The organism is Neptunomonas sp. (assembly GCF_016744175.1).
Classification (GTDB): domain Bacteria; phylum Pseudomonadota; class Gammaproteobacteria; order Pseudomonadales; family Balneatricaceae; genus Neptunomonas.
In genome coordinates this window covers 1-112,925 of record NZ_JADGEV010000011.1, presented here as the reverse complement: position 1 = coordinate 112,925, position 112,925 = coordinate 1, and the positions used below count along the sequence as shown (strand labels likewise).

Genomic DNA, 112,925 nt, shown 5'->3' with positions numbered 1-112,925 from the left:
TATAAGTATGAATCGTTTTGGTAATCAATTCTTTGCGCGTGCAGGCGTTGTCGTTGGGTGTAAGTTGAAGCCGTGGTTAAAACAAGCGCTGAGTAAGTTTTAATCTACGAGTTCAGCCTGTAATCAGGAAAAGCAGTGTAAGGTTTTTGCAACAGTTCTGCCTTTTTGTGAGTATCAGGTCAGTGTAGCGCATGTTACTTTTTTAAATGTATTGGGGTCACGAATGCGAGTTATTTTATTTGTTGTAGCGTTGATATCAATGGGGTTGTACTCAGTTCCGTATTTGATTCGTGACCAAGTTGTTATTTGGCTTAAAGACCAAGGTGTAGAAAATGCCTCATTTGAGAAAGTTACCGTTCACTGGTTTAGCGGTGGAGTCGAGTTATTACAACTGAAGGCTGAGTCTGCAGGTATGCCGCCTATTAATGTAGGCCATTTAAAGATTTCAGTGGATTACCCGTCTTTATTGGAAAAACAGATCTTAGTAAATGAAGTGCTGATCTCTGATGTTGCTAGTGGGTTACATCAGCAAGAGGGTTCACTTTGGTTAGGGCCGGTAAACCTTTCTCAATTTGAATCTGGTGAAAAAGTAGAAGAGCCCAAGGGCCCGCCTACAGAGTGGAAGTTTGGTATTGCTAATGTCAATTTGAAGCAGATTAGCTGGTCGCTAGATATACCGAAACATCAAAAGCAGAAGTTAGTCATTGATAATGCCGGATTAAGTGCGCTTTATCAGTGGGATGAGCGCGCATCTACTCAATTATCGATAGATGGCATGTTGAACGGTTCCCAGATTAAAGTGAAAACTGATGCAGTACCACTGCCAGATAAGAAGACCTCTACCATTAAAATAATACTGGATAAGTTTCCCTTGCAGAGCGTTGCAAAAGCGTGGGTGCCGCAACTGCGTGGCGTTTTAACAACTAATCTTGAACTTGCACTTGATCTCACAGGTGGAACAGGGACGTTGTCTCATTCTGGTAGCTTTAGTCTAGATGATTTTGCATGGCAAGATGAACAGCTCCATATTACTGATAAGCGCTTGGCGTGGGCGGGAAAAGGCTCGGTCGCATTGGCTGAAGGCGATTTACAAAAAGTAGCACTGGAAGGCGCATTGAAAAATGCAGCGATACTGGTTGAGCAAGGAAAAGAGCTGACGCTGCAGTTCTCACAGCTAAACTGGAAAGGAGGTATCGATTTATTATTTGCAGATAAACTCCTTAGTACGCTAAAAGGACCACAAAACATAGAAGTAGCAGACCTAAAGCTGCAGCAGCCTGGCTTGAGTGTTGAGGCTTTATCGTTGGTGCAGACAGGGCCATTAAGTGTTCAATTTGATAAAGGCCTACCTAAGAGTATTAATACACAGGTTGACTTTCGTATTGCCGCTTTAAATGTGAAAAACCCGGAGATTGACTTAGCCGCTGATCAGTTATCCTTGGTATCACCCTTGGATGTTCATTGGCAAGGCAGTGACATTGGTGGAGTCTCAGCTGTTCCAGAGATCGTGTTGCAAAAGTTGAAGTTAATACAAGGTGGTAGTCTCGCTATCGATTTAGCATCTGCTGACTTATCTGCAAGCATTAAGGATATGCAGGTAACAGAGCCACTTCTAGATAAAATTGAATTTAAAGGTTCTTCTCTTAATGTAGCCACCATTAAAAAACCTCTACAGTTGCTAGCTTTAGACAACCTTAGCGTGAGCAATGCGTTTTATTCCTCTAAGAAGATCAGTACAGACCGAGTGACATTATCTGGCCTGAAAGCAAACGTTGAGCAGGGTCAGAAACCCATGAGCACTATTGATGAAGTGCTACTCAAAGGAGTGCTATTAACTGATGCGATACGTTTGGTGGTAAATGATGTTCAGCTGAAAAATTCAACAACACATATATCGGTTACTAAAAAACAAGCTATTAAAGAAATTGAGTCACTGACAAGTGCGTTGGCTACATTAAGTGATAGTAGTGCAGATCAGGCGACGAGTAGCAAAACAGCAAATGACAAAGCTGGCGAGTTCACCTCTCGAATAGGAAGATTGCAATTACTCGGTAATAACCGCTTTTATATTGAAGATTACAGCGTTAAACCTACATTCAAGTCGACAGTTGATATTAAACAACTCAGCATTGCAAAGGTTGATACGGGTAAAGGTGAATTGAGCCCGTTTAGCTTGAAAGCTGCTATTAATAAGCATGCTATCTTAACGGCTTCAGGCAAGATGAATTTATTGGGCGGTACGAAAAACGGTGACTGGAAAATCAATCTGAAAAATGCTGAATTGCCCGTTGTCAGTCCATACGCGGGAGAATATATAGGGTACTTCCTGCAGAGTGGTCAACTGGATCTTAATAGCAGTGGTACTTTAAAGAAAGGCGTACTGACAGGTAAAAACAGCGTTAAGCTGAATCGTTTGGAAGTAGAGGCAGCCCAGACAGAGGCAACAGATGACTTTAATAAAGTACTGAGCATGCCTTTAAGCATGGCTATCTCTATTCTTCAGGATAGCGAAGATAATATTAAATTGGATTTACCTGTTGAAGGTTCTCTCGACGATCCGCAATTCGGTTATCAAAGTATTATTAACCGATTAGCAAAAAAAGGTCTGAAAAAGGCTGCGTTTAGCTTCTTGACGAAATCTCTACAACCCTATGGGGCACTCATATCGCTCGCAAGTACGGCCCTTGATGCAAACAAGTCAGGTGCATTTATTACATTAGCGCCCGTTAATTTTGAGGTGGGTAGTAGCCAGTCAGCCCCCGAAGCTGGAGATTATTTGAGTAAGATAGGAGAGATGCTAGCGTCTAGAAAAGGTTTGCGTTTAAGCATCTGTGGTAACGCTGTAAAGGCAGATAGACTCAATATGCTTCCTATACTTGAGAAAGAGAATAAAGCCAAACCTAAGCCTTTACCCGCTGTTGAGTTGGAAGTGTTAGTCATGGAGCGATTGCAGGCATTAGCATCTGAACGCGGAGAAAAAGTCATTGGTGTTTTGTTAGAGAAGGGTATTCCTAAGGATCGCCTGTTTTCCTGTTTTCCGGTCCCAAACTTGAAAGATGACAAGTTGAAACCGGGTGTTGTTTTAGGGCTATAAAAGCGACATTAACGCGAATAACTAACGCGTTTTAGTCTCCGCTTTTTAGTAATTGGTAACTTTGAGGAAGTGATAGGGCTTTGCGAGTCAGTAGTCCTGTCAATGAGAATAGTACCGTCGCAAGAGTGGGCAGTGCTATCCAAAGAAGTGGATGTAGCTGAGGCTCTAGTTTTAATAAGTTTGTATAAATTAGGAAGAGTAATGACTCACTCATAATACAGGTGAGTACTCCGCAGCTTAGACCCATTAATAGATATTCAAGCATATCCAACTGACGAGCTTGGTTCGCTGATGCACCCAGTGTACGTAGCAGAGCTACTTCAAAACGGCGCTGCACCAAGTCTTGTTGCAGAGTCGTAATGACTAAAATTAATCCACTAAGTAATGTTAATAACAAAATAAGTGATGCACTATCGCTGAGTTTGTTGATCAGGTCTTGTGCTTGCAATAATAGCTGCTCTATGTCGATTAAAGTCAGTGTTGGAAATGCTTTCAATAGCTGTGAAGTGAGATTTTTTTGCTGAGCATTGGTTCTAAAACTAGTGATGTAAGTTGCTGGAAGCTGGTCAATAACGTCAGGTGAGAAAATTACATAAAAGTTAGGTCGAAATGATGCCCACTCTACCCCCCTGATGCTGGTAACAGTGCCACTGAATATATCACTCCCCACGCGAAATCCCAATGTGTCGCCCAATACAAGTGATAACTCGTCTGCCATGGACTGCTCTATTGAAATAGCATTATCTGCACTGCTCCATTGCCCCTGCTCTAAGGTGTTGTGTGCAGGGATTTTATCTCCCCAGGTTAAATTAAGTTCCCGGTTTAACGTGTTGTGTTGGCGTTGCTCGTTGGTAAATGCCTGAGCGATGGTTTGCCCGTTTAAGGATTCAATACGCCCTCTGATGATAGGGTACAGGGTCGACGAAACGTTGTGATCATTAAGCCACTGAGTCACAGATTCTTTTTCCCACGGCTGAATATCAATGACAAATTGATTCGGTGTGTCTGCAGGTAACTGCCCCTGCCATTCGCTCAGCATGTCTTGGCGGGCAAATAACAGTACTGTCATTAACGTTAGGAGTAATGTTAGTACGCCGCCCTGCAGTCGGTGCCAGTGGCGTTGTTGTCTGATACGTAACGTGAGTAGCGGGAATAGCCGGACGGTGCTTTTTAGACGCTGGTTCAGCGTATGAATGAGGTACTGTACGCACAGTCCTGATATTAACCCTGACAGCAGTAAGCTAACCGTTAATAGGCTAGCGAATAAAATAGACTCAACGAAAAAAGCAATAATAATAAACAGTGTGATGGGTGTTAGCCAAAAGAGCAGCTTATGCGTACTCGGGCGGTCATTCCCTTGCCGTATTAATGATAATACGGAAGTTTTTCCCAGAGGTAATAGGGTGGCAAGCCCTGCGATCATTAATATCCCTCCTGCTAGTAATGGGCTACTAATCAGTGATGTAATACTTAGCGCGGGTAATGGGTGTGGTAACAAGCTAGCGAGTTTCCATAACACCATGTTATGTAAGCCAAAGCCTAATAGAGCGCCCGGAATAGCGGCGAGTAACCAACCACAAAAGAGCTGAATACTAAAAAGCTGAAACAGTTGGATGCGAGAGAGACCTAAACTCATTAATAAGGCCGTTCGGCTACGTTGGTCGGCACTGAAACGACGTAAGCTGAGATAAATTGAGAAGGAGCCCAGTAATAACGCGAATAAGGCACTCAGTTTTAAATATTGATTAGCATTATTGGCTGCATTACCTCTCGTTGGTTGATCTCCTTGCGCCGTGTATAACTGTTGTTTATCTTTTAAATTTGCTCGAAAGAGCTGCTCTGCTTTTGTTATTTGTTCTGGTGTGCCGGAGAAAAGACGCCGGTAATGGGCTCTGCTTCCAGGCGCGAGCACTTTTGTTGCAGCCAAGTCGTCGTGACTCATAATAATATGAGGGTTGAAACTGCGAAAGTTTGAGCCACGGTCAGGGCTGCTAATGAGTGTTCTTTCAACTAAAAAAGAGCTGTAACCGATGTTGACTGAGTCACCAATGTTAATGTTAAGGCGGCTTAGTACACTCGGTTCTACCCATACGGTTCCGCTGCTGGGAGCATCCATAGAATGGGGAGGTTCGGTCACTATCTCCCCTCGTAGTGGGTAAGGTGCATCAACGGCACGGATTGAACTAAGAAGCATTGAGTCTTGAGCTTCAACCATGCTGGTGAATTGTGTCACCTTGGTTGTAGACAAACCAAAAGGTGTTGTCTGGTCCCACCCTGAAGCGAGTGGCTGGTGGCTACTTATGACCATATCTGCACCGAGTATCTCTGCGCTACGGATAGTTAAACTCTTTGTTAAGCGGTCACCCGTTAGGCTCAACAAGGTAATCAAACTCGTCATTAAAAAAATCGACAGAAGCAGAGCACGTCCATCAGGACGCCTCCACTGTGCTTTTAGTTGTCGTAGGGCCAGTGTGGTTATCATTCTGCTAATCCTACACGTGAGCCTTTGTTAATTTCTTGATTGGGTTCTACTTGTCGTGCTTTTGTGGAGCCCTCAATTAAAATACCTTGCTCAAGTCTGAATTGCCGATTACAGCGCGATGCTAATGCAGCATCATGTGTGATCAACACTAATGTGGTGGCTTGTTGAGCGTTAATATCAAATAATTGTGTGATGATGTTCTCTCCGGTTTCTGCATCTAAATTTCCGGTGGGCTCGTCAGCAAATAAAATAGAAGGGGTTGTTACAAATGCGCGTGCAATCGCTACGCGTTGCTGTTCACCGCCAGAAAGTTGTGCCGGGTAATGACTTTGCCTGTCAGATAAGCCAACTTTATCTAATAAGTTTTTTGCTTTTGGTGCGGCTTGTTTGTCACCACGAATATCCAATGGCAGTTGTACATTTTCAAGTGCGGTCAGCTCAGGTAGCAAATGAAATGCTTGGAAGATAAAACTGAGGTTTTCACTTCTCCATGCTGAGCGTTCGGCATCGGATAGCTGGCTGAGATCGGTCTCTAGCAACTTTACAGTGCCTGATGTTGGTACATCTAGCCCTGCTAATAGACTGAGAAGTGTGGATTTTCCTGCCCCTGATTGGCCGATAATCGCGACACTCTCTCCTTGCTGAATATTGAGGGATAAATCGTTAAATAAATGGATCACACCTGCTTGAGTTGAGAAGGTTTTTGCGAGATGGTGTGTTTCTATAGCAAAAGAGGTTTTATCAAGCATGACTTTTATCCGTTGTTTATTACTACTATCCGTTATTGTTAGTAGCAGTGTTTCCGCCAGAACTTTATTGGTACTGGGCGATAGTTTATCTGCGGCCTATGGTATTCGTCCCGAGCAGGGCTGGGTAGCTTTGCTTGAAACTCGACTGCAGCAGAAATATACCGATATTACTGTGATAAATGCCAGTATCAGTGGCGAAACCACGCAAGGAGGTATTACACGCCTGCCAGCCTTGATAGAGAGACACCAACCAGACTGGATAGTTCTTGAATTGGCAGCAAATGATGGCTTACGGGGAATGCCGTTAGCGTTGATTGAGCGCAATATAACAACCTTAATTGAGCTCAGCGAGCAAGCAAGTGCTAAGCCTCTATTGGTGGGGATTCGTTTACCTCCCAATTATGGTGTCTCATATACAGAGCGCTTTTATACACTTTTTGAAACGCTAGCTGATGAGCATGATGTGAGCAGAGTGCCTTTTTTGTTGGATGGCGTAGCGTTACAGCAGAGCTTGATGCAATCGGATGGGTTACACCCAAATGCCAAAGCACAAATGGTTTTGTTAGAGAATGTATGGCCTCATCTACAGCCTTTGCTGAGTGACTAGAATAATGCCAATTGATAGGGTTGAGCCTTTCCGCTAGTAACTTATTATAAAGAGGGCTGATTACATTTAAGTGCGTGCATTGCTTCTTTCTTATTGATATAGGTGAAAAATGGACTGGTATCTACAGGTCATAAAAAAATACACAGTATTTACTGGCCGAGCGTCACGTGAAGAGTTTTGGTATTTTATGCTGATGAATATTCTGATCAGTATAGCTGTGGGTTTTGTTGATCGCTTTATGGGTTGGGGCCATGCCTCTGGAGCAGGTTTACTTGGAGGGTTATATTCACTATTTATTTTTCTACCAAGCTTGGCGGTGAGCGTGCGTCGTTTACATGATATAGGACGTTCTGGATGGTGGGCACTCATTGTGTTGGTACCATTGCTTGGTTGGATTGCCCTGTTAGTAATGATGGCCTTCCCAGGGAAACCTGATAATGAACATGGACCACGACATGATAAAACTACCTTTTAATAAATTGTTGGTGATCTGTGCTGCTGTTGCTGTTGCTGTAGTGCAGGGCTGTAGTTCAATGAATCAATCAGAGTGTGTTCATGCCGATTGGCAATTGATAGGGCAGGCTGATGCATCTAAGGGTGTCCACTCTTCTGTACTTGATGAATACCGTCATGACTGCGCCGAATATGCAGTTGTACCTGCACGCGAAGATTATCATCTTGGGTATCAGCAAGGGCTGAAGCAGTTTTGTACCCGGTCAAGCGGCTTCTTTCAGGGCAAAAAAGGCAGTAAGTATCAAGGTATTTGCCCAGCGGTAATGGAAGCAGCGTTTTTGGAAGGGTATAACCCAGGCTATGAGCTCTTCATGATCAGCGATGTGATGACAACACTTCGTGCAACCATGAATGATGCTGAGCGTGATATACGTACACTGAATACGCGTATCGGAAAAAAAGAGCAGTTGTTGATTAGTGATAAAAGCTCAGCAGCAGACCGTAAGCGCCTATTAAGTGAGATTAAAGCGCATCATCGGGAAATATTTTGGTTGCAGCAAGATGCAGAAGACTCGCGTTTTAAGTTGTTACGCAAGCAATCGGAATATGATCAAAAAATACGATCACATACTTATTGAGTTACTACATAGAATAAACAGGAACAATAGATATGAAACTAGCCTCATTTTTAATCAATGGCCGCTCTTGCTTTGGTTTGGTCGAAGATGATCATGCTTATGACTTATCAGTATTGTTTCCTGACACACCTGACCTAAAGACTTTATTAGCGGATGCGTCCAAAATATCTGTTATAAAAGCCAAGCTGGCAAGTGCTCCCTTTTACTCATTTGATGAGATTCAACTGTTGCCTGTTATTCCTAATCCAGAGAAAATTATCTGCGTTGGGCTGAATTACGAAAGCCACCGGCTTGAAACAGGCATGCCTGAAATGGCTCATCCGGTACTGTTTACGCGTTTTTCATCAACACAAGTAGCCCACGGAGCACCTATAGTGCGGCCGAATGTTTCTGAAAAGCTCGACTTTGAGGGAGAGCTTGCTGTCATTATAGGGCAGAGCGGGCGACATATAACACGTGAAAATGCCTTCCTGCATGTTGCTGGGTACGCGTGTTATAACGATGCGAGTATTCGTGACTGGCAGATGCATACTGGACAGTTTACACCAGGGAAAAACTTTGACCATACCGGAGCCTTTGGCCCTTGGATGGTAACCCCTGATGAAATTGAAAACCTAGAATCTCAAACGGTAACAACGCGCTTAAATGGAGCGCAAGTACAACATGCACCTTTCTCTGATTTGATCTTTGATATACCGGCATTAGTCGAATACATATCTACCTTTTGTACGCTGGTGGCTGGCGATATTATCGTTACAGGCACGCCCGGTGGCGTTGGAGTAAAACGTAAGCCTCGCCTCTATATGAAGCCTGGTGATGTTATTGAAGTAGAGATTAGTGGGATTGGGGTGTTGAGTAACCCTATAACGAAAGAACGCTAGGAGAATTTATATGAGCAGAGTATTAAATGCCTGGTGAAAAAGATCTAGGTAAACTAATAGCGTCGATGTCTCCGGGCCTATCTGAGACAGAGTACGTTTTTAGTTGTATGGCTGAAGTTGATTACGAGAAAATGGTGCTATTACAGCCTTTATGCACCTTCAACGAAGAGGAGGGCACGACTGTTATTTTGAAAAGGGACAAGGCTGATGAATATAATATTGCTTATTCTGGTGTGTTTAGATGCATTACTTTACATGTTCATTCAAGCCTTGATGCTGTTGGATTAACTGCCGCTGTAGCAGCTAAATTAACTGAATCAAACATTAGCGCAAATGTGATCGCTGCTTTTTATCATGACCACATTCTTATTAAATCTCATGAAGCTGATGAGGCACTGTTGGCGCTTAATGAGTTGGTAAGAGTTGGTCTTTAAACGGAGTAAAACGAGCAACTGTTTACATTGCAGTCGCTAATTTATTTTCAATTGCTGCTAAGCATAATGTGACATTGAGTGGTACTTTGTTGCTATAAGGGTGTAGCGCATATACTGAGTTTTCTGGGAGCTGGAAGCTCGGATAAACTTCGCTTAGAGATGCTGTTATTTGTTTGAATAAGAAGTCAGGTATTATCCCAATGCCTGCACTTTCGTGGATTAACGCTAAGCAGATATTAAAAGAATCTGCTTTACAGCGAGCCCGTGTAGAAAATACAAAAGATGAGTTTGTTTTTTTGTGCGTAAAGGTATGGCATATCTGCGCGCTTTGCCAAGTGTTCGCAATATAAATAGACTGCTGGTCCACCCCGCTTTCAATGAAAGCGGGTGTTGCGCACAGTACGTCTCGGAAATGCCCTATTCGTTTTTGCTTCATCGAGCTGATAGCAGATGGGCCAACTCTAATTGCCAAGTCAATGTTATCTGCAGGCAAGTCCAAATGTTGGTCGTTGCTAATTAGCTCCGGCGCTAATAACGGGTATTTTTTAATAATATGGCCTATCGCGGGCGCAATGATAGAGCTCATGAGGGCATCAGGAGCAGTGATTCTAATCGAGCCTTGTGGTGTTTCAAGTGTATCTTTGGCCTGTTGCCACGCGGTTTCAGCTATATCATTGAGTGCTTTACACTGTTGATAAAAGCTTTCGCCTGCATTGGTTAATGTTTGTCTTCTAGTAGTGCGTTTTAAAAGTAAAATGCCAAGCTCATTTTCCAGTGCTTTCAGCTGTTGACTCACAACAGATTTAGAAAGATGTAAGGCTTCTGCTGCTGCCGTTATTGAACCTTCCTCTACTATGCGTGCAAAGACAGACATATAGCGTAACTGATTCATATGATTGTCCGTATTTATAGAACAGTTAATCTTTATATATCTGTTTTCACATGTCAATTATTCATCTAATCTTGCTCTATTGTTTTATTAATTGAGGAAGTTTATATGCCAGTTAAAAGCACCCTGGAAATTTGTGAAGAAGGCATTCGTGCCTGGAAACAGGCATTCAATAAGCAAGATGCCGCCGGCTGTGCTTCGCAATATATGCCACATGCTGTCATGGATGCTCGGCCATTTGGGACATTTAAAGGGCGAGATGAAATTCAGGCCTTTTGGAAAAATATTATGGATCAGGGCTTCACTGATGTTGAGTATTCTGATGTGAGGTGGGAGCCTGCAGAAAATGAGGGTTATATACTGCGGGCTAGCTGGACAATGAATAAGGCCTTTGGTGTGGTTCATCGAGAGCATTGGATTATCGATGCAGATGGTAAGGCACGTTTGAGTAGTGATGATTTTGAAGTACAGGGTGAGCGTTAAATATTGCGTATTAGGCCAATAAAAAAGCCATTGAGTTTTCACTCAATGGCTTTTTTGCACCTGCCTAAGCAGGTGCCCTATGAAGCTAAGATTTACGCACCAAAGTTTTGGTTTGCGAAGTCCCAGTTTACTAGAGACCAGTAGCCTTTCAGGTAATCAGGACGTACGTTACGGTAGTCGATGTAGTAAGCGTGCTCCCATAGATCACAAGTCAAGATAGCGCGCTGACGGTTAGTCATTGGCGTGCCAGCATTGCTGGTGTTGATGATTTCTAGAGAGAAGTCATCGTTTTTAACTAACCAAGTCCAGCTTGAACCGAAGTTGTTAACGGCTTTATCGTTGAACTCTTCCTGGAATGCAGCAAAAGAACCCCATTTAGCGATAATGGCATCAGCAACTGGGCCAGTTGGCTCGCCACCACCATTTGGAGACAGGCTGTTCCAGTAGAACGTGTGGTTCCAGATTTGAGCAGCGTTATTGAAAACACCGCCAGCTGGAGCTGAAAGGATAATCTCTTCAAGAGTTTTTCCTTCAAATTCAGTACCAGGAACCAAACCATTTAGTTTAGTTACGTATGTGTTGTGGTGCTTGCCGTGGTGGAAATCAAGCGTTTCAGCAGAGATGTGTGGTGCTAGTGCATCTTTTGCATACGGCAGTGCAGGTAGTTCAAAGCTCATGTGTTTTCACCTTCTTGTCGACACGTTCAGCATATCGTTGTAGTTATAGATAACAGTAATGGACACCCGTTTGAGATAAAGCTCAAGTGACCCACGACATATTTGTGAGTAGATGATAGCACCCTTGCTTTGTCTTTTCATGACACAATTTGTGTGTGATTAGATCTAGTTGCGACTAAAGTTTGCTGCAATTTAACAGGGCTCACCCTAGAATAACCAACCTTCAGGTAAGCTGAAGCCCATATAACTAAAACAAGAATAGATAATTCATCATGGCTAAAATACTTCTTTGGATCTGTGCAGTAATGTTGGCGGTCTTCGTGATCAAGACTCAGTATTTAACTTCAAAAACGTATGAGCCATTTGTTGCTGGGTGTGTTGCTTCGGGCAATGCGTCGCAAGAACAATGTGAGTGTTTGTCTGATTACGTGCATAAGCGTTATAGCGACTTGGAAGTTCGTGCGATTATGGACAACCGCTTAGGTGATGAACTTTCCCAAACCAAGGTGGAGCAAGATATTCGCCAAGGCTCGAAAGTGTGTGCGAACCCTTAAGCTCCATTATTAAACGTAAGGGCTTGCTTTCAGCTCAGGTTTGGCAAACTTAAATGAGGTATTGCCGCGCTACTTGTTTTCAACAGAAAGGAAGTGGCGTGTCATATACAGAGCTGCAATTGCTCGTCCTTCTGTGAACTCGGGCTGCGCTATGAGTTCTTCTATGTTCGACAACGGCCAGCGAACAACTTCCATAGGCTCAGGTTCATCACCTTCAAGTTTGCAAGGGTAGAGGTCTCGAGCAATGATGGCTGAGATACGATGCCCCATATAGTTAGGGGCCGACGTCATTTCTTTTAAAAAGTTGAGTTTGTTAGCGCCAAAACCTGCTTCTTCTTTTAGTTCACGATCGGCAGCAATTTCTGCTGTTTCACCTGGATCGATCAACCCTTTGGGTAGTGTCAGCGTATAATCTTCAATGCCTCCGGCATATTCTCGAATCAGAATGACATGCTCTTGTGCATCGACGGCTATAATCATGACAGCGCCGTGTCCACGTGATGCTAAGCGCTCATACGTTCTTTCTACGCCATTACTAAAGCGTAATTCCAACTCTTCTACTTGAAACAGGCGACTGCGGGCGGTAGGAGTGACCTTCAAAATCTCTGGCTTCACGGGCATACTGATATCCATTCTGATGGATTGAAATAAGAGGCATTGATGTGATTGTACCTACTACGCTTGATTGGTCCAGTATTGATACTGTTTTGTTAGATATGGACGGAACATTATTGGACTTGCACTTCGACTCTTTTTTTTGGTTGGAGCATTTGCCGGTACGCTACGCTGATATCCATAAAATGGATGCGAAGGAAGCACAAGCATGGCTACATGAGCGCTTGATGAAAGAACAAGGCACCTTGAATTGGTATTGTTTGGATTATTGGTCACAAGAATTAAACGTAGATATCGTTGCCTTAAAAACAGAAATAGCTGACCGCATTGCCTTCAGGCCGTATGTGCAAAATTTCCTAGAAAAAGTTAAAGCTGCTGGACTGCGCTCAGTAATAGTTACTAACGCTCACCGAGGAAGTCTGTCATTAAAACTAGAAAAGACTGATTTAGCCGAACGTGTTGATTCTATCGTATGTTCACATGACTTTGGCTTGCCTAAGGAAGATCTAAGTTTTTGGACGAAACTGCAGGAGGTTGAACCTTTTGATCCTCAGCGGACTCTCTTAATAGATGACAGTCTGTCTGTTTTAGCATCGGCTAAAGAGTATGGGATTCGTTATTTATTGGCTATTTCACAACCAGATAGCCAAAGCCCTGCACGCGAAATCAATGAGTTTGGCGCTGTAGAGCATTTTAATGAGCTTAAACCTGAAGGAGCAAAAGATGTCTGAACAGGCAAAGATTCGGTTGGATAAATGGTTATGGGCGGCTCGTTTTTATAAAACCCGAGCCATTGCAAAGCAGATGGTTGACGGTGGGAAAGTGCATTATGAAGGGCAGCGAGCCAAGTGCAGTAAAACAGTAGAGTTAGGCGCGACGTTACAAATTCGTCAAGGGTTTGATCAACGCGTTGTTATTGTAAAAGCATTGTCTGAGCAGCGCCGTGGTGCTGTAGAGGCGCAGCTTTTATATGAAGAAACCGCAGACAGCCTAGAGCGTCGAGAAAAAGAAGCACTACAACGAAAAGCACTCAAAGGTGCTGACCTAAGCCCAGGGCATAAACCAGATAAACGCAGCCGTCGCCAGTTGTTAGGTGTGAAAGAATTGCAACGAGGGTAATTGCTGGCATTTGTATTAAAAACTTTGTGATAAAATGCTCGAAAATATTATTTTGTAAGAGTGAGAAATTGGCTATATGAGTAACCCTGATCAAATTCAGCGTATTTTATTTGATGACCTCGATATTCGGGGGGTGTTGGTGGGTTTGGATAAAACCTACCAAGATATGCTCGACCTACATGACTACCCCGCCGCGATTCGTAATGCGTTAGGAGAAATGCTTGCAGCGGTCGCTTTGCTGAGTACTACCTTAAAGTTTGATGGGCGGCTCTTATTGCAAGCACAAGGAGAGGGCAATGTTAGTGCGTTGATGGCCGAAGTGAATAATAAGCGGCAGTGTCGTGGTATTGCGCGATATGAAGGCGATATTGATGAGAATGCCAGTATAATTGAGCTGATTGGTGATGGTCATTTGGTGATTACCATTGAGCCTGAAGTCGGGCAGCGCTATCAGGGAATCGTTCCTTTAGAGAAGGCAACGTTAGCCGCGTGTTTAGCTGATTATTTTGAAAGATCAGAACAACTGCCCACTCAAATTCATTTGGCTGCCGATGAAAATCGAGCCTCTGGTTTCTTGCTTCAGGTTATGCCGGCAGCGGGAACGGCCGAAAATGATTGGGAACATATTGAGCAAATTGGAGCAACTTTAAAACCCCAAGAGCTACTTGAGCTGGATAACGAGGCATTACTCTTTCGTCTATTCCATCAAGAGGAGTGTCGTTTATATGATCCTGATTCTGTTGAGTTCAAATGTGATTGTTCACGGGAACGAAGCGCTAATAGCCTGCAGTTTCTAACACAAGACGAGTTACTCGAAATTATTGAAAAACAAGGTCTTATAGACGTTGCCTGTCAATTTTGCAACGAACATTACACATTTGATGAAACTGATATAAGAGCAATGTTTTCAGATTCAGCGCATGTGCCTCAATCGGATCAACTGCATTGATGGTAGTGTGATAGCTGCCAAGCCGCGGATCTGCGGTTTTGGCATGGCATAAATCGCAACTTTTTGTAATAATATGCATCCCCAAATAATTACTCACTGTCGGTTATACGCAGAATAAAGGGGTTTTTTGCTTTTTAGGTAACGTTTTTTGGCACCGAGCCAAGGGAATCCACAGAATGACCAAAGAAACTGAGAATACCGTACACCTTAATCTGACCCGTGCTGAGCTCGTGGAACACGCAGTTAGCCGTGGCGAAGGAACGTTAGCAGATTCCGGCGCGCTGGTAGTTACTACCGGTAAGCGCACAGGGCGTTCTCCGATGGATCGTTATATCGTAGAAGAACCTAGCACTGCTGATTCGATTGACTGGGGTAGCATCAACCGCCCATTCGATGCTGATAAATTTGATGCTCTTTGGAACCGTGTTGAAGAGTACCTCGCTAGCAAAGAGCATTTTGTAGCTAATGTTCATGTGGGTTCTGATCCTAATCAGTATCTCGCAGTAAAAATGTCGACAGAAACAGCATGGCAAAACTTGTTTGGCCAAAACCTGTTTATCCGTCCTCAAGAATACAACCCAAAAGCAAAAGAAGAGTGGCAGATTATTAATGCTGCTGACTTTGAATGTGTACCTGAGCGTGATGGCACTAACAGCGAAGGCTGTGTCATTCTTAACTTTGCTAAGCGTAAAGTTTTGTTGGCCGGTATGCGTTATGCGGGTGAAATGAAGAAAGCGATGTTCTCTGTACAGAATTTCTTACTTCCTGAAAAAGATGTTTTACCGATGCATTGCTCGGCAAACATTGGTGAAGATGGTAACACTACATTGTTCTTCGGTTTATCTGGTACAGGTAAAACGACCTTGTCTGCAGACCCTACGTGTTACCTGATTGGTGATGATGAGCATGGCTGGGGCAAAGGTGTTGTATTTAACTTGGAAGGTGGTTGTTATGCGAAAACAATCAACCTGAGCCAGAAAAACGAGCCTATTATCTGGGATGCTATCCGATTTGGTGGCATCGTTGAAAACGTTAAGCTGGATGATAATCGCAAAGCGGATTACGACGATACGTCTCTAACAGAGAACGGCCGTTGTGCTTATCCGCTAGAGCACGTAGAAAAGCGCTCTGCGACCAATATGGGTGGCGAACCTAAAGCGGTTGTTTTCCTTACATGTGATTTAACGGGTGTATTGCCTCCTGTCTCTATTTTGACAAAAGAAGCCGCTGCTTATCACTTCTTGTCTGGATATACAGCATTGGTAGGTTCTACTGAAATGGGTTCTGGTGGTGGTATTAAATCCACATTCTCTACCTGCTTTGGTGCTCCCTTCTTCCCTCGCCCTGCTCGTGTTTACGCTGAACTCTTGATGAAGCGAGTTGAAGAGTTTGGATCGCAGGTTTATTTGGTTAACACGGGTTGGACTGGCGGTTCATACGGTACAGGCCAGCGCTTCAGCATCCCTACTACGCGTGGTGTTATTGCGGCTATTCAGAGTGGTGCGTTGAAAGGTGTTGAGACTCAGCAACTGCCGGGCATCAACCTAACAGTGCCTACTTCTGTTCCTGGTGTTGACTCAGCATTGTTAAACCCTCGTGATACGTGGGAAGACAAATCAGCTTATGATGCAGCTGCTCGTGATTTGATTGGCCAGTTTGTGGGTAACTTTACCAAGTTTGAAGGTGTTTCTGCTGACATCATTGATGCAGGCCCAAAAAACTAATTATATATTGATAAAAAGCCCCTGTTTACGTGAGTAAGCAGGGGCTTTTTCGTTTCGAGTATCAGCAATTAGTTAATACTTAGCTTAATGTCCGCATTTTTTAAATAATCTATCTCTTGTTCCAGGTCTGCTTGAGTGAGTGGGTAGTCTGCAAGTACGCCATTTATGATGCTAAGAGTTAGTTTCTTTCCTTCTGCCTTTAATGTGAAAGCAGGGAGCGCAGAGCCGCTACGACTACGATGTAGAATGACGGATAGTCTAAGTAGCACACACAGCCGCTTATAAGCATCTTTACGGCGCTCAGGAAGGTGTTTGTAATCATCTTTTGGAAACTTGCGGCGATTACCCCTTACTAAAAATGCGAGTAACTGCTGCTCCGATTTGGTGAAGCCCGCGAGATCAGAGTGCTGTAGTAAATAAGCGCTGTGTTTATGGAATTGGCTGTGAGCAATAGTAAGGCCAATCTCATGTGTGCGGGTTGCCCAACGCAGCATTTCTTGATGAGACGGTGAGTTAAGGTTCCATGCACTTTTCACTTGAGCCAGTGCTGCTAGCGCAGTGTGCTCTATACGTTGAGCGTGTGCTTCGTCTACACGATAGCGTTTCATTATTGCAGAGATAGAACGCTCTCGAATATCTTCATGGCGCAAACGACCAGCCATATCGTAGAGCAATCCTTCTCGAAGTGCTCCATCAGAGAAACGCATCTCTTTTATGTTAAATGACTGAAAAAGTGCGGTAAGTATTGCGAGCCCTGCAGGCAAAATAGCAGTTCTTTCTGCTTTTACGCCTGCTATTTCTAGTGATGATAACGTATCAAAAGTGAGAATTTTTTTCTTTAACTGTTCTAAGCCTTTGCGCGTGATGCTTTCTTCACTGAAGCCGCAGGCAATACAAGCATTCTTGATTGCTTTAATGGTGCCAGAAGAGCCTACACTCGTGGCCCATCCCGTTTTCTTGTAGCGCTCGCGTATAGACAGCAGCTCACGCATGGCTGCGTGTTCAGCATGTTTGAAGTTCTTTTCATTAATGCGTTCATCACTAAAAAAGTGGCGAGTGTAGCTAACACAGCCCATATGGAGGCTTTCCATTTCGAGAGGCTCAAAATGCTCCCCGATAATACATTCTGTACTGCCGCCGCCAATATCAATAACTAAGCGAGCACCGGTCGTGTTAGCTAAGGTATGAGAGACACCTAAATAGATAAGGCGTGCTTCTTCGCGACCCGCAATAATTTCAATAGGTACTCCGAGAATTTTCTCTGCTTGCTCAGTAAAAGTGTAACTGTTGGCTGCTTCTCGAAGCGCGTTTGTTGCCACGACTTTTACGGCATCATGTGGCAAGTCACTCAATAATTGTGAAAATCGGCTTAAGCAGGTTAAACCTCTACCCATGGCTTCTGCCGAGAGCATTTTATCTGCGCCAATACCCGCGCCAAGTTGTACTTTCTCCGACATGATATCGACAGTCGATAGTTCGCCTTGAGATAGGCGGGCAACAACAATGTGGAAACTGTTGGAGCCTAAGTCGATGGCAGCGAGAAGTGAATCGTCTGATGCCGAATCTATATGGTTTTCTGAATTGTGCATTAAGCTAATCTTCTCTTTAGCGTTAGCGGTGTAAAAACCAAAGAGTAGCAGAACAAAAAGACATATTCAGTGAATTAGCTCAATGAATGAAGAGAGTTCACATTTATTTCACTCAGGTGGTATCATCGAACTTTGTTTTGAAAGCACACAGCGTTTCTGGTGCGTTTGGAGAGGTTAAATGAGCGAAAATATCGTTAATGTTACTGATGCATCTTTTGATGAAGATGTTCTGAAAGCAGACACTGCCGTGTTGGTTGATTATTGGGCAGAGTGGTGTGGTCCGTGCAAAATGATTGCCCCCGTGCTTGAAGAGATCGCTAAGGATTACGAAGGCCGTTTGAAAATTTGTAAACTCAACATCGATGAAAATAGCGAAACGCCACCGAAGTTCGGTATCCGCGGTATTCCAACATTAATGCTGTTTAAAGGCGGAAATGTTGAAGCGACTAAAGTGGGCGCATTGTCTAAATCTCAATTGTCTGCTTTTATCGATTCAAACCTATAAACTAGGCAAAAGTTAGATGAAAACGGAGAAGAAATAGTAATTTTAGTAATTATCTTCTCCGTTTTACTAGACACTAGCAACACAACCTTCTATATTTGATTTGTCTGGCGCTTCTATTCAGTATCTGAGCGTTTCAGTTCTTTACATATACTCTTTCGTATTTCCCCCTTTTCTTAATCATCATCCTACTCAGTTACTCACCTCAAAATATATGAATCTTACCGAATTAAAAACTAAAAGCGTTCCCGATCTTCTCGATATAGCAAAAGAAATGGGCCTAGATAACTTAGCCCGCTCTCGTAAACAAGATGTGATTTTTGCCATCTTGAAAAAACACTCCAAGAGCGGCGAAGATATTCATGGTGATGGTGTGCTGGAAATTCTCCAGGATGGCTTCGGTTTCTTGCGTTCTGCTGACTGCTCTTATCTTGCAGGGCCAGATGATATTTATGTTTCACCTAGCCAGATTAGGCGTTTTAACCTGCGCACAGGTGACACTATTTCCGGTAAAATTCGTCCGCCTAAGGACAGCGAACGATATTTTGCGCTATTAAAAGTTAATGAAATTAACTTTGATCGTCCGGAAAATGCTAAAAATAAAATACTGTTTGAAAACCTGACACCATTATTTGCGCAAAAACGTTTGCGTATGGAGCAAGGTAACGGTAGTACAGAAGACATTACTGCACGTATTCTGGATTTGGTTAGCCCAATGGGTAAAGGTCAGCGTGCTTTGGTGGTATCTCCACCGAAAGCAGGTAAAACCTTGATGCTGCAGAATATTGCTAATAGCATCACACGTAATAATCCTGAGTGTCATCTCATCGTACTGTTGATTGATGAACGCCCAGAAGAAGTAACAGAAATGCAGCGTACAGTGCGCGGAGAAGTGGTGGCATCTACTTTTGATGAGCCTCCATCGCGTCACGTGCAAGTGGCAGAAATGGTTATCGAAAAAGCTAAGCGCTTAACAGAGCATAAGAAGGATGTTGTTATCCTGCTCGATTCTATTACGCGTTTGGCTCGTGCATATAACACGGTTATCCCTTCTTCCGGTAAAGTGCTAACGGGTGGTGTTGATGCACATGCATTAGAGCGTCCTAAGCGTTTCTTTGGTGCGGCACGTAACATCGAAGAAGGCGGTAGTTTGACTATTATTGCTACGGCGTTGGTTGATACTGGCTCTAAAATGGATGAAGTTATCTTTGAAGAGTTTAAAGGTACAGGTAACTCTGAAGTGCACCTAGACAGAAAAACGGCAGAGAAGCGTATCTATCCGGCTATTAATATCCGTCGTTCAGGTACACGTCGTGAAGACTTACTAACCTCTGAAGATGAACTGCAACGTATGTGGATTCTGCGTAAGTTGTTGGATTCCATGGATGACTCTGCAGCAACTGAGTTTGTTATCGACAAGCTTAAAGACTTCAAAACAAATGATGAATTCTTTATGTCGATGCGCCGAAAATAAACTGCTAGATATATGATAAAGGGTGAGCTTGTGCTTGCCCTTTTTTATGGGCAGCTCTACCGGCAAGTTTGCAAGAAACGTTGTAACCGCTTGTATAAATAACGCTTTGTATAAAAAGAGCTTTAATTGATGTCGAATCTCAAATATAAAGACCTACGCGATTTTATGGCTTTGTTAGAAGCTAGAGGCGAGCTTAAGCGCATAAAGCAAGAGATTGATCCTAATCTTGAGATGACGGAGATTTGCGATCGGACTTTGCGAGCAGGTGGGCCAGCACTGCTGTTTGAAAATCCGAAAGGTTATAAATACCCAGTACTGGGCAACTTGTTTGGTACACCTGAAAGGGTTGCACTAGGGATGGGTGAAGAAAGTGTTTCAGCACTACGAGAAGTAGGCAAAGTGCTCGCGATGCTAAAAGAGCCTGAACCTCCTAAAGGCATGAAAGATGCATGGGGCAAGCTCCCCGTGTTTAAGCAAGTGCTAAATATGGGGCCTAAAATTGTCAAAAGGGCTGCCTGTCAGACACATGTGATCGAAGGTGATGATGTTGACTTGAGCACGTTGCCTATTCAGACATGCTGGCCGGGTGATGCCGGCCCCCTAGTAACTTGGCCATTGGTCATTACGCGCGGCCCTAATAAAGAGCGCCAAAACCTTGGGATTTATCGTCAGCAAGTGATCGGAAAAAACAAACTCATTATGCGTTGGTTAGCACATCGTGGCGGTGCGCTCGATTTTCGTGAGTGGAAAGAGGCGCATCCCGGTGAGAATTTCCCCGTAGCTGTTGCTTTAGGTGCTGACCCAGCCACTATTCTTGGTGCTGTCACACCGGTACCTGATACCTTATCTGAATATGCTTTTGCTGGCCTATTACGTGGCGGAAAAACTGAAGTCACAGCATGTATTGGTAGTGATTTGCAGGTGCCTGCCAGTGCTGAATTTATTCTTGAAGGATATATAGCACCTGATGAAATGGCAGATGAAGGCCCGTTTGGAGACCATACCGGATACTATAATGAAGTAGACAGCTTCCCAGTGTTTACCGTTGAGCGTATTACGCATAGAGATACGCCGATCTACCATAGTACCTATACGGGGCGTCCACCTGATGAGCCTGCAATTCTTGGTGTTGCACTAAACGAAGTCTTTGTACCGATTTTGCAAAAGCAGTTTCCTGAAATAGTTGATTTCTATCTGCCGCCAGAAGGGTGTTCCTACCGGATGGCTGTTGTGACTATGAAGAAGCAATACCCTGGGCATGCGAAACGCGTTATGTTGGGTGTATGGTCTTTTTTGCGGCAGTTCATGTATACCAAATTTGTTATTGTTTGTGATGATGATGTAAATGCGCGAGACTGGAATGATGTCATTTGGGCTATTACAACGCGAATGGATCCATCACGTGATACCTTGTTGATTGATAACACACCTATCGACTACTTGGATTTTGCTTCGCCTGTGTCGGGCCTTGGTTCTAAAATGGGTATGGATGCGACCAATAAGTGGCCGGGTGAAACCACGCGTGAGTGGGGCGAGCCTATAGAGATGGACGCGGACGTTAGGCAGCGTGTGGATGAGCTGTGGGATGACCTTGGTATTATGCCTGATGCAGATATGAGTTAGGTGTGAATAAAAAATCGCTGATACAGTTGCGTTTAAATGAGCTGACTCAGCCATTACTGTGCAACCCCGACGAAACGCTACTTCAGGTTGTTGAGCGTTATGGTTATCGTATGCCAAGGAGTTGCCAAAACGGCGTATGCCAAATATGTAAATATACGTTGCTGCAGGGTGAGGCCTTGCAGCGCTATCCAGAACAGCACTTAAAAGCCAGTATCGGCCAGAGTAACGAAGGCGCTGGTATTTTAGGTTTGGCATGTACATCTGTTCCCGTCAGGGATTGTTGGGTAAATATTAAAGGGCTGAAGTGCCCTGGAGAGCAAGAAGTGAAACGTTTGAATTGTGATATTGCGCAAGTTGAAAAGCTTAACAATGATGTTTATAGGGTCTCATTGGTTTTACCCGCCACTGCATCTCAGTCGGTAAGCTATTATGCTGGCCAATATCTCGAAATCGTCATGCCCGATGGGCAGCAGGCTGCATTTTCAATAGGTAGTGCGCCAGAAGCAGGGCGAAATCTTGAGTTGCATGTAAGGCATGCATCCGAGGGTAAGCTATCGACGGCTATTCTTACACATTTGCAGCATTCCAAAAATGTAGAAGTAGAGTTGCCTAAAGGTGACTGCTTTTTACAAGCGGCGAACATTGCTAAAGATCAGACCATTATTTTAGCCGCGGCGAGCACGGGCTTTTCTCAAGTAAAAAGTATGATGGAGCACTTGCTTGCTAGCGGTGTGAAAAACCCAATTCATATTTATTGGGGTGCACGTGTAGCAGCAGATCTCTACCTGCCTGAACTACCAAAGCAGTGGGCTGCAGAAAATGATAATGTGACCTATCACCCCGTTGTGAGTGAGCCAGGAGACAGTTGTGGTTGGACAGGACGTGTTGATCTACTGCCTGATGCAATTAAACATGACTTCGCTACACTTGAGAATGTTGAAGTGTATGCCAGTGGATCACCACCGATGGTCTATGCGCTATTGGATGCGTGTGAAGAAAAGGGCCTGAAGAAGGTGCAGATGCATTCTGATGTATTTGCTTACGCTCCACGCCCAGAAAAATAGTTTTTAATTAGATAGTTCTAATGCGTTTACATAGCCGATCTTTTGATCGGCTTTTTTGTGCGATTTGGTAGAGGCTTCATGCGGGCTCTGTGCAGTACTAAAAGGTGAATAAATAAAAATCCAAGTAGAACTTATAGTGATGAGTTATTAGCTTTGAACTTTAGCGATACACAACATGTCGAAGATGGGGGGTGATAATAAGAATATACTGTTCTTCACGGCCCATCTATCTCTTAGGAAAAAGGATTCCCCATGCGAAAATTACTATTAGGCTTTATTGCCCTGTTCTCTCTTTCATCGGTCGCACTAGCTGATAATGGTCTTATTAGTGTGAAGAGTACTCATGGAGTAAAAGAAACGGCAGACAGACTTGAGGCTGTATTGGTCAAAAAAGGCATGAATGTTTTTGCACGCATTGACCATGCCGGCGGTGCAAAAAAAGTAGATATGCAGTTACGTCCAACCGAGTTGGTTATTTTTGGTAACCCAAAGGTAGGGACGCCACTGATGTTATGTGATCAAAATGCCGCGATTGATCTGCCGCAAAAAGCCCTTATTCATGAAGATGAAGCAGGACAGGTATGGTTTAGCTATAACAATCCTGCATATTTAGCTGAACGTCATCAGTTACAAGAGTGCTCTGCTGTTATTGCTAAAGTAACGGGTGCGCTTAAAAAATTCGCCAAAGCGGCGACACAGCCATAAATTAAATACATAGGCGTTATCGACATAAAAAAACCGGAGCTTATAGGCTCCGGTTTTTTTGTGCACAAAGAGTTGGTTAAGCGTTGCTTGTGCTGTTCTCTGCGGCTTTTTCTTCCGCGGGTGCTTCGTTCTGCTCTTCTGCCGTAGCGGGTAGAGGGATGGGAGATAAGCTACCACCCATCAAGGCCAGTCCATCCTGCATAACACTGAGAGAGCGCTTGCTGTCACCCAAATGCTGCAACACGCGAGTGAGCTCTGTGTAAGTTTCAGGGCGCTTTTCAAGTACTAAACTTTCTTCCAAGTAGTCAACGGCTTTGCCCCACTGTTCGTTGCGCATGGCAAGTCGGCCCAGTGTGAGTTTAAGCGCAGCACTGTCTGGATTCTTTTTCAGCCAGCCTTTGGCTACTTCCAGCTGTTTATGGGCATCTTCACCCTTAATGCGCCCATAAAGATTGACGAGGCTTTCATCCCACTGACGCTTAATTTTGTCTTGTAGGAAGCTTTCGGCTTTATCTTCAGAGCCCGCACTTACTAGCTGTTCTATATAGCGCTGGATCATCTCTTTATCATGGGAAAGCGCAGAAGGTAAGCTTTTCCACTCTTTTGTTAGCGCTTGTAAACGCGTATTGCTGTCGGCTTCTACTGGAAGTTTTTCCAATGTACTGCCTAGCAGTTCTGAGTAACATGTTTGCTCGAGGGCCGCGATTTCATCTTCTTTTAGCACTTTAAGCTTGCGCAACTCTGGGATTAGGTTAGTTAACCCTTGCCAGTCTTGTAAGCGTACATACACGTCTTTTAACAGGCGAAGTACGTAAGTGTGCTTTGGTGCGAGTCTACGCAAGCGTAGCAATGTTGCTAAGCAAGGCTCAAGTTGGCCGCGCTCAAGCTGGATTTGCACTTGAGAAATACCAACAGCAACTTCGGCTTGTGGCACCTTAGTGCGCGCCTTCTGTAAGAGTTCGTCAGCGGCTGTATCTTCACGTAGCTCATGAGCTGCACGCGCTGCTGCAAGGTAGTTAATCAATGGTTGATCAGAATTGTCTGCCGACTGGCTAAGCAAGCGCTGTGCTTTCCACCAACGGCCTTCTGACAGTGCCAATAAACCTTTAAGTGTTTTTCCTTGAGCTTGGCGAGCATCACGACGCTCACGCCATGCGCGGAATTTTCCGGTAGGGAAGCGGGCTTTAAAGAAGATGTTCACGGCCCAGTGCAGAGCAACGAAGCCAAGCGAGAGAACAACCAACAAAACCCAAAGGCTGGTTTCTATGGTGCTCTCGTCATAAGAGATCAACACATAGCCAGGGTCTTTGACCATTTTTTCACCGACCCAGGCTCCTGCAGCGAGAACGGCCAGGAGCAGCAGAAATAATCTTTTCATTACGCTGCTCCTTTTTCCTTAAGTTTAGTGATTTTTAGTAAGTAAGCTTTTAACGCATTGAGTGAGCCGCTAATGTTTGGCATTTCAGGAGAGATCTTTAAATCTTGAAGCTCATTAATACCGCGAAGTATCGCTTGGGTAGTGGCATCTTTTTCTTCAAAGTAGGTGCCAGTCCAATCTTCTGCCTTAATAAGGCTGCGATCAAATGCGATTTGATTTTTCTGAAGAAGTGCTAATTGAGCTTGCTCTAACATCAGATGCAGATTCTGCTGTAAGTAGTAATTCTGCTCAGGAGATAAAAGCGGCTCTATAGGCTCATCGCGATGCTGGACGACGACTAGCTTTTCAACCTTATCGACGGCTTTAGCCCATGACTCTTTTAGTCCGCTTGACCATGTTTCACTCATGACTTCAGGCGAAATTTCTTCGATTAAAGATGGCAGCTTATTCTTATCGGTCAGTGGAACTAAGCGTAGATTGTTTATCTGTTCGCTTAGAGCTGCCAATTTAAGATAGGAGCCTTCTAGGTCAAATGTTGGCACTGACTCAAGGGCAGCAATGTCTGACGCTAGTGTCTTGCGTACCGCATAGATAGAAACATCGTCTGTTTCTTTCAGGATTTTGTCAGCAGACTTCAGTAATGACAATGCACCAGACGAGGTGTTTTCCATTAAAATGCGTTGGTTGGCGAGTCTTAGTAGGTATTCTACTTCGGCCAACAACCAATCTTTACGTGAGTTGGTCTGCTTTGCGGATACTTGCTGAATGCTTTGCGTTAGTCGTGTTTGTAGTTCTTCAATCCCTTTTTGCTCTTTTGAAGACTGGGATTGCAACATGGTTAGATTTTGGTTAACCGATGCCACTTGAGAGCTAACAACTGATTTTGTATCAGTAAGCTGGGTATTTACATTAGCAACAGCTTTTGTAACTTCCTGCTTAAGGTTATCGATGGTTGAGCTATCTTGTTGTTGGCTTTGCATTGATTGCCAATACTGATAACCACTGCCGCCTAGTGCAATAATGGAGATAACTAGGGCGAGCTTTCCTGGCCATGTAGCGCTTTGTTTTTCTTGCGCAGGCATGACCGGAGCTACTGGCGGAGGTGTTGCTTCTTTGGCAGGCTCAGAAATGCTGGGGGTGTCAGCGACGTTGTCTTGGCTTTCAGTTGAAAGCTGTTCTTCTTGTGCTGCTTCAACCACATCGTCTACGTTAGCTTCACTTGCTTTACTAACATCGACTGTTGATTCGTCTACGGTTTGGCCCGCCGGTGCGGTTTTCGACTCGATGACATTATCTACGGTGGTTCTTGTTTTTTTCTCGGTATGTTTCATGCGTTGGCTTCCGAGTCGTTAGCTGAATTTAGCGCCGATACCATGGATAGGTCATCCGGTCCCTGCGCTACCTTGATTCGTGTAAATCCTATGTGTCTTGCCTGATCGGCAATTCGTGCGCTGGGTACTACAAGGTAAAGATGATGTAGTGAATCCGTGCTGAACTGCTTTTGGCGACCTGCTGCAACTGTAACAAAATTGCTAAGGGCCTCGCCACTGGTAATCAGGATAGATGATAAAGGAATGTTATAAATAGTACTTTTGATATGTGTATCATCATATTCTGGGCATTTTCTGTCGTAGAGATTGGCATACTCTACTTCAGCACCTCGCGATGTTAATGTTTCGGCTAACATGGCTCGGCCGCTAGACCCTCGTAGAATAAGAATTTTCTTTCCCTGAATATCGACCAAATCGGGCAGTGTAAGCATGGCTTCAGAGTCAAATCCTGCATTAGAGTAGTGCGCAGGGATGTCTTGATCGTTTAATATTTGAGCCGTTTTTTTGCCAACAGCATACCAATCAATTCCAACAGGTGTTTGTGGCCAGAATTGGTCGATCCATTCCAGTGCTTGGTGCGCTGCGTTAGGGCTGATACAAATGATGATGGCGTATTGATCCAAATTCATCATTTGGTTTCTGAGCAATGAATATCGAGAGTCGGTTTCGCTAATTGGGCATATTTCAAGCGCAGGTAAATGTGCAGGGTTAGCACCGCACTCTTTGAGGAGCTTTATTAGCGGTGCCGCTTGATGCGCGGGGCGAGTCACTAACACTCGTTGGTTTTGTAGAGAGGGAAGGTTAGCCCTTGTTGGTTGCATAGACTTCGCTCAGGATTTTATCGGCACCGGCTTCTAAAAGGCGCTCTGCTACCGTTATACCGATGCTTTCGCATTGATCGGGGTGCCCTCGTAACTCGTCACGCAAAACAGTTGTGCCATCGGGGCGCGCAACCAAGCCGCGTAAATAGATTTCATCTTGTGCTTCATTTAACGTCGCATGACAAGCAATAGGTACCTGACAACCTCCTTCTAAGCGCTTATTTAAAGCACGTTCAGCAAGGACACACCAGGCAGTAGGCTGGTGATGTAATGGCGCAAGTAATGCAATGGTTTCAGCATCATCAAGGCGACATTCTATGCCAACGGCGCCTTGTCCACCGGCGGGTAAACAAATGTCATCGGGTAGTTCGCTACGAATACGCTCTGCTAGTTTAAGGCGAAGTAAGCCTGCTGTTGCAAGAATGATAGCGTCGTATTGGCCTTCATCCAGTTTTCTCAAACGTGTCTGAACATTGCCCCGCAGGTCTTGAATCTCAAGGTCTGGACGTTGTTCTTTTATCAGTGATTGGCGTCGTAAAGATGATGTTCCAACAATGGCTCCCTGAGGTAGATCAGAAAGCGAGTTGAATTTGTTGGAGACAAAGGCGTCGGTTGGTTTTTCGCGAGGGCAAATAACCGTCAGACCAAGGCCTTCTGGGAACTCCATCGGGACATCTTTCATGGAATGCACGGCGATATCGGCTCTGTTTTCAAGCATGGCGACTTCGAGCTCTTTAACAAATAACCCTTTACCACCCACTTTCGCCAAAGGCGTATCAAGAATCTTGTCACCCCGAGTTGTCATGCCCAACAATTCAACCTGAATACCTGGATGGTGCTTCTCCAGCTCAGCTTTTACATACTCAGCTTGCCAAAGTGCTAATAGGCTTTTTCGGGTCGCGATGCGCACAACTTTTTTCAGCATATTCCAGTCCTAAAGTGAAAATGACAATGGGCCTAACTAGGCGAATGCAGCGATTGTAACAGATCATTTCGTTTCTGGGTCTTTGCATATATCAAGAGAACACGCATTGGGTGCCAAAACTGATATAATCCCTCGCAAATTTAGGCCAGAACGGTCTGTTTAGTTTCTTTAGTGAGGTCCTGAGTATGAGCAATAAAACCAACCAGCAGTGGGGTGGTCGTTTTAATGAACCAACAGATGCGTTTGTGGCACGCTTTACAGCGTCAGTTGAGTTTGACCAACGTATGTATCGACAAGATATTCAGGGTTCGGTTGCTCATGCCACAATGTTGACGGAAGCAGGTGTACTGACGGTTGCTGAGCGTGACATGATTATCCAAGGATTATCTGAAATCAGTACAGACATCGAAGAAGGGCGCTTTGAGTGGTCGATTGAGCTTGAAGACGTCCATATGAACATTGAAGCAGCGCTCACGGCTAAAATTGGCATTACGGGTAAGAAGTTACATACAGGGCGTTCGAGAAATGACCAGGTAGCTACCGATATTCGCCTATATCTGCGTGATGAGATCGATCTGATTTTGGTTGAAATCACGCGCTTACAACAGGGTTTGTTAGGACTTGCTGAGCAAGAAGCCGATACTATCATGCCTGGTTTTACACACTTGCAAACAGCTCAGCCAGTGACGTTTGGGCATCACTTAATGGCATGGTTTGAAATGCTTAGCCGTGACTACGACCGCTTTGTGGACACGCGTAAGCGTGTCAATATTATGCCTTTGGGTGCTGCGGCATTGGCGGGTACTACTTACCCGATTCAGCGTGAAATTACATGTAAATTATTGGGCTTTGATGCTCCTGCTGAAAACTCTTTAGATGCCGTATCTGATCGTGATTTTGGTATTGAATTTTGCGCAGCTTCTAGTCTTTTGTTAATGCACATGACACGCATGTCAGAAGAGCTGGTGTTGTGGACCTCTGCTCAGTTTAATTTTATTAATCTGCCAGATCGTTTCTGCACGGGCTCGTCTATTATGCCGCAGAAGAAAAATCCAGATGTTCCTGAGCTGGTTCGTGGGAAAAGTGGCCGTGTTTACGGCCATCTCTTCAGTTTGTTAACGTTGATGAAATCGCAACCGTTGGCTTACAACAAAGATAACCAAGAAGATAAAGAGCCGCTATTCGATACCATTGATACCGTAAAAGGCTGTTTGCGTGCATATGCAGATATGGTGCCTGCGCTTGAGTCACGTAAAGAGTATATGCGTGAAGCGGCTCTGCGTGGTTTCTCCACGGCGACTGATTTAGCTGACTACCTTGTACGAAAAGGTATGCCGTTCCGTGATGCGCATGAAGTGGTCGGTAAGTCTGTTGCTTATGGAATAGAAACGGGCAAGGACTTGGGCGAGATGAGCTTAGCTGAATTACAGGCTTTTTCAGAGACGATTGCTGACGACGTGTTTGAAGTTCTGACACTCGAAGGGTCGATTGCTGCACGTAACCATATTGGCGGTACGGCCCCTGCTCAGGTAAGAGCAGCGGTTAAACGTGGGCTGTCTAAACTGAAGGGTAGAGAGGTGTAACTTACATCGTTATCAATGGCGCTAAGTGAAGGCTTTAGTATGGCTGGTACAAAATATGTACAGCTATTACACTAGCGCTTTGCGCTAATGCGAGTATAGGGATGTATGCAATCAGAAAGTTCATGCCTTGCCTAAAGGTTAATCGAGCTAACTCAAGGCTTGAGGAAGATATCATGATGGTCCAAGGCGCTTTAGGTGTCTTGGCTATCTTTCCATTCGCGGTTTGCCGGATCCTACAGGGCGAGTGGGTCATGGTTATTCTTGATGTTCTGATTGTTTCAGGAATTGTGTCGTTAGGTATTTATGGCCGTAATGGCGAAAATTTTAAAACAGTAAGTACGTTGTTTACCTTGATGTACACTAGCGGCATGTTAGCTGTGGTGTTGATAAAAGGCCCAGATATGCTGTTCTGGGCTTATCCTACTGCGATTGGCGGCTATTTTATGGTACGCCTCAAGGTCGCTATCAGTATAAGTATCTTCTCTGCCGTTGCTATTAGTGCTTTAGTTTATGAGTCGCTTTCCGGGATTCAGTTATCTGGATTTATAGTGACCTACACTCTTGTGTGTCTTTTTTCGTACTTTTTTGCAGCACGAATGAAACAAGATAAACGGCGGTTAGCGGAGCAGGCAACCATTGATCCTTTGACGGGAGCAAACAATCGCAGGGCTCTGGATGATGCGATAGAAAGCCGAGTGTCGCTTTATTCGAGAAGGGCTGCTCCGGTTTCTATTGTGATTATTGATATTGATTATTTTAAGCGAATAAATGATGAATACGGACATGCCGTAGGTGATCTGTTTTTACGGCGTTTTGTAGAATTTTTAAATAGTGTCGTGCGCAAAAGTGAAGTGCTGTTCCGTTTCGGAGGAGAGGAATTTGTGCTGTTAGCAGAAGGGAGCTTAGAGGAGGCTAATAATCTATCTGAGCAAATTCGCGGTGCGTTTGAGAATACGCGATTGATTCCAGACCATCCCGTCACTATGTCTATTGGTGTTGCTGAACTAGGCAAGAATGAAGCAGCACGTGAGTGGATGAAAAGAGCAGATGATGCTTTATATTTGGCTAAGTCCTTAGGTAGAAATCGAGTATGTTTGGCCCCCCCATCAGATAGCTCGGTTGAGCAAACAATTAATGCCTCGGAAGCCTCTGTGTAGCCACGTCTGGCGGGATGTGGTTACACAGAGTGCCTTGTTAATTGAGTGTTATATCAACCATAAGGTCACTGGCAATAGACTCTATTGCACTTTGAAGGTCATCAAAGTTTAGGCTTTCTGGCGCTAATAATTGGGCTTCTGCTTTAAAGAGCAATTCGGCAGACATTGACCCAGAGACTAATTCTGTTGATAAACTTTCAACATTGATGTGCCGCTGCGCTAATGCTTGTGATATCTCGCGAACAATACCGGGTTTGTCGTGGCCAATTAGTGCTAAGGTGAAAGCCTGTAGTGTGTCAGGCCTGTCTTGATCATTAGCTGTTTCAGCCACTATTTTGAGGCCTGTATCTTCTAGCTTCTCTAATGCACTTATTAAAGTAGAGGCCTTTTCTTTAGGTACTTTGATAACCAAAATGCCTGCAAACTTTCCTCCGAGTCGAGATAGGGCCGACTCTAGCCAGTTACCGTCATGAGCAGCAATAGTTTGAGATAAGCTTTCAACCAATCCGGGTTTGTCTGGCCCGATGACTGTTAGTATTAAAGAGGTCATATAGCGGGTTCCTTCTATAAAGGTATAATCGAAAAGTTAAGATGTTAATTTCGAATATTTAGAGTAGTACATAAATATGTTATCAGTTCTTAGTGCTTTGTGGCCGGTTTTTGCAATATTAATGTTGGGGTTTATTGCTCGTAGAATAGGTTTTCCTGGCAATGGTTTTTGGGAGCCCGCCGAAAAGCTAACATACTTTGTATTGTTTCCGGTATTGCTAGTTAATAAGCTGGGTTCTGCAGATATAACAGGAGTGTCTATCGTAGATATTGCAGTTGCTATTATATTGCTGCTCTTGATAGGTACTGCTATATGTTTTGCTCTGCGCTACTGGATGGGATTGTCAGCAGGAGGCTTTACCTCGTTTTATCAAGGTTCTGTTCGATTTAATACCTATGTGGGGCTTGCGTCTGTAAGCACGCTTTATGGCAGTGAGGCTGTTGCTTTATCGGCTGTTGTTATTGCGTTCATGATCCCGTTACTAAATGTGCTGAGTATTATTGTTTTTTCTACCCAGTTGGGCCACAAGCAAGGCGTGAAGGGAGTAGTTTTGGCGCTATTAAAAAACCCATTAATTATTAGTTGTATGCTGGGCATTATATTAAACGTCAGCAGTATTGGTGTCCCATCTCCCATTGGTTCTGTATTGAGTTTGTTGGGAAGTATGGCGCTTCCATTAGGATTATTGGCTGTTGGTGCCGGTTTGAATTTACAGGCTTTACGAGCCGTTCAGTCGGCTGTTTGGATCTCGTCATTAATTAAGTTGATCGTTTTTCCATTAGTTATGTTTGGAATTTGTTTTTTTATGGAACTTTCTTCTTTCACAACAGGTCTCTTACTAGTCTTTGCTGCTGTACCAACAGCACCTTCAGCTTTTATTTTAGCTCGACAGCTTGGGGGAGATGCAGAAATGATGGCGGCAATTATTACTGGGCAGGTAGTTTTATCGATACTGACACTGCCAATTATGCTGGGGATACTGTCCTAACGTGACGAAATAGTTAAAATGTTTCGAAAATCGCTAAAAATCCTGAAAATTTTATGATTTATAGCAAGTAATGTGCTCTTTTTAGCGTAATATTAGGGTTTATGGCTATAATGCTAATTAAGGACTTAGTTATTTATGCATCTATGGAAGGCGCGTTTTAATTTGTGTATCGATAGAGTGTAGTTAAATTAGGTTATTTATAATAAATATAGAGATTCTATGAAGAAAGGTCCTGATTTAGTAATGGTAATAGTAATGGTGTTTGTCGTAGGTTCTGTTTTGACAGGCGTTTTTTCCCAGACTGACTTTCAATTTGCATCGTTGGTGGAGCAAGTTTTTAACCGTCAAGGTTGATGTTTTTACTGGGTTTAAAATACGACTTATGATTTCTGATAATTTTGTCAGGGTGGTAGCTTTCTCAGTAAAATAATATTGATAGTCATGTTTCTAATATTTATATGCTTGTTGTAGCGTGTATATCGGTTATTTATAAGCAAGATTATTTGTCGCATTCATTATATAAAGACAATGAATGCATCAATGTTATAAATATACTGTGTTTATATTAAAGTGAATGGACCAGTATCTCTTTTTAGTAATATCCGTGATCGGTCACTACTGCTGTTAATGGTACATCCCAGCTTTCAATGGGTAATTTTTCAACTTCTTGTAAATGATGCGCAAGCCCGATTAACCGTGGCTTTTGGGCGTTGAACTGTTTAATAAAACTGAACGTCCGGTCATAGTATCCGCCTCCCATGCCTAATCGGCCTCCTTTGTTATCGAATGCGACGAGCGGTAATAATACGGTATCTAGCATTTTAGCTGGACGAATAAACCGGTAGGGCGCTTTGGGTTCTAAAATACCGTAAATGTTCCGTGTCATTGGTGTATGTTTTGTGTACTTAACAAACCAAAGGCGGTTATGAGATAAGGGGTGTAATACGGGCAGGTAGACGTTTTTTTTCATTGTCCAACACCATTGGACAATGGGTGTTGGATCTAACTCACCATCATTTGGTAGGTAAAGTGCTATATGTTTGGATTGATGAATTAAAGGAAGCTTTTTGATCTCGACTAACAACTTAAGTGCTGCTATCGCTTGTTGCTTGGACGTTAAGGTACGACGCTTTTTGCGCATTGACTGGCGAAGTGTTGAGCGTGCGTCCATTTATGAAAAGACTCCCCAAGATGCCGTTACTGGTTGTGGCCCTGAACCCGAAGGTTCAAGGAGGAGATCTCCGAAGTGTATAAGGCTTTCCGAAGACGGACATGCACACAACACTCACTAGAAAAATCCATACTGGTAATTATCGGCTCGAGGGACGTAACCAATTGACGAACACCTCAGGGAGCCAGATCATTATAACGTGTTTAGCGTTAAAGTCAGCTCTTGTATTTTCTTTATATTCTGCTAAGGGCTCTTAACTGGTTGAAAAACATGCAGTTAATCTGATATTTGAGTCATGTCATTGGCTTTCGCTATGTTTTATCAGTGACTTATCAATTTTTTGGCTGAGCACCTGGATGCGTTCTTCTATTTTTTCTTGTTGCTGGGCTTTGTTTTGTAATAGCTCATGGGAAAGGTTTAATGCGGTCATGACTGCAACGCGCTCCAACCCCAATACTTTACCTGCGTCACGGATTTCTCGCATTTTTTTATCTAGGTAATCCGCTGAAACAAAGAGTTCTGCTTCTGACCCTTCAGGGCACCCAATCAAGTACTCTTTATCCATTATTTTGATGGCGACTTTGTGCCCGGCGTCGTTGCTCATGAGCTTTGCTCCAGTGTCTTCATGCGTTGAATCATCTTTTCAACTTGCACGCGTGTTTGATCGTTTACTTGGAGAAGGCGAGCTTTTTCCTGTCTGGCTTGTAATCCAGTGGCCTTCAGGTGCTGGTTTTCCAGTTCAAGTTCCTCGCAACGAGCGAGTAGTTGATCAATTTTTTGTTCAAGTGCAATAAAATAATGGTCTGTCATTCGGGAATCCAACATAAAATCTAAAGTGGACTATAAACAGGCTCTCGTAGAGGGTCAATCGAGTCTGCATAGCTCTGTATAGATTACAATGCTAGGATAATCAAAATATTTCGACATATATGTCAGCAAAACGCTATTAGAGAAGAGTAACGATGCCAGAAGTGAGTGAAGAGCTAATTGGTTTTGATGCGGTAGCCAATTTACTTGTATCAGAGAATGTTTTCATTATTTCACCATCTGAATTGCATGGTTTGTTGGCAGGGCAGTTATCCTCTGGTGCGCGAATGGCCCCGGATATCTGGCTGAGCACAGTTGCTGAGCTACTCGAATTAGATGGGCTTACGCAAGAAACCAGTAAGGTTGGACTGGTTGGGTTGTATCAGCAAACACTAGGGCAAATGGAGAGCTTTAGTTTAGAGCTTTCTATGTTGCTACCAGATGATGACGCTACCCTCGCACAGAGGGTCGAGTCGCTAGGTCGTTGGTGTCAAGGTTTCATGACAGGGTTTGGTTATCAGGGAAAGCAAACTGATAAATCGTTATCTGATGAAGCAAAAGATGTATTACGGGATTTATCGGAAATTTCGCAGGTAGCAAATGAAGTTGATGATGGTGAAGATAGCGAAGCAGACTTGATGCAACTCGAAGAGTATGTCCGTATGGCTGTTTTGATGTTGTTTTCTGAATGTAATGCTTCAAGCGATGCCCTGAGTAACGTTGATACACCTAAAATGCACTAAGTGGATAACCAAAAATGAAGCAGCCATCTATTCAGCAGCGTGAGTTTGCTGATCGCCGTGAACGACTTGCAGCACAGTTACCCATTAATAGTGCGGTTATTGTTCCTTCAGCAAAGTTGCAGCACCGAAATAGTGATGTGGAATCTCCGTTTAGACAGGATAGCGACTTCTATTATTTGAGTGGTTTCGATGAGCCCGAAGCGTTAATCGTGATAGTGAAAGATCAGGCTGTCGTTACGTACCATCTTTTTTGTCAGCCCCGTGATCCTGAAATGGAAATTTGGAATGGTTATCGTTCCGGGCCTGAGGGTGTGAAAATAGATTTCTTGGCTGATAAAGCGTTTTCTATAGAGGAGGTTGATGAGCGGTTGCCGGAGTTGCTGGATGGCATTGACTCCATCCACTTCTGTATGGGTACGTGTTACCAAACGGAGTCTCGTGTTGAGAGTTGGTTAACGTCAATGCGAAAAAAGCGCCGGCAGGGCGTGACAGTTCCCTCTCGCCTCATCGAGCTGAGCTCTGTGCTGCATGAGATGCGCCTTATTAAATCGGTACAAGAAATTGAAGTGATGCGTTCGGCTGGTGAAATATCTGCGCAGGCACATGTGCGTGCAATGCAGATATGCTGTCCTGGCTTGATGGAATATCAGCTTGAAGCAGAAATCATTCATCACTTTATGCAAAATGGGTGTCGTCTACCTGCTTACTCAAGCATTGTTGGTGGAGGAAAAAATGGGTGTGTTTTGCATTATGTCTCGAATAACTCAATGCTGAGAGAAGGTGATCTTGTACTGATCGATGCGGGTTGTGAAACGGACTATTATGCGGGTGATATTACTCGTACTTTCCCAGTGAATGGACGTTTTAATGATGCTCAGCGAGCCCTTTATGAGTTGGTCCTCAAGGCCCAAATGGCATGTATAGAAGAGCTTAAACCGGGTATTCCTTGGGAGCAAACTCATGACACTTCAGTCAGAGTGATCACTGAAGGATTAGTTGAGCTGGGCTTGCTAAAAGGAAATGTGGGTGAATTAATTGATTGTGGTGCTTACAAGGCATTTTATATGCACCGCTTAGGCCATTGGCTCGGTATGGATGTGCATGATGTGGGCGATTATAAAGTTGCCGGAGAGTGGCGATTATTAGAGCCCGGGATGGTGATGACTGTTGAGCCGGGTATCTATGTTGCTCCGGATAATGAAAACGTAGATGCGCGCTGGCGCGGTATAGGCATTCGTATAGAAGATGATGTTTTGATTACTGATAATGGTTGTGAGGTGCTGACAGGCCTGGTACCAAAAACGGTTGATGAAATTGAGACATTGATGGCTACAACGAGACATTGATGAATACACACTACGATATAGTTATTATTGGCGGTGGAATGGTTGGGGCTAGCTTAGCGGCTGCCTTGTTACCGGTGGTTGATGAGCTCAATTTGCAGATTGCAGTTGTTGAGCCAATGCCGATGCCAACGGACGATTTATCTCATTATCAGCCTAGCTATGATGCGAGGGCTACGGCGTTGTCTTATGGCACGCGTAGGCTTTATGAACAGATGGGTGTGTGGAAAGCGATCTCTGCTCATGTTTCTGCTATTCAGCGTATTCATGTTTCTGATAAGGGGCATTTTGGCGCGACACGTTTACGTGCTGAAGAAGAGAACGTACCGGCATTAGGCTATGTTGTTGAAAATCATTGGATGGGGCGTAGTTTACTTAATCACATTACAACTCATCAGTATGCAGAAAGGCTGACTTATTGCTGCCCTGCTGAAGTGAAAAATGTAACGCCCATCGAAAAAGGTATGCTGCTTGATATCCTTATGGATGGTAAGTTAATTCAAGTGTCATCTGATTTGGTCGTGGTGGCTGATGGGGGGCGCTCAGAGCTGCGTGAGAAGTTGGGGATTAGCTATCAACAAGTAATCTATGAGCAACATGCTGTCGTTGCCAATATTAGCCCTGATAGGCTACATCAAAATATTGCATATGAGCGATTTACGGATACAGGCCCTTTGGCGTTGCTGCCACTGCAAGATCAAGACGGCATGGCTCGTTGCGGTTTAGTGTGGACGGTGCCAAATGAGGAGTTAGAAGCTGTTATGGCACTAGACGATGACGTGTTTCTTGCGCGTATTCAGGAGCGTTTTGGTTACCGAGCCGGACGCTTTGTGCATGCAGGTAAACGCTTTAGTTATCCGCTTAAATTAGAATTAGCCGATGAGCAGGTGCGACCTGGGTTGGCTGTATTAGGCAATGCTGCGCATGCTTTGCACCCTATTGCTGGCCAAGGATATAACTTGGCTTTACGGGGTGTTGTTGATTTGGCGCAGCATATTATTGAAGCGCGTCGTTGCTGTGTCTCTGTAGGAGATATTTCAGTGCTACAGGCTTACCATCAAGCACGTGTCACCGACCAGCAGCGAACCATTGGTTTGAGTGATAAAACGATGAAATTATTCTCAAATCGTAACCCTGCGTTAGCGCTAGGACGTGATCTCGGTTTGCAGTTGATGGATGTATGCCCTCCAATTAAAACGCTTTTTGCGCGTGCTGCCATGGGCTTAGATGTGCCCGCTCCTCGTTTGAAATAAGGTGGACGAAATGACTGTAAAAACAGCTGATATCGTCATTGTAGGCGGTGGTATGGTAGGTGTGACTGCCGCATTAGCATTAGCCGAATCCGGTTTGTATGTTGTATTGCTAGAAAATAAAGAATTTGATTTGGCGTTGCTTACTCATGATGTGACTGAGCAGATGAAAGCGGGATATGATCCTCGAGTAAGCGCTTTGACATGCGCTTCACAGCAACTATTAGAAAATGTGGGTGCATGGTCTTATATGCAAGAGCTTCGTATTAGCCCATACACTGATATGGATGTGTGGGATGGCGAAGGCAGTGGTCATATACATTTCTCTTCAAGAGATCTACATGAGCTTGCGCTAGGGCATATAGTAGAGAATAGAGTTACAGTTGCTGCGTTGTATGCAGCGGCACGACAGGTGGGTAACCTGAACTTAGTGACGGGGGCAACGGTTGTGCAGTTGACCGCGCCGGAAAGAGCTAAAGATAGTTGTTATCGAACACTGATCTGTGAAGATGGAACGCAATGGCGTGCGAAATTAGTAGTTGCTGCTGATGGCGCTATGTCAAAAGTCCGACAGCTCGCTTCTATACCTATGTGGGAATGGGATTACGGGCACCATGCAATTGTTACTACAGTGCGCACTGAAAAACCTCATCAAGAAACGGCGTGGCAAAGATTCACTGATGATGGCCCATTAGCTTTTTTGCCGCTGGGTGATCCGCACTACTGTTCTATTGTTTGGTCTACATCACCTGATCGAGCGGCTTCACTATATGAGCTAGATCATGATGCGTTTTGTGTTGCGTTGGCACGTGAATTTGAAGCACGTTTAGGTAGTGTTGAATGGTCAGATCAGCGTCATGTTTTCCCACTTAGGCAGCGTCATGCGAAATATTATGTACAGGCTGGGTTAGCGGTAATCGGCGATGCGGCACATACAATTCATCCCTTGGCTGGACAGGGTGTTAATTTAGGTTTGATGGACGCTGCTGCTCTTGCTGAGCAGATTTTATCAGCGAATGCTCGTGGTGAAGAAATAGGAAGTGAGGCTGTTCTGAAACGCTTTCAGCGCCAACGACAGAGTGCTAATTTAAAAATGTCAGCGAGTATGGAAGCATTCAAACAGCTTTTTGGGCACCAGCAGCCGTTCCTAAAGCTGGTGCGCAATATGGGTATGAATACATTAAATCGATTATCACCACTTAAACAGCATGTTGTGATGCAGGCCATGGGTTTAAGTGGCGATGTGCCTGCGCTGGCGAGAAGACCGGTAGATCAAGGCTAGCAGGTCGCATTGATGCATTTTGCTATACTAAGAGATAAATGTGTTTAGGCATAAGTCGTAGGTAGGGCATTAGAATGCCATCAAAGATTGATCTAGCATTCAAATCCCTATAAATTAACATCCCTTTTTTCTGCATCCAGCTATGGGTTAGTCGTATGTATATCGGCTGTTGATGTAGTAACAATCGATAACAACAAGAGTTTTATAACGATGGCTAATAAAACCGCTTTATATGATCAGCACCTGGCCATGGGTGCAAAAGTTGTTGATTTTGGCGGCTGGGATATGCCGCTAAATTACGGTTCTCAGATTGAAGAGCATAAAATGGTCCGCACAGCGGCGGGTATGTTTGATGTCTCGCATATGACGATTGTCGATGTGACCGGTGCTGACGCCTCTGAATACCTTCGTTATCTGTTAGCGAATGATGTGGCACGTTTAGATGTTAAGGGCAAAGCGCTGTACAGCGGAATGCTAAACGAAGATGGTAATGTTATAGATGACCTGATTGTTTATCGGATGACCGATCCTCATGTGCCGGGTGAGTGGTTCCGTGTTGTTGTAAATTGCGCTACTCGTGAGAAAGATCTTCGTTGGATGGCTGAACAAACAGCGCATTTTGATGTGGCTTTGATTGAACAGCCAGAGCTTTCAATGGTTGCTGTACAGGGGCCTGAAGCCATAGCTAAAGTTAAGTCTGTATTGAATGAGTCGCGCGGTCGGTTAATTGACGGATTAAGTCTGTTTCAAGGGCTGGAGTCTGAAGGTTGGTTTATTGCCAGAACGGGTTATACCGGTGAAGATGGTTTAGAAATTGTTATCCCTGAAGATGAGATATCTGAATTTTGGCAAGCCTTAGCGGAAGCCGGTGTCGCACCTTGTGGCTTGGGTGCGCGAGATACTTTACGTCTTGAAGCGGGTATGAACTTATACGGTGCAGACATGGATGAGACAGTTTCTCCGCTCGTTTCAGCGATGGGGTGGACTGTTGCATGGGAGCCAGAAAATCGTGATTTTTGTGGTCGTGCTGCACTAGAAGCAGAAAAAACAGCGGGCGTTACCCAAAAGTTGGTGGGGCTGGTGATGGATTCTCGAGGTGTCTTGCGGGGGCATCAACAAGTTATTGTGGAAGGTGCGGGTGAAGGAGAAATTACCAGCGGTACTTTTTCGCCTACACTGAACGTGTCTATTGCTTTGGCGCGTGTTCCTGTGGGAACAAAAGATCAGGCGATGGTTGATATTCGTGGGAAGCACGTCGCCGTGAAAGTGGTGCGTCCTCCCTTTGTCCGTAATGGCAAAAAAGTATTTTCTTAACCCTAGTGTAGGAATCGGGAATATGAGTGATATTCGTAACGAATTAAAATATGTAGCTAGTCATGAGTGGGTTCGTGTTGAAGGTGATGGGTCTGTAACCATCGGTATTACCGATCATGCACAAGACTTGTTAGGCGATGTTGTTTTTGTTGAACTTCCTGAAGAAGGTGCTGAAGTTGAAACGGGGGATGATGCGGGTGTTGTTGAGTCCGTAAAAGCCGCTTCAGATATTTATGTTCCCCTTTCTGGTGAGATTATTGCTGTTAACGAGCTACTGGAAGACTCTCCTGAGCTTGTGAATAGTGATCCTTATGGAGATGGTTGGTTTTTCCGTATTAAGCTTTCTGATACAGCAGAACTAGATGGCTTGTTAGATGCTCAAGCCTATGGGGAATTATGTGAGGATGAATCCTGATCGATTCATACGCCACATCGGTGTAAGCTATACCGATTGATTGATTCACTGTCCCGGCACTTGGCCGGGACAGTCATTTTTACTGTTTATAGAGATTACCATGTCATTAAATACGCTTATTCTCAACCAAGGTGCAGAGCGCCGATTACGTGCGGGCCATGTTTGGATATACAGTAACGAGGTCGATAATAAGCGCACGCCAATTAAGTCATTTCAATTGGGCGAACAGGTTTTAGTTGAAGCAAGCAACGGAAAATCGCTAGGTGTTGCTTATGTGAATCCTAATACATTGATTTGTGGTCGTCTGTTATGTCGGGATACTAAACTGAGATTGGATCGATCATTGTTAGTTCATCGTATCAACATTGCACTGTCGTTACGTGAGGCATGTTTTGACAAGCCTTGTTATCGTCTTGTTTTTGGCGACAGTGACGGTTTACCAGGACTGGTAATTGACCGTTATTTTGATATTTTTGTTGTTCAAATTTCTACTGCAGGTATGGAAGCCGTAGTTGATGAAATTATTTCAGCACTGAATAAAGTCTTTACACCGCAAGCTATTGTGCTGCGTTGTGATGGCAAAATGCGTAGCACTGAAGGTTTGGAAAGTTACATCGAGGTGGCGCAAGGCGAAGTACCTGAATTATGCCCGTTTGAAGAAAATGGGGTGTCTCTTTTGGCTCCGGTGTTGACGGGACAAAAAACAGGCTGGTTTTATGATCACCGCAACAACCGTGCAGCTATGCAAAAGCATGTGGCAGGTAAGCGTGTATTGGATCTGTTTAGTTACGTTGGCGGCTGGGGAGTACAAGCTTTAGCTGCGGGTGCAACTGAAGTTATGTGTGTGGATGCTTCTGAAACAGCTTTGGATGTGGCATTAGAAAATGCGCGACTGAATGATGCAGAAGATCGTTTTGTAGCGGTACAGGGGGATGCGTTTGATGCTTGTAAAGCCTTGATCCATGATCAGGAAAAGTTCGATGTCGTTATCGTTGACCCGCCAGCGTTTATTCAGAGGCGTAAAGATATTAAAAATGGTGAGCGTGCTTACTCACGAATTAATAACTTAGCGATGCGCTTGTTAGACCGCAATGGTGTGTTGGTGAGTGCTTCATGTTCAATGCACCTTGAGCGTGCAAATCTTGTAGATATTATTCGTGCAAATGCTCGTGAGCTAGATCGAACGGCGCAAATTTTTGACCAAGGGCATCAAGGTGCCGACCATCCTGTGCATCCGGCGATTCCTGAAACGGATTACCTGAAATCATTTTGTGTCAGAGTATTGCCAAGTAGTTAACCATTAAGGGAAGTACGCATGCATTATCACACACTGGGAAATAGTGATCTTAAGGTAAGCCGGATCTGTTTAGGAACCATGACGTTTGGTGAGCAAAACAGTGAAGCTGAGGCTCACCAAATGCTAGATTATGCTGTTTCTCAGGGGGTGAATTTTCTGGACCTGGCTGAAATCTACCCAGTACCAACGTCTGTAAAGACGCAAGGGTTGACTGAGCAGTATGTTGGTAGCTGGATGAAACTGCGAGGGAATAGAGAGCAGTTGGTGGTAGCGACTAAAGTGTCTGGACCAGCAGATATGGTGAGTTATCTGCGCAAGAATATCTGTTTTGATAGTCGTAATATCCGTATGGCAGTTGAAGGAAGCTTGCAGCGCTTACAAACGGATTACATTGATCTTTACCAGTTGCATTGGCCTGATCGTAAAACCAATTTTTTTGGTCAGCTAGGCTATCAGCATGATGCGTCCAAAGATGGAGTGCCACTTCTGGAAACCTTGCGAGTTTTAAAGGAACTGGTAGATGAGGGTAAGGTGCGTTATATCGGCCTGTCGAATGAATCACCCTGGGGTGTAATGACCTTTCTTAAATATGCTGAGATGTATGATTTGCCCAGGGTTATATCAGTGCAGAACCCTTATAGCTTATTAAATCGCACGGATGAAATTGGTTTGGCAGAAGTACTGCAGCGTGAGGGTGTAGATATGCTGGCTTATTCACCCTTAGGATTTGGCGTACTTTCAGGTAAGTACCTTAATGAGCAGCGTCCAGTAGGTGCGCGGCTTACTTTGTTTCCAAGCTATGCTCGTTATATTAAACCTAACGGGATTAGGGCAACTCAGGCTTATGTGGATTTGGCAAATAAGCATGGCGTTAAACCTGTTCAGATGGCACTTGCTTATGTAAACAGCAGACCTTTTGTGGGGGCCAGTGTTATCGGCGCTACTAGCATGGAGCAACTTAAAGATAATGTCGCTTCTGATAACGTAGTTTTGAGCGATGAGCTGTTGCGAAGCATTGAGTGCATCCATGATGATAATCCTAACCCTAGTCCATAGTGGTCTGGGCTTTCTTATGTGCTTGTGAGCCTGAAAAGGGAGTGTTTTATCAGCGATATTTGCATGCTCATTAAGGTGATAGACAAATACAAATTTTACTCGTGCAGGAAGTCAGCTATAGTTAATTAATATAGCCTGAACTTGCTTGGTGCAAACTCGGAGGTTTGTGCTAGTTAAGGTGGAATATTACCGTAGCAAAATAGGGACTTTGTGATGCGGCGTTTTTTACAGATAATATGCTCTACATGGCTTTTCTTAAGCTTTATCATGCCGGTTTCAGCGGCTGAATGGGTTTATGTTGTTCATGATGGTGATACGCTTTGGGATTTTAGTATTAAAAATCTCAAAAATAGCAGCCGCTGGCAAGACCTCCAAAAAATAAATAGGATAGAAAATCCTAAAAAAATGCAGCCCGGCATGAAAATTCGAGTGCCTTTAGCATGGGTGAAAGAAACACCTGTTGAAGCTGAAGTAATAGCTGTTATTGGAAGCGCGGTACTGACGTTAATCGATAGCACAGTACAGCCTGTAGCCATTGGTACACGTATTAATTTGGGTGATCAGTTGAGTGTTGGGCATGCAAGTAGCTTGTCTATCAAGTTTGCTGATGGCTCGGTTATCACCCTTTATGAAAGAAGTTCTGTGCAGTTTAATCACCTGAGTCAGTTTGGTGAATCAGGGATGGTTGATACACGGTTTCGTTTAAATAGAGGGCGTGTTGATACTCGTGCTATACCTGCAAAAGGTGCAGCTTCGCGCTTTGAAATTCAAACGCCGTCGGCTATTACTGCGGTGAGAGGAACTGAGTTTAGAACGACCGTTATCGATGTTGATGATGTTTCTCGTATTGAGGTGATTAAAGGAAAAGTTGTCGTTAGTGGCCAATCTAAAACGCGAGCAATTGCTGCCGGGTACGGTACGCGAGTATCTCCTGGTAAAATTCCCTTAGCTCCTAAAAAGCTATTGAGTGCACCAGTGCTTCACTCAATACCCGACGCAGTACGTACACTGAACTGGTCACTGGGTTGGAGTAAAATCCCAAAATCAAAAGGCTATCGTATAGAGTTGTCTTCCAGCAATGACTTTGTTGTTCTACTCTGGAGTAGAGTGACTGAGAGCTTGCAAACCACGCTGCCAGAAGTGCCTGATGGTCAGTATTTTATACGAGTTCGAGGTGTTGATAGTCTTGGCATTGAGGGCTTGCCAAGGGTAGCTCCTTTACTATTAGATGTGCACCCTCAACCCCCGCTACCATTGAAGCCTCTCAATGAGCAAATTCTTAGAGGTAAGCTCCCTGATTTCCAATGGACACAGTCTGCTGATGCGGTTACATATCGCCTTCAACTATCAGCATCAGAAGATTTTTCAGCACCGCTATTAATTGATAATGAAAAGATAACGAAGGCATCATATTCAAGTGGTGACGCCTTAACTGATGGAGTTTATTACTGGCGTGTAGCCAGTGTCTCGGCCTCTAGCGAGCTGGGGCCATTTAGCGCGGTTCGATCTTTCAAAAAAGAGCCTATTCCAAAAGCACCTGAAGTGCTGCTTGTGCCTGAAAAGGAAACGCTAACGGTCTCGCTGGCAGGAAGCAAAGAGCAGCAATACCAAGTGCAAATTTCTACGGTTGAGCGTTTCGATGTATTGCTTTTAGATAAGTTCACGCGACAGAAAGAGATGACATTTGATCGAGTTTCTGACCTTCAATACATGCGTATTCGTGTTGTAGAATCTGATGGATATGAAGGGCCTTGGGGAGCTACACAACTAATTTATCCGCCGCAAGATAATCGTTGGCTGCATATTATTGGCGTAGGCGTTTTAGGGCTTTTGTTACTCTAATGAGCATAGCAAAGAGGCGAGCCTATATTACTAATGTAGGGCTTTGGCTTTTTTGTTTATTTGTGCCTCTTTTTCTATTAAATAATAGTTATGTTGCTCGCTTGAATTGGATTGTTTACGACGCTATGCATGGCTTTCTTACTCATGCGGCGTCGGAGCAAGTTGTTGTTGTCGCTATTGATGATAAGAGTTTGAAGCACTTAGGTCGCTGGCCATGGTCTAGAGCTGTGCATGCACGTTTCTTAGAAAAAGTCACGGGAGAGGGCGTCAAAGCCGTGGGGTTCGACATCCTTTTTCCTGAAAATGAATCCGCCGAAGTTGACTACTCTTTTGCTAAAGCAATTAAGCACTCGGGCCGGGTAGTACTTGCGGTTGCGCCCGAAATGGATGCTTTTGGTGAGGTTGCATCAGAGTCTCTGCCAATACCTGTGTTGGCGTTGGCTGCGGACAGGTTGGGTCATGTTGATTATGAGCTTGGAATCGACGGTGTATGTAGATCTGTTTTTCTTTATGCAGGCTTAGATAGTGCGCACTGGCCCGCATTTTCTTATGCGGTATATAAAACGGCATACGGGAAAGACTCAAAAGTTGATGGCTCTGTTGCTGTGGGGTGGATAAGAAAACAATCCATCTATATTCCGTTCTTAGCAGTGCCAAGCATGATCACTAAAGTTTCATTTGTCGATGTTCTTAATGGCCAAGAAGATGACACTATTCGGGATAAAATACTACTTGTTGGGGCGACCGCGGCAGGGTTAGGTGATCAACTATCTACTCCTATTTCAGGAGAACATCAACGTATGTCTGGCGTTGAGGTTAGTGCTCATGCACTTGAGGCTATGGTGCAGGAACGAACACTAGAGTATGCATCCATATCATTGCAGGTTGTTTTTACTGCGGCTGTTACATTTTTATTTGGCCTAGTGATGTATGTGTTTGGACTGTTGCGAGCACCGTTTATATTTTTTGTGAGTGTGGCTGTCGTTCTTTTCTCTATTTTTCTTAGTTTGCAGTTGGCTCGCCTGTGGATTCCTCCTTTTGCCTCACTAATAGGTATTGTCGTTATATATTTTATTTGGGGGTGGCGCTCTCAAAGTATTGTGCAGGTTGAGCTTTCTACCTTGAGTCAGACGCTGCAATATCAGGGCGAACTTGACCCTGTATCTTCGTTGCCGAGTAGAGCAATGCTTGAGAGGAACCTTAACCAAAGGATGTTGCACGCGAAACAAGTCGGGAATTTAGTGAGTGTGTATATTATCAATCCAGGCCAGTTGCGGGCTATTAATGACCATTTAGGTTTTAAAGCAGGAGATGAATTACTTAATAAGGTTGCTAGTCGTATACAAAGAGCCCTTGGGGAGGATGCTTTTGTTGCAAAAATCAATGGGGAATTTTCGGTAATTCAAGAAGTCGCTAATGAGCTTCGAATCAAGCATGTTGGTGGCCGGTTATTACAAACCTTACAACAACCCGTGACGTGGGAAGGCAAAGATTATTACCTGCCGCCGAGTATTGGTGTCAGTGTCTTTCCTGAAGATGGGCTGAGCAGTGATATGTTGATTAATCACGCCTTTACAGCCATGCATCGCGCTAAGGCGGATAAAAAGAGAGGCCTGTTGTTTTTTTCTCGACAGATGAAAGCTGACTTAGTTAAGCGCTCTGAGCTTGAAAGTGATCTTCGTAATGCCTTGGTAAATAAGGAGTTCGAGGTCTATTATCAGCCTAAAGTCTGTGCCAAAAACCATAAAATTAAGGGTGCTGAAGCGCTATTGCGTTGGCATCATCCAATTAGAGGTATGATTCCGCCCTCGGATTTTATTCCTCTCGCTGAGAAGCAGGGAATTATTGTTGAAATTGGCGCATGGGTTCTGCGCGAGGCATGCTTTCAGGCTAAGCAGTGGCATGCTATGGGTTTCTCTGAGTTTCAAATTGCAGTGAATGTATCTGCTGTGCAATTAACAGAAAGTGATTTTCCAGCAGTGCTTCAAGATACCTTAGCAGAAACTGAGCTTGCCCCTCACCTGTTAGAAATAGAAGTAACAGAGACGGCTTTGATGACTGACGTTGAATTAACCATTCGAATACTCGAGCAAATTAAGGCGTTGGGCACTAATGTAGCGGTTGATGATTTTGGGACGGGTTACTCATCACTTAACTACTTGAATATGTTTCCCGTTGATTCTCTAAAAATCGATAGGGTGTTTGTTAAAGACATCGGAATAAAGAGCGATAGTAAAGATATTACGTCAAGCATTATTGGTATGGCGCATCGGTTAAACCTTAAAGTAGTTGCTGAAGGGGTTGAAACGCCCGCACAAGCGTTATTTATGAAGGATAATGCTTGTGAGTACTTGCAGGGCTTTCTTTTTAGTAAGCCAGTGCCTGCCATTGAATTTACACAGTTGTTGTCTGAATCCTGATTTCCTTTAGCTGTAGAGCTCCTATAACAAATACCTATCGTTTGGATAGTCATTGCTTATTGGGATTTCTTTAAGACGCCTGATATTACTAAAGACCTGTTTTGGTTTAGTAGAGGGTGTTGTCATGTTAAAAGTTAAAGATCTAATGCTTGTAAATCCTCCAGTACTATCTGGAGACGATGGGCTTTCTGTTGCCGTTGATAAAATTCTTAAAAGTGGTTATCTAGGGTTACCGGTTGTTGATGCTGGTGGCGTGCTTATCGGTTTTTTATCAGAGCAAGATTGTATTAAGGTCTTGATGACAGAGAGCTATCACTGCGACTCTCATACATTGGTTAAAGATGTTATGAGAGAAAACCCACTTTCTATCTCTGCAGAATTATCTGTTTTAGCGTTAGCGGAGCGCTTTGGGCGAGGTAGACCAAAGATTTTTCCTGTCTTAGAAAGCGGTGTCGTAACCGGCTTGATTACACGTGGCCACGTGATGCAGTCTTTGAGTAGCTCGCTGCAATCTTGCCGGGTGGCCTGAGCTACTTATGTTACATTAGCGCAAGCTAATTATGGGCCACCCTTTTTGTTGAGCTGTTTGAGTGAGTGTTTCATCTGCATCAACAGCGACAGGGTTGTCTACTAACTCCAGTAAAGGAAGATCGTTACGTGAGTCGCTATAGAAAAAGCTTCCTTTCAGCAAATGGTTGGTCGCCTTCAACCACTGATGTAAACGAGTAACTTTTCCATCTTGGAAGCAGGGTATGCCTGCTACTTTGCCGGTGTAACGCCCATCGAGCATTTCTGGGTCAGTAGCAAGAATGGCATCAACACCAAGGCGTTTAGCAATCGGCGCGGTTACAAAGCTATTGGTTGCTGTGATGATAAGTAAGAAGTCACCTTGATCTCGGTGCTTTTGTAATAGTGCTAATGATTTCTCTAAAATCATAGGCTCTATTTTCTCGCGCATAAATTGTGTGTGTAGTTCAAATAGCTTTTCGGTAGAAAGTATTGCTAATGGCTGTAGAGCAAATTCAAGAAACTCTAAGATATCTAAAGTGCCCTTTTGGTATTGCTGGAAGAAATAGTCATTGCTTTGGCTATATTTCGCTGAGTCGACAATACCTCGCTCGCAGAGAAACTCTCCCCACGCATGGTCACTATCGCCGTTGAGGAGAGTGTTATCAAGATCAAAGATGGCTAGGCTCACGCAGTGTACTCCCTTAATTAGCTGGCAAGCATAAAGCGATATCTATTCTCTTTCAAATTTTGTGCTTTTTACACCCCGCAAATAAGCCATTTTGCGGATTGCAGGAAATGTGGAACAATAGGGTCAAAATATTTATAGGATTTGTATACGTGATTGATTCAGACGGGTTTAGACCGAATGTAGGTATCATTCTGGCAAACCCACTGGGTCAGGTGCTTTGGGCGCGTCGTATCGGACAAGATGCCTGGCAGTTTCCGCAAGGGGGAATTAACCCCGATGAAACGCCTGAACAGGCAATGTACCGAGAATTAAGAGAGGAAATAGGTCTCAGCGCAAATGATGTTGAAGTAGTCGCCGTTACACGTGGCTGGCTTAGATATCGATTACCCAGGCGCATGATCCGCAGGCACTCGCATCCCATTTGTGTGGGCCAGAAACAAAAGTGGTTTTTGCTCAGAATGTTGAGTCAGGATGATGCTGTAGAAATTGATCATACTGACTCACCAGAGTTTGACGGTTGGCAGTGGGTTAGCTATTGGTACCCATTGGGTCAAGTGATTTCTTTTAAGCGTGAGGTTTATCGAAAAGCGATGAAGGAATTATCGCCAAAACTGTCACGCGTGGTTGTACAACAGCAACGTTAATATTATAAGGAAAAAAATATGCTGGAATTGCTGCGTAAAATTGTTCAAGAAGTCAGTATTGCTCCGGATGTCGATGCAGTGCTGGGATTGATTGTGCGCAGGATTCAACGAGGCATGCGAACAGGCGTCTGTTCGGTATTTCTCTTCGACTCATCGTCAGAGCGTTTTGTGTTAAGGGCCTCTCAAGGGCTTAATCGCAAAGCAATAGGGCACGCCTCCCTTTCTTCTTCGGAAGGAATTGTGGGAATGGTGGCGAAGAGAGCTGAGCCGATTAACCTGGAAGATGCCGAAACTCATCCAGCATTTTGCTTTTTGAAAGACACCGGAGAAGAGCGCTTTCATGCTTTTTTAGGTGTCCCGATTATCCATCAAAAACAAGTGCTTGGTGTGCTTGTTGTGCAGCAGCAAAACTGCCGGCGCTATGATGAAGCTGAAGAAGCATTTTTAGTGACGATCTCTGCTCAGCTTGCAGGTGTGATTGCACATGCTCAGGTAACCGGTACGATTAGTAAAATTGCTTGGAAAAATAAAAAGAGCAGCGACCGCCGCTTTGAGGGTATTCCGGGTGCGCCTGGTGTGGCTATTGGTCGTGTTGTTGTTGTGGCTCCTTTGGCTGATATAGATGCGGTACCTGAGAAAGCGGCCGATGATATTGCATTTGAAATAGCGAGCTTTGAAAAAGCTTTGAAGCGCGTTCGAGCCGATATTCGAAAAGTAAGTGCTAAGCTTGCTAAACGTCTGCGTCATGACGAGCAGGCGTTGTTCGATGTTTACTTGCGCATGCTAGATGACAATGCCTTGGCAGGAGAAGTGGTCGGACAAATTAAGAAGGGAAGCTGGGCGCAAGGCGCGTTGAGCTCGGTTATTACCAGCAACGCGCGACAGTTTGCAATGATGGACGATCCCTATTTAAGGGAACGTGCAACAGATGTTCGGGACTTGGGACGCCGTGTGCTTACTTACTTGCAGGAAGATAGTGGCTCTAAAAGCATTGAATTGCCCGAAAATGGCATATTGGTGGCGGATGAGCTTTCGCCTGCAGTGCTAGGAGAGGTGTCTTCAGAAAAGCTTGCAGGGTTGGTTTCAGTATTAGGTTCTGGTAACTCCCATGCTGCTATTTTGGCTCGCTCTATGGGTATTCCAACGGTTATGGGGATGGTGGATCTTCCTTATCGCCAGCTGGATGGACGAGAAGTTATTCTAGATGGATATTCAGGGCGTTTATATGTTGATCCGTCTGAGGACCTGATACAGGCTTACCGGGAGCTCTTGCGCGAGCAGGAAGAGGTTGCCGCTGAATTAGCGACGTTGAAGGACTTGCCAGCACAGACCGTAGATGGGAGCAGAATACCTCTTTGGGTAAATACTGGGCTGATCGCTGATGTGTCTCGTTCATTAGAACGGGGAGCCGAAGGGATTGGTTTATACCGTACAGAAATCCCCTTTATGGTACGGGATTTTTTCCCTAGTGAGCATGAGCAAATGCAAATTTATCGCCGTCAGCTAGAAGCGTTTGCTCCTTTACCTGTCACGATGAGAACCTTGGACATAGGGGGGGATAAAGCACTACCTTACTTTCCAATCAAAGAAGATAATCCTTTTCTTGGCTGGCGCGGTATTAGAGTAACGTTGGATCACCCTGAAATATTTCTAGTGCAAATCAGGGCGATGCTTCGAGCTAATGAAGGTTTAGGTAATTTGCGTATTATGTTACCGATGGTGACAAGCGTTAACGAAGTAGATGAAGCGAATAGTTTGATCGATCGTGCTGTGGTTGCATTGCAAGAAGAAGGGCATGTTGTGACACGCCCTTCCGTCGGTATTATGATTGAAGTCCCTGCAGCAGTGTATCAGTTACGCCGCTTTGCTAAGCGAATCGATTTTATATCCGTAGGGTCCAATGATCTTACTCAATACCTATTAGCCGTAGATCGCAATAACCCGCGAGTTGCGGGATTATATGTGGCATACCACCCAGCCGTTCTTAAAGTACTTGAAGATATTGCGCGTGAAGCGCGCAAGGATAAGCTTCAAGTCTCTATTTGTGGAGAAATGGCCGCTGATCCTGGTGGCGCTTTATTGCTGATGGCGATGGGGTATGATGCTTTGTCGATGAACGCAACCAATCTCCCGCGAGTGAAGTCAGCAATACGTAATGTCTCTATGGTGCAAGCTAAAGTGCTGCTCGATAAGGTTATGCGCATGGATGATGCTGATAAAATACAAGCGTTGATGGTAGATGCAATGAAGTCTTTAGGGGTAAGTCAGCTGGGTAGCCCGGTGTTGCCGGAGTGAGAAGCTTATTGGGGCATTGATCCAATCTTATCCATAAAAAAGGTGAAGTGCTCTTCACTTACTTTCCCTGATGGATTAAATCTGAATTCCGCTACTTGCGTTTCTCCAGAGTGCTTTTGCAGAAGAACGCTGGTGGCGCGAGTGCCATATCCGTCGATGTTGATAAAGCAAGCGGATAGCTGTTTTTCCCATTCATAGCTTATACCTGTATCCGGTAGCTCTTCATCTCTCGCTTGATGTTCACAGTGGAGTACGCTGGCGAGCGATGCGATAGAAAAGTTGGTTTTAATGATTGTAGCTAGTGTGTGTTTAGCTTGTTCTGCTTTGGGCCAGCGGCTATCCAGATATGCGTTACTTAGGCCATAGATACCGGGTTTTATTTGATGGGTGGTTGCTCCTTTGTTCGAGCAGTAATAGATCCCAGTCCTATCTCCTAGCAATAGATTGAAGCCGCCATAAAGGTTGCCGTGAGTGTCTAGTTCTTGCAAGTAGGTTTTTGCGGGTAGCTCCTCTGTCAAGAAACGCCGTGTTAGAAACCCTCTGGATTTGAGGTTGGTCTCTGTATTTTTTCCGTCTCTAAAGTTTGTGACAGCGGCCAGTTTTCCAGATTTATTGACGCCTAGCCATGTGCCTCGTTGCTCTAAATCTATCCCTGCTAGCACATTTGGATGATCCTCCCAAAAGTGCATGTCTAATGTTGGCCGTGCATAAAACTCATCACGGTTGGCTACCATAATGAGTGAGTATTCAGGGTGCTGTTGGTAAGCGAAGGCAATTAGGCACACAGTGGATTGTTTCTCTTGTCTGATGGAGTGCTTACATGAAGCGAATTCTATAAACTAGCACATTAACATGAAAAAAAGACGGATTAGAACTGATGTTATTGACTCTTACGCTCTATCTGGTGCTCGGCGCTGCTGCGGGCATTGTGGCGGGTTTGTTTGGTATTGGTGGAGGCCTGTTGATCGTTCCGGTACTTATTTTTAGCTTTGGACTGCAAGGAATGTCGCCAGAAGTACTGACGCATGCGGCAGTAGCTACCTCGTTGGCAACAATTGTTGTGACATCTATCAGTTCGGTGCGCGCGCATAATAAGCGTGGTGCTGTACGTTGGGAAATGTTTAGGCCTTTAGCGGTTGGTATTGTTATTGGGGCTTTTTTAGGTGTATTTACTGCGGATTTGATGAAAGGGGCGCACCTGCAAATTGCTATTGGTATTTTTGCAATGGTTGTTGCCATACAAATGGCATTTGGTTTGAAGCCTAAAGCAGGGCAAGAGGCTCCGTCTCAAAAAGGCTTGGCGGGTGCTGGCAGTGTTATTGGTTGGGCTTCCGCCATTTTTGGTATCGGAGGAGGGACATTAACGGTGCCGTATTTAACATGGAAGCAAGTGTCTATACAGCAAGCTGTGGCAACATCGGCGGCTTGTGGTTTGCCAATTGCTTGTATGGGGTCGATAACGAATATTTATACGGGGTGGGGTGAAGAGGGCTTAGCAGAGTGGAGTTTGGGATATATTTACTTGCCTGCTTTTGTTGGCATTGTGATCAGTAGTTCTTTGTGCGCGAAAATTGGTGTGAAGTGGGCGCATAGCTTGCCCGGAGATCTACTGAAGAAAATTTTTGCTGTGTTTTTGGCGCTAGTTGCTGCTCGATTTCTGTTATCTAATTTATTTTAAGGAACGCTATGTGGGTTCATAATATTGATCCGATCGCACTGGATTTAGGCTTTATACAAATCCATTGGTATGGACTGATGTATTTAATTGGCTTTGGTGCTGCTTTTTGGCTAGGTGCGTATCGAGCGAGAAGGCCAGGCTCTGGCTGGACAGAAGAACAAGTGTCTGATTTGATCTTTTGGGGTGCAATGGGAGTGGTTTTGGGTGGCCGTATGGGTTATGTGCTGTTCTATAATTTTGATCAGTTTCTCTCAGACCCACTTTGGCTGTTTGCTGTTTGGGAAGGAGGTATGTCTTTTCACGGAGGGTTGCTGGGCGTACTTGTAATGTTATGGTTGTTTGGTAAAAAGCATGACAAAAGCTTTATGCAAATGGGAGACTTCGTGGCACCTTTAGTGCCAATTGGTTTGGGTGCGGGCCGCGTTGGGAATTTTATTGGCGGAGAGTTATGGGGACGCGCTGCTGATGTTCCTTGGGCGGTCGTCTTTCCTCGTACCGTTGATGGTGTTGCAAGGCACCCTTCACAGCTGTATGAAGCCTTTTTAGAAGGTGTTGTCATGTTTGCAGTGCTTTGGTGGTTCTCATCAAAACCAAGGCCTCGCATGGCCGTGTCAGCACTGTTTTTGATTATGTATGGCGTGTTCCGCTCTTCGGTAGAGTTCTTTCGTGAGCCGGATGCGCACATTGGTTACATCGCATTTGGTTGGCTGACCAAAGGGCAGCTTTTATCGTTGCCGATGATCATCGTTGGGGCATTATTGTTGTTATGGGCTTATAAGCAAAGCTCTTCTGCGGTGACTGTTAAATAAGGTAGGGACGTATATGAAGCAATATTTGGATCTTTGTCATCGGCTTATTCAGCAAGGTGAGTGGGTTGAAAATGAGCGTACGGGTAAGCGATGTTTGACCGTTATTAACGCAGACATGACCTACGATGTGGCTAATAATAAATTTCCGCTACTGACCACACGAAAATCGTTCTGGAAATCTGCGATAGCTGAGCTGCTTGGGTACTTGCGTGGTTATGATAATGCTGCTGATTTTAGGAAGCTGGGTACAAAAACGTGGGATGCTAATGCCAATGAAAATAGCGCTTGGTTGAGCAGCTCTTATCGTCAAGGTCTTGATGATATGGGGCGGGTATACGGAGTGCAGGGGCGAGGTTGGAAAAAGCCAGATGGAGGTGCTGTTGATCAGTTACGTAAACTGGTGGATGACTTGTCCAGAGGTGTGGATGATCGCGGTGAAATTTTGAGCTTTTACAATCCGGGTGAATTCCATATGGGTTGTTTACGCCCTTGTATGCATACTCACAATTTTTCATTACTAGGCGATACTCTTTATCTGACATCTTATCAGCGTTCTTGTGATGTTCCGCTGGGGTTGGTATTCAATCAGGTGCAAGTATTTGCGTTCTTAAAAATAATTGCTCAAATTACGGGTCACAAGCCGGGTCAGGCGTTTCATAAAATTGTTAATGCTCATATTTACGAAGATCAAATTGAGTTGATGCGTGATGTGCAGTTGCAAAGGGCGCCCTATGAGCTGCCGCAATTGCAGATAAATCCAGATATAAAGTCGCTTGAAGATTTGGAAACGTGGGTGACGATGGATGACTTTGAAGTGGAAAATTACCAGTTTCATGATGCGATCCAATACCCATTTTCGGTATAGATTATAGAAATTGAGTTGACGAGTTGAGGCTGAGAATGAGCAAGCAAGCATTTCAAGACTATTATCCAGAAGAGCTAAGTCATTGTTATGGATGTGGCAGTAATAATGCAGATGGGCATCAGTTAAAAAGCTACTGGTTAGATGAGGAGGAGGGTGAGACGGTTGCATATTTCACACCTAAAGCTTGTCACACGGCTATTCCGGGTTTTGTATACGGTGGCCTAATAGCTTCTTTGATTGATTGTCATGGAACGGGTAGTGCTTGCGCAGCGGCTTATCGGGCCGAGGGGCGCGCTCTAGGTTCAGTGCCTGCTCTTCGTTTCGTTACTGGTGCGTTGAATGTTAACTTCTTAGCACCAACACCTTTGGGCGTAGAGCTAAAACTCCACGGTAAAATTACAGAGATAAAAGAGCGCAAAGTTATTGTAGAAATTACTTTGTCTGCTAGTGATGTTGTGTGTGTTAGCGGATCTGTTATTGCTGTAAAAATGCCAGCAACAATGGAATAAAAAGAGTAAGTAGTTGTTATTCATTAAGCATTGGGCGCCTTCAAAGCTCTAGTTTTTGATGTAAGGCGCCGAGTTTGAGTGATTACCAATGCCAATGAAAAATTTACGTATAAGCTGAGCAGTATGTCTTTGTCTAAAAATTAAACTATTGTTATTTTCTTGTTTGCTGTGCTTTTACGCGACAGCAGAGGCTTATTTGAGGTGTGTTTCTATGAGATTGTCCATGATTGTTGCTCAGGCGAAAAACCGTGTGATTGGCAGGCAAAACAAACTTCCTTGGTATTTGCCGGGTGACCTTAAGTATTTCAAGCAGGTAACCATGGGGAAGCCTGTCATTATGGGGCGTAAGACATATGACTCGATTGGCAGGCCGTTACCAGGGCGCTTGAATATCGTGATTACGCGCGATGATGCTTATCAGTTGGAAGGCGCAAAGGTGGTACGTTCCCTTAATGAAGCTTTTGATTTGGCGGCTTGTCAGGCAGAGATCGATGGAGCTGAAGAGGCCATGGTTATCGGCGGCGAGCAAATATATGCTCAAGCTTTGCCATTTGTTGAGCGTCTTTATGTGACGCAAGTACATGCAGAAGTTGACGGTGATGCCTATTTTCCTGAGTTCTCTGTAGATGAATGGCAAGAGTTGGGGCGTGAGGATTTTCAAGCCGAGGGGCCGAATCCATATGATTATAGTTTCGTCGTGTATCAGCGGGCGAGTTAGATGATTGATGATAGGTTGTTAGCAATATTGTCAAATGGTCAATTTCATTCTGGACAAGAACTGGGTGTGCTGCTGGGTGTAAGCCGTAGTGCCATCTGGAAGCAGATGAAAGAGTTAGAGCTGTTAGGTGTTGATGTTTATAGCGTGCGTGGGCGTGGTTATCGAATACCTGGCGGATTGGATTTGTTGTGTGAAAAGGAAATTGTTACCGCTTGCTCTGATCATGTTACTAGCCGTTTAAGTACCATCTCGGTAGAGCGAGTTATCGACTCTACTAATATGATGGCGATGCGAGAAATCCATCAGCAAGGAGTCGTTTCAGGTCGATTATACTTGGCTGAGTATCAGACGGCGGGTAAAGGGCGAAGAGGGCGAGCGTGGGTTAGCCCGTTTGCAAAAAACCTGTATTTTTCGTTGGTTTGGCGGTTCACGCAAGGCGCTGCTGCGCTTGAGGGCTTGAGTCTGGTTGTCGGTTTGGCGCTAGTCAAAGCATTAAAAAACTTGGGTGTGAAGCAAGTGCGGGTGAAGTGGCCAAATGACCTGTTAGTAAACTCAAGAAAGCTTGCTGGCATATTGCTGGAAATGCACGGTGATGCGTCAGGGGAGTGTCAGGTAGTTATTGGGGTGGGTGTTAATGTTGCAATGCCTGAGCGGGCTCAAGAGGCTATAGATCAGCCATGGACTGATTTGCAGAAACTGTGTGGGGATAGTGTTTCAAGAAATCGCTTGATGTCTGAAGTGCTCAATCACTTAGTGCCTGAGTTGGATCGTTTTAGTGAGTACGGTTTTTCTGTTTTTCGCGAAGAGTGGGAGCAAGTCCATGCTTATCAAAATGAAACAGTGTGTTTGCTGATGGGAAGTAAAGAGGTTGTCGGTGAGTGTCAGGGAGTTAATGAGCAAGGTGCTCTTATTGTAAAGCATAGTGGTGGAGTGGAGCACTTTCATGCAGGAGAGATAAGTGTAAGGCAGCATCATGCGACTTGAAGTAGATATAGGAAACACCTTTCTAAAGTGGCGTTATTGGGTGGCAAGCGATGTTCTGCATAGAGGCTCTGTATTAACACAGGGCTTCTCTCTGGTTTCTTTTTCAGCACTAGCGGGCTGTGAGGTTGAAAAGGTCTTGGTGGGGTCTGTTGCTGGAGATGAGCCGAACCAGCGTTTTGGCAGTATATGCAAGAAGCTGTGGGCGATTGATCCGATTTTTGCTGCAACTAGCCATCATTGTGCGGGTGTCACTAATAGCTACAAAGAGCCCTCTAAAATGGGTGTTGATCGTTGGCTAGCGATGATTGCGGCGTATAAGTCTGTGAATAGGGCGGTAGTTATTGTTGATTGCGGTAGCGCCATTACAGTTGAGTATATTTCTGATGAGGGTAGGCACAAGGGTGGATATATTATTCCCGGCTTGCGTTTAATGAGAGAGTCGCTGCAGCAAAATACAGCGCGTGTTCGTTTTGACGGTCTGGAGGGGCAATTAGCCACGCATCCTGGGATAAATACCGCAGAGGCGGTGCTGCAGGGAAGTGGTTATCTTTTTAAGGCTCTTGCTCATGAGATTAAGCGTGATCTTGCAGAGGGGGAGGCGTTATTTTTTACCGGTGGTGACGGTAAATTGATGAGGGATATGGTTCAGGCGGGTAGGTATGAGGCTGACCTTGTTATGGATGGGTTGATGTGGGTGTGCCAGTAATGCGCAAATGGATATTGATCTTTTTGTTGTTAGCAAACGTTGTCGCGTTATTCGGTTTTACAATGTTTGAAAAGAAAATCTCACGACAGAAAAGTGTGGACATAGAGCGGGCATTTACGCTGCGTCTAGTTAGTGAAGTTGCATCTGAAAGTTTGCAAAAGGTCTCCAGTGAAACTAAGCCGTTAATCGTTGCAGGTATTGTGGTTGAAGAATGTTTTTTTTATGAAAAAATAGCTACTCAATCCGAAGCGGATGTCATAGCGGGATTTATGGTCGAGCAAGGCTTTGCTCCGCGGATACTTGTTAAGTCAGTCATGCAAGATGAATTTAAGCTGGTAATTCGTTTGCCTAAAGGGGAGCGAGAGAAGCAAATAGTAGTTGAGTCCTTACGAAACGAAGGTGTAAGAGTAGCTGTTAGCGCTAACTCCATTGCGCCTGAAATGATCATAGGTAAATTTCTGACACAAGCTGCTGCGCAGATGAGATTGGATGAGCTGACAGCATTGGAGAATGTGCTTGAAATAAGAGAGGGTGTTGATGAAAAAATGCACTACTCGATTCGCTTAGTGGTTGATATTGATCGTAAATTGATCAATAAAATCAACGATGTGCTGAAAAACAAATATAAATCGTTAAAAATAGTAAAAAAAGTCTGTTAAGGGGTTGCAAGGGTAAAAGCTCATCAGTACTATATGCGCCACTTCGTTAAGCCGGTATAGCTCAGCTGGTAGAGCAACTGACTTGTAATCAGTAGGTCCCGAGTTCGACTCTTGGTGCCGGCACCAACGAAGATGGTAAGGTGGGGTTCCCGAGTGGCTAAAGGGATCAGACTGTAAATCTGACGCGCAAGCTTCGGTGGTTCGAATCCACCCCCCATCACCATAAATGCTCCGATCAGCGGGTATGGTATAGTGGCTATTACCTCAGCCTTCCAAGCTGAAGAGGTGGGTTCGATTCCCACTACCCGCTCCAGAGCTAATGGCTTGCTCATGTAGCTCAGGGGTAGAGCACACCCTTGGTAAGGGTGAGGTCGGCGGTTCAAATCCGCCCATGAGCTCCAAAAAATTCGAGAAGGGTAGATATAGAAATATGTCTGCCCTTTGTTGTATCTGTGAACTGCGGTCAGAAGATGGCCGGTTAGGGGATAATAACGATGGCTAAAAAAGCATTTGAACGTAATCTGCCGCACGTCAACGTAGGTACAATTGGCCACGTTGACCATGGTAAAACAACTCTGACTGCAGCACTAACGCGCGTATGTGCGGAAGTATTTGGCGGTGAAGCCGTAGCGTTTGATGGTATCGATAATGCTCCAGAAGAGCGTGAGCGTGGTATCACAATCTCTACATCGCACGTAGAGTATGAATCAACGATTCGTCACTATGCGCACGTTGACTGTCCAGGGCACGCGGATTATGTGAAAAACATGATCACCGGTGCTGCTCAGATGGATGGTGCTATTTTGGTATGTGGCGCGACTGATGGTCCTATGCCTCAGACACGTGAGCACATCTTGCTGTCTCGTCAGGTAGGTGTTCCATACATCGTTGTTTTCCTGAACAAAGCGGATTTGCTAGCTGAAGACTGTGGTGGTGTTGATTCTGAAGAATACGCTGAAATGCGTGAGCTTGTAGAAATGGAATTGCGTGAGTTGTTAGATGCTTACGAATTCCCTGGTGACGACACGCCAATCATCTGTGGTTCTGCGCTAATGGCGTTGAATGGCGAAGATGATAACGAACTGGGTACTACTGCTGTTAAAGCATTGGTAGAAGCTTTGGATACTTATATTCCAGATCCAGTGCGTGCTATTGATCAGCCGTTCCTACTTCCAATTGAAGATGTGTTCTCAATCTCTGGTCGCGGTACAGTGGTTACTGGACGTGTAGAGCGCGGAATCGTTAAAGTTGGTGAGTCTATCGAAATCGTTGGTATTCGCGAAACAACTACAACGACCTGTACGGGTGTTGAGATGTTCCGTAAATTGCTTGACGAAGGTCGTGCAGGCGAAAACTGTGGTGTTCTATTGCGTGGTACTAAGCGTGATGACGTGCAGCGTGGTCAGGTTTTGGCTAAGCCAGGATCGATCAACCCGCATACTAACTTCGAAGGCGAAGTGTACGTGTTGAGCAAAGATGAAGGTGGTCGTCATACACCATTCTTTAAAGGCTACCGTCCACAGTTCTACTTCCGTACTACTGATGTAACGGGTAACTGCGAACTGCCTGAAGGCGTTGAGATGGTAATGCCGGGTGACAACGTTAAGATGGTTGTTACTCTGATTGCACCAATCGCAATGGACGAAGGTCTACGTTTTGCGATTCGTGAAGGCGGACGTACAGTAGGTGCTGGTGTAGTATCTAAAATTATCGAATAATATCGATAAAAGTGTTGTCAAATAGCAGGGGAGTGCATATAATGTGCGTCCCTGTTTTTTACAGGTCAGTGGCTCAATTGGCAGAGCAGCGGTCTCCAAAACCGCAGGTTGTGGGTTCGAGTCCCTCCTGACCTGCCATCTTCAGTCGAAGATGGTATCAAAGCGCAAGCTTTATTCGAAGCCGAGGCTAACAAGCGTGAATTCAAAAGATACACCTGAAGGATCTAAGTTCGACGCCCTGAAGTGGTTGATGGTTGTGCTGCTTGTTGCTGTGGGTGTTGTTGGTAACTCTATGTATGCTGAGCAATCCCTGTTGTATCGGGTTATTGCTTTGTTAGTGCTTGCCTTGGTTGCAGGTTTTTTTGCCATGAAAACGGCAAAAGGACATGCGTTCTTTACTCTGTTTAAAGAGGCGAAGAACGAAGTGCGTAAGGTTGTTTGGCCTACGCGCCAAGAGACATTGCAGACGACAGCGATGGTTGTGGTTGTGGTGTTGGTGATTGGTTTGTTGTTGTGGGGGCTTGACTCATTTTTGGGTTGGATGGTCTCTAGTATAATAGGTTAGGAGAAAGGGCATGGCTAAAAATTGGTATGTTGTTCATGCTCACTCTAACTATGAGAAGCGTGTAAAAACATTGTTAGAAGAGCGTATTGCTCTTGGTGGTCTAGAAGATATGTTTGGCGACATCTTGGTTCCAACAGAAGAAGTTGTTGAGATAAAAGATGGCAAAAAACGCAAGTCTGAGCGTAAGTTTTATCCCGGTTATGTGTTGGTGCAGATGGAGATGACCGATGAAACTTGGCATCTTGTTAAGCATACTGCGCGCGTTTTAGGTTTTATTGGTGGTACTGCTGATAAGCCTGCACCGATTACTCAGCGTGAAGCTGATGAGATATTGTCTCGGGTTCAGAGTGGTGTTGATAAACCTAAGCCTAAGACTGTGTTTGAGCCGGGTGAAATGGTTCGTGTTTCAGATGGTCCGTTTGCTGACTTTAATGGTGTGGTTGAAGAGATTGACTATGAGAAAAATCGCATGAAAGTTGCGGTGCTTATATTTGGTCGATCTACGCCTGTTGAGTTGGCGTTTGGACAGGTCGAAAAAGTCTGATATAAAAAATCTAAAAACTCTGCCTTTTATAAGGTGGGGTTTTTCTGTCTTTGTAAAAACGGGAAGCCGTAAGGCGTTAAACCCATAGGAGATTGTTCAAAATGGCCAAGAAAATCCAGGCTTATATCAAGTTGCAGATTAAAGCAGCTCAAGCTAATCCAAGTCCGCCAGTTGGTCCGGCTTTGGGTCAGCATGGTGTGAATATTATGGAATTCTGTAAAGCATTCAATGCTGAGACGCAGAGCTTGGAGCCGGGTTTGCCGACTCCGGTTGTGATTACTGTCTACAGTGACCGTAGCTTTACCTTTATCACTAAAACTCCGCCAGCTTCAGTTCTGTTGCTAAAAGCAGCAGGCCTGAAAAGCGGTTCTGGTCGTCCGAATACTGTAAAGGTTGGTTCGGTGACGCAGGCGCAGTTGGAAGAAATCGCAACTATCAAAATGCCCGATCTGAATGCTTCTAATTTAGAATCGGCTGTTAATACTATCGCTGGTAGTGCTCGCAGCATGGGTCTTGTAGTAGAGGATAAAGCATAATGGCTAAGCTAACTAAGCGTCAGAAAGCTATCCGTGAAGTAGTAACTTCAGGGAAAGCATACTCCATCACTGAAGCGGTAGAATTACTAGCTAAAGTGTCTACTGTTGGCTTTAAAGAATCAATTGATGTTTCTGTAAACTTGGGTGTTGATCCTCGTAAATCAGACCAGGTTGTGCGTGGTTCTACTGTGCTTCCAAATGGTACAGGTAAAGAAGTTCGTGTTGCTGTTTTTGCTCAGGGTGAAAATGCTGTTAAAGCACAAGAAGCCGGCGCAGATGTTGTTGGTTTTGATGATCTAGCTGCTTCTATGAAAGCTGGTGATCTAGACTACGGCGTTGTTATTGCGACTCCAGACGCTATGCGTGTTGTTGGTCAGTTGGGTCAGATCTTAGGTCCACGTGGTTTAATGCCTAACCCTAAAGTTGGCACCGTGACTCCAGATGTGGTAACCGCTGTCAAAAATGCAAAAGCTGGTCAGGTTCGTTTCCGTACAGATAAAAACGGAATTATCCATGCAGGTGTGGGTAAAATTGAATTTGAAGCAGATGCTATTAAAGGAAATGTAGCGGCTTTGGTTGCTGATCTTAAGAAGCTTAAGCCAGCAGCATCGAAAGGTATCTACATTAAGAAAATTGTCCTGTCCTCTACTATGGGTCCAGGCATCTTGGTTGATCAGGCTTCTTTAGCTTCTTAATCAACCAAAAGGTTTTTTGAGGGTCTTCGCGACCTGTTAGGCAGAGACGAAGACCGTCAAAGACCGCAGGTGATGCGTCTTTGGCGCATCTTAATGGGTGGCCAGCCTGCGCAGACGGTGAATACCACCGTGCTCGCAACTCTACTTAGGTAGATTGATGGTAAACAGTCGAAAGACTATTAATCCAGGAGTTAATTGTGGCATTAGGACTAGAAGACAAAAAAGCGATCGTCGCTGAAGTCCAGGAAGCTGCTCAAAACGCACTATCTGCAGTAGTGGCTGATTCTCGCGGTGTTACCGTTGGGGATATGACGCTTCTACGTAAAGAAGCGCGTGAAAATGGCGTGTGGTTGCGTGTTGTTCGTAACACATTGGCACGTCGTGCAGTAACTGGTACAGCGTATGAGTGTTTGTCTGAATCTTTCACAGGCCCAACGATTATCGCTTTTTCTACAGATCACCCGGGTGCGGGTGCGCGTATTCTTAAAGAATTCGCTAAGAAAAACGATAAGCTTGAGCTTAAATCAGCAGCATTTGAAGGCGAAATAGTAGATGTAGCGATATTGGCAAGCTTGCCAACCTACAACGAAGCGCTTGCAAAACTGATGAGTTGTATGAAAGAAGCAGCAGCAGGCAAGTTGGTACGTGTTATCGACGCTGTTCGCGATCAGAAAGAGCAAGAAGCAGCGTAATTTTTTTGCTGTTTCATAACGGTTTAAACGAGCTTAGGCTCCATATTTTAGGAAAAAGTCATGTCTCTGACTAAAGAAGATATCATTAACGCTATCGCTGAAATGTCTGTAATGGATGTTGTTGAACTAGTTTCTGCAATGGAAGAAAAATTCGGCGTATCGGCTGCTGCTGCTGTAGCTGCTGGTCCTGCTGGCGACGCTGCTGGCGCTGCTGTTGAGCAGACTGAATTCGACGTTATCCTTACTGCTGCTGGCGATAAGAAAGTTAACGTAATCAAAGCTGTTCGTGCTGCTACAGGTCTTGGCCTGAAAGAAGCTAAAGGTCTTGTTGATGGCGCTCCTTCTGCTATTAAAGAAGGCGTTAGCAAAGACGAAGCTGAAGAGCTTAAGAAAGTGTTGGAAGAAGCAGGCGCTTCTGCAGAGCTTAAGTAATCTGGCTTATGCTTTACAAGCAGCCTGAGACTGCTTGAAACACCTATGGCTGGTGGCAAATTGCCACCGGCCTTTTTCCGTTATTTGTAGACAGCAAATAAATAGCGGCTCCGCGGGCCAGAAATTCTCGTTCTGGGCTGCTTCTCAACTTGGTGCACATGCTGGGGAACACTGATGGCTTATTCGTATACTGAAAAGAAACGCATCCGGAAAGATTTCAGCAAATTGCTGCAAGTCATGGATGTACCTTACCTGCTGGCGATCCAGCTAGACTCTTATCGCAAATTCCTACAGGAAGGTGCGGATGCCGGAGATCGTAAAGAGGAAGGTCTACACGCGGCATTTAAATCTGTATTTCCTATTGTCTCTTATTCCGGAAATGCTGCATTGGAATATGTAGGCTATCGCCTAGGTGAGCCTGTTTTTGACGTCAAAGAATGTCAACAGCGTGGCATTACATACGCTGCACCACTGCGCGTTAAAGTGCGGTTGGTTATTTATGATCGTGAATCATCAAATAAAGCAGTAAAAGATATCCGCGAACAAGAAGTCTACATGGGCGAAATGCCTTTGATGACAGATAATGGGACATTTGTAGTTAATGGGACTGAGCGTGTTATCGTTTCTCAGCTTCATCGCTCACCTGGTGTGTTCTTTGATCATGATAAAGGTAAAACACACTCGTCTGGTAAGCTGCTATATTCTGCTCGTATTATTCCTTACCGTGGATCTTGGTTAGACTTTGAGTTTGATCCAAAAGATGCACTGTTTGTTCGTATTGACCGTCGTCGTAAGCTGCCTGCAACCGTTCTGTTGCGTGCTTTGGGTTATGATACGCATGAAATTCTTGATATTTTCTTTGAGAATACGTCATGGGTTATCTCGGCTGATAAAGTAGAAATGGGACTTATTCCTGATCGTTTGCGTGGTGAAACCATGTCATTCGAAATCAAGAATAATGATGGCGATGTTATTGTTGAGGCTGGCCGTCGTATTACGCCGCGCCATATCAAGAAAATGGCTGATATGCCTCAGCTAGAAGTGCCTCTTGAGTATCTGATCGGTAAGTCGATTGCTAGAGATGTTGTTGACCCTGCAACGGGTGAGCTCATTTGTCCATGTAATACACAAGTAACGGATGAATTAGTAGCAACACTTGTCGCTGCAAATGTGACTGATATCGAGACGTTGTATACAAACGAGCTTGATTGTGGTCCGTTTATCTCAGATACCTTACGTAATGACCCTACTCGCAGCCAGTTGGAAGCATTGGTAGAAATCTACCGTATGATGCGTCCTGGTGAGCCGCCAACGAAAGAGTCTGCTGAAACATTGTTTGGTAACTTGTTCTTCGCTGAAGAACGTTATGACATGTCAGCTGTTGGTCGTATGAAATTTAATCGTCGTCTAGGCCGTGATGCAGAAACTGGATCGGGCGTTCTAGATAAAGACGATATCTTAGATGTAATGAAAACCCTGATTGATATACGCAATGGTAAAGGCATTGTGGATGACATTGATCACTTGGGTAACCGTCGTATTCGTTCTGTCGGTGAGATGGCAGAAAACCAATTCCGTGTTGGTTTGGTGCGTGTTGAGCGTGCTGTTCGTGATCGACTAAGTATGGCTGAAGCAGATAATCTGATGCCTCAGGATTTAATAAATGCTAAGCCGGTTGCTGCAGCAGTTAAAGAATTCTTTGGATCGTCTCAGCTGTCCCAGTTTATGGATCAGAATAACCCGCTATCAGAGGTCACGCATAAGCGTCGTATTTCTGCATTAGGCCCTGGCGGTTTAACGCGTGAGCGTGCTGGTTTTGAGGTTCGAGATGTGCATCCGACTCACTATGGTCGTGTATGCCCTATCGAAACACCTGAGGGACCAAACATCGGTCTAATCAACTCATTGGCAACGTTTGCTCGTACTAATGACTACGGTTTCCTTGAAACACCATACCGCAAAGTGGTTGATGGCGTTGTTGCTGACGATATCGAATACTTGTCAGCAATTGAAGAAAATAACTTTGTAATCGCTCAGGCCTCTGCATCTATGGATGAAGAGAAGCGTCTGCTTGATGATATGGTAACGGTTAGGCATCTAAATGAAACAACGGTAATGGCGCCTGCAAAGGTCGATTACATGGATGTTTCTCCGCGCCAGGTAGTTTCTATTGCAGCATCGTTAATTCCTTTCCTAGAACATGATGATGCTAACCGAGCATTGATGGGTTCTAACATGCAGCGTCAGGCTGTTCCTACATTGCGAGCTGATAAGCCGCTCGTTGGTACAGGTATGGAGCGCTATGTTGCCCGTGATTCTGGTGTATGTGTAACCGCGAACCGTGGTGGTGTTATTGAGTCTGTTGATGCTGCGCGTATTGTTGTTCGTGTAAGTGATGCAGAAGTGACAGCTGGTGATGCTGGTGTAGATATTTATAGCCTCACTAAATACACTCGCTCTAACCAAAATACATGTATCAATCAACGCTCTATTGTTCGTCCAGGTGAAACAGTTAAGCGTGGCGATATCATGGCTGATGGTCCTTCGGTTGACATGGGTGAGTTAGCGCTTGGTCAGAACATGCGTATCGCATTTATGCCTTGGAATGGTTACAACTTTGAGGATTCAATTCTTATCTCAGAGCGTGTAGTGGAAGAAGATCGTTTCACCACTATTCACATTCAAGAGCTTACTTGTGTTGCGCGTGACACAAAGCTGGGATCTGAAGAAATCACTTCTGATATTCCAAATGTAGGCGAGTCTGCATTAGCGAAATTGGATGAGTCAGGTATTGTGCATATTGGTGCTGAAGTAGGCCCGGGCGATATCTTGGTTGGTAAAGTGACGCCTAAAGGCGAAACTCAGCTGACTCCTGAAGAAAAGCTGCTACGTGCAATCTTTGGCGAAAAAGCGTCTGACGTTAAAGATACTTCATTACGCGTTAAAGGTGGTACTACCGGTAAAGTTATCGATGTACAAGTCTTTACCCGTGACGGTGTAGTTAAAGATGAGCGTGCTCTGGCGATTGAAAAAGCCGAGATGGATGCTATTCGCAAAGACTTGAACGACGAGTATCGTATCGTTGAACAGGCTACTTTTGAGCGTTTGGCTAAGGTGCTTGTTGGTAAGCAGGCTGATGGTGGTGCTGGTTTAGTTAAAGGTGCAGAGATTACTGAAGCATTTTTGGCTGATTTGAAGAAAGAAGAGTGGTTTAAAATCCGTCTTTCTGATGAAGCAGTATCTGAGCAGTTAGAGCAAGCGAAAGCTCAGCTTGAAGAGCGTCGAGAAGAGCTAGATAAAAAATTCGAAAGTAAGAAGAACAAACTTCAAGCAGGTGATGATTTAGCACCGGGTGTGCTGAAGATTGTTAAAGTGTATGTGGCTACTAAGCGTCGCGTGCAGCCGGGCGATAAGATGGCTGGTCGCCACGGTAACAAGGGTGTTATCTCCGTTATCATGCCGGTAGAAGATATGCCTTATGATGCCAACGGTGAGCCAGTTGATATCGTACTGAACCCGCTAGGTGTACCTTCGCGAATGAACGTTGGTCAGGTTCTTGAGACGCACATGGGTGCGGCTGCTAAAGGCTTGGGACGTCGTATCAACGAAATGTTAGAAGTTGAGCGCGAAAAAGCTGAAGCAGTTAAAGAAATTCGTGAATTTCTGCATCGCATTTATAATAGCGAGCTGGATGGCTGGAACAATGCCCGTCACGAAGATCTTGATAGCTTCTCAGATGAAGAAATTATCGATCTAGCCCGTAACTTGCGTGGTGGTGTGCCGTTGGCAACACCTGCATTTGATGGTGCGAAAGAAGCTGAAGTTAAAGAGCTTCTTCGCATGGCTGGCATGAACGATACAGGTCAGGTTACATTGTTCGATGGTCGTTCAGGTGATGAGTTTGAGCGCCAAGTGACTGTTGGTTACATGTACATGCTGAAGCTTAACCATTTGGTTGATGACAAAATGCATGCACGTTCAACTGGTTCTTACAGCCTTGTTACTCAGCAGCCGCTGGGTGGTAAAGCGCAGTTCGGTGGTCAGCGCTTCGGTGAGATGGAAGTGTGGGCATTGGAGGCGTATGGCGCAGCATATACTCTTCAAGAGATGCTGACAGTTAAGTCGGATGACGTGAATGGACGTACGAAGATGTATAAAAACATCGTCGACGGAAACCACAAAATGGAGCCAGGAATGCCTGAATCGTTCAATGTGTTGATTAAAGAGATTCGCTCTCTTGGTATCGATATTGAGCTAGAGAACGACTAGGTATTGCCGAATCACCCGGGTAGGCGCGCTGTGCCTGCCCAATAACTCCGCGAGGAGCCGTAGACAATGAAAGATCTGCTGAATCTACTGAAATCACAAAGTCAGGCTGATGAATTTGACTCGATCAAAATCTCGCTTGCATCACCGGAAATGATCCGTTCGTGGTCATTCGGTGAAGTTAAAAAACCTGAAACGATTAACTATCGTACTTTCAAGCCTGAGCGTGATGGCTTGTTTTGTGCGAAAATCTTTGGCCCAGTCAAGGATTATGAATGTTTGTGCGGTAAGTATAAGCGCATGAAACACCGCGGTGTTATTTGTGAGAAGTGTGGCGTTGAAGTCACACTAACCAAAGTACGTCGTGACCGCATGGGGCATATTGAATTAGCTAGCCCTGTTGCACATATTTGGTTCCTGAAATCATTGCCGTCACGTATCGGTTTAATGCTTGATATTACGCTGCGTGATATCGAACGAATTCTATATTTCGAATCGTTTGTTGTTGTAGAGCCAGGTATGACTACGCTTGAGCGTGGACAATTGATGAATGACGAGCAGTATTTTGAGGCGCTTGAAGAATTCGGTGATGAATTCGATGCCCGCATGGGTGCTGAAGCGGTTCAGATGTTGATGGCTTCAATTGATTTGGAAGAAGAGATTCAAATGCTGCGTGAAGAAATTCCGCAGACGAACTCTGAAACCAAAATTAAGAAACTTTCAAAGCGTCTTAAGTTGTGCGAATCATTTTACAAATCTGGTAATAAACCAGAGTGGATGGTGCTGTCAATCTTGCCAGTATTGCCGCCAGACCTGCGTCCACTAGTACCTTTGGATGGAGGTCGTTTTGCTACTTCTGATCTGAATGATCTGTATCGTCGTGTTATTAACCGTAATAACCGTTTGAAGCGTCTATTAGATCTGAACGCGCCTGACATTATTGTGCGTAACGAAAAACGTATGCTGCAGGAATCTGTAGATGCGCTATTAGATAACGGTCGTCGTGGTCGCGCTATTACCGGTTCTAACAAGCGCCCTCTAAAATCTTTGGCTGATATGATCAAAGGTAAGCAGGGTCGTTTCCGTCAGAACCTATTGGGTAAACGTGTAGATTACTCGGGTCGTTCGGTTATCGTGGTAGGTCCATACCTGCGATTGCATCAGTGTGGTCTTCCTAAGAAGATGGCGCTTGAGCTGTTCAAACCATTCATTTTTTCTAAGCTTGAGTTACGTGGCTATGCGACAACGATTAAAGCCGCTAAAAAAATGGTTGAGCGTGAAGAGCCATTGGTGTGGGATATCTTGGATGAAGTAATCCGCGAGCATCCTATTCTTCTTAACCGTGCACCAACACTTCACCGTTTGGGTATTCAGGCGTTTGAGCCGGTGTTGATCGAAGGCAAAGCGATCCAGTTACACCCATTGGTGTGTGCTGCGTACAACGCTGACTTTGATGGTGACCAGATGGCGGTACACGTACCGTTAACTATTGAAGCGCAGCTTGAAGCACGTGCTTTGATGATGTCTACTAACAACATCTTGTCACCTGCAAACGGTGAGCCAATCATCGTACCTTCACAGGACGTTGTATTGGGTCTCTATTGGATGACACGTTCGCGAATCAACGCTAAAGGTGAGGGCATGGCCTTTGCTGATATCGAAGAGATTGAGCGTGCTTACGGTGCTAAGCAGCTAGATTTACAAGCGCGTATTAAAGTGCGCATCAGTGAAGTTATCCGTGATATCGAAGGTAACGTTACTGAAATCACGGAAATGAAAGAGACAACCGCAGGCCGTGCGATGCTGTTCTCTATTGTTCCTGATGGTCTTCCGTTTGAGCTTGTTAACCAAGCGATGAAGAAAAAAGCTATTTCGCGCTTGTTGAATGAAGCGTATCGTCGTTGCGGTCTCAAAGATACGGTAATTTTTGCTGACCAGTTGATGTATATGGGCTTTCGTCAAGCTACCGTTTCTGGATCATCTATTGGTGTTAACGATTTCGTTATTCCTGATGAAAAACCAACTATCGTTGGTGAAGCCGATGCTGAAGTAAAAGAGATTGAGCGTCAATTTGCTGATGGTTTGGTAACGCAAGGCGAGAAATACAACAAGGTTATTGATATCTGGTCGCGTGCTAACGATTTGTTGGCGAAGCGTATGATGGAAAACCTGAAAATCGAAAAAGTTATTGACCGTGAAGGTAATGAGGTCGATCAGGAGTCTTTCAACTCAGTTTATATGATGGCTGACTCAGGTGCTCGTGGTAGTGCTGCGCAGATTCGACAGCTAGCTGGTATGCGTGGTTTGATGGCCAAGCCAGATGGTTCGATCATCGAAACGCCGATTGTTGCTAACTTTCGTGAAGGTTTGAACGTACTTCAGTACTTCATCTCTACTCACGGTGCTCGTAAAGGTTTGGCAGATACGGCTCTGAAAACAGCTAACTCTGGTTACTTGACACGTCGTTTGGTTGATGTGGCGCAAGATCTAGTTATCACTGAAGTTGACTGCGGCACTGAGAATGGTCTGGTTATTCAGCCTATGATTGAAGGTGGCGATGTTGTGGTGGCTTTGGGTCATCGTATACTTGGTCGTGTTGTTGCTCGTGATGTTCTGGATCCAGCAGGTGTTGATGTACTTATTCCTGCCGGTACGCTGATTGATGAAGCGTGGGTTCATTATTTAGAAAATGATGAAGCATTCTCATCTATCGATGAGATCATAGTTCGCTCGGCAATCACGTGTGATACGCGCTTTGGTATTTGTGCCGCGTGTTACGGTCGTGACTTGGGTCGTGGTCATGGCGTTAATGCGGGTGAGGCTGTCGGTGTTATCGCTGCACAGTCGATCGGTGAGCCGGGTACTCAGCTTACTATGCGTACGTTCCATATCGGTGGAGCGGCTTCTAGAGCGGCGGCAGTTGATAGCGTTGAAGTTAAGAAGGGCGGTGAAATTCGTCTGCATAACCTCAAGTATGTTGAGACACCTGCAGGTCATTTGGTTGCTGTATCGCGTTCTGGTGAGTTAGGTGTGACAGATGAGCATGGGCGTGAGCGTGAACGTTATAAGCTTCCTTACGGTGCTGTCATCAAGGTTAAAGATAACGCCCAGGTTAATCCTGGTGATATCGTTGCTAACTGGGATCCGCATACACATCCAATTATCACGGAAGTTGCTGGTACAGTAATTTACGTTGGTATGGAAGATGGTATCACGGTTAAACAGACTACTGATGATCTGACAGGTCTTTCTACTACTGAAGTGTTGGACGGTAAAGATCGTCCAGCAGCCGGTAAAGATATCCGTCCAATGATTAAATTGGTTGATGAGAAAGGCGTTGATATTTGCCATCCTGGTACTGATCAGTTGGTACAGTATTTGTTGCCTGCTAAAGCTATCGTTAACATGGCTAGTGGCACTAAAGTATCTGTAGGTGAGGCGCTAGCGCGTATTCCGCAGGAAGGCTCTGTAAACAAAGATATTACAGGTGGTCTGCCACGTGTAGCTGATTTGTTTGAAGCGCGTAAGCCGAAAGAGTCATCAATACTTGCTGAAATCTCGGGTATTATTTCGTTCGGTAAAGAAACGAAAGGTAAGAAGCGTTTGGTTATCACGCCAAATGATGCCGAGCCGTTTGAACTTATGATTCAGAAGTGGCGTAACCTCAACGTATTTGAAGGTGAGTATGTTGAAAAGGGAGAGGTTATTTCTGATGGCCCAACTAACCCGCACGATATCTTGCGTATCTTGGGTGTTGAGGCGTTGGCTGAGTTTGTTGTTAATGAAATCCAAGACGTTTACCGTCTCCAGGGTGTAGGAATTAACGATAAGCATATCGAAGTTATCTGTCGTCAGATGTTGCGTAAAGTTGAAATCGTTACATCTGGTGATTCTACCTTTATCCCGGGTGAGCAAGTTGAATATGCGGCAGTCGTATCTGAGAACGCTGATCTAGCCGAGGCAGATAAAATCCCTGCTAAGTTTGAGCGTGTTCTGTTAGGTGTGACCAAAGCATCTCTGGCAACGGAGTCCTTTATTTCAGCTGCATCATTCCAGGAAACAACTCGCGTACTGACCGAAGGGGCAGTGAAGGGTAAGCAAGACTTCTTGCGCGGCTTGAAAGAAAATGTTGTGGTTGGTCGTCTAATTCCTGCGGGAACGGGTCTGGCTTATCACAGTGAGCGCAAACGCAAGAAAGCGATTGCGCAAGGAACTGAGACAGTCAGTGCAGAAGAAGTGCAAGAAGCACTAGCAGCCGCATTGAATGCCTCTTTGTCAAATTCTGATTAATTTTTAATCAGAGATTGACTTTAAGGGTCGGAATTGATTAAAATTCCGGCCCCCTAGTGACCGGATTAATAATGATCCGGTTTTTTGGTGCTTTTAATTAAACGTGAAAACGTGGAGTTTGCTTTAATGGCAACAATTAACCAATTGGTTCGCAAACCACGTAAGCGCAAAGTACAAAAAAGTGACGTACCGGCTCTGCAGGCTTGCCCTCAGCGTCGTGGCGTATGTACACGTGTTTACACTACAACTCCGAAGAAGCCAAACTCGGCCCTTCGTAAAGTTTGCCGTGTTCGTTTAACAAACGGCTTCGAAGTGACTTCCTACATTGGTGGTGAAGGTCATAACCTGCAAGAGCATAGTGTTGTTTTGATCCGTGGCGGTCGTGTAAAAGATTTGCCAGGTGTTCGTTACCACACTGTTCGTGGCGCATTGGATTGTTCAGGCGTTAACGATCGTAAGCAGGCTCGTTCGAAGTACGGTACTAAACGTCCTAAGTCTTAACCACCGTTTAACGGTGGATGTTGGTGCTAGTTGAGAGTCTGGTAACAGATCCAATGCTAAATTCGACAAGACCCGGACCCGGTAAGAGTAAGGTTAGGTAGATACTTATCTATCTGAATTTCCTGAAGACCTTTAAAATATGAGGGCTTATCATGCCTAGAAGACGCGTCGCTGCAAAGCGCGAAATACTGCCGGATCCTAAGTTCGGTAACATTACATTGGCAAAATTTATTAACCATGTAATGGTCAGTGGTAAAAAATCTGTTGCAGAACGTATTGTTTACGGTGCACTAGATAAAATCCAGGAACGTTCTAATAACGATCCTCTGGATATGTTTGTAAAAGCGTTAGATGCTATCCAGCCAGCGGTTGAAGTTAAATCCCGTCGTGTTGGTGGTGCTACTTACCAAGTGCCATGTGAAGTACGTCCTTCGCGCCGTATGGCTTTATCTATGCGTTGGTTGGTAGATGCTTCACGTAAGCGTGGTGAAAAATCCATGGCTTTGCGTTTGGCGGGTGAAGTGCTAGATGCTGCTGATGGTCGTGGTGCTGCTGTTAAAAAACGTGAAGATGTGCATCGTATGGCTGAAGCTAACAAAGCTTTTGCTCACTATCGCTTCTAAATGTCCAGAGGAATGAGTCGTGGCTCGTAAAACCCCTATTGTGCGTTACCGTAACATTGGTATCGTTGCACACGTAGATGCCGGTAAAACGACTACAACAGAGCGCGTACTTTTCTATACAGGTCTATCTCATAAAATTGGTGAGGTGCATGATGGCGCCGCGACAATGGATTGGATGGAGCAGGAGCAGGAGCGTGGTATTACTATCACGTCTGCTGCGACTACCTGTTTCTGGCAAGGTATGAACAAGCAGTTTGAAAACCACCGCATCAATATCATTGATACACCGGGGCACGTTGACTTTACAATCGAAGTAGAGCGTTCGCTGCGTGTGTTGGATGGTGCGGTTGTTGTGTTGTGCGCCTCTTCAGGCGTGCAGCCGCAAACGGAAACTGTTTGGCGCCAAGCTAATAAATACCATGTTCCGCGCATGGTCTTCGTTAATAAAATGGACCGTGCGGGTGCAGATTTCTTTATGGTTATTGATCAGTTGAAGGCTCGTTTAGGGGCTAAAGCTGTTCCAATTAACTTCCCAATCGGCGCTGAAGATGAATTCAAAGGCGTCGTCGATCTGATTCTCATGAAAGCAATTATGTGGAATGAGGCGGATCAGGGTATGACTTATGAGCTGGAAGATATCCCGGCTGGTCTTCAGGCCAAGGCTGATGAGCTTCGTGAAGAGATGATTGAGGCTGCGGCAGAGTCTTCTGATGAGTTGATGGAAAAGTACCTTGAAGAAGGTTTCTTGGATAATGACGAAATCAAAGTGGGTCTGCGCGCGCGTACGCTTGATAATGACGTTGTTCTTATGCAGTGCGGTTCGGCCTTTAAGAATAAAGGCGTTCAGGCGATGCTGGATGCTGTTATTGAGTACATGCCTTCGCCAATCGAAGTTAAAGCGATTGAAGGTATTCTGGACGACAAAGACGAAACTGTCGCGGCTCGTCCGGCTGAAGATGCTGCTCCATTTGCAGCGCTTGCGTTTAAAATTGCAACGGATCCATTTGTTGGTACTTTAACGTTTGTTCGTGTTTATTCGGGTGTTTTGGCTTCAGGCGACAGCGTTTTTAACTCTGTAAAGAGTAAAAAGGAGCGTGTTGGTCGTATGGTGCAGATGCATGCAAACAATCGCGAAGAGATTAAAGAAGTGCGTGCGGGTGATATCGCTGCATTGATTGGTATGAAAGACGTTACCACGGGTGATACCCTGTGTGATCCTACGAATAAAATCGTATTGGAGCGTATGGAGTTCCCTGAGCCTGTTATTTCTGTTGCTGTTGAGCCTAAAACTAAGGCTGATCAAGAGAAAATGGGTGTGGCTCTGGGTAAGTTGGCACAGGAAGATCCATCTTTCCGTGTTGAAACTGATGAAGAGTCTGGTCAGACAATCATCTCGGGAATGGGTGAGCTTCACCTTGATATCCTGGTTGATCGTATGCGTCGTGAGTTCAACGTTGAAGCAAACATTGGTAAGCCTCAGGTTGCCTATCGCGAGAAGATTCGCCGGTCAATCGATGCTAACCATAAATTCGCCCGACAGTCGGGTGGTCGTGGTCAGTATGGTCACGTTATGGTTGAATTCAGTCCGTCAGATGATGAAGGATTGGAGTTCATCAATGAAGTGGTAGGTGGTGCTATTCCTAAGGAATACATCGGAGCTGTCGAGAAGGGTATTACAGAGCAGATGCAGAACGGCGTTATTGCCGGTTATCCGCTGATTGGTCTGAAAGCTCGTCTGTATGATGGTTCATATCACGATGTTGACTCTAATGAGATGGCATTTAAAATTGCTGCATCTCAAGCATTAAAAAAATACGCTTTACAAGCAGATCCATGTCTGTTGGAGCCAATGATGAAAGTCGAAGTGGTTACTCCAGAAGATTACATGGGCGACGTTATGGGTGATCTGAACCGTCGTCGTGGTCTTGTTCAGGGTATGGAAGACACTCCATCTGGCAAAGTGATTAATGCACAGGTTCCGTTGGGTGAAATGTTCGGATATGCAACTGATTTGCGTTCCGCAACTCAAGGGCGTGCAACTTACTCTATGGAGTTTGAGTGTTACGCTGAAGCTCCTAAGAATGTCGCCGAAGCGGTGATGAGGGCTTACTAGCCTTCGCCATAATCTAAGAGGTATTTTATCGTGGCAAAAAAAGCATTTGAACGAAATCTGCCGCACGTCAACGTAGGTACAATTGGCCACGTTGACCATGGCAAAACAACACTAACGGCAGCACTAACGCGCGTATGCGCTGAAGTATTCGGCGGTGAAGCAGTAGCATTTGATGGTATCGATAATGCTCCAGAAGAACGTGAGCGTGGTATCACAATCTCTACATCGCACGTAGAGTATGAATCAACGATTCGTCACTATGCGCACGTTGACTGTCCAGGGCACGCGGATTATGTGAAAAACATGATCACCGGTGCTGCTCAGATGGATGGTGCTATTTTGGTATGTGGCGCGACTGATGGTCCTATGCCTCAGACACGTGAGCACATCTTGCTGTCTCGTCAGGTAGGTGTTCCATACATCGTTGTTTTCCTGAACAAAGCGGATTTGCTAGCTGAAGACTGTGGTGGTGTTGATTCTGAAGAATACGCTGAAATGCGTGAGCTTGTAGAAATGGAATTGCGTGAGTTGTTAGATGCTTACGAATTCCCTGGTGACGACACGCCAATCATCTGTGGTTCTGCGCTAATGGCGTTGAATGGCGAAGATGATAACGAACTGGGTACTACTGCTGTTAAAGCATTGGTAGAAGCTTTGGATACTTATATTCCAGATCCAGTGCGTGCTATTGATCAGCCGTTCCTACTTCCAATTGAAGATGTGTTCTCAATCTCTGGTCGCGGTACAGTGGTTACTGGACGTGTAGAGCGCGGAATCGTTAAAGTTGGTGAGTCTATCGAAATCGTTGGTATTCGCGAAACAACTACAACGACCTGTACGGGTGTTGAGATGTTCCGTAAATTGCTTGACGAAGGTCGTGCAGGCGAAAACTGTGGTGTTCTATTGCGTGGTACTAAGCGTGATGACGTGCAGCGTGGTCAGGTTTTGGCTAAGCCAGGATCGATCAACCCGCATACTAACTTCGAAGGCGAAGTGTACGTGTTGAGCAAAGATGAAGGTGGTCGTCATACACCATTCTTTAAAGGCTACCGTCCACAGTTCTACTTCCGTACTACTGATGTAACGGGTAACTGCGAACTGCCTGAAGGCGTTGAGATGGTAATGCCGGGTGACAACGTTAAGATGGTTGTTACTCTGATTGCACCAATCGCAATGGACGAAGGTCTACGTTTTGCGATTCGTGAAGGCGGACGTACAGTAGGTGCTGGTGTAGTATCTAAAATTATCGCGTAATCTCTTTTTGAGGTTAGATGATATAAAAAAGCCCTCAATTTGAGGGCTTTTTTTGCTTTTGGTTAAAAATTAGTCGACTAGTCTTGACGTGGCATGCTCTCCTGAGTAGAATTTGCCTCCCCTTCATAGAAGGGGAGGTCGGCTAATGCCGTTATAAATCATTTGAATAGTGTGATCAAAATGCAAAATCAGAAAATCAGAATACGTCTGAAAGCGTTTGATCATCGCCTGATCGACTCGTCTGCGCAGGAAATTGTTAATACTGCAAAACGTACGGGTGCACAGGTGCATGGTCCGATCCCGCTTCCAACTCGCAAAGAACGTTTTACCGTTCTGATCTCTCCGCATGTAAACAAAGATGCGCGTGATCAGTACGAAATTCGTACGCATAAACGAGTTCTAGACATTGTTGAGCCAACAGAAAAAACTGTTGATGCTTTGATGAAGCTAGATCTTGCAGCGGGTGTAGAAGTGCAGATCAGTTTAGGCTAATCAGTCACTGCGCAGAATTATTCATTTAATGAAGCGCTGTTTGTGGAATGCTCCTGAAAAGGGCAGCCGTAGTGGGTAACAGCCCCGTACACAACTGGCAAGAGGTATAGGAAATGTCTGTAGGTTTAATCGGACGTAAAGCGGGTATGACTCGCATCTTCACAGAAGATGGCGTATCCGTGCCAGTCACGGTCATCGAGGTGGATCCGAATCGCGTAACGCAGGTTAAAACTGTTGAAACTGACGGCTACACAGCTGTGCAAGTGACTACTGGTTCTGTTAAGGCTAATCGCCTAAACAAGCCAAAAGCTGGTCACTATGCTAAAGCTAGCGTAGAAGCAGGACGTGGTTTGTGGGAGTTCCGTCTGTCGGGTGATGAAGGTATCAACGTTGGTGATTCACTAACTGTTGAGCGCTTCGCAGTAGGTCAGAAAGTAGATGTTGCTGGTCAATCAAAGGGTAAAGGATTTCAAGGTGCTATTAAGCGCTGGAACTTCTCTATGCAAGATGCGACTCATGGTAACTCACTATCTCACCGTGCTCCGGGTTCCATTGGTCAGTGTCAGACTCCTGGTCGTGTTTGGAAAGGCAAGAAGATGGCGGGTCACATGGGAGCTGAACGCGTTACTATTCAGACTCTAGAAGTTGTGCGTGTAGACGCAGAACGTAACCTGTTATTGATCAAGGGTGCTGTTCCAGGTGCAACTGGCGGTGACGTAATCGTTAAACCAGCTGTTAAAGCTGGCGCCTAAGGGGGGTTATGATGAATCTGAATCTCGCTGGAGCTAATGGATCGGTCGAAGTATCCGATTTGGCATTTGGTAAAGAATTCAACGAAGCATTGGTACACCAGGTAGTTAATGCTTACCTGGCTGGTGCTCGTCAAGGTACAAAAGCACAGAAAACTCGCTCTGAAGTTTCTGGTGGTGGCGCTAAGCCTTTCCGTCAGAAAGGAACAGGTCGTGCGCGTGCCGGTACTATACGTTCGCCTATCTGGCGTAGTGGTGGTGTTACGTTTGCTGCAAAGCCGCGTAGCTACTCGCAGAAAGTGAACAAGAAAATGTATCGTGCAGCTATGCGTTGCATCTTCTCTGAATTGGTTCGCCAGGATCGTCTGGTAGTTGTTGATCAATTCTCAATGGATACGCCAAAAACTAAACAGTTTATTGCTAAGATGAAAGAATTTGATCTAGCAAGCGCGTTGATCGTGACTGAAGATGTTGAAGCAAACCTATACTTGGCTGCTCGTAATGTTCCGCATGTGGATGTACGTGATGTTGCCGGAATTGACCCAGTAAGTTTGGTTGGTTTTGATAAGGTTGTAGTTACTGTACCTGCTCTTAAGAAAATTGAGGAGGCATTAGCATGAACCAGGAACGTCTATACAAAGTATTGTTAGGTCCTCATATCTCGGAAAAAGCAACTATTATTGCTGATAATGCTCAGCAAGTAGTTTTTCGTGTGGCTAAAGATGCTACCAAACCTGAAATCAAAGAAGCAGTTGAGCAGCTGTTTAACGTCAAAGTATCTGGCGTTAATGTTCTCAATGCTAAGGGTAAGACCAAGCGCACCGCACGCGGCCTAGGCAAGCGTAGCGATGTTCGTAAGGCATATGTATGTCTTGCTGCTGGCTCTGAGATTGATTTTCTTGGTGGCGAATAAGAGAGGTTAAGTTATGGCGGTTATGAAATCAAAGCCAACCTCTGCTGGACGTCGTCACGTAGTTAAGGTTGTAAATGCTGAGCTGCATAAAGGCAAGCCTTTAGCTGCATTGATCGAAAAGAAAAGCAAGAGCGGTGGTCGTAACAATAATGGTCGCATTACGACTCGTCACATTGGTGGTGGTCATAAGCAGCATTATCGCGTTATTGATTTTCGTCGCAATAAGGATGGTATCCCGGCAGTTGTTGAGCGTCTGGAATATGATCCAAACCGTACTGCGCACCTTGCCCTGCTGAAGTATGCAGATGGTGAGCGTCGCTACATTATTGCGCCGAAGGGTGTTTCTGCTGGAACTAGTTTAGTTTCTGGCGTTGATGCTGATATTAAAGCGGGTAACACGTTGCCATTGCGCAACATTCCTTTGGGTAGTGTTATTCACTGTATCGAACTGAAACCTGGTAAAGGTGCTCAGATTGCTCGTTCTGCGGGTACATCTGCTCAGTTAGTTGCGCGTGAAGGGACGTATGCTACATTGCGTCTACGTTCTGGTGAGATGCGTAAAGTGCTGGTTGAGTGTCGCGCAACGTTGGGTGAAGTTGGCAACAGTGAACACAGTCTGCGTCAGCTCGGTAAAGCCGGTGCTAAGCGCTGGAAAGGTGTTCGTCCAACCGTTCGCGGTGTTGCGATGAACCCAGTAGATCATCCGCATGGTGGTGGTGAGGGTCGTACTTCGGGCGGTCGTCATCCTGTTACTCCATGGGGTGTGCCTACTAAAGGTTATAAGACACGTAAGAATAAACGCACGAACAAGCTAATCGTTCGTCGTCGTTCTGCTAAGTAACTAACTTGAGGATACAGCTGTGCCACGTTCACTGAAGAAAGGTCCATTTATCGACCTTCACCTGTTGAAGAAGGTAGAAGCTGCAATTGAAGCGAGCGATCGTAAACCAATCAAAACTTGGTCACGTCGCTCTACTATCTTCCCGCACTTTGTTGGGATGACGATTGCAGTTCATAACGGCCGCCAGCACGTTCCAGTCTTCGTGACTGAAGATATGGTAGGTCATAAACTTGGCGAATTCGCTGCTACGCGTACTTATCGTGGCCATGCTGCGAATAAGAAGGCTAAGCGTTAATAAGGGGTTAAATGATGGAAGTCGCTGCTAAATTAATTGGCGCTCGCATTTCTGCCCAGAAAGTGCGCCTAGTCGCTGATCAGATTCGCGGGAAGTCGGTGGGTGAAGCTTTGAATATCTTAGCTTTTAGCCCAAAAAAGGCTGCAGTACTCGTTAAAAAAGTTTTGGAGTCTGCTATTGCAAACGCCGAGCATAATGACGGTGCTGATATTGATGAGTTGCATGTTTCTACAATCTTCGCTGATGAAGGTGTAACTATGAAACGCATCAAGCCACGTGCTAAGGGTCGCGCAGATCGCATCCTGAAGCGCAACTCCCATATCACCGTTAAGGTGTCCGACTAAGGCTGAGTGCTAGGAGAGTTCGTTATGGGTCAGAAAATACATCCGACCGGTATTCGACTTGGAATCGTCAAAGATCACACTTCTGTGTGGTATGCCGACAAGTCAGAATATGCAAGAAAATTGCAAAACGATCTTCAGGTACGTAATTACCTTGAAGGTCAGTTAAAAAATGCTTCTGTAAGCCGCATCGAAATTGAGCGTCCTGCACAGAATGCTAAAATCACTATATTTACGGCTCGTCCGGGTATTGTGATTGGTAAAAAAGGTGAAGATGTTGAGAAACTGCGTAATGCTGTTTCTGACATGATGGGTGTGCCAGTTCACATCAACATCGAAGAGATTCGCAAGCCTGAACTTGATGCAATGTTAGTAGCACAAGGTGTTGCTAGTCAGCTTGAGCGTCGTGTTATGTTCCGTCGTGCTATGAAGCGCGCTGTGCAGAACGCTATGCGCTTAGGTGCTAAGGGTATTAAGATTCAGGTTGGCGGTCGTTTGGGTGGCGCTGAAATCGCACGTTCTGAGTGGTATCGTGAAGGTCGTGTACCTTTGCATACGCTGCGTGCAGATATCGATTATGCACCTTATGAGGCGCACACTACTTATGGTGTGATTGGCGTTAAAGTCTGGATCTTCAAAGGTGAAGTTCTCGGTGGTATCGAACAGGTACGTGCTGAGAAGAAAAATGCGCCTAAGAAGAAAGGTTCTAAGTGAGGTGAACGTCAATGTTGCAACCTAAACGACTTAAATTCCGTAAGATGATGAAGGGCCGTAATCGCGGTCTTGCACATCGCGGCAGCAAAGTTAGCTTTGGTGAGTACGGTCTTAAAGCTACCGGTCGTGGTCGTATTACTGCGCGCCAGATCGAAGCTGCACGTCGTGCTATGACCCGTCACGTTAAGCGTGGTGGTAAAATCTGGATTCGTATTTTTCCAGATAAGCCGATTACTAATAAGCCACTAGAAGTGCGTATGGGTAAAGGTAAAGGTAACGTAGAATATTGGGTAGCTCAGATCCAGCCGGGTCGTGTGTTATTCGAAATTAGCGGTGTACCTGAAGATCTGGTTACTGAGGCTTTTGCTCTAGCGACTGCTAAATTGCCGGTGTCTACAACCATTGTCAAACGGACGGTGATGTAATGAATGCCCAAGAACTTCGTGAAAAGTCTTCAGAAGAGCTTCAGCAAGTATTGTTGGGTCTTTTGAAAGATCAGTTCCATCTGCGTATGCAGAAATCAACTGGTCAACTGTCACAGACTCACCTTCTGGGTCAGGTTCGTCGCGACGTGGCTCGCGTTAAGACAGTACTGAATGATAAGGCAGGTGAAAAATGAGCGCTGAAAAACGTACTCGGACTGTTGTTGGACGTGTTGTCAGTGACAAGATGGATAAAACCATCACAGTTCTGGTTGAGCGTAAAGAGAAGCATCCGATTTACGGAAAGTTCATGACTCGCTCCTCCAAGTTGCATGCTCACGATGAGAAAAATGAGTGCCATGCGGGTGATCTTGTAACGATCGAAGAAACCCGTCCTTACTCCAAGAGTAAAACTTGGGCGCTTGTAAGTGTTGATGAGCGTGCTGCGAAGGTGTAGAATACGCGCCTTCGCTCCAGTTGACGGTTTGCCCGTCATGATTTGACGGGCAGCTAACATATTTTGGAGTAGACCATGATTCAAACTGAATCGATGCTTGATGTCGCTGATAACAGCGGTGCTAAGCGAGTGCAGTGTATTAAGGTTCTGGGTGGTTCACACCGCCGTTACGCAGGTATTGGTGACATCATTAAGGTTACTGTGAAGGAAGCAATTCCGCGCGGTAAAGTTAAAAAAGGTCAGGTTCTTAACGCTGTTGTAGTACGTACCCGTAAAGGTGTTCGTCGTCCAGATGGTTCTGTAATCCGTTTTGATGTAAATTCAGCGGTTTTATTGAATGCGAACAACGCACCTATGGGTACGCGTATTTTTGGCCCAGTAACGCGTGAACTTCGTTCTGAGAAGTTTATGAAAATCATTTCCCTGGCGCCTGAAGTGCTTTAAGACTGAATTCTTCGGAGTTTTGTCTATTGAAACGCCATGCCCGAAAGGGTTTGGCGTTTTTGAGCATGAGCAGGTAGTAGGAAGCGATAAAGGTATAGCATGCGTAAGATTATACGTGACGACGAAGTGGTCGTTATTGCAGGTAAAGATAAAGGTAAGCGCGGTACGGTTCTTCGTGTGTTGACGGACGATCGCCTTATTATTTCCGGTATCAACATGGTTAAAAAAAGCACCAAGCCTAACCCTCAATTGGGTAAGCCAGGTGGTATTGTTGAGAAAGAAGCAGGGATTACTACTTCTAATGTTGCCATTTTCAACCCGGCTACAGGTAAGGGTGATCGTGTGGGCTTTAAAGTGCTTGAAGATGGCACCAAGGTTCGCTTCTTTAAATCCAATGGCGAAATCGTCGGCGGCGGAAAATAAGGAGCGAATGTTATGTCAAGATTGAAAGCGCTTTATGCTAGTGAAGTTAAGCAGAAGCTTAAAGAAGAACTAAGCAGCCCTAACGTTATGGCTGTTCCGCGCATTACAAAAATCACTCTTAATATGGGTGTTGGTGAAGCTTTAGGTGATAAGAAGCAGATGGAATATGCTGTGAATGATATGACAGCTATTGCTGGTCAGAAACCTGTAGTAACATTGGCGCGCACATCTATTGCAGGCTTCAAAGTTCGTGAAGGCTGGCCAATTGGATGTAAAGTGACGTTGCGTGGAAAGCAGATGTGGGACTTTATGGATCGATTGGTAGATGTCTCTATCCCTCGTATTCGTGACTTCCGTGGCCTCAACCCGAAATCTTTTGACGGTCGTGGCAACTACAGCATGGGTGTCAAAGAGCAGATTATTTTCCCTGAAATCGAATACGATAAAGTGGATAAATTGCGTGGTTTGGATATTACGATCACAACAACTGCTAAGACAAACGACGAAGGTCGCGCCCTGCTGGCTGCCTTGAATTTTCCGTTTAAGATTTAACAGGGGTTAAGAATGGCTAAGTCATCTATGAAAGCGCGTGAAGATAAGCGTGCTAAAGCTGTTGTTAAATTCGCTGCAAAGCGTACACAGCTTAAAGAAATTATTAATAGTGCCGCGTCTTCTGAAGAAGAACGTTGGGACGCAACTGTTGCGCTGCAGAAACTGCCGCGCGATTCTAGCCCGAGCCGTCAACGTAATCGTTGTCAAATTACCGGTCGCCCACATGGTGTGTACCGTAAATTTGGTTTGTGTCGTAACAAATTGCGTGAAGCAGCAATGCGCGGTGATGTTCCGGGTCTTAAGAAAGCAAGCTGGTAATACAGTTTGTTAAATGGTAAGCACGATGGTCAGGGCAGGAAACTGCTACCGCATTGTGCTGCACAACTGAGGAAGTAAATGCATGAGCATGCAAGATACATTGGCGGATATGTTAACACGTATTCGTAATGGTCATATGGCTGAAAAAACAGCCGTATCTATGCCGTCTTCCAAGATTAAAGTATCAGTTGCTGAAGTGTTGAAGAGTGAAGGTTATATCACTGACTACGTTGTAGAAGGTGAAGCTAAACCTCTTCTCACTATCGAACTGAAATACTTTGATGGTAAGCCGGTAATCGAAGAGATTAAAAGAGTTAGTCGTCCAGGTCTGCGCATCTATAAGGCAACTAAAGAGCTGCCTACTATCGCAGCTGGTCTTGGTGTGGCGATCGTATCTACCTCAAAAGGTATGATGACTGATCGCGCTGCACGTGCTGCCGGTATCGGTGGTGAAATCATTTGCACGGTATTCTAAGGGGTTACAATGTCACGTATTGCTAAAAATCCCGTAGTCATTCCTGCAGGTGTTGATCTGAAACTTGAAGGGCAGTCTGTTAGCGTATCCGGTAAGAACGGTAAGCTAGCTATTAATATGCACCCATCAGTTTCTATGGAACAAGAAGGTAATGTACTTACGTTCACAGCCCGAGATGGTTCTAAAATCTCGCGTTCAATGTCCGGTACAGCCCGTTCTATTGTCAACAATATGGTTGTCGGTGTATGCGAAGGTTTTGCGAAAACTTTGTTATTACAAGGTGTTGGTTATCGTGCTGCTGTTAAAGGCACCACAATTAACTTAACTTTGGGTTTCTCGCATCCAATCGAATATCAATTGCCTGAAGGCATAACAGCTTCAATGCCTAACCAAACCACAATTGTTATTAGTGGTGCTGATAAACAGCGTGTTGGTCAGGTAGCGGCAGAAGTTCGCGCGTTTCGTCCACCTGAGCCTTATAAAGGCAAAGGCGTACGTTATGCTGACGAACATGTTCGTCGTAAAGAGGCTAAGAAGAAGTAAGGCAGGGTTATGAACGCTAAGAAAAAAGCTCGTATTCGTCGCTCACTGCGTGCTCGCCTGAAAATGCGTGAACTTGGTGCTGCGCGTCTGTGTGTTAACCGCACACCACGTCACATTTATGCTCAGCTAATTTCTGCTGATGGGGGTCAGGTTCTGGCTTCTGCATCAACAGTTGAGCAAGCGCTACGCACAGGTAGTACTGGTAACGCCGATGCTGCAGTAAAAGTAGGCGCTTTGATTGCAGAGCGTGCTAAAGAAGCAGGTATCACTAAGGTTGCTTTTGACCGTTCGGGATTTAAATTCCACGGTCGTATTAAAGCGCTAGCTGACGCAGCCCGTGAAGGCGGCCTGGAATTCTAAAGGGGTCGATGATGTCAAATCACGAACAAAAAGATGGTGATCTACAGGAAAAGCTAGTTCAAGTAAATCGCGTTGCCAAAGTAGTTAAAGGTGGACGTATTTTTGCTTTTACAGCGCTGACTGTAGTTGGTGATGGTAAAGGGCGTGTTGGTTTCGGCCGAGGTAAAGCCCGCGAAGTGCCTGTTGCAATTCAAAAAGCAATGGAAGCAGCCCGTCGCAACATGATCCGTGTTGAGCTTAATGGAGATACTTTGCAGTATCCTATTAAAGCACGCCACGGTGCTTCAAAAGTATATATGCAGCCAGCCTCTCAAGGTACTGGTGTAATTGCCGGTGGTGCTATGCGTTCCGTTTTGGAAATCGCTGGTGTGCACAACGTATTGGCTAAATGCTACGGATCTACAAATCCTATCAACGTAGTGCGTGCAACATTTAAAGGATTGCAGCAAATGCGCTCTCCTGAAGATATTGCTGCTAAGCGTGGTAAGTCTGTAGAAGAGATTCTGGGGTAGACTATTATGGCTAATACTTTGAAAGTTAAACTGGTCCGCAGCCCAATCGGTATCTTACCTAAGCACAAATTGTGTGTTAAAGGTCTGGGTTTGCGCCGCATCGGACATATTGTTGAACTTGAAGATACTCCTTCAGTTCGCGGTATGATCAATAAAGTCCACTACATGGTTAGTGTAGTAGGCGAGTAAGAGGAGTTCGTCACATGCGTCTGAACACTCTAAGTCCAGCTGCTGGTTCTAAACCTGCTCCAAAACGCGTCGGACGCGGTATTGGTTCTGGTTTAGGAAAAACTGGTGGTCGTGGTCACAAGGGTCAGAAGTCCCGCTCCGGTGGTACTGTAAAACCGGGTTTTGAAGGCGGTCAGATGCCGTTGCAGCGTCGTCTGCCTAAGTTCGGCTTCACTTCCCGAAAAGCACGCTTTGTTGCTGAAATTCGTTTAAACGAATTAAACGGCATTGAAGCGGAAGTAATTGATCTGGCAGCACTGAAATCTGCAGATATTATCTCTGAAGAGATAAAGTCTGCGAAAATCATCTTGTCAGGTGAGCTAAAGAAAGCAGTCAACATCAAAGGCCTTCGCGTGACTAAAGGTGCTTTGGCTGCAATCGAAGCTGCTGGCGGCAAAATCGAGGCGTAAATGGCTAAGAAAGGATCAATACCGGCAGGCAAGCAAAGTGGTTTAGGTGAGCTATGGTCTCGTCTGCGCTTTGTGTTGCTGGCTATCGTGGTTTACCGTATTGGAGCGCATATACCTGTTCCTGGTATTAACCCTGATCGTCTGGCTGCACTGTTCGATCAAAATCAGGGGACGATTCTCAGCCTCTTTAATATGTTCTCAGGTGGCGCTTTAGAGCGTATGAGTATTCTCGCGCTTGGAATCATGCCGTATATTTCTGCCTCTATTATTATGCAGTTAATGACCGTTGTGAGCCCAAAGCTTGAGCAGTTAAAGAAAGAAGGTGAGTCGGGTCGTCGTAAGATCAACCAATACACACGTTACGGTACAGTCTTGTTAGCTACCGTTCAGTCATTTGGTATGGCTGTTGGACTTGCGAATCAGGGAATTGCTTTCCTCGGAGGGCCTAGCTTCTACTTTGTCGCAGTTGTGACACTAGTTGCTGGTGCAGTTTTCCTCATGTGGTTAGGAGAGCAGGTTACTGAGCGCGGTATTGGTAATGGTATTTCGATTTTGATTTTCGCTGGTATTGTTGCTGGTTTACCGAGTGCTATTGGGCAGTCTTTTGAGTCTGCTCGACAGGGTGATCTGAATATTCTTGCGTTACTAGCAATAGCTGTTTTAGCAGTTGCTACGGTCGGATTTGTTGTATTTATGGAACGCGGTCAACGCCGTATCACCATAAATTACGCAAAAAGACAGCAAGGGCGTCAGGTTTTCGCTGCTCAAACCAGCCACCTACCATTGAAAGTTAATATGGCTGGTGTTATTCCTCCAATCTTTGCGTCTAGTATTTTGTTGTTTCCTGCATCAGTTGGCCAGTGGTTTGGGCAAACTGAGGGAATGGAATTATTACAGGACTTTGCCTTGGCGCTTGCGCCGGGTCAGCCCTTGTACATTATTTTGTTTGCAGTATGCATAGTGTTTTTCTGTTATTTCTACACGGCGATTATGTTTAATCCACGTGAAGTAGCAGACAACTTGAAGAAGTCAGGTGCTTTTATCCCGGGGATTCGCCCAGGAGAGCAATCTGCTCGTTACATTGACTCCGTGTTAGGTCGTCTAACACTATGTGGTGCGCTCTATATCACGGCTGTGTCTTTAATGCCTCAGTTTCTCGTGGTTGCTTGGAATGTGCCCTTCTACTTCGGCGGAACATCTCTGTTGATCGTAGTGGTTGTTGTAATGGACTTTATGGCTCAGGTGCAGTCACATTTGATGTCTCACCAATACGAGTCCCTGATGAAAAAATCAAATCTCAAAGGTGGCGGCGCAGGCTTGCTGCGTTGAGCGCTAGGAGTGGATCATGAAGGTGCGTGCATCTGTTAAAAAGATCTGTCGTAACTGCAAGATTGTACGTCGCAATGGTGCGGTTCGTGTGATCTGCAAGGTGGAACCTCGCCATAAGCAGCGTCAGGGTTAATTACCTGGCAAAGGGAGTAGAAAGCGTGAGGCCTTGCTTTAATATTAAGCAAGGCGTATAATGTCGCGCTTTCTATGAACATATTTATAGAATTGTGCTCATGAGAGCACTTTTAAGATGGAGTAAGTTGAATGGCCCGTATAGCTGGCGTCAATATTCCTGACAATAAGCATGCGGTTATTTCTCTGACTTACATTTATGGGATTGGCCGTACGACTGCAAAAAAAATCTGTGAAGCTTCTGGTGTAACCGAAGCAACTAAGATTTCAGAGCTTAGCGAAGCGCAGCTTGATGTAGTTCGTGGTGAAGTTGGCAAGTTTACAGTTGAAGGTGACCTACGCCGTGAAGTATCTATGAGCATTAAACGTCTCATGGATCTCGGTTGTTTCCGTGGTATTCGTCATCGTCGTAACCTGCCTGTTCGTGGGCAGCGTAGTAAGACCAACGCGCGTACGCGCAAAGGTCCACGTAAGCCGATCCGTAAATAAGTGTTAAGCGATAGGAATTTCCAATATGGCTAAGCCAGGTAATCGCACACGTAAAAAAGTTAAAAAGCAAGTTGTAGATGGGTTAGCTCACATCCACGCTTCTTTTAACAACACAATTATAACCATTACCGATCGCCAGGGTAATGCACTTTCATGGGCGACTTCAGGCGGCTCCGGCTTCCGTGGTTCTCGTAAAAGTACACCGTTCGCTGCGCAGGTTGCTGCAGAGCGTGCCGGCCAGGCTGCATTGGATTATGGTTTGAAAAATCTTGACGTGTTTGTAAAAGGTCCTGGACCTGGTCGTGAATCGGCAGTTCGTGCGCTGAACGGTTGCGGCTACAAAATTACAAACATTACTGATGTCACGCCGATTCCACACAACGGCTGTCGTCCACCGAAAAAACGTCGCGTATAAACTGGAGACGGTATAATGGCAAGATATCTTGGGCCAAAGTGCAAGCTGTCACGCCGTGAAGGTACAGACCTGTTCTTGAAGAGTGGTGTCCGTGCACTGGATAGTAAGTGTAAAGCTGAAACTGTTCCTGGTGTACATGGTGCTCGTCGAGGTCGTCTGTCCGATTACGGTCTACAGCTTCGTGAAAAACAAAAAGTTCGCCGTATTTACGGTGTGCTGGAACGTCAGTTCCGTAATTACTACAAAGAAGCCGCTCGTCAGGCTGGTTCAACAGGTGAAAACCTGCTTCAACTGCTTGAAGGTCGTCTAGATAACGTAGTTTATCGTATGGGTTTTGGTTCTACACGTGCTGAAGCTCGTCAGGTCGTATCACACCGCCAGATCACTATTAATGGTCAGGTTGTAAACATTGCATCTTATAAAGTGCAAGCGGGTGATGTGGTCGCAGTTCGTGAAAAAGCTAAGAACCAGCTGCGTGTTAAAAGCGCACTAGATCTGGCTTCGCAGCGTGCTCCAATTGAGTGGGTTTCAGTTGATGCTGGCAAAATGGAAGGCATATATAAGTCTATCCCTGAGCGTAGCGAATTGTCAGCTGACATCAATGAGCAGCTGATCGTTGAGCTGTACTCTAAGTAATTCATGAACTCTTGATTGGTGGAACTATGCAGCGTTCTGTAAATGAGTTTCTGAGTCCTCGTCATATTGATGTCCAGGAAATCAGTAACACACGTGCTAAAGTGACATTGGAGCCGCTAGAACGCGGTTTCGGTCATACGTTGGGAAATGCTTTACGTCGTATCCTACTCTCTTCAATGCCTGGCTGTGCCATCACTGAAGTTGAGATTGACGGTGTCTTGCATGAATACAGCACAATTGAAGGTGTGCAGGAGGATGTCATTGAGATCCTTCTTAACCTTAAAGGCGTTGCTATCACGCTACACAATGGCGAAGAAGCAACTCTGACTTTGAGCAAATCAGGCTCAGGTGCTGTAACAGCTGGTGATATTCAGTTGAACCAGGATGCAGAGATTGCAAATCCCGACCACGTGATTGCTCACCTGAACTCAGGTGCGACTCTGAATATGCAGCTAAAAGTAACCAACGGACGTGGTTATGTGCCTGCTGACACTCGCGCTAGTGACGAAGATGAAACTCGTGCTATTGGTCGTCTCCAATTGGATGCTTCTTATAGTCCGGTACGCCGTGTTTCTTATGTCGTCGAAAGTGCTCGTGTGGAACAGCGTACTGACCTAGATAAGCTGGTTATTGATATCGAGTCGAACGGTACGATTGATCCTGAAGAGTGCATTCGTCGTGCAGCTACAATTCTTCAACATCAGTTGTCTGTTTTTGTTGATCTTGAAGATGCAGCTGATCAGGCGAAAGATGAGCCAGCAGAGCCGGAAGTAGATCCAATTCTGTTGCGCCCAGTCGATGATTTGGAATTGACGGTTCGTTCTGCCAACTGCCTGAAAGCGGAACAGATTTACTATATTGGTGATCTGATCCAGCGTACAGAAGTTGAGCTGCTGAAAACCCCAAATCTAGGTAAGAAGTCGCTGACAGAGATTAAAGATGTACTTGCTTCCAAAGGTCTTTCTTTGGGCATGCGTCTTGAAAACTGGCCTCCGGCTAGCCTGAAGAACGACGATAAGATCGCATCGTAAGATGCGGTTTTAACTGACCAAGTTGGTAAGGAATTTATAATGCGTCATCGTAAATCTGGTCGTCATTTAAATCGTACCAGCTCGCACCGCAAAGCGATGTTCAAGAACATGGCATGCTCATTATTTGAGCATGAACTGATCCGAACTACTTTGCCAAAAGCGAAAGAACTTCGCCGCGTAGCTGAGCCACTGATTACACTGGCGAAAGAAGATTCGGTTGCAAATCGCCGTTTGGCATTTGACCGTACTCGTAGTAAAGAAGCTGTTGGTAAGCTATTCACTGACCTAGGACCTCGTTATGCGAACCGTCCGGGTGGATATATCCGCATTTTAAAATGTGGGAACCGTCCAGGTGACTGTGCTCCTATGGCTTATGTTGAACTAGTTGACCGTAAGGTAACTGGTGCAGCTGAAGAAGTTGAAGGTTAATTAATTAACCCTCATAAAAAAACCCGGCCTAGGCCGGGTTTTTTATGTCTGCTCTATTATAATTTTAATAGAGGCTTCAAAAAGCGCGCTGTGTGAGAGTCGGAATTACTAGCAACGTCTTCTGGTGTTCCTGTAGCTACAATCATGCCTCCATTTATGCCGCCTTCGGGGCCAAGGTCAACGATCCAGTCGGCTGTTTTAACAACATCTAGATTGTGTTCTATGATAACCACTGTGTTTCCATGATCTCTCAGTCTTCTCAGTACAGACATCAGTTGCTCGATATCATGGAAATGTAATCCAGTTGTTGGTTCATCCAGAATGTACAAGGTCTGGCCTGTATCTCTTTTGGACAGTTCTTTCGCAAGTTTTACGCGCTGTGCCTCGCCGCCAGATAGGGTTGTTGCCGATTGTCCCAAGCGTATGTAAGACAAGCCAACGTCAATTAATGTTTGTAGTCGTCTTGCAAGAGCAGGAATAGCATCAAAAAATTCTCTAGCATCCTCTACGGTTAGCTTAAGTATTGCATCAATGCTTTTGCCCTTATATTCAATCTCAAGTGTTTCCCGGTTGTAACGTTTGCCTTTGCACACATCGCATGGCACGTAAATATCTGCCAGGAAATGCATTTCGACTTTTATTACGCCGTCGCCCTGACATGCCTCGCAACGTCCTCCTTTAACATTAAAGCTAAAGCGCCCTGGTTTATATCCACGAGAGCGCGCTTCTTGTGTTCCCGCTAAAAGCTCTCTTATTGGTGTGAAAATACCAGTGTATGTTGCCGGATTTGAGCGTGGCGTACGCCCTATTGGACTTTGGTCAATATCAATAACTTTATCTAAATGTTGTAGGCCATCAATCGAATCATAGGGAGCGGCATCAAGGGTTGTTGCGTTATTAAGTTCTGTTGCAGCGAGAGGGTAAAGCGTGTTGTTAATCAGAGTTGATTTGCCTGAGCCGGACACGCCTGTGATACAGGTCATTAAGCCCAGTGGGATTTCAATAGTGACGTTTTGTAGGTTGTTACCAGTTGCGCCTGAAAGAGTGAGGAGCTTTGTTTGGTCAACCGGGTTTCTTCTTTCGGGGATGGCAATACATTTAATACCCGATAGATATTGGCCTGTGAGTGATGCGCTGTTATTAATTACTTGATCAGGGGTCCCGCAAGCAACAATTTCTCCTCCATGTACGCCTGCACCCGGGCCAACATCTATTACATAATCAGCTAGCCTAATTGCGTCTTCGTCGTGTTCAACAACAATGACGGTATTACCTAGGTCTCGCAAATGAACGAGAGTTTGCAATAAGCGTTCGTTGTCGCGTTGATGAAGGCCTATAGACGGTTCGTCAAGAATGTACATGACACCCACTAAGCCCGCACCAATCTGGCTTGCTAGTCTTATGCGCTGTGCTTCACCACCGGATAATGTATCGGCCTTACGGTCGAGTGATAAGTAATCTAACCCTACGTTAACAAGGAACGACAGACGTAATCGGATTTCTTTAAGTATTTTGTCTGCGATTTCGCCTTGTTTGCCGCTTAGCTTGAGGTTTTCGTAATATTCAAGACTTGCCCCGATGGGCATAGTAACCATCTCGGGAAGTGTATGTTGATCAATGTATACGTGCCGTGCATCTCTTCTTAATCGGCTGCCATTACACGAAGGGCAGGGCTGCATATTTAGATACTTAGCAAGGTCCTCCCTCACCATGTCGGATTCTGTTTCTTTGTAGCGCCGTTGAAGATTATTTAATACGCCTTCGAAGGGATGCGACTTGGTAATTGTATCGCCTCGGTCGTTTAGATAGGTAAAAGGAACATCTTCACTACCTGTTCCTTCCAAGATCAGGGCTTGTTGTGCTGTAGTAAGCAGTTCGAAGGGTGTATCAATATCAAAAGAGTAGTGATTAGCTACCGCTTTCAACTGCTGGAAATAGTAGAGCGTTCTTCTGTCCCAGCCGCGAATGGCGCCCTCGGATAGAGTTAAGCTGGAGTCCTGAATCACTTTATTAGGATCAAAAAATTGTTTAACCCCTAATCCATCGCAGCCTGGGCATGCGCCGTGAGGGTTGTTAAACGAAAAGAGCCTTGGTTCAAGCTCTTGAATACTATGTCCGCATTCAGGACAAGCAAAGCGAGATGAAAATATGAGGTCAGGTGCTTCGCCATCCATATAGGCGATACGCGCAATACCATCTGTAAGGTTAAGTGCGGTTTCAAAAGACTCTGCGAGGCGTATTTGAAGATCATCACGTACTTTAAATCTATCTACGACGGCTTCTATGGTGTGTTTTTTCTTTTTATCTAATTCTGGTGCGCTGTCTAAATCAACAATAATGCCGTTAATTCTGGCGCGTACAAAACCTTGCTTTCTTAGGTCATGAAAAGTGTGTAAGTGCTCACCTTTGCGGCCTTGGATAACAGGAGCAAGTAGCATTAGCTTGCTGCCTTCTTCTAAAGTCAGAACTTGATCAACCATTTGGCTGACAGTTTGTGCTGCAAGGGGTAAGTCATGGTCTGGGCAGCGCGGTTCTCCTGCTCTCGCAAACAGGAGGCGCAAATAGTCATAGATTTCAGTTATCGTACCGACAGTAGAGCGTGGGTTGTGTGATGTTGATTTTTGCTCGATAGAAATAGCTGGCGATAAACCTTCAATATGGTCTACGTCTGGCTTTTCCATCATGGATAAGAACTGTCTGGCATACGTAGACAAAGATTCAACGTAACGTCTCTGACCCTCGGCATATAACGTATCAAATGCTAATGAGGACTTCCCCGAACCCGAAAGGCCGGTAATAACGACAAGCTTGTCGCGCGGGATATCCAAATCAATATTTTTCAGGTTGTGGGTGCGCGCACCGCGAACCAGAATAGTGTCCATGTTTACTCCAGACAGGAATACAAAAGAGATCGATTATAAAGGACAGAGGGGCGGCAGCGCTATGTGTTCTGTTTCATAAAAATGAATATGTTCAATGTGGCGTGGTTCATATAATTTTATATCTTCTCTGTGGTATGATTTACAATAATAAATAATGGTTTCCCTCTTTAATAGGGACTGATTTATCTGACGGAGATAAGCATGGCACGTGGTGTAAATAAAGTAATATTGGTAGGTAATATGGGTGGTGATCCAGAAGTGCGTTACATGCCGTCAGGAAATGCTGTCACCAATGTTACATTGGCCACCAGTGAGTCTTGGAAAGATAAACAAACAGGGCAGAATCAGGAGCGTACTGAATGGCACCGTGTTGTATTCTTTAACAAGCTTGCTGAAATTGCAGGTGAGTATCTTCGTAAAGGCTCACAGGTTTACATTGAAGGAGCATTGCGTACCCGCAAATGGCAGGATCAGAGCGGCGCAGACCGTTATACAACTGAGATCGTTGCTAGCGAAATGCAAATGCTAGGTGGGCGTGGCGGTAGTAGCAATAATGATTCTGGTTACTCGCAAGACCAAGAGTATAGCCAAGCTCCTGCACCTCAGCAATCGCGTCCCCAGAGTGCTCCTCAGCAGGCACGCCCTCAGCAGAGTGCTCCGCCACAGCAAAGGCCGCAGCAGGCTCCTTCACAACCGCAACAACCGGCACCAAATTTTGATGACTTTGATGACGACATACCGTTCTAAGCCAAAATTTGTTGGTCGATAAAAATTTGTATTAAAGGTCTGCCTTAGCAGGCCTTTTTTATGAGCGAAATTTTTTTGTCTGCTAGTTGATACATTAACCATCTAGGGAGCCGTGTACCTGTTATTTAATTAGCCGCATACTATTGTTTTGTTCATTTATATGAATCAGCATGTTAAAAATAAACTTTTGAAGTGAGTATTAGAGCAGTATGACTGAGTGGACTAAGCTTTTGCCGATTAAAATTCTAGTGACCGGTGGTGATGGGCAGATTGCTCATGACTTGGTTGTACTCGGTGAGCAAGATAGCCATTTTGAATTCATCTGCTTGGGGCTATCTGACTTGGATGTTACATCTTCAGTGGCTATTCAGCAGGCCTTGGATCGCTACATGCCTGATTATGTAGTCAATACGGCCGCGTTTAATAATGTTGATGCTGCAGAGCATGAGCCAGAACGATGTTTTTGTGTCAATCGTGATGCTGTAAAAAACCTTGCTATCGAGTGTGGAGCGTTGTCGATACCGTTAATTCATTTATCAACAGATCATTTGTTCGATGGGCATTATGCGAGCGGTTATGCTGAAAGTGATGATGTTTCGCCGTTGGGAGTATTTGGAGAGAGTAAACGCCAAGGAGAGGATCTGCTCAGACAGTATCAGCCTAGGCATATTATTTTACGCGTAAGCTGGGTGTTTAGTGCTCAAGGAGATAACTATTTGCTGCGCACGCTTGCTAATGCGCGTAAACACACGGCTATTGAAACAGCGGATGATCGGCAAGGTTGTCCTACATCTGCTAGTGATGTAGGACGTGTAATTCTTGCAATTATTAAGCAGCTAGAAAATGGAGCTGATGCTTGGGGCACCTATCATTATTGCGGAGCAGAGGTAACAACTCGTTACCGTTTTACTGAAGCAATTGTCGCTGCAGCCAGCCAATATGAAGCACTGAAAACAACGGATCTTGTCCCTGTTTCTTCACGTGCTTTGCATGTTGAGGTTGAGCGTCCTGCTTCTTCCGTGCTGAAATGCAAAAAGCTGTTAAGCACTTTTGGTATCAAGCAGCGTCCTTGGCGCAGTGAGTTGGTAGCGGTATTGCGTCAGATCTATCAATAAGAACGTTTAGTAAAAAGCCACTAACCCCAAGGTGTTGCGTTATGTGTGATAGCGACGCTTAAAATGTATGTAATGCATAGCAATGCTAAAACGAAGGCGCTAATACGAATAGCTTTAGTTTTGCCGCGTTTCAATGCGACAGTCCCTAAAACGATATATAAAATCAATCCAACGACTTTTGCTGATAACCAGTCGGCCTGAAAGGGGTATTGGTTGATGGCAAAGGTAAGCGCAATAGCGCTGATTAATAGAATAGTATCGATAATATGCGGTAATACTTTGATCAGTTTCTTTTGTAACCATTGGGCATCAAAAAGCATACCTGCGCCACGTACGATAAAAAATAGAATACTTAAAGTGACGCTCGTTAAGTGAATGTGCTTGATTATTGGGTATAGTTCTGACATTTGTATTTCCTGTTGGGTTTTTTTAGGTATTAAACATACTTGCTTTGGCGATCGCAATTATAGCGGTCCTATTATTGAAAATGATACGAGGAGTTAGAAATGTCAGCTCTTGATAGGCCGGGTTTGATGGCAATTGACGATGCATTGTCGATTATTTTAAGTGCAGCACCGCAGGCTGTGGAACAAGAAGTTGTGTATCTGGAGCATGCCGTTGGTCGGGTGTTGGCTGAATCACCCATTGCTGCAGTAGATGTCCCTCCTGCAGATAATAGTAGTATGGATGGATATGCCGTTCACTCCAGCGCATTAAGTATGAGCAGCAAAGTTGCTTTTTCCGTTTCACAAAGGATTCCTGCTGGGAAAGCGCCTGAGCCGCTTTTATCAGGAAGTGTGGCGCGAATTTTTACCGGTGCTGAAATACCCGAGGGTGCGGATACGGTTGTTATCCAAGAGAATGTTGAGCTTGTTGATGGCAAGGTTATTATGACTGGGCCTGTTACAGCAGGACAAAACATCAGAGCTAAAGGTCAGGATATTAAGGCAGGGAAGGCTTTTCTGAGGAAGGGTATGCGACTTCAAGCGGCGGATGTGGGTGTGCTGGCGTCAACAGGGCTGGATAGTATTGCGGTATATCGGCCGATTAAAGTTGCTATATTATCTACCGGTGATGAGCTGGTGAGTCCAGGGGAGGCGTTAGCTCCAGGGCAAATATATAATTCCAACCGGTTTGTGCTGACGTCATTGTTGAGTCAAATGGGGTGTGTGCCGATAGATATCGGTAACGTGGCAGATACAGCAGAAGCTGTGGATGAAGCGTTGATGCAGGCGGCAGAGCAGGCAGATTGTATTATTAGTACTGGGGGAGTGTCGGTTGGAGAAGAGGATCATGTAAAGCAGTGCGTTGAGAACTTAGGGAAGTTGGAAGTATGGCGTTTGAAAATAAAACCAGGGAAGCCTTTGGCGTTTGGTAGAGTGCAGCACACACCTTTTTTTGGTCTTCCTGGCAACCCGGCATCTGCACTTATAACGTTTTGTTTGTTAGCGCGCCCTTTTCTAATGAGGATGCAGGGTGCTGATTATATACCGCCTTTGGCGTTTGAGGTTCCTGCTGACTTTGAACATGTCAAGCCGGGTGTGCGCCAGGAATATTTACGTGCCAGGATGGAGCAAGGGCGTATAAAGGTATTTAAAAACCAAAGTTCTGGTGTGTTATCTTCGGCCAGCTGGTCTAATGGTTTGGCAGTGATTCCGCCGAATACAGTGGTGAATAATGGTGATATGGTAAGCTTTATTCCATTTTCAGATCTGTTGGGCTGATATTATTGGGTTTGGTATGCAATAGCGGGTAAAATGTGCAGTTTACAGCTTGATTAGAGATCTTGATGGAATTGAATACACAGCAAGACCCATTCAAAGAGATGCGCCCTTATTATGATAGTGAAGTTGAAGCGGTATTGCAGAGCTTGTTATATGACAATGAGTTGATCAGTGCAGTAACCCAGTATCAGTTTCCCTCTTTACCCACGTGGATCACTAAGCTGCTTCGCCCTATTGTGCGTATTGCGCTGGCCAGAGAGTTTGGAGATATTCAGTCTGTTAAGCAGTTTCAGCGTACTGTTGCTAAATATATGGCAAAAATGATTTCCAGATCGACAACTCGCTTAAGTTGTTCTGGGATGGAAAATCTTGAAGATGATGAGGCATATTTATTTGTCTCGAATCATCGTGATATAGCTATGGATCCAGCATTTGTAAATTGGACGCACTACCAGCGTGATTTGCCTACGCTGCGTATTGCTATAGGAGACAACTTACTCACTAAGCCGTGTGTGTCTGATCTCATGCGTTTGAATAAAAGTTTCATTGTAAACCGTTCAGCAAAAGGGCCTCGTGAAATGATGGCCGCAGTGACGCAATTGTCAGCATATATAGATTATAGTGTTCAGGAAGGTGAGTCGGTATGGATAGCACAACGCGAAGGTCGTGCAAAAGATGGTAACGATAAAACCGATCCTGCTCTACTTAAAATGTTATATATGAGCCAGCGCAAACAGCGCAGCTTTTCTGAAGCAGTGAAACGATTGAATATTGTTCCCGTGTCTATTTCTTATGAATTTGACCCTTGTGATCGCGCTAAAGCAATTGAGCTTGCCGCGCGTGAAGAAACAGGTGCTTATGAGAAAGGTCAGCATGAGGATCTTGAAAGTATTGTGCAGGGTATTACCGGTTTTAAAGGTGCTGTGCATGTTCACTTTGGTGACGTGATTGTTAATGATTATGAATCGCCGGAGTTGTTAGCTGCTGAATTAGACCGACAGATACATCAAAACTATTTTTTGCATCCCTCGAATTATATTGCTGCAAATTTGCTTGATAAAGTGGATCCAGAAGAACACCTTGCTTTTAAGCAGCGTTTTGAGGGGTTGAATCCGCGTGAGGCTGAAATAATGCGATTGATGTACGCGAACCCTGTATATAACCATGAACCTAAAAAAGGTGATACTAGTGAGTAAATTGACCCATTTAGATGAGCATGGTCATGCTCATATGGTGGATGTGTCAGATAAAGCGGTCACTACACGTGAAGCGCGTGCTTATGCAGAAATCTTAATGTTGCCCGAAACATTGGAAATGATTGTATCGGGGGGGCATAAAAAGGGCGATGTGTTGGCGGTTGCAAGAATTGCTGGTATCCAGGCAGCAAAACGTACCAGTGACCTTATTCCTTTATGTCACCCGTTAATGTTGACAAAAGTTGCAGTTGAGTTGCAGCCAAATAAAGAAAAGTCTGCCATTTGTATTAGTACGCTATGTCGTTTATCAGGCCAAACTGGTGTAGAGATGGAGGCTTTAACTGCCGCCACTGTTGCTGCCTTAACTTTATATGATATGTGTAAAGCGGTTGATAAAGGGATGGTGATCTCTGATGTTAAGTTGATAGAAAAAAAAGGCGGTAAAAGTGGCCATTGGAAAATTGAGGGGTAAATAATGCTGTCAGTAGTGTTTTTTGCTAGTGTGCGTGAGCAGTTGGGTGTTGGGCAAGTCGATCGAGAATGGGATGTGAGCCTTTCTAGTGTCGCAAAGCTTTTGTCATCAATGGTTGAGGATAACGGCGAAAAGTGGGAGCAGGTGTTAATGCGTTCTAATTTGCTGGTAGCTATTAATCAGGAAATGGCAGGCTTAGATGCTCCTATTAAAGATGGTGATGAGATTGCGTTCTTTCCGCCGGTAACAGGTGGGTAATTAATTTTGAAACAGGAAAAGTTAATGCTGGGTTATTTTAGAGCGGCGCTGTATTACACGGCATTTTACCCAGCAACAATTATTTATAGTTTACTTTGTGTTGTAGTGGCGAAGCCTCTGCCCTTTGCTCAGCGTTTTAAGTTTGTTACCCAGATTAACTATTTTTATATAGCGTGGCTGCGTATTTGTTGTGGTGTTAAGTTAGAAGTGGAAGGGTTGGAGCACTTGCCAAAAGATGGGGCGTATGTTGCTATTGCAAACCACCAGAGCGAATGGGAAACCATTTACTTTCAAACGCTTATTCGCCCGCAGTGTGTTGTATTAAAAAAAGAATTACTGAAAATGCCATTTTTTGGTTGGGCACTTGGGCTGCTGGATCCTATCGCTTTGGATAGAAGTCAGAAACGTGGCGCGTTGAGAGAGCTGCTGTCGCAGGGTAAGGACCGATTGGCTAAAGGTATTCCTATTGTGATTTTTCCTCAAGGGACTCGTCTAGCTGTTGGTGAGCGCGGTAAGTTTAATAAAGGTGGTGCTATGCTGGCCGTTAGTTCGGGGGTTCCTGTTGTGCCCATTGCTCATAACGCGGGTGTTTATTGGCCCGGTAAAAGCTTCCTGAAATACCCAGGAACGATTCAGCTACGTATTGGTAAGCCGGTAGTATCTGAGGGGCGCAGTGTTGATGAGGTGCATGCTGATTCAGTTGGTTGGTTACTTGAGCAGATGGATCAGCTTGAAGCGCTGGAAATGAAAAAAGTATAAAGCCGATTCTTGAAAACAAAAAAACCGCCAATAGGCGGTTTTTTATATGCCTCTGGTGTTAGCCGTCAAAACGTTGGAATACTAACGTAGAATTGGTGCCACCGAAGCCAAAGCTGTTTGACATAACACGATCTAATTTAACATTATCTTTGCGTGTGGTAACTACAGGCATGCCTTGTGCTGCTTCATCGAGTTCATCGATATTGGCAGAGGCGCAGATGAAGTCATTTTCCATCATCAGTAGACTGTAGATAGCTTCCTGAACGCCGGTAGCGCCAAGGGAATGCCCAGTTAATGATTTGGTTGAGCTAACAGGGGGCATCTCGTCGCCGAAGGTGTTCTTCATTGCTTTGAGTTCCTGAATGTCTCCAGCTGGAGTGGATGTGCCATGAGAATTGATGTAATCAATAGATCCATCAACGGTGCTCATTGCTTGCTGCATGCAGCGCATAGCGCCTTCGCCTGAAGGAGCAACCATGTCGTAACCATCTGATGTCGCGCCGTAACCAACAAGCTCGCCGTAAATTTTGGCGCCGCGTGCTTTGGCGTGTTCAAGCTCTTCTATTACCAGCATGCCGGCACCGCCAGCAATCACGAAGCCATCACGGTTTGCGTCATATGCTCGTGACGCTTTTTCTGGAGTGTCATTGTATTTGCTGGATAGTGCACCCATCGCATCAAACATGACTGTTAGCGACCAGTGCAATTCTTCACCACCGCCAGCAAAAACAATATCTTGTTTGCCAAGCTGAATCTGTTCCATTGCGTTACCGATGCAATGTGCGCTGGTGGCGCAGGCAGAGGTGATGGAGTAGTTAATGCCTTTAATTTTAAACGGTGTTGCTAAGCAGGCAGAAACGGTGCTGCCCATTGTGCGAGTGACACGGTAAGGGCCTACACGGCGTACACCTTTGGTGCGTAATATATCAGCACTTTCAATGATATCTGCTGATGATGCGCCACCTGAGCCTGCAATCAAACCAGTACGTACATTAGATACTTGGTCTTCGCTAAGGTTAGCGTCTTTTATTGCTTGGTCCATTGCAAGGTACGAATAAGCAGCGGCATTACCCATAAAGCGACGAAGTTTACGATCAATAAGCGCCTCTAGGTCAATGTCAATACTGCCGGCTACATGGCTACGAAAGCCAAGTTCTTTATACTCTTCTTGAAATTTGATGCCTGAGCGGCCTTCTTTCAGTGAGTCGAGTACTGCTTCTTTATCGTTACCCAGGCAGGATACGATGCCCATTCCTGTTACTACAACGCGTCGCATATGTTGTATCTCCTGTTAAGAGGATCTTCTTCTTATTCGTTAATGGATAATTTCGTCCAAAGTACCCGCCTGCAGATTGTCTGATGTGGCGGGTAGGACTTGGTAATGGATTAGAAATTGTCTGTGGATGTGAACAAGCCTACACGGAGGTCTTTGGCTGTATAGATAACTCGGCCATCAACTGAAACAGTTCCATCTGCAATTCCCATGACTAGTTTGCGCTCAATTACGCGCTTTAACTCGATGTGGTATGTCACTTTTTTAGCCGTGGGTAGTACTTGGCCTGTGAATTTTACTTCACCTGACCCAAGTGCGCGCCCGCGGCCTTTGTTGCCTCTCCATCCTAGGTAAAAGCCAACAATTTGCCACATTGCATCAAGTCCCAAGCAGCCAGGCATAACTGGGTCGGTTGGAAAGTGGCAGTCAAAAAACCAGAGATCTGGGTTGATATCGAGTTCGGCGATAATCTCGCCTTTGCCAAATTGGCCTCCATCGTCGGAGATGCTAGTGATGCGATCCATCATTAGCATATTGCCAACTGGCAGGCGTGCATTGCCAAGGCCGAACATTTCGCCGTGCCCGCATTTCAACAGGTCTTCGCGTTCAAAAGAGGATGCTTTAGTCATGTGGTAACTGTCTATCCCAGAGAAATTGTAGTCAAAATATCGGTTGATTATACCGGTTTGGTGCGCTGTAGGCACGGCTTGAGTCAGGTAAATTGGTTAAAGATACGTTTTTAATCATGAAAACGTTGTTTTTATGGTTAAAAAGCGCTGTGTTTCAGTCGTAAAGTCACGAAGGTTTTGTTGCGGTGGTGATATGTTGAGGGAGTAATACAAGCAAAATTGTCTATTTGCTTGTATTAGGTGTGCATGGAAGTTAGGTGTTTCTGTGTACTGCAATATGAGCAAGTAAAGTAAGGGTTTCTTTGAACGAAGAGTCAGGTAGTGCTGATAGGGCATCTATGGCAAGGTCTGCTTGTTTTAATGCGCTTTGTTGTGTGTATTCGATGGCGCCTGAGCTTTTTACTAGCGCTAATATAGGCTCGAGATCTTCAAGTCCGCCTTTGCGGATAGTTTGGCGGATTAGTTGGCGCTCGTCATCGTTAACGACTTTCATTGCTTGAATGAGCGGTAGTGTAGGTTTCCCCTCGGCCAAATCGTCCCCGACATTTTTGCCCATTTCTTCCGCGCTGGAGAGGTAGTCCATTACATCGTCGATAAGCTGAAAAGCAATGCCTAGATGTCTGCCATAATCTCGCAGTGCTTCTTGCTGCTCTTTGGGTGCGTTAGCTAAAATGGCGCCTACTTCAGTTGCTGCTTCAAAAAGCATGGCTGTTTTTCCGATAATGACCTGCATATAGGCTTCTTCGGATGTGTCGGGGTTGCGACAATTTAATAGCTGAAGTACTTCTCCTTCAGCTATGACATTGGTGGCGTTGGATATAACTTTCATTATGTCCATATTGCCAATTTCTACCATGATCTGAAAAGCGCGAGAGTATAAAAAATCGCCTACTAAGACGCTAGGTGCATTTCCCCATTTCGCATTAGCAGTATCTTTTCCGCGGCGAAGATCGGAATTATCTACAACGTCATCATGTAGAAGTGTTGCTGTGTGGATGAATTCAATGACAGCAGAGAGTGAAATGTGGTGTTTGCCGCTGTAGTTGCAGGCATTAGCAGCGAGCAGGACTAGTAAAGGGCGCAGGCGTTTTCCACCGCTCTCAACAATGTAATGGCCAATCTTTTCGACTAGGGGAACGTTGGATCCTAAATGATTGATTATATAGTCATTTACGGACTTGAATTGTGGCTCTATGAGTGAATTTAATTGATGTGGTTGCATGCGACAACTTTATAATATTGATTTGGACATTAGCGCGCATGCTAGGTGTTGGCGAGCAGAGTGTCAAGAATTGACGGTGTTGTGAGCAAATTGCTTGAGTTATTGGGTTGATTGCTTTAAAATCTCGCGCCCTGAGCTTATCCAACTTAGCTCCCTACCATATGGGTTCGCCATTAGAAGTAGGTTTCGTTTTAGTAGCCGGATAAGCGTAAATTGGAGAAAGAAATGTTTGCAGTAATCGTAAGCGGTGGAAAGCAATACCGAGTACAAGAAGGACATACCCTTAAGCTGGAGAAACTGACAGCTGAAGCAGGTTCTAGTATTGAATTTGATCGTGTTTTGATGGTTGGTAATGGCGATGACGTTAAGGTTGGCTTGCCAACTGTCGAAGGCGCAAAAGTTACTGCTGAAGTGATCGGTAATGGTCGTGGCGCAAAAGTGTCAATTATCAAGTTCCGTCGTCGTAAGCACAGCATGACTCGTCAGGGCCACCGTCAGTGGTTTACTGAAGTAAAAATCACTGGAATCAGCGCATAAGCTGAGTTGTCGGGAGATAGAAAATGGCTCATAAGAAAGCGGGTGGTTCTACTCGAAATGGTCGCGATTCACAATCCAAGCGTTTAGGTGTTAAGCGTTTTGGTGGGCAGGTCGTGGTCGCAGGTAATATTATTGTTCGTCAGCGCGGTACGCATTTTCATGCAGGTACTGATGTAGGCCTCGGAAAAGATCACACTTTGTTTGCTAAAGCAGACGGCGTGGTAAAATTCGAAGTTAAAGGCGCAAAAAACCGTAAATACGTCAGCATCGTTCCAGCGTAAAAACTGGCTTTGTTGCTGAAAAAAGCTCCGCTCAGCGGGGCTTTTTTTGTTTATGAGCAGTCCACGCGCTATGCTAAGGCGGAGTTGTTCTTGGGAGATAGAAGATGAAGTTTGTAGATGAAGCGACGATCACTGTAGAAGCGGGTAAGGGTGGTAATGGCTGCCTGAGCTTTCGTCGCGAGAAGTATGTACCCAAGGGCGGTCCTGATGGTGGTGATGGTGGTGATGGCGGCTCTATCTATATGGAAGCAGATGCCGGGCTAAATACGCTGGTTGATTTTCGTTTTACCAGAGTGCACAAAGCGCAAACCGGAAAGGCAGGGATGGGCAGAAACTGTTCGGGTAATAAGGGTGATGATTTGGTGCTGATGGTACCGGTTGGTACTACTGTTATCGATATAGATACCAATGAGGTGCTTGCTGATCTGACAGAGGTGGGTCAGGTTGAAAAAATTGCTCAAGGCGGATTTCATGGTCTGGGTAATACGCGTTATAAAAGCAGTGTGAACCGTGCGCCTCGCCAGACTAGTAATGGCAGCGATGGGGAATTTCGTAACATTAAGCTTGAGCTAAAAGTGCTGGCTGATGTTGGTTTGCTGGGTTTGCCAAATGCGGGCAAGTCCACTTTTGTGCGTGCAGTATCGGCAGCAACACCTAAAGTGGCTGATTACCCTTTTACAACCTTGGTGCCAAGCTTGGGTGTTGTTAGGACGGAACGCAACCGTAGTTTTGTGGTGGCAGATATTCCTGGAATTATCGAGGGTGCTGCTGAAGGAGCTGGTTTAGGTATTCGTTTTCTTAAGCATTTGGCGCGAAATCGTGTGCTGTTGCATATTGTGGATATGGCGCCATGGGATGAGCAAACTCCTGCTGAATCTGCAAAAGTAGTTGTTGAAGAGCTTGCAAAATTCAGTCCTACGCTGGCAGATCAGCCGCGTTGGTTGGTGCTGAATAAATTAGACTTGGTGCCTGCTGAAGAGCAAGACGAGCGTTGTCAGTCTGTTATTGATGCGTTGGGGTGGGAAGGTCCTATTTATCGCATATCGGCGATCGATAAGGGTGGTGTTAAGCCGCTAACCATGGATCTTCAGAACTTCCTTGATGAGCGGGCGGCTGCTTTTCTTGCTGAGCCGGAGTTGCAGCAAGAGGAGAATGAAGTTCGTGCATTGGTTGATGCTGAGGCGCGTCTGCATATTGAGCGTCTGCGTCAGTCTATGCGTAAAAAGCGTGAAGCTGATCAGGATCTTGATATCGACGATGATGACTTCGACGATGATGATTACGATGTTGATGTGGAATATGTTCGCTGAATTTAGCGCGAAGAGGTAATTGTGGCTGCAAGTCGAGATAAGTTGCGAAAAGCGCGGCGCTGGGTTGTTAAGATTGGCAGCGCTCTATTGACTAATGATGGTCAGGGGTTGGATGAGGCGGCGATTAGTCGTTGGGTAGACCAGTTGGCTGCCTTGAAGCAGCAGGGTGTTGAGGTTGTTTTGGTTTCTTCTGGCGCTGTTGCTGAGGGGATGACGAGGCTCGGTTGGAATGTGCGGCCTAAAGAGCTTAATCGTTTGCAGGCAGCGGCTGCGGTTGGGCAGATGGGGCTGGTGCAGGCATATGAAGCAAATTTTCAACGCCATGGTACGCATACCGCTCAAATTTTGCTGACTCACGATGACCTGACTAATCGAAATCGCTATTTAAATGCCCGTGCGGCTCTTAAGACTCTGCTTGAGATGGGTGTTGTGCCAGTCGTGAATGAAAATGACACGGTTGTAACTGATGAGATTAGGTTTGGTGATAATGACACCTTGGCTGCATTAGTTGCGAATTTGATTGAGGCAGACGGTGTTGTTTTGCTTACGGACCAGCATGGATTGTATACAGCTGATCCTCGTTCTAACCCGCAGGCTGAGTTGATTTCTCAGGCGCGTGCTGAAGATGAGGCTTTGATAGCGGTTGCAGGTAGTGGTGGAAAGTTGGGTCAAGGTGGTATGGCGACGAAGGTACGGGCTGCGAAGCTCGCTGCTCGTTCTGGTGCCGTAACTCTTATTGCTAGCGGTCGTGAAGACGACGTCTTGTTGCGTTTGAAGAAGGGGGAGGTGCTGGGAACGCTCTTGGTGCCTGATCGTAGCCCTATGGCGGCGAGGAAGCAGTGGTTGGCTGGGCATTTGCAGGCAAGAGGTACTTTGGTGCTGGATGCTGGTGCTGTGTTGGCTTTGACTGAGCGGGGTAAGAGTTTGTTGCCTGCTGGTGTTAAAGAGCTATCGGGCGAATTTACGCGTGGGGAGATGGTGTTGATCGCCGATGAGGCTGGTCGAATTGTGGCGCGAGGCTTGGTTAATTATGGGGCTGCAGATGCTCGTAAAATAGTTGGTAGGCCAAGCTCGATGATCTCGGCGACATTGGGTTATATAAGTGAAGAAGAATTAGTGCACAGAGATAATTTGGTATTGGCTTGAAATTGTAATATTTAGATATAAAAAAACCGGCAAAAGCCGGTTTTTTTAAAAGCAGTGCTTATTAAGCCATTGCTTTGATGCGTGTGTTCATGCGGCTTTTACTGCGGGCAACTTTGTTTTTCTCAAAAATGCCTTTGTTCACAGAAGAGTCCATGAGTGGCTGTGCAACTTTTAATGCTTCGTTTGCAGCAGCTTTGTCTCCACTAGCGATAGCAGTGAAAACTTTCTTAATGTACGTTCGAACCATGGAGCGGAGGCTAGCATTATGCTGACGACGTTTCTCCGACTGGCGAGCGCGTTTACGGGATCCTGCGGAGTTAGCCATAATCCGGCTCCTTACAAGTAGGGTTAGTATCCATCTGGTAAAATCACCAGAATTTGAGACGCAAGATTATTCATATTTCTGAGCCTGTTGTCAATAAAAACAAGCAAGTTTATTCTAAAATCGATAAGATGCGTTGCATATAGAGTATCACTTGTAAGGGAAATTTGTGAGTAAAGGTGCGGCAGAAGAGAAAAAGTCCCGTGGTGGGTTGCTGCGCTCGAGCGGAATAGTCGGCATGATGACTATGCTTTCTCGTGTGCTGGGACTGGTGAGAGATGTTGTTATTGCAAACTATTTTGGTGCCAGCGGGAGTGCGGATGCATTTTTTGTAGCATTTAAAATTCCTAACTTTCTACGGCGTTTGTTTGCCGAGGGTGCTTTTTCGCAAGCTTTTGTTCCCGTACTGTCTGAGTACCAAACCCGAAATGATCATGGTGAAGTAAAGCGCTTAGTAGATAGAGTAGCGGGTACATTAGGCCTTGTTCTACTGGTGATTACTGTGTTCGCTGTTTTGGCTGCGCCAGTGTTGACTGCGTTGTTTGCTCCTGGTTTTTATATGGATAACACGCACAAGTTTGAGCTGGCGTCTGACATGCTGCGAATTACATTTCCCTATTTGCTGCTGATATCGCTGACGGCCTTTGCCGGTGCTATTTTAAATACGTACAGTCGCTTTGCGGTCCCTGCTTTTACGCCAGTGTTGTTAAATATCTGTTTGATAGGTTCTGCTATTTTCCTTAGCCCTATGTTTGATGAGCCTATTGTGGCACTTGCATGGGGAGTGTTGATTGCTGGTGTGGTGCAACTTATTTTTCAGTTCCCTTTTTTGATGCACCTAAAGCTGCTGCCAAAGCCTGTATTCGGTTGGCGGGATGAGGGTGTTCAGCGCATTCTCAAGCTAATGCTTCCGGCAATGTTTGGTGTTTCAGTAGCGCAGATCAATTTGCTGCTTGATACCGTGCTGGCGTCTTTTCTGCAGACAGGAAGTGTTTCGTGGTTATATTACTCTGATCGTCTGACTGAGCTGCCATTGGGTGTGTTTGGCATCGCTATATCCACGGTTATTTTGCCAAGCCTCGCCAGGAAGCATGCAAGTGGGTCTGCGCAAGAGTTTTCTCGCACCTTAGATTGGGCGGTGCGAATGATTCTATTGATCGCTTTGCCCTCTGCCCTTGCACTTATTTTGCTGGCTGAGCCGCTAATCATTACTTTATTTAAGTATGGTGCGCTGACTGAGAGAGATGTATCTATGTCAGCAATGAGTTTGCAGGCATATGCCTGTGGGCTGCTGGCGTTTATGTTAATTAAGGTGTTAGCTCCCGGTTATTTCTCGCGACAAGATATGAAAACACCAGTAAAAATTGCGGTTCAGGCGATGGTCGCTAATATGGCTTTTAATTTGTTACTGATTTGGCATTTCCATCATGTGGGCTTGGCCGTGGCAACGGCGTTATCTGCCTTTTTGAATGCGGGTCTGTTATTGAGAGGGTTAGTGCGAGAGAAGGTTTTTGTGTGGCAGTCTGGATGGGGTGTGTTGTTGGTAAGGCTGTTCTTGGCTTTGATCGTGTTATCTGTCGTCATTGTATGGCTTAGTCCACCTGTTGATGTGTGGATGAGTGGGGATGTGTGGGCGCGCGTTAAGTCTATGTTACTTGTGGTAGTTGCGGGTGCTGTCGCGTATTTTGGTGTATTGCTGCTTGCGGGGTTGAGATTGCAGCATATTCGCGCCTAATTCGAATTTGCAGTACTCGTTGTATACTAAGTGAGCTATAATTCTGCGTTTTTATTTAGGCAGTATGGAATTCGATGGAATTGATTCGAGGGTTGCATAACTTACGTCAAAAACACCGTGGATGTGTGGCGACTATCGGTAACTTCGATAGTGTCCATCTTGGACATGTGTGTGTATTGGAGCAAGTGAAGTCAAAAGCCTTGGAATTGGGACTGCCGACCACAGTCATTATTTTTGAGCCGCAGCCCCGAGAATTCTTTGGTGGTGAAAGTATTCCATCAAGATTAACTCGATTTGGTGAGAAAGTCCGTCTGCTGCAAGCTCAGGGTATAGATAGAGTTTTGTGCCTTACGTTTAATGCTCAATTACAACAGATGACAGCAGCTGAATTTGTTCAAAACTTGCTGCTTAAAGGGCTTGATGTAAAGTATTTTGTGGTAGGCGATGATTTTAGGTTTGGTTGCGACCGCTCAGGTGATTACCAGATGCTGGAAGCCGTAGGGCAGCAATATGGGTTTAGTGTTGCGAATACTGATACGTTCACGGTTGCGGGAGAAAGGGTCAGCAGCACGCGTGTGAGAAAGGTACTTGAGCAAAATGATTTTGACCTAGCGGGGCGTTTGCTTGGGCGTCGATATCGTATTGCTGGGCGTGTTATGCATGGCCAAAAGTTGGCCCGTCAATTAGGGGTGCCCACTGCAAACATCCGTATGCATCGCTTCATTGCGCCACTACGAGGTGTTTATGCTGTCACCGTGTACCGTGGTGATCAACTCTTGGGGCAGGGTGTTTGTAATATAGGCATGCGTCCAACAGTTAATGGTACTCAACCAGTTTTAGAAGTTCATTTACTAGATTTTGATGAAGACTTATACGGGCAGTTACTCAGTGTTGAATTTGAGACTTTCCTAAGAAAAGAGCAGAAGTTTGACGGGCTGGAACAGCTTCGTGAACAAATTTTTAATGATATAGAGGTTGCGCAAACTTACTTTGCTCAATCTAAATGATCTGGAATAAAAGCGATGACCGACTATAAAGCGACACTGAATCTGCCGGATACGGAATTCCCAATGCGAGGCAATCTGGCTAAGCGTGAACCTGATATGCTGAAAAAATGGCAAGAAATGGGTTTATATCAGCGAATTCGCGAAATTAATGCAGGTCGTCCCAAGTTTATTCTGCATGATGGCCCTCCATACGCAAATGGTAATATTCATTTAGGGCATGCAGTAAACAAAGTATTAAAAGATATTATTATTAAATCCAAAACATTGGATGGCTTTGATGCACCTTATGTCCCTGGATGGGATTGTCATGGCTTGCCTATCGAGCATAAAGTTGAGGTCACTCACGGTAAAAACATGGGATCTGATAAGACTCGTGAGTTATGCCGTAGCTATGCCCATGAGCAGATTGAGGGTCAGAAAGACGACTTCATTCGCCTTGGTGTATTTGGTGATTGGGCAAACCCTTATAAAACCATGGATTTTGCTAATGAGGCCGGTGAAATTCGTGCATTAGGAAAAATGGTTGAAGGTGGATACGTTTTTAAAGGCCTGAAGCCGGTTAACTGGTGTTTTGACTGCGGTTCGGCATTGGCTGAGGCTGAAGTTGAATATGCAGACAAAAAATCTTCCGCAATTGATGTCGCCTTTGAATGTAAAGATACTGAAAAATTGGCTGCCGCTTTTGGGCTGGCTGCTTTGGATAAACCTGCATTTTCGGTTATCTGGACAACAACGCCATGGACTATCCCTGCTAACCAAGCGATGAATGTTCATCCTGAATTTGATTACGCTTTGGTAGATACAGGTGACCGCTATCTATTGCTAGCAGCAGAACTGGTTGATAGCTGCTTAGAGCGTTATGAGCTACAGGGTAGTATTGCTGCCAAAGCAACAGGCGTTGCGTTAGAGCATATTGCATTTCAGCATCCGTTATATGATCGTGAATCTCCGATTTATTTGGCTGACTATGTCGCACTCGATGCCGGTACAGGTATTGTGCATTCATCACCCGCTTATGGTGTAGACGACTTTGTCACTTGCCGTAGTTATGGGATGGCGTTTGAGCAAATCCTCAGCTTAGTAAAAGCTGATGGTGTTTATATTGATGACTTGGCCGATTTTGGTGGACTGTCTATTTGGGCTGCTAACCCTAAAATTGTTGAAAAGTTACGTGAAAATCAGCGTTTGCTAACCCATAAAACCATTACCCATAGTTATATGCATTGCTGGCGCCATAAAACGCCGCTTATATATCGTGCTACAGCACAATGGTTTGTTGGTATGGATAAGCAGGCTAACTCTGGAGCAACATTACGTGAAAGCGCAATAGAGGCCATTGAGCAGACTCAGTTTGTTCCTGCTTGGGGTAAACCTCGCTTACATAGCATGATTGCTAACCGTCCTGATTGGTGTATCTCACGCCAACGTAACTGGGGCGTGCCGATTCCGTTCTTCTTGCATAAAGAGACGGGTGAACTGCATCAAAACACTGTTGCTTTGATGGAAAAAGTTGCATTACGTGTTGAGAAAGAAGGGATTGAAGCTTGGTTTAAACTCGATGCAACGGAGCTATTGGGTGACGAAGCAGGTCAGTACGAAAAAGTAACAGACACATTAGACGTGTGGTTTGATTCAGGAACAACGCATTGGCATGTTATGCGTGGTTCTCACCCTATGGGGCATGACCAAGGCCCGCGTGCTGATCTTTACTTAGAAGGCTCGGATCAGCATCGAGGGTGGTTTCACTCATCACTGTTGACCGGTTGTGCAATTGACGGGCATGCGCCTTATAAAGAACTTCTTACACACGGTTTTACCGTAGATGAGAAGGGTTACAAGATGTCTAAATCTTTAGGTAATACGGTTGCTCCGCAAGAAGTTACTGGCACTCTAGGTGCTGATATTTTGCGTTTATGGGTCGCGTCTACTGATTATTCGGGTGAGATGGCTGTTTCTAAGCAGATTCTGCAGCGCACAGCTGATTCATATCGCCGTATTCGTAATACTTCACGTTTCTTGTTAGCAAACCTCAATGGTTTTGATCCTGTTACTGACTTAGTAGCACCGAAGGATATGTTGGCATTGGATCGTTGGGCTGTTGATGCGACAGCACGTTTGCAAGAAAAGGTGAAAGAATCTTATGCAAGTTATCGTTTTTTAGACGTATATCAACAAGTACATCACTTCTGTGTGCAAGAGCTGGGTGGTTTTTACTTAGATATTATCAAGGATCGCCAATACACCACTAAAGCAGACAGTTTGGTGCGCCACTCTTGTCAGACGGCGTTGTACCACATTGCACAAGCTATCACTCGTTGGATTGCCCCCATCCTCAGCTTCACGTCTGAAGAGATTTATGCTGCATTACCGGGTAAAGATAAGAGTGAAAGCATCTTCTTCGAAACGTGGTATGAAGGGCTGTTTGAACTCGATGCAGAAGTTGCTTTTGACCGTGAGTATTGGGCTCGTATTTTTGAAGTTAAAAGTGCTGTGAATAAAGTGTTGGAGGAGGCTCGTAACGAAAAGTTAGTGAAAGCTTCCTTATCTACCGAAGCAACACTGTACGTTAGTGACAGTATTATGACTGACCTTGAACGATTGGGATCAGAGCTACGCTTCGTGTTGATTACTTCGGAAGCGGCTTTAAAACCGTTGTCTGATGCAAAAGATGCTCGTGACACGGAGCTGGAAGGTATGAAAGTGGCGTTAAAAGCATCTGAACATGTTAAATGTGAGCGCTGTTGGCATCACCGAGAGGATGTTGGTGCTCATGCAGAGCACCCGGCATTATGTAATCGCTGCGTTGAAAACGTTTATGGTGAGGGTGAAGCACGCCAGTTTGCTTAAAATATAATGACAGAATTGCAGAAAGGAAAAAGTTTGGGTTCGCTAAAATGGTTGTGGCTAACGGTGTTTGTGTTAGCTGCAGACCTGCTTAGTAAGAACTTTGCTCAGGAATGGTTGGATTACGGCGTCCCAGTTACGCTGTTTTCCAGTTTGGATATGACGCTACTTTACAATCGAGGTGCTGCTTTTAGCTTTTTATCAGATGCTAGTGGCTGGCAACGATGGTTGTTTGTTGTTATTGCTATTGTCATTAGCGGGGTATTAGCCGTATGGCTTAAACGCACTGATAAGCAGCAGTGGTGCCTATGTATGGGGCTTGCGTTAATTCTCGGGGGCGCTTTAGGTAATTTACATGACCGAATACTTTTGGGCTATGTCGTGGATTTTATCTCTGTTTATTATCAATCCTACTTTTTCCCTGCGTTCAATTTAGCTGATAGCGCGATTACGCTTGGCGCCGCTATTATGATTATCGACATGCTGTTTTTAGAAAAGCAAAATGAAGATGCGTGACATCTTCACTAATATGAGATTTGGAGAAAATCATGAGTGATAGTGTCATAGGGCCTGAAAAAACGATCACTTTGCATTTTGAAATTCGTTTAGATAATGGTGATGTTGTTGATAGCAACTTCGCTAATCAGCCCGTTACGTTTACTGTTGGTGACGGCAACATGCTTGCAGGATTTGAAGCAGCTATTTTTGGTTTGAAAGTAGGTGACCGCCAAACTTTCCAGATAACACCTGAACACGGGTTCGGAATGCCTAACCCGAGTAACATTCAAAAAGTGGGGCTCGAAAGCTTTTCAGGTATTGATTTAGAAGTCGGTTTAGTAATAGGCTTTCAAGATGCTAGTGGGGAATTGCCTGGTGTTGTTATGGCATTTGACGATAAAAATGTTAGTGTTGACTTTAATCACCCGTTAGCAGGGAAAAACTTAGAATTTGAAGTGCAGATACTAGAAGTCGCTGCATAACCAACCATTGATTAATATGGAATTATGACAAGGATTGTTGCCCTCTCTATCCTCTCGCTTTTTTACTTGCGTGTAAAAATGGCTACATCCGCTTTTTGACCTATACTCATATTTATTAATGTGTTTAGATTTTGTACAGTTTTTGAACTCTATAATGATATGAATACAATCTTCATGGATAGAAGATCAACTAATACAAGGAAATGTAATGACCTCTAATAGATGATTTTAAAGAGCAATATGAAGCGAAATCTAGGTTTTACA

At 45.0% G+C, this 112,925-nt stretch carries 121 protein-coding genes, 5 tRNA genes and 1 other RNA gene; 104 read left to right on the top strand and 23 right to left on the bottom strand.

All coding sequences use genetic code 11. The annotated features are described in order from the left end of the window. Positions 1-223 precede the first annotated feature (223 nt). Positions 224-3,094, top strand: a complete 2,871-nt coding sequence (locus tag QZZ55_RS07395; protein WP_293266680.1) for a DUF748 domain-containing protein — start codon at positions 224-226, stop codon at positions 3,092-3,094. A 31-nt stretch (positions 3,095-3,125) separates the two neighbouring features. Here the strand turns inward: QZZ55_RS07395 and QZZ55_RS07390 are convergent, their stop codons facing one another. Beyond that, positions 3,126-5,576, bottom strand: coding sequence for an FtsX-like permease family protein (locus QZZ55_RS07390; protein WP_293266679.1), 2,451 nt, complete (start codon positions 5,574-5,576; stop codon positions 3,126-3,128). Then, a complete protein-coding gene (locus QZZ55_RS07385) occupies positions 5,573-6,325 on the bottom strand; it encodes an ABC transporter ATP-binding protein (protein ID WP_293266678.1) in 753 nt (250 codons plus the stop codon). The genes QZZ55_RS07390 and QZZ55_RS07385 overlap by 4 nt, the downstream gene beginning before the upstream one ends. Between QZZ55_RS07385 and QZZ55_RS07380 the strand changes: the two genes are divergently transcribed. From QZZ55_RS07380 to QZZ55_RS07360, 5 genes are all read left to right on the top strand, one after another. Continuing rightward, entirely contained in the window at positions 6,324-6,932 is a 609-nt protein-coding gene (locus tag QZZ55_RS07380; RefSeq protein ID WP_293266677.1) for an arylesterase, read from the top strand. The two genes, QZZ55_RS07385 and QZZ55_RS07380, sit on opposite strands and share 2 nt — an antisense overlap. Before the next feature lie 109 nt (positions 6,933-7,041). Further along, positions 7,042-7,407, top strand: a complete 366-nt coding sequence (locus QZZ55_RS07375) for a DUF805 domain-containing protein (protein ID WP_293266676.1) — start codon at positions 7,042-7,044, stop codon at positions 7,405-7,407. Then, positions 7,388-8,023: a DUF2799 domain-containing protein gene (locus QZZ55_RS07370; RefSeq protein WP_293266675.1), complete on the top strand. Its 636-nt coding sequence runs from the start codon at positions 7,388-7,390 to the stop codon at positions 8,021-8,023. Before QZZ55_RS07375 ends, QZZ55_RS07370 begins: the two co-directional genes overlap by 20 nt. A gap of 32 nt (positions 8,024-8,055) precedes the next feature. Continuing rightward, positions 8,056-8,904 (top strand): fumarylacetoacetate hydrolase family protein, encoded by an 849-nt coding sequence (locus QZZ55_RS07365; protein WP_293266674.1) that lies wholly within the window; start codon positions 8,056-8,058, stop codon positions 8,902-8,904. 26 nt (positions 8,905-8,930) lie between these two features. Continuing rightward, positions 8,931-9,338: an ACT domain-containing protein gene (locus tag QZZ55_RS07360; protein WP_293266673.1), complete on the top strand. Its 408-nt coding sequence runs from the start codon at positions 8,931-8,933 to the stop codon at positions 9,336-9,338. 22 nt (positions 9,339-9,360) lie between these two features. Here QZZ55_RS07360 and QZZ55_RS07355 read toward each other — a convergent pair whose 3' ends face one another. Next, on the bottom strand, positions 9,361-10,230 hold the full coding sequence (locus QZZ55_RS07355; protein WP_293266672.1) for a LysR family transcriptional regulator: 870 nt from the start codon (positions 10,228-10,230) through the stop codon (positions 9,361-9,363). A gap of 105 nt (positions 10,231-10,335) precedes the next feature. Here QZZ55_RS07355 and QZZ55_RS07350 point away from each other — a divergent pair, with 105 nt between their 5' ends. Next, on the top strand, positions 10,336-10,710 hold the full coding sequence (locus tag QZZ55_RS07350) for a nuclear transport factor 2 family protein (RefSeq protein WP_293266671.1): 375 nt from the start codon (positions 10,336-10,338) through the stop codon (positions 10,708-10,710). 92 nt (positions 10,711-10,802) lie between these two features. On the opposite strand, the gene QZZ55_RS07345 is transcribed toward QZZ55_RS07350, so the two are convergent. Continuing rightward, positions 10,803-11,387: a Fe-Mn family superoxide dismutase gene (locus tag QZZ55_RS07345; RefSeq protein ID WP_293266670.1), complete on the bottom strand. Its 585-nt coding sequence runs from the start codon at positions 11,385-11,387 to the stop codon at positions 10,803-10,805. A 272-nt stretch (positions 11,388-11,659) separates the two neighbouring features. On the opposite strand from QZZ55_RS07345, the gene QZZ55_RS07340 reads away from it, so the two are divergent. Continuing rightward, positions 11,660-11,941, top strand: a complete 282-nt coding sequence (locus QZZ55_RS07340; protein WP_293266669.1) for a hypothetical protein — start codon at positions 11,660-11,662, stop codon at positions 11,939-11,941. A 69-nt stretch (positions 11,942-12,010) separates the two neighbouring features. On the opposite strand, the gene nudE is transcribed toward QZZ55_RS07340, so the two are convergent. Further along, complete coding sequence (gene nudE, locus QZZ55_RS07335; protein ID WP_293266668.1) at positions 12,011-12,562, bottom strand: ADP compounds hydrolase NudE; 552 nt, start codon at positions 12,560-12,562, stop codon at positions 12,011-12,013. Positions 12,563-12,603: 41 nt separating this feature from the next. Between nudE and yrfG the strand changes: the two genes are divergently transcribed. The 4 genes from yrfG to QZZ55_RS07315 all read left to right on the top strand — a co-directional run bounded on the left by yrfG (position 12,604) and on the right by QZZ55_RS07315 (position 16,348). Continuing rightward, complete coding sequence (yrfG, locus tag QZZ55_RS07330; RefSeq protein WP_293266667.1) at positions 12,604-13,287, top strand: GMP/IMP nucleotidase; 684 nt, start codon at positions 12,604-12,606, stop codon at positions 13,285-13,287. Next, the gene (gene hslR, locus QZZ55_RS07325) at positions 13,280-13,675 is read left to right on the top strand and encodes a ribosome-associated heat shock protein Hsp15 (RefSeq protein WP_293266666.1); all 396 of its coding nucleotides are present in this window, start codon (positions 13,280-13,282) and stop codon (positions 13,673-13,675) included. The genes yrfG and hslR overlap by 8 nt, the downstream gene beginning before the upstream one ends. A 76-nt stretch (positions 13,676-13,751) precedes the next feature. Beyond that, a complete protein-coding gene (gene hslO / locus QZZ55_RS07320; protein ID WP_293266665.1) occupies positions 13,752-14,624 on the top strand; it encodes an Hsp33 family molecular chaperone HslO in 873 nt (290 codons plus the stop codon). Between the two features lie 176 nt (positions 14,625-14,800). Continuing rightward, positions 14,801-16,348, top strand: coding sequence for a phosphoenolpyruvate carboxykinase (locus tag QZZ55_RS07315; protein ID WP_293266664.1), 1,548 nt, complete (start codon positions 14,801-14,803; stop codon positions 16,346-16,348). Positions 16,349-16,416: 68 nt separating this feature from the next. Here QZZ55_RS07315 and ppx read toward each other — a convergent pair whose 3' ends face one another. After that, entirely contained in the window at positions 16,417-17,937 is a 1,521-nt protein-coding gene (gene ppx, locus QZZ55_RS07310; RefSeq protein ID WP_293266663.1) for an exopolyphosphatase, read from the bottom strand. 178 nt (positions 17,938-18,115) lie between these two features. On the opposite strand from ppx, the gene trxA reads away from it, so the two are divergent. The 5 genes from trxA (at position 18,116) to QZZ55_RS07285 (ending at position 23,305) form a co-directional block, all read left to right on the top strand. Next, a complete protein-coding gene (gene trxA / locus QZZ55_RS07305; RefSeq protein WP_028470566.1) occupies positions 18,116-18,442 on the top strand; it encodes a thioredoxin TrxA in 327 nt (108 codons plus the stop codon). 211 nt (positions 18,443-18,653) lie between these two features. Next, positions 18,654-19,913: a transcription termination factor Rho gene (gene rho, locus QZZ55_RS07300; protein WP_293266662.1), complete on the top strand. Its 1,260-nt coding sequence runs from the start codon at positions 18,654-18,656 to the stop codon at positions 19,911-19,913. A 129-nt stretch (positions 19,914-20,042) separates the two neighbouring features. Beyond that, on the top strand, positions 20,043-21,536 hold the full coding sequence (ubiD, locus tag QZZ55_RS07295) for a 4-hydroxy-3-polyprenylbenzoate decarboxylase (protein ID WP_293266661.1): 1,494 nt from the start codon (positions 20,043-20,045) through the stop codon (positions 21,534-21,536). A 2-nt stretch (positions 21,537-21,538) separates the two neighbouring features. Beyond that, the gene (locus tag QZZ55_RS07290; RefSeq protein ID WP_293266660.1) at positions 21,539-22,600 is read left to right on the top strand and encodes a 2Fe-2S iron-sulfur cluster-binding protein; all 1,062 of its coding nucleotides are present in this window, start codon (positions 21,539-21,541) and stop codon (positions 22,598-22,600) included. Positions 22,601-22,852: 252 nt separating this feature from the next. Further along, the gene (locus QZZ55_RS07285; RefSeq protein WP_293266659.1) at positions 22,853-23,305 is read left to right on the top strand and encodes a DUF302 domain-containing protein; all 453 of its coding nucleotides are present in this window, start codon (positions 22,853-22,855) and stop codon (positions 23,303-23,305) included. A gap of 76 nt (positions 23,306-23,381) precedes the next feature. On the opposite strand, the gene QZZ55_RS07280 is transcribed toward QZZ55_RS07285, so the two are convergent. The 4 genes from QZZ55_RS07280 to hemC are packed head-to-tail and all read right to left on the bottom strand — an operon-like array spanning position 23,382 to position 27,760. Then, positions 23,382-24,683 carry a heme biosynthesis HemY N-terminal domain-containing protein gene (locus tag QZZ55_RS07280; protein ID WP_293266658.1) on the bottom strand — a complete coding sequence of 434 codons (1,302 nt, stop codon included), beginning with the start codon at positions 24,681-24,683 and terminating at the stop codon, positions 23,382-23,384. Beyond that, positions 24,683-26,014 (bottom strand): uroporphyrinogen-III C-methyltransferase, encoded by a 1,332-nt coding sequence (locus QZZ55_RS07275; protein WP_293266657.1) that lies wholly within the window; start codon positions 26,012-26,014, stop codon positions 24,683-24,685. Before QZZ55_RS07275 ends, QZZ55_RS07280 begins: the two co-directional genes overlap by 1 nt. Then, the gene (locus tag QZZ55_RS07270; RefSeq protein ID WP_293266656.1) at positions 26,011-26,835 is read right to left on the bottom strand and encodes a uroporphyrinogen-III synthase; all 825 of its coding nucleotides are present in this window, start codon (positions 26,833-26,835) and stop codon (positions 26,011-26,013) included. Before QZZ55_RS07270 ends, QZZ55_RS07275 begins: the two co-directional genes overlap by 4 nt. Continuing rightward, complete coding sequence (gene hemC / locus QZZ55_RS07265; protein WP_293266655.1) at positions 26,816-27,760, bottom strand: hydroxymethylbilane synthase; 945 nt, start codon at positions 27,758-27,760, stop codon at positions 26,816-26,818. Before hemC ends, QZZ55_RS07270 begins: the two co-directional genes overlap by 20 nt. Positions 27,761-27,945: 185 nt before the next feature. Between hemC and argH the strand changes: the two genes are divergently transcribed. Next, on the top strand, positions 27,946-29,343 hold the full coding sequence (gene argH / locus QZZ55_RS07260; RefSeq protein ID WP_293266654.1) for an argininosuccinate lyase: 1,398 nt from the start codon (positions 27,946-27,948) through the stop codon (positions 29,341-29,343). A gap of 173 nt (positions 29,344-29,516) precedes the next feature. Continuing rightward, positions 29,517-30,500, top strand: a complete 984-nt coding sequence (locus QZZ55_RS07255; RefSeq protein ID WP_293266653.1) for a GGDEF domain-containing protein — start codon at positions 29,517-29,519, stop codon at positions 30,498-30,500. 37 nt (positions 30,501-30,537) lie between these two features. Here the strand turns inward: QZZ55_RS07255 and QZZ55_RS07250 are convergent, their stop codons facing one another. Then, on the bottom strand, positions 30,538-31,050 hold the full coding sequence (locus QZZ55_RS07250; protein WP_293266652.1) for an ACT domain-containing protein: 513 nt from the start codon (positions 31,048-31,050) through the stop codon (positions 30,538-30,540). Between the two features lie 76 nt (positions 31,051-31,126). On the opposite strand from QZZ55_RS07250, the gene QZZ55_RS07245 reads away from it, so the two are divergent. After that, positions 31,127-32,038, top strand: a complete 912-nt coding sequence (locus QZZ55_RS07245) for an AEC family transporter (protein WP_293266651.1) — start codon at positions 31,127-31,129, stop codon at positions 32,036-32,038. A gap of 219 nt (positions 32,039-32,257) precedes the next feature. Then, positions 32,258-32,392, top strand: a complete 135-nt coding sequence (locus QZZ55_RS07240; protein WP_293266650.1) for a hypothetical protein — start codon at positions 32,258-32,260, stop codon at positions 32,390-32,392. A gap of 238 nt (positions 32,393-32,630) precedes the next feature. Here QZZ55_RS07240 and QZZ55_RS07235 read toward each other — a convergent pair whose 3' ends face one another. The 4 genes from QZZ55_RS07235 to QZZ55_RS07220 form a co-directional block, all read right to left on the bottom strand. Next, entirely contained in the window at positions 32,631-33,209 is a 579-nt protein-coding gene (locus tag QZZ55_RS07235) for a 5-formyltetrahydrofolate cyclo-ligase (RefSeq protein WP_293266649.1), read from the bottom strand. 8 nt (positions 33,210-33,217) lie between these two features. Continuing rightward, positions 33,218-33,395, bottom strand: a non-coding RNA gene (gene ssrS, locus QZZ55_RS07230) — 6S RNA. 112 nt (positions 33,396-33,507) lie between these two features. After that, on the bottom strand, positions 33,508-33,813 hold the full coding sequence (locus tag QZZ55_RS07225; RefSeq protein ID WP_293266648.1) for a cell division protein ZapA: 306 nt from the start codon (positions 33,811-33,813) through the stop codon (positions 33,508-33,510). Then, positions 33,810-34,019 carry a hypothetical protein gene (locus tag QZZ55_RS07220; RefSeq protein ID WP_028470550.1) on the bottom strand — a complete coding sequence of 70 codons (210 nt, stop codon included), beginning with the start codon at positions 34,017-34,019 and terminating at the stop codon, positions 33,810-33,812. The genes QZZ55_RS07225 and QZZ55_RS07220 overlap by 4 nt, the downstream gene beginning before the upstream one ends. 152 nt (positions 34,020-34,171) lie before the next feature. Between QZZ55_RS07220 and QZZ55_RS07215 the strand changes: the two genes are divergently transcribed. The 11 genes from QZZ55_RS07215 (at position 34,172) to QZZ55_RS07165 (ending at position 47,507) form a co-directional block, all read left to right on the top strand. After that, positions 34,172-34,759, top strand: coding sequence for a UPF0149 family protein (locus QZZ55_RS07215; protein ID WP_293266647.1), 588 nt, complete (start codon positions 34,172-34,174; stop codon positions 34,757-34,759). Between the two features lie 14 nt (positions 34,760-34,773). Beyond that, positions 34,774-36,105, top strand: a complete 1,332-nt coding sequence (gene pepP, locus QZZ55_RS07210; RefSeq protein ID WP_293266646.1) for a Xaa-Pro aminopeptidase — start codon at positions 34,774-34,776, stop codon at positions 36,103-36,105. Continuing rightward, complete coding sequence (ubiH, locus tag QZZ55_RS07205) at positions 36,105-37,355, top strand: 2-octaprenyl-6-methoxyphenyl hydroxylase (RefSeq protein ID WP_293266645.1); 1,251 nt, start codon at positions 36,105-36,107, stop codon at positions 37,353-37,355. The genes pepP and ubiH overlap by 1 nt, the downstream gene beginning before the upstream one ends. 10 nt (positions 37,356-37,365) lie before the next feature. After that, entirely contained in the window at positions 37,366-38,634 is a 1,269-nt protein-coding gene (locus QZZ55_RS07200; RefSeq protein ID WP_293266644.1) for an FAD-dependent monooxygenase, read from the top strand. A gap of 210 nt (positions 38,635-38,844) precedes the next feature. Beyond that, complete coding sequence (gene gcvT / locus QZZ55_RS07195; RefSeq protein WP_293266643.1) at positions 38,845-39,948, top strand: glycine cleavage system aminomethyltransferase GcvT; 1,104 nt, start codon at positions 38,845-38,847, stop codon at positions 39,946-39,948. 22 nt (positions 39,949-39,970) lie between these two features. Then, positions 39,971-40,363: a glycine cleavage system protein GcvH gene (gcvH, locus tag QZZ55_RS07190; RefSeq protein ID WP_293266642.1), complete on the top strand. Its 393-nt coding sequence runs from the start codon at positions 39,971-39,973 to the stop codon at positions 40,361-40,363. Positions 40,364-40,463: 100 nt separating this feature from the next. After that, entirely contained in the window at positions 40,464-41,660 is a 1,197-nt protein-coding gene (locus QZZ55_RS07185) for a class I SAM-dependent rRNA methyltransferase (protein WP_293266641.1), read from the top strand. A gap of 18 nt (positions 41,661-41,678) precedes the next feature. Further along, positions 41,679-42,716: an NADP(H)-dependent aldo-keto reductase gene (locus QZZ55_RS07180; RefSeq protein ID WP_293266640.1), complete on the top strand. Its 1,038-nt coding sequence runs from the start codon at positions 41,679-41,681 to the stop codon at positions 42,714-42,716. 267 nt (positions 42,717-42,983) lie between these two features. Then, positions 42,984-44,558 carry a FecR domain-containing protein gene (locus tag QZZ55_RS07175; protein ID WP_293266639.1) on the top strand — a complete coding sequence of 525 codons (1,575 nt, stop codon included), beginning with the start codon at positions 42,984-42,986 and terminating at the stop codon, positions 44,556-44,558. Beyond that, positions 44,558-46,978 carry an EAL domain-containing protein gene (locus tag QZZ55_RS07170; RefSeq protein ID WP_293266638.1) on the top strand — a complete coding sequence of 807 codons (2,421 nt, stop codon included), beginning with the start codon at positions 44,558-44,560 and terminating at the stop codon, positions 46,976-46,978. The genes QZZ55_RS07175 and QZZ55_RS07170 overlap by 1 nt, the downstream gene beginning before the upstream one ends. A gap of 124 nt (positions 46,979-47,102) precedes the next feature. Next, positions 47,103-47,507: a CBS domain-containing protein gene (locus tag QZZ55_RS07165; protein WP_293266637.1), complete on the top strand. Its 405-nt coding sequence runs from the start codon at positions 47,103-47,105 to the stop codon at positions 47,505-47,507. A 15-nt stretch (positions 47,508-47,522) separates the two neighbouring features. On the opposite strand, the gene QZZ55_RS07160 is transcribed toward QZZ55_RS07165, so the two are convergent. Further along, entirely contained in the window at positions 47,523-48,176 is a 654-nt protein-coding gene (locus tag QZZ55_RS07160; protein WP_293266636.1) for an HAD family hydrolase, read from the bottom strand. A gap of 149 nt (positions 48,177-48,325) precedes the next feature. Between QZZ55_RS07160 and QZZ55_RS07155 the strand changes: the two genes are divergently transcribed. Beyond that, entirely contained in the window at positions 48,326-48,820 is a 495-nt protein-coding gene (locus QZZ55_RS07155) for an RNA pyrophosphohydrolase (protein ID WP_293266635.1), read from the top strand. Positions 48,821-48,838: 18 nt separating this feature from the next. Further along, positions 48,839-51,115: a phosphoenolpyruvate--protein phosphotransferase gene (gene ptsP / locus QZZ55_RS07150; RefSeq protein ID WP_293266634.1), complete on the top strand. Its 2,277-nt coding sequence runs from the start codon at positions 48,839-48,841 to the stop codon at positions 51,113-51,115. 5 nt (positions 51,116-51,120) lie between these two features. Here ptsP and QZZ55_RS07145 read toward each other — a convergent pair whose 3' ends face one another. After that, entirely contained in the window at positions 51,121-51,900 is a 780-nt protein-coding gene (locus QZZ55_RS07145) for an NRDE family protein (protein WP_293266633.1), read from the bottom strand. 92 nt (positions 51,901-51,992) lie between these two features. On the opposite strand from QZZ55_RS07145, the gene QZZ55_RS07140 reads away from it, so the two are divergent. The 54 genes from QZZ55_RS07140 (at position 51,993) to rplQ (ending at position 90,222) form a co-directional block, all read left to right on the top strand. Continuing rightward, a complete protein-coding gene (locus QZZ55_RS07140; protein ID WP_293266632.1) occupies positions 51,993-52,793 on the top strand; it encodes a sulfite exporter TauE/SafE family protein in 801 nt (266 codons plus the stop codon). Positions 52,794-52,801: 8 nt separating this feature from the next. Beyond that, positions 52,802-53,602: a prolipoprotein diacylglyceryl transferase gene (lgt, locus tag QZZ55_RS07135; protein ID WP_293266631.1), complete on the top strand. Its 801-nt coding sequence runs from the start codon at positions 52,802-52,804 to the stop codon at positions 53,600-53,602. Positions 53,603-53,615: 13 nt separating this feature from the next. Beyond that, the gene (locus QZZ55_RS07130) at positions 53,616-54,467 is read left to right on the top strand and encodes a thymidylate synthase (protein WP_293266630.1); all 852 of its coding nucleotides are present in this window, start codon (positions 53,616-53,618) and stop codon (positions 54,465-54,467) included. A gap of 35 nt (positions 54,468-54,502) precedes the next feature. Continuing rightward, positions 54,503-54,976 carry a PaaI family thioesterase gene (locus QZZ55_RS07125; protein WP_293266629.1) on the top strand — a complete coding sequence of 158 codons (474 nt, stop codon included), beginning with the start codon at positions 54,503-54,505 and terminating at the stop codon, positions 54,974-54,976. Between the two features lie 211 nt (positions 54,977-55,187). Then, positions 55,188-55,694: a dihydrofolate reductase gene (locus tag QZZ55_RS07120; protein WP_293266628.1), complete on the top strand. Its 507-nt coding sequence runs from the start codon at positions 55,188-55,190 to the stop codon at positions 55,692-55,694. Further along, positions 55,695-56,678: a bifunctional biotin--[acetyl-CoA-carboxylase] ligase/biotin operon repressor BirA gene (birA, locus tag QZZ55_RS07115; protein WP_293266627.1), complete on the top strand. Its 984-nt coding sequence runs from the start codon at positions 55,695-55,697 to the stop codon at positions 56,676-56,678. Then, complete coding sequence (locus QZZ55_RS07110) at positions 56,668-57,384, top strand: type III pantothenate kinase (protein WP_293266626.1); 717 nt, start codon at positions 56,668-56,670, stop codon at positions 57,382-57,384. The genes birA and QZZ55_RS07110 overlap by 11 nt, the downstream gene beginning before the upstream one ends. Continuing rightward, a complete protein-coding gene (locus QZZ55_RS07105; protein WP_293266625.1) occupies positions 57,384-58,043 on the top strand; it encodes a hypothetical protein in 660 nt (219 codons plus the stop codon). The genes QZZ55_RS07110 and QZZ55_RS07105 overlap by 1 nt, the downstream gene beginning before the upstream one ends. Positions 58,044-58,093: 50 nt before the next feature. After that, positions 58,094-58,169 (top strand) — tRNA-Thr (locus QZZ55_RS07100). Positions 58,170-58,182: 13 nt separating this feature from the next. Next, a tRNA-Tyr gene (locus QZZ55_RS07095) sits at positions 58,183-58,266 on the top strand. Positions 58,267-58,281: 15 nt separating this feature from the next. Further along, positions 58,282-58,356: transfer RNA gene (locus QZZ55_RS07090), tRNA-Gly, on the top strand. Between the two features lie 13 nt (positions 58,357-58,369). After that, positions 58,370-58,444: transfer RNA gene (locus tag QZZ55_RS07085), tRNA-Thr, on the top strand. A 93-nt stretch (positions 58,445-58,537) separates the two neighbouring features. Next, positions 58,538-59,761, top strand: coding sequence for an elongation factor Tu (gene tuf / locus QZZ55_RS07080; RefSeq protein ID WP_293266624.1), 1,224 nt, complete (start codon positions 58,538-58,540; stop codon positions 59,759-59,761). A gap of 62 nt (positions 59,762-59,823) precedes the next feature. Beyond that, a tRNA-Trp gene (locus QZZ55_RS07075) sits at positions 59,824-59,899 on the top strand. 58 nt (positions 59,900-59,957) lie between these two features. Then, the gene (secE, locus tag QZZ55_RS07070) at positions 59,958-60,326 is read left to right on the top strand and encodes a preprotein translocase subunit SecE (protein WP_293266623.1); all 369 of its coding nucleotides are present in this window, start codon (positions 59,958-59,960) and stop codon (positions 60,324-60,326) included. Between the two features lie 10 nt (positions 60,327-60,336). Continuing rightward, positions 60,337-60,870 (top strand): transcription termination/antitermination protein NusG, encoded by a 534-nt coding sequence (nusG, locus tag QZZ55_RS07065; RefSeq protein ID WP_293266622.1) that lies wholly within the window; start codon positions 60,337-60,339, stop codon positions 60,868-60,870. 101 nt (positions 60,871-60,971) lie between these two features. Next, complete coding sequence (rplK, locus tag QZZ55_RS07060) at positions 60,972-61,406, top strand: 50S ribosomal protein L11 (protein WP_293266621.1); 435 nt, start codon at positions 60,972-60,974, stop codon at positions 61,404-61,406. Continuing rightward, positions 61,406-62,101 carry a 50S ribosomal protein L1 gene (rplA, locus tag QZZ55_RS07055; protein WP_028470782.1) on the top strand — a complete coding sequence of 232 codons (696 nt, stop codon included), beginning with the start codon at positions 61,406-61,408 and terminating at the stop codon, positions 62,099-62,101. Before rplK ends, rplA begins: the two co-directional genes overlap by 1 nt. 197 nt (positions 62,102-62,298) lie before the next feature. Then, entirely contained in the window at positions 62,299-62,793 is a 495-nt protein-coding gene (rplJ, locus tag QZZ55_RS07050; RefSeq protein WP_293266620.1) for a 50S ribosomal protein L10, read from the top strand. Between the two features lie 60 nt (positions 62,794-62,853). Beyond that, a complete protein-coding gene (rplL, locus tag QZZ55_RS07045) occupies positions 62,854-63,225 on the top strand; it encodes a 50S ribosomal protein L7/L12 (protein WP_293266619.1) in 372 nt (123 codons plus the stop codon). A gap of 174 nt (positions 63,226-63,399) precedes the next feature. After that, positions 63,400-67,494, top strand: a complete 4,095-nt coding sequence (gene rpoB, locus QZZ55_RS07040) for a DNA-directed RNA polymerase subunit beta (RefSeq protein ID WP_293266618.1) — start codon at positions 63,400-63,402, stop codon at positions 67,492-67,494. 66 nt (positions 67,495-67,560) lie between these two features. Beyond that, the gene (gene rpoC, locus QZZ55_RS07035; RefSeq protein ID WP_293266617.1) at positions 67,561-71,781 is read left to right on the top strand and encodes a DNA-directed RNA polymerase subunit beta'; all 4,221 of its coding nucleotides are present in this window, start codon (positions 67,561-67,563) and stop codon (positions 71,779-71,781) included. Between the two features lie 126 nt (positions 71,782-71,907). Beyond that, on the top strand, positions 71,908-72,282 hold the full coding sequence (gene rpsL / locus QZZ55_RS07030; RefSeq protein WP_028470787.1) for a 30S ribosomal protein S12: 375 nt from the start codon (positions 71,908-71,910) through the stop codon (positions 72,280-72,282). A 152-nt stretch (positions 72,283-72,434) separates the two neighbouring features. Beyond that, positions 72,435-72,905, top strand: coding sequence for a 30S ribosomal protein S7 (gene rpsG, locus QZZ55_RS07025; RefSeq protein ID WP_028470788.1), 471 nt, complete (start codon positions 72,435-72,437; stop codon positions 72,903-72,905). A 19-nt stretch (positions 72,906-72,924) separates the two neighbouring features. Further along, complete coding sequence (gene fusA, locus QZZ55_RS07020; protein WP_293266616.1) at positions 72,925-75,018, top strand: elongation factor G; 2,094 nt, start codon at positions 72,925-72,927, stop codon at positions 75,016-75,018. Positions 75,019-75,048: 30 nt separating this feature from the next. After that, positions 75,049-76,272: an elongation factor Tu gene (gene tuf / locus QZZ55_RS07015; RefSeq protein WP_293266615.1), complete on the top strand. Its 1,224-nt coding sequence runs from the start codon at positions 75,049-75,051 to the stop codon at positions 76,270-76,272. Positions 76,273-76,452: 180 nt separating this feature from the next. After that, entirely contained in the window at positions 76,453-76,764 is a 312-nt protein-coding gene (gene rpsJ / locus QZZ55_RS07010) for a 30S ribosomal protein S10 (protein WP_028470348.1), read from the top strand. A 113-nt stretch (positions 76,765-76,877) separates the two neighbouring features. After that, positions 76,878-77,516 carry a 50S ribosomal protein L3 gene (gene rplC / locus QZZ55_RS07005; protein ID WP_201348439.1) on the top strand — a complete coding sequence of 213 codons (639 nt, stop codon included), beginning with the start codon at positions 76,878-76,880 and terminating at the stop codon, positions 77,514-77,516. An 11-nt stretch (positions 77,517-77,527) separates the two neighbouring features. Continuing rightward, on the top strand, positions 77,528-78,133 hold the full coding sequence (gene rplD, locus QZZ55_RS07000) for a 50S ribosomal protein L4 (protein ID WP_293266683.1): 606 nt from the start codon (positions 77,528-77,530) through the stop codon (positions 78,131-78,133). Continuing rightward, on the top strand, positions 78,130-78,426 hold the full coding sequence (gene rplW / locus QZZ55_RS06995; protein WP_293266614.1) for a 50S ribosomal protein L23: 297 nt from the start codon (positions 78,130-78,132) through the stop codon (positions 78,424-78,426). The genes rplD and rplW overlap by 4 nt, the downstream gene beginning before the upstream one ends. Before the next feature lie 13 nt (positions 78,427-78,439). After that, positions 78,440-79,267: a 50S ribosomal protein L2 gene (gene rplB, locus QZZ55_RS06990; protein ID WP_028470352.1), complete on the top strand. Its 828-nt coding sequence runs from the start codon at positions 78,440-78,442 to the stop codon at positions 79,265-79,267. Between the two features lie 19 nt (positions 79,268-79,286). After that, positions 79,287-79,562, top strand: a complete 276-nt coding sequence (rpsS, locus tag QZZ55_RS06985) for a 30S ribosomal protein S19 (RefSeq protein ID WP_028470353.1) — start codon at positions 79,287-79,289, stop codon at positions 79,560-79,562. 14 nt (positions 79,563-79,576) lie between these two features. Then, on the top strand, positions 79,577-79,906 hold the full coding sequence (gene rplV / locus QZZ55_RS06980; RefSeq protein ID WP_028470354.1) for a 50S ribosomal protein L22: 330 nt from the start codon (positions 79,577-79,579) through the stop codon (positions 79,904-79,906). Between the two features lie 24 nt (positions 79,907-79,930). Next, positions 79,931-80,617: a 30S ribosomal protein S3 gene (gene rpsC, locus QZZ55_RS06975; protein ID WP_293266613.1), complete on the top strand. Its 687-nt coding sequence runs from the start codon at positions 79,931-79,933 to the stop codon at positions 80,615-80,617. An 11-nt stretch (positions 80,618-80,628) separates the two neighbouring features. Next, positions 80,629-81,042 carry a 50S ribosomal protein L16 gene (gene rplP, locus QZZ55_RS06970; RefSeq protein ID WP_028470356.1) on the top strand — a complete coding sequence of 138 codons (414 nt, stop codon included), beginning with the start codon at positions 80,629-80,631 and terminating at the stop codon, positions 81,040-81,042. Beyond that, complete coding sequence (gene rpmC / locus QZZ55_RS06965; protein WP_293266612.1) at positions 81,042-81,236, top strand: 50S ribosomal protein L29; 195 nt, start codon at positions 81,042-81,044, stop codon at positions 81,234-81,236. The genes rplP and rpmC overlap by 1 nt, the downstream gene beginning before the upstream one ends. Continuing rightward, on the top strand, positions 81,233-81,496 hold the full coding sequence (rpsQ, locus tag QZZ55_RS06960; RefSeq protein WP_293266611.1) for a 30S ribosomal protein S17: 264 nt from the start codon (positions 81,233-81,235) through the stop codon (positions 81,494-81,496). The genes rpmC and rpsQ overlap by 4 nt, the downstream gene beginning before the upstream one ends. Before the next feature lie 75 nt (positions 81,497-81,571). Further along, complete coding sequence (gene rplN, locus QZZ55_RS06955; RefSeq protein ID WP_028470359.1) at positions 81,572-81,940, top strand: 50S ribosomal protein L14; 369 nt, start codon at positions 81,572-81,574, stop codon at positions 81,938-81,940. Between the two features lie 99 nt (positions 81,941-82,039). Next, complete coding sequence (gene rplX / locus QZZ55_RS06950) at positions 82,040-82,363, top strand: 50S ribosomal protein L24 (RefSeq protein WP_293266610.1); 324 nt, start codon at positions 82,040-82,042, stop codon at positions 82,361-82,363. Between the two features lie 12 nt (positions 82,364-82,375). Next, complete coding sequence (gene rplE, locus QZZ55_RS06945) at positions 82,376-82,915, top strand: 50S ribosomal protein L5 (protein WP_028470361.1); 540 nt, start codon at positions 82,376-82,378, stop codon at positions 82,913-82,915. Positions 82,916-82,927: 12 nt separating this feature from the next. After that, entirely contained in the window at positions 82,928-83,233 is a 306-nt protein-coding gene (gene rpsN, locus QZZ55_RS06940; protein ID WP_028470362.1) for a 30S ribosomal protein S14, read from the top strand. Positions 83,234-83,315: 82 nt separating this feature from the next. Then, positions 83,316-83,708 (top strand): 30S ribosomal protein S8, encoded by a 393-nt coding sequence (rpsH, locus tag QZZ55_RS06935; protein WP_293266609.1) that lies wholly within the window; start codon positions 83,316-83,318, stop codon positions 83,706-83,708. Between the two features lie 9 nt (positions 83,709-83,717). Continuing rightward, a complete protein-coding gene (rplF, locus tag QZZ55_RS06930; RefSeq protein ID WP_293266608.1) occupies positions 83,718-84,251 on the top strand; it encodes a 50S ribosomal protein L6 in 534 nt (177 codons plus the stop codon). A gap of 9 nt (positions 84,252-84,260) precedes the next feature. Further along, complete coding sequence (gene rplR / locus QZZ55_RS06925) at positions 84,261-84,611, top strand: 50S ribosomal protein L18 (RefSeq protein ID WP_293266607.1); 351 nt, start codon at positions 84,261-84,263, stop codon at positions 84,609-84,611. Positions 84,612-84,622: 11 nt separating this feature from the next. Next, entirely contained in the window at positions 84,623-85,123 is a 501-nt protein-coding gene (gene rpsE / locus QZZ55_RS06920; RefSeq protein WP_028470366.1) for a 30S ribosomal protein S5, read from the top strand. 6 nt (positions 85,124-85,129) lie between these two features. Next, on the top strand, positions 85,130-85,312 hold the full coding sequence (gene rpmD / locus QZZ55_RS06915; RefSeq protein WP_028470367.1) for a 50S ribosomal protein L30: 183 nt from the start codon (positions 85,130-85,132) through the stop codon (positions 85,310-85,312). Positions 85,313-85,326: 14 nt separating this feature from the next. After that, a complete protein-coding gene (rplO, locus tag QZZ55_RS06910; RefSeq protein WP_293266606.1) occupies positions 85,327-85,761 on the top strand; it encodes a 50S ribosomal protein L15 in 435 nt (144 codons plus the stop codon). Continuing rightward, entirely contained in the window at positions 85,762-87,090 is a 1,329-nt protein-coding gene (secY, locus tag QZZ55_RS06905) for a preprotein translocase subunit SecY (protein WP_293266605.1), read from the top strand. Positions 87,091-87,106: 16 nt separating this feature from the next. Beyond that, on the top strand, positions 87,107-87,223 hold the full coding sequence (gene rpmJ, locus QZZ55_RS06900; protein WP_028470370.1) for a 50S ribosomal protein L36: 117 nt from the start codon (positions 87,107-87,109) through the stop codon (positions 87,221-87,223). 131 nt (positions 87,224-87,354) lie between these two features. Continuing rightward, the gene (gene rpsM / locus QZZ55_RS06895; protein ID WP_293266604.1) at positions 87,355-87,711 is read left to right on the top strand and encodes a 30S ribosomal protein S13; all 357 of its coding nucleotides are present in this window, start codon (positions 87,355-87,357) and stop codon (positions 87,709-87,711) included. A gap of 25 nt (positions 87,712-87,736) precedes the next feature. Beyond that, positions 87,737-88,126 (top strand): 30S ribosomal protein S11, encoded by a 390-nt coding sequence (gene rpsK / locus QZZ55_RS06890; protein WP_028470372.1) that lies wholly within the window; start codon positions 87,737-87,739, stop codon positions 88,124-88,126. A gap of 15 nt (positions 88,127-88,141) precedes the next feature. Further along, complete coding sequence (gene rpsD, locus QZZ55_RS06885) at positions 88,142-88,762, top strand: 30S ribosomal protein S4 (protein ID WP_293266603.1); 621 nt, start codon at positions 88,142-88,144, stop codon at positions 88,760-88,762. 26 nt (positions 88,763-88,788) lie between these two features. After that, complete coding sequence (gene rpoA / locus QZZ55_RS06880) at positions 88,789-89,793, top strand: DNA-directed RNA polymerase subunit alpha (RefSeq protein ID WP_293266602.1); 1,005 nt, start codon at positions 88,789-88,791, stop codon at positions 89,791-89,793. A gap of 39 nt (positions 89,794-89,832) precedes the next feature. Then, positions 89,833-90,222 (top strand): 50S ribosomal protein L17, encoded by a 390-nt coding sequence (gene rplQ / locus QZZ55_RS06875; protein ID WP_028470375.1) that lies wholly within the window; start codon positions 89,833-89,835, stop codon positions 90,220-90,222. 56 nt (positions 90,223-90,278) lie between these two features. Here rplQ and uvrA read toward each other — a convergent pair whose 3' ends face one another. After that, complete coding sequence (gene uvrA / locus QZZ55_RS06870) at positions 90,279-93,104, bottom strand: excinuclease ABC subunit UvrA (protein ID WP_293266601.1); 2,826 nt, start codon at positions 93,102-93,104, stop codon at positions 90,279-90,281. A 201-nt stretch (positions 93,105-93,305) separates the two neighbouring features. On the opposite strand from uvrA, the gene ssb reads away from it, so the two are divergent. Further along, the gene (ssb, locus tag QZZ55_RS06865; RefSeq protein WP_293266600.1) at positions 93,306-93,851 is read left to right on the top strand and encodes a single-stranded DNA-binding protein; all 546 of its coding nucleotides are present in this window, start codon (positions 93,306-93,308) and stop codon (positions 93,849-93,851) included. Between the two features lie 209 nt (positions 93,852-94,060). Then, positions 94,061-94,966 (top strand): dTDP-4-dehydrorhamnose reductase, encoded by a 906-nt coding sequence (rfbD, locus tag QZZ55_RS06860; RefSeq protein ID WP_293266599.1) that lies wholly within the window; start codon positions 94,061-94,063, stop codon positions 94,964-94,966. A gap of 20 nt (positions 94,967-94,986) precedes the next feature. On the opposite strand, the gene QZZ55_RS06855 is transcribed toward rfbD, so the two are convergent. Next, complete coding sequence (locus QZZ55_RS06855) at positions 94,987-95,373, bottom strand: SirB2 family protein (RefSeq protein WP_293266598.1); 387 nt, start codon at positions 95,371-95,373, stop codon at positions 94,987-94,989. 99 nt (positions 95,374-95,472) lie between these two features. Between QZZ55_RS06855 and glp the strand changes: the two genes are divergently transcribed. The 5 genes from glp (at position 95,473) to QZZ55_RS06830 (ending at position 99,375) form a co-directional block, all read left to right on the top strand. After that, a complete protein-coding gene (gene glp / locus QZZ55_RS06850; RefSeq protein ID WP_293266597.1) occupies positions 95,473-96,690 on the top strand; it encodes a gephyrin-like molybdotransferase Glp in 1,218 nt (405 codons plus the stop codon). A gap of 65 nt (positions 96,691-96,755) precedes the next feature. Beyond that, positions 96,756-97,886: a 1-acyl-sn-glycerol-3-phosphate acyltransferase gene (locus QZZ55_RS06845; RefSeq protein ID WP_293266596.1), complete on the top strand. Its 1,131-nt coding sequence runs from the start codon at positions 96,756-96,758 to the stop codon at positions 97,884-97,886. Then, entirely contained in the window at positions 97,879-98,358 is a 480-nt protein-coding gene (gene moaC, locus QZZ55_RS06840) for a cyclic pyranopterin monophosphate synthase MoaC (protein ID WP_293266595.1), read from the top strand. Before QZZ55_RS06845 ends, moaC begins: the two co-directional genes overlap by 8 nt. Positions 98,359-98,361: 3 nt before the next feature. After that, complete coding sequence (locus QZZ55_RS06835) at positions 98,362-98,616, top strand: MoaD/ThiS family protein (RefSeq protein ID WP_293266594.1); 255 nt, start codon at positions 98,362-98,364, stop codon at positions 98,614-98,616. A gap of 24 nt (positions 98,617-98,640) precedes the next feature. Next, positions 98,641-99,375 carry a lysophospholipid acyltransferase family protein gene (locus QZZ55_RS06830; protein ID WP_293266593.1) on the top strand — a complete coding sequence of 245 codons (735 nt, stop codon included), beginning with the start codon at positions 98,641-98,643 and terminating at the stop codon, positions 99,373-99,375. Positions 99,376-99,433: 58 nt separating this feature from the next. Here the strand turns inward: QZZ55_RS06830 and fabB are convergent, their stop codons facing one another. From fabB to ispB, 3 genes are all read right to left on the bottom strand, one after another. Continuing rightward, positions 99,434-100,651, bottom strand: coding sequence for a beta-ketoacyl-ACP synthase I (gene fabB, locus QZZ55_RS06825; RefSeq protein ID WP_293266592.1), 1,218 nt, complete (start codon positions 100,649-100,651; stop codon positions 99,434-99,436). Between the two features lie 110 nt (positions 100,652-100,761). Further along, a complete protein-coding gene (gene fabA / locus QZZ55_RS06820) occupies positions 100,762-101,277 on the bottom strand; it encodes a bifunctional 3-hydroxydecanoyl-ACP dehydratase/trans-2-decenoyl-ACP isomerase (RefSeq protein ID WP_028470386.1) in 516 nt (171 codons plus the stop codon). 253 nt (positions 101,278-101,530) lie between these two features. Continuing rightward, the gene (gene ispB / locus QZZ55_RS06815; protein WP_293266591.1) at positions 101,531-102,499 is read right to left on the bottom strand and encodes an octaprenyl diphosphate synthase; all 969 of its coding nucleotides are present in this window, start codon (positions 102,497-102,499) and stop codon (positions 101,531-101,533) included. Positions 102,500-102,724: 225 nt separating this feature from the next. Here ispB and rplU point away from each other — a divergent pair, with 225 nt between their 5' ends. The 4 genes from rplU to proB all read left to right on the top strand — a co-directional run bounded on the left by rplU (position 102,725) and on the right by proB (position 105,773). Then, positions 102,725-103,036 (top strand): 50S ribosomal protein L21, encoded by a 312-nt coding sequence (rplU, locus tag QZZ55_RS06810; RefSeq protein WP_028470388.1) that lies wholly within the window; start codon positions 102,725-102,727, stop codon positions 103,034-103,036. 23 nt (positions 103,037-103,059) lie between these two features. Beyond that, positions 103,060-103,317, top strand: a complete 258-nt coding sequence (gene rpmA / locus QZZ55_RS06805) for a 50S ribosomal protein L27 (RefSeq protein WP_293266590.1) — start codon at positions 103,060-103,062, stop codon at positions 103,315-103,317. 104 nt (positions 103,318-103,421) lie between these two features. Then, entirely contained in the window at positions 103,422-104,627 is a 1,206-nt protein-coding gene (gene cgtA / locus QZZ55_RS06800; protein WP_293266589.1) for an Obg family GTPase CgtA, read from the top strand. 21 nt (positions 104,628-104,648) lie between these two features. Then, positions 104,649-105,773, top strand: coding sequence for a glutamate 5-kinase (gene proB / locus QZZ55_RS06795; RefSeq protein ID WP_293266588.1), 1,125 nt, complete (start codon positions 104,649-104,651; stop codon positions 105,771-105,773). 61 nt (positions 105,774-105,834) lie between these two features. Here the strand turns inward: proB and rpsT are convergent, their stop codons facing one another. Next, a complete protein-coding gene (rpsT, locus tag QZZ55_RS06790; RefSeq protein ID WP_293266587.1) occupies positions 105,835-106,098 on the bottom strand; it encodes a 30S ribosomal protein S20 in 264 nt (87 codons plus the stop codon). Positions 106,099-106,264: 166 nt separating this feature from the next. Between rpsT and murJ the strand changes: the two genes are divergently transcribed. The 5 genes from murJ to QZZ55_RS06765 all read left to right on the top strand — a co-directional run bounded on the left by murJ (position 106,265) and on the right by QZZ55_RS06765 (position 112,661). After that, a complete protein-coding gene (murJ, locus tag QZZ55_RS06785) occupies positions 106,265-107,830 on the top strand; it encodes a murein biosynthesis integral membrane protein MurJ (protein ID WP_293266586.1) in 1,566 nt (521 codons plus the stop codon). A gap of 74 nt (positions 107,831-107,904) precedes the next feature. After that, the gene (ribF, locus tag QZZ55_RS06780) at positions 107,905-108,837 is read left to right on the top strand and encodes a bifunctional riboflavin kinase/FAD synthetase (protein ID WP_293266585.1); all 933 of its coding nucleotides are present in this window, start codon (positions 107,905-107,907) and stop codon (positions 108,835-108,837) included. A gap of 15 nt (positions 108,838-108,852) precedes the next feature. Beyond that, a complete protein-coding gene (gene ileS, locus QZZ55_RS06775) occupies positions 108,853-111,684 on the top strand; it encodes an isoleucine--tRNA ligase (protein ID WP_293266584.1) in 2,832 nt (943 codons plus the stop codon). 33 nt (positions 111,685-111,717) lie between these two features. Further along, positions 111,718-112,197 carry a signal peptidase II gene (lspA, locus tag QZZ55_RS06770; RefSeq protein WP_366512299.1) on the top strand — a complete coding sequence of 160 codons (480 nt, stop codon included), beginning with the start codon at positions 111,718-111,720 and terminating at the stop codon, positions 112,195-112,197. A gap of 32 nt (positions 112,198-112,229) precedes the next feature. Further along, a complete protein-coding gene (locus tag QZZ55_RS06765) occupies positions 112,230-112,661 on the top strand; it encodes a peptidylprolyl isomerase (protein ID WP_293266582.1) in 432 nt (143 codons plus the stop codon). Positions 112,662-112,925: the final 264 nt, after the last annotated feature.

Bases quoted from the DNA above. Each gene is read 5' to 3' on its own strand.
- rplX (WP_293266610.1), top strand. From the start codon at position 82,040: ATGCGTAAGATTATACGTGACGACGAAGTGGTCGTTATTGCAGGTAAA.
- QZZ55_RS06830 (WP_293266593.1), top strand. From the start codon at position 98,641: ATGCTGGGTTATTTTAGAGCGGCGCTGTATTACACGGCATTTTACCCA.
- rpsJ (WP_028470348.1), top strand. From the start codon at position 76,453: ATGCAAAATCAGAAAATCAGAATACGTCTGAAAGCGTTTGATCATCGC.
- ubiH (WP_293266645.1), top strand. From the start codon at position 36,105: ATGAATACACACTACGATATAGTTATTATTGGCGGTGGAATGGTTGGG.
- rplK (WP_293266621.1), top strand. From the start codon at position 60,972: ATGGCCAAGAAAATCCAGGCTTATATCAAGTTGCAGATTAAAGCAGCT.
- QZZ55_RS07215 (WP_293266647.1), top strand. From the start codon at position 34,172: ATGCCAGAAGTGAGTGAAGAGCTAATTGGTTTTGATGCGGTAGCCAAT.
- rpmD (WP_028470367.1), top strand. From the start codon at position 85,130: ATGGCTAATACTTTGAAAGTTAAACTGGTCCGCAGCCCAATCGGTATC.
- ssb (WP_293266600.1), top strand. From the start codon at position 93,306: ATGGCACGTGGTGTAAATAAAGTAATATTGGTAGGTAATATGGGTGGT.
- rplR (WP_293266607.1), top strand. From the start codon at position 84,261: ATGAACGCTAAGAAAAAAGCTCGTATTCGTCGCTCACTGCGTGCTCGC.
- QZZ55_RS07340 (WP_293266669.1), top strand. From the start codon at position 11,660: ATGGCTAAAATACTTCTTTGGATCTGTGCAGTAATGTTGGCGGTCTTC.
- QZZ55_RS07110 (WP_293266626.1), top strand. From the start codon at position 56,668: ATGCGACTTGAAGTAGATATAGGAAACACCTTTCTAAAGTGGCGTTAT.
- QZZ55_RS07345 (WP_293266670.1), bottom strand. From the start codon at position 11,387: ATGAGCTTTGAACTACCTGCACTGCCGTATGCAAAAGATGCACTAGCA.
- rplA (WP_028470782.1), top strand. From the start codon at position 61,406: ATGGCTAAGCTAACTAAGCGTCAGAAAGCTATCCGTGAAGTAGTAACT.
- QZZ55_RS07375 (WP_293266676.1), top strand. From the start codon at position 7,042: ATGGACTGGTATCTACAGGTCATAAAAAAATACACAGTATTTACTGGC.
- QZZ55_RS07170 (WP_293266638.1), top strand. From the start codon at position 44,558: ATGAGCATAGCAAAGAGGCGAGCCTATATTACTAATGTAGGGCTTTGG.
- QZZ55_RS07350 (WP_293266671.1), top strand. From the start codon at position 10,336: ATGCCAGTTAAAAGCACCCTGGAAATTTGTGAAGAAGGCATTCGTGCC.
- rplP (WP_028470356.1), top strand. From the start codon at position 80,629: ATGTTGCAACCTAAACGACTTAAATTCCGTAAGATGATGAAGGGCCGT.
- gcvT (WP_293266643.1), top strand. From the start codon at position 38,845: ATGGCTAATAAAACCGCTTTATATGATCAGCACCTGGCCATGGGTGCA.
- QZZ55_RS07370 (WP_293266675.1), top strand. From the start codon at position 7,388: ATGATAAAACTACCTTTTAATAAATTGTTGGTGATCTGTGCTGCTGTT.
- rpsE (WP_028470366.1), top strand. From the start codon at position 84,623: ATGTCAAATCACGAACAAAAAGATGGTGATCTACAGGAAAAGCTAGTT.
- rpsT (WP_293266587.1), bottom strand. From the start codon at position 106,098: ATGGCTAACTCCGCAGGATCCCGTAAACGCGCTCGCCAGTCGGAGAAA.
- hslR (WP_293266666.1), top strand. From the start codon at position 13,280: ATGTCTGAACAGGCAAAGATTCGGTTGGATAAATGGTTATGGGCGGCT.
- rpsC (WP_293266613.1), top strand. From the start codon at position 79,931: ATGGGTCAGAAAATACATCCGACCGGTATTCGACTTGGAATCGTCAAA.
- nudE (WP_293266668.1), bottom strand. From the start codon at position 12,562: ATGCCCGTGAAGCCAGAGATTTTGAAGGTCACTCCTACCGCCCGCAGT.
- rpmA (WP_293266590.1), top strand. From the start codon at position 103,060: ATGGCTCATAAGAAAGCGGGTGGTTCTACTCGAAATGGTCGCGATTCA.
- QZZ55_RS06765 (WP_293266582.1), top strand. From the start codon at position 112,230: ATGAGTGATAGTGTCATAGGGCCTGAAAAAACGATCACTTTGCATTTT.
- rplL (WP_293266619.1), top strand. From the start codon at position 62,854: ATGTCTCTGACTAAAGAAGATATCATTAACGCTATCGCTGAAATGTCT.
- rpoA (WP_293266602.1), top strand. From the start codon at position 88,789: ATGCAGCGTTCTGTAAATGAGTTTCTGAGTCCTCGTCATATTGATGTC.
- rho (WP_293266662.1), top strand. From the start codon at position 18,654: ATGAATCTTACCGAATTAAAAACTAAAAGCGTTCCCGATCTTCTCGAT.
- rpsQ (WP_293266611.1), top strand. From the start codon at position 81,233: ATGAGCGCTGAAAAACGTACTCGGACTGTTGTTGGACGTGTTGTCAGT.
- ispB (WP_293266591.1), bottom strand. From the start codon at position 102,499: ATGCAACCACATCAATTAAATTCACTCATAGAGCCACAATTCAAGTCC.
- trxA (WP_028470566.1), top strand. From the start codon at position 18,116: ATGAGCGAAAATATCGTTAATGTTACTGATGCATCTTTTGATGAAGAT.
- rplC (WP_201348439.1), top strand. From the start codon at position 76,878: ATGTCTGTAGGTTTAATCGGACGTAAAGCGGGTATGACTCGCATCTTC.
- rplB (WP_028470352.1), top strand. From the start codon at position 78,440: ATGGCGGTTATGAAATCAAAGCCAACCTCTGCTGGACGTCGTCACGTA.
- cgtA (WP_293266589.1), top strand. From the start codon at position 103,422: ATGAAGTTTGTAGATGAAGCGACGATCACTGTAGAAGCGGGTAAGGGT.
- QZZ55_RS07235 (WP_293266649.1), bottom strand. From the start codon at position 33,209: ATGGACGCACGCTCAACACTTCGCCAGTCAATGCGCAAAAAGCGTCGT.
- QZZ55_RS07220 (WP_028470550.1), bottom strand. From the start codon at position 34,019: ATGACAGACCATTATTTTATTGCACTTGAACAAAAAATTGATCAACTA.
- QZZ55_RS07365 (WP_293266674.1), top strand. From the start codon at position 8,056: ATGAAACTAGCCTCATTTTTAATCAATGGCCGCTCTTGCTTTGGTTTG.
- birA (WP_293266627.1), top strand. From the start codon at position 55,695: ATGATTGATGATAGGTTGTTAGCAATATTGTCAAATGGTCAATTTCAT.
- rpsH (WP_293266609.1), top strand. From the start codon at position 83,316: ATGAGCATGCAAGATACATTGGCGGATATGTTAACACGTATTCGTAAT.
- QZZ55_RS07250 (WP_293266652.1), bottom strand. From the start codon at position 31,050: ATGACCTCTTTAATACTAACAGTCATCGGGCCAGACAAACCCGGATTG.
- rpmC (WP_293266612.1), top strand. From the start codon at position 81,042: ATGAATGCCCAAGAACTTCGTGAAAAGTCTTCAGAAGAGCTTCAGCAA.
- QZZ55_RS07360 (WP_293266673.1), top strand. From the start codon at position 8,931: ATGCCTGGTGAAAAAGATCTAGGTAAACTAATAGCGTCGATGTCTCCG.
- QZZ55_RS07245 (WP_293266651.1), top strand. From the start codon at position 31,127: ATGTTATCAGTTCTTAGTGCTTTGTGGCCGGTTTTTGCAATATTAATG.
- rplW (WP_293266614.1), top strand. From the start codon at position 78,130: ATGAACCAGGAACGTCTATACAAAGTATTGTTAGGTCCTCATATCTCG.
- QZZ55_RS07165 (WP_293266637.1), top strand. From the start codon at position 47,103: ATGTTAAAAGTTAAAGATCTAATGCTTGTAAATCCTCCAGTACTATCT.
- QZZ55_RS07275 (WP_293266657.1), bottom strand. From the start codon at position 26,014: ATGAAACATACCGAGAAAAAAACAAGAACCACCGTAGATAATGTCATC.
- rplD (WP_293266683.1), top strand. From the start codon at position 77,528: ATGAATCTGAATCTCGCTGGAGCTAATGGATCGGTCGAAGTATCCGAT.
- rplO (WP_293266606.1), top strand. From the start codon at position 85,327: ATGCGTCTGAACACTCTAAGTCCAGCTGCTGGTTCTAAACCTGCTCCA.
- QZZ55_RS07240 (WP_293266650.1), top strand. From the start codon at position 32,258: ATGAAGAAAGGTCCTGATTTAGTAATGGTAATAGTAATGGTGTTTGTC.
- QZZ55_RS06835 (WP_293266594.1), top strand. From the start codon at position 98,362: ATGCTGTCAGTAGTGTTTTTTGCTAGTGTGCGTGAGCAGTTGGGTGTT.
- nusG (WP_293266622.1), top strand. From the start codon at position 60,337: ATGGCTAAAAATTGGTATGTTGTTCATGCTCACTCTAACTATGAGAAG.
- ileS (WP_293266584.1), top strand. From the start codon at position 108,853: ATGACCGACTATAAAGCGACACTGAATCTGCCGGATACGGAATTCCCA.
- secY (WP_293266605.1), top strand. From the start codon at position 85,762: ATGGCTAAGAAAGGATCAATACCGGCAGGCAAGCAAAGTGGTTTAGGT.
- QZZ55_RS07355 (WP_293266672.1), bottom strand. From the start codon at position 10,230: ATGAATCAGTTACGCTATATGTCTGTCTTTGCACGCATAGTAGAGGAA.
- rplN (WP_028470359.1), top strand. From the start codon at position 81,572: ATGATTCAAACTGAATCGATGCTTGATGTCGCTGATAACAGCGGTGCT.
- QZZ55_RS07270 (WP_293266656.1), bottom strand. From the start codon at position 26,835: ATGCAACCAACAAGGGCTAACCTTCCCTCTCTACAAAACCAACGAGTG.
- QZZ55_RS06855 (WP_293266598.1), bottom strand. From the start codon at position 95,373: ATGTCAGAACTATACCCAATAATCAAGCACATTCACTTAACGAGCGTC.
- rpsL (WP_028470787.1), top strand. From the start codon at position 71,908: ATGGCAACAATTAACCAATTGGTTCGCAAACCACGTAAGCGCAAAGTA.
- ppx (WP_293266663.1), bottom strand. From the start codon at position 17,937: ATGCACAATTCAGAAAACCATATAGATTCGGCATCAGACGATTCACTT.
- glp (WP_293266597.1), top strand. From the start codon at position 95,473: ATGTCAGCTCTTGATAGGCCGGGTTTGATGGCAATTGACGATGCATTG.
- ribF (WP_293266585.1), top strand. From the start codon at position 107,905: ATGGAATTGATTCGAGGGTTGCATAACTTACGTCAAAAACACCGTGGA.
- rpmJ (WP_028470370.1), top strand. From the start codon at position 87,107: ATGAAGGTGCGTGCATCTGTTAAAAAGATCTGTCGTAACTGCAAGATT.
- QZZ55_RS07105 (WP_293266625.1), top strand. From the start codon at position 57,384: ATGCGCAAATGGATATTGATCTTTTTGTTGTTAGCAAACGTTGTCGCG.
- rplF (WP_293266608.1), top strand. From the start codon at position 83,718: ATGTCACGTATTGCTAAAAATCCCGTAGTCATTCCTGCAGGTGTTGAT.
- hslO (WP_293266665.1), top strand. From the start codon at position 13,752: ATGAGTAACCCTGATCAAATTCAGCGTATTTTATTTGATGACCTCGAT.
- fabA (WP_028470386.1), bottom strand. From the start codon at position 101,277: ATGACTAAAGCATCCTCTTTTGAACGCGAAGACCTGTTGAAATGCGGG.
- fabB (WP_293266592.1), bottom strand. From the start codon at position 100,651: ATGCGACGCGTTGTAGTAACAGGAATGGGCATCGTATCCTGCCTGGGT.
- QZZ55_RS07130 (WP_293266630.1), top strand. From the start codon at position 53,616: ATGAAGCAATATTTGGATCTTTGTCATCGGCTTATTCAGCAAGGTGAG.
- QZZ55_RS07395 (WP_293266680.1), top strand. From the start codon at position 224: ATGCGAGTTATTTTATTTGTTGTAGCGTTGATATCAATGGGGTTGTAC.
- rplU (WP_028470388.1), top strand. From the start codon at position 102,725: ATGTTTGCAGTAATCGTAAGCGGTGGAAAGCAATACCGAGTACAAGAA.
- ubiD (WP_293266661.1), top strand. From the start codon at position 20,043: ATGTCGAATCTCAAATATAAAGACCTACGCGATTTTATGGCTTTGTTA.
- argH (WP_293266654.1), top strand. From the start codon at position 27,946: ATGAGCAATAAAACCAACCAGCAGTGGGGTGGTCGTTTTAATGAACCA.
- QZZ55_RS07140 (WP_293266632.1), top strand. From the start codon at position 51,993: ATGTTATTGACTCTTACGCTCTATCTGGTGCTCGGCGCTGCTGCGGGC.
- QZZ55_RS07280 (WP_293266658.1), bottom strand. From the start codon at position 24,683: ATGAAAAGATTATTTCTGCTGCTCCTGGCCGTTCTCGCTGCAGGAGCC.
- gcvH (WP_293266642.1), top strand. From the start codon at position 39,971: ATGAGTGATATTCGTAACGAATTAAAATATGTAGCTAGTCATGAGTGG.
- QZZ55_RS07315 (WP_293266664.1), top strand. From the start codon at position 14,801: ATGACCAAAGAAACTGAGAATACCGTACACCTTAATCTGACCCGTGCT.
- tuf (WP_293266624.1), top strand. From the start codon at position 58,538: ATGGCTAAAAAAGCATTTGAACGTAATCTGCCGCACGTCAACGTAGGT.
- rplV (WP_028470354.1), top strand. From the start codon at position 79,577: ATGGAAGTCGCTGCTAAATTAATTGGCGCTCGCATTTCTGCCCAGAAA.
- rplE (WP_028470361.1), top strand. From the start codon at position 82,376: ATGTCAAGATTGAAAGCGCTTTATGCTAGTGAAGTTAAGCAGAAGCTT.
- rpsM (WP_293266604.1), top strand. From the start codon at position 87,355: ATGGCCCGTATAGCTGGCGTCAATATTCCTGACAATAAGCATGCGGTT.
- QZZ55_RS06845 (WP_293266596.1), top strand. From the start codon at position 96,756: ATGGAATTGAATACACAGCAAGACCCATTCAAAGAGATGCGCCCTTAT.
- QZZ55_RS07185 (WP_293266641.1), top strand. From the start codon at position 40,464: ATGTCATTAAATACGCTTATTCTCAACCAAGGTGCAGAGCGCCGATTA.
- rpsN (WP_028470362.1), top strand. From the start codon at position 82,928: ATGGCTAAGTCATCTATGAAAGCGCGTGAAGATAAGCGTGCTAAAGCT.
- QZZ55_RS07285 (WP_293266659.1), top strand. From the start codon at position 22,853: ATGCGAAAATTACTATTAGGCTTTATTGCCCTGTTCTCTCTTTCATCG.
- hemC (WP_293266655.1), bottom strand. From the start codon at position 27,760: ATGCTGAAAAAAGTTGTGCGCATCGCGACCCGAAAAAGCCTATTAGCA.
- rplQ (WP_028470375.1), top strand. From the start codon at position 89,833: ATGCGTCATCGTAAATCTGGTCGTCATTTAAATCGTACCAGCTCGCAC.
- rpoC (WP_293266617.1), top strand. From the start codon at position 67,561: ATGAAAGATCTGCTGAATCTACTGAAATCACAAAGTCAGGCTGATGAA.
- lgt (WP_293266631.1), top strand. From the start codon at position 52,802: ATGTGGGTTCATAATATTGATCCGATCGCACTGGATTTAGGCTTTATA.
- pepP (WP_293266646.1), top strand. From the start codon at position 34,774: ATGAAGCAGCCATCTATTCAGCAGCGTGAGTTTGCTGATCGCCGTGAA.
- QZZ55_RS07255 (WP_293266653.1), top strand. From the start codon at position 29,517: ATGATGGTCCAAGGCGCTTTAGGTGTCTTGGCTATCTTTCCATTCGCG.
- ptsP (WP_293266634.1), top strand. From the start codon at position 48,839: ATGCTGGAATTGCTGCGTAAAATTGTTCAAGAAGTCAGTATTGCTCCG.
- rpsD (WP_293266603.1), top strand. From the start codon at position 88,142: ATGGCAAGATATCTTGGGCCAAAGTGCAAGCTGTCACGCCGTGAAGGT.
- QZZ55_RS07390 (WP_293266679.1), bottom strand. From the start codon at position 5,576: ATGATAACCACACTGGCCCTACGACAACTAAAAGCACAGTGGAGGCGT.
- rfbD (WP_293266599.1), top strand. From the start codon at position 94,061: ATGACTGAGTGGACTAAGCTTTTGCCGATTAAAATTCTAGTGACCGGT.
- QZZ55_RS07125 (WP_293266629.1), top strand. From the start codon at position 54,503: ATGAGCAAGCAAGCATTTCAAGACTATTATCCAGAAGAGCTAAGTCAT.
- rpsK (WP_028470372.1), top strand. From the start codon at position 87,737: ATGGCTAAGCCAGGTAATCGCACACGTAAAAAAGTTAAAAAGCAAGTT.
- uvrA (WP_293266601.1), bottom strand. From the start codon at position 93,104: ATGGACACTATTCTGGTTCGCGGTGCGCGCACCCACAACCTGAAAAAT.
- QZZ55_RS07175 (WP_293266639.1), top strand. From the start codon at position 42,984: ATGCCGGTTTCAGCGGCTGAATGGGTTTATGTTGTTCATGATGGTGAT.
- QZZ55_RS07225 (WP_293266648.1), bottom strand. From the start codon at position 33,813: ATGAGCAACGACGCCGGGCACAAAGTCGCCATCAAAATAATGGATAAA.
- rpoB (WP_293266618.1), top strand. From the start codon at position 63,400: ATGGCTTATTCGTATACTGAAAAGAAACGCATCCGGAAAGATTTCAGC.
- QZZ55_RS07385 (WP_293266678.1), bottom strand. From the start codon at position 6,325: ATGCTTGATAAAACCTCTTTTGCTATAGAAACACACCATCTCGCAAAA.
- QZZ55_RS07120 (WP_293266628.1), top strand. From the start codon at position 55,188: ATGAGATTGTCCATGATTGTTGCTCAGGCGAAAAACCGTGTGATTGGC.
- QZZ55_RS07200 (WP_293266644.1), top strand. From the start codon at position 37,366: ATGACTGTAAAAACAGCTGATATCGTCATTGTAGGCGGTGGTATGGTA.
- rpsG (WP_028470788.1), top strand. From the start codon at position 72,435: ATGCCTAGAAGACGCGTCGCTGCAAAGCGCGAAATACTGCCGGATCCT.
- QZZ55_RS07180 (WP_293266640.1), top strand. From the start codon at position 41,679: ATGCATTATCACACACTGGGAAATAGTGATCTTAAGGTAAGCCGGATC.
- QZZ55_RS07380 (WP_293266677.1), top strand. From the start codon at position 6,324: ATGACTTTTATCCGTTGTTTATTACTACTATCCGTTATTGTTAGTAGC.